This window comes from Rathayibacter sp. VKM Ac-2805 (assembly GCF_009834265.1).
GTDB lineage: Bacteria > Actinomycetota > Actinomycetes > Actinomycetales > Microbacteriaceae > Rathayibacter.
Map to the genome: position 1 here is coordinate 1,812,838 of NZ_CP047185.1, position 112,939 is coordinate 1,925,776.

The window sequence follows — 112,939 nt, forward strand, 5'->3', positions numbered from 1 at the left end:
GGCCGTGGCGTCCGCGACGGCGAAGGGCACGTTGAGGCGCTTCGCGAGGGTCTGGGCGAGGTAGGTCTTCCCGCAGCCCGTGGGGCCGATGAGCAGGATGTTGCTCTTGGCGATCTCGACCTCGTCGTGGATCGCGTCGGCGGCGGTGATGGTGTTGCGGGCGCGCACGCGCTTGTAGTGGTTGTACACGGCGACGGCGAGGGCCTTCTTGGCCTGCTCCTGCCCGATCACGTACTCCTCGAGGAAGCCGAAGATCTCCTTCGGCTTCGGGAGGTCGAACTCGTGGCTCGTCTCCTCGCTCGACTCGGAGAGGCGCTCCTCGATGATCTCGTTGCAGAGCTCGACGCACTCGTCGCAGATGTAGACGCCCGGTCCCGCGATGAGCTGCTGGACCTGCTTCTGGCTCTTGCCGCAGAAGGAGCACTTCAGCAGGTCGGCGCTTTCGCCAATACGTGCCACGGGGATGCCCCACTTCCTTGTCGTGCGTCTGTCGTGCGTCGGTCGGTCGTGCAACGGAGCCCGGAGCTCCGGCCGGTGCGAGCGGGACGAGCCCCCTGACACTGCTCCGAGCCTAGCCGCTGAGCCGCGAGGGCTCGGCAGGCGGGCCGGATTCGCCGTGCCTTGCGCCTCGTGTGGCGCTTTGCTACGGCGACGGAGGACGCAGAGAGGGGCCGGGCGGCGGATCGCTCCGCCACCCGGCCCCTCCTGGACGCCCTACGCCGTGAGAGCCGGGAGGCTCTTGCGGCTGGTGAGCACCTGGTCGATCAGCCCGTACTCGAGCGCGTCGCTCGCGCCGAGGATCTTGTCGCGGTCGATGTCCTTCTTGACCTGCTCGATCGAGCGGTTCGAGTGGTGCGACAGCGTCTCCTCGAGCCACTCGCGCATGCGCATGATCTCGGCGGCCTGGATCTCGATGTCCGAGGCCTGGCCCCCGCCCTGCTGCACGGCGGGCTGGTGGATGAGGATGCGCGCGTTCGGCAGCGCGAGGCGCTTGCCGGGCGTTCCCGCGGCGGTGAGCACGGCGGCGGCCGAGGCGGCCTGGCCGAGCACGACCGTCTGGATGTGCGGGCGGATGTACTGCATCGTGTCGTAGATCGCCGTCATCGCGGTGAAGGAGCCACCGGGCGAGTTGATGTACATGACGATGTCGCGGTCCGGGTCCTGGCTCTCGAGCACGAGGAGCTGGGCCATGATGTCGTCCGCGGAGGCGTCGTCGACCTGGACGCCGAGGAAGATGATGCGGTCCTCGAAGAGCTTGGCGTACGGGTCCTGGCGCTTGTAGCCGTAGGCCGTGCGCTCCTCGAACGTGGGGAGGATGTAGCGCGAGGACGGTGCGGCTCCGGAGCCGAACGCCGTTCCGCCGAAGGTGGGTGTGGTCATTGTCTGTTCCTGATCTCTCGGCGCGTTCGCTGGACTACTCGTCGATGGCGGTTCCGCCACCGCCGGCCACGTCGGTCGCCGACGAGCGGATGTGGTCGACGAAGCCGTAGGCGAGGGCCTCCTCGGCGCTGAACCAGCGGTCGCGGTCGCCGTCCTCGTTGACCTGCTCGACGGTCTTGCCGGTCGCCTTGGCGGTGATCTCGGCGAGGCGCTTCTTCATGTCGAGGATGAGCTGCGCCTGGGTCTGGATGTCGGAGGCCGTGCCGCCGAAGCCGCCGTGCGGCTGGTGGAGGAGCACCCGCGCGTTCGGGGTGATGTAGCGCTTGCCCTGGGTTCCGGCGGTGAGGAGCAGCTGGCCCATGGAGGCCGCCATCCCGATGCCCACGGTCACGATGTCGTTCGGGACGAACTGCATCGTGTCGTAGATCGCCATGCCCGCGGTGATGGAGCCGCCGGGCGAGTTGATGTAGAGGTAGATGTCCCGCTCGGAGTCCTCGGCTGCCAGGAGCAGGAGCTTCGCGGCGATCTCGTTCGCGTTCTCGTCGCGCACCTCGGAACCGAGCCAGATGATCCGGTCCTTGAGCAGGCGGTCGAAAACACTGTTGGGCATAACCATGTCGGCCATGTATTGCTCCGTTTCAGTTGTCGCTTCGGAGGCGAATCTATCGGACGCCGCCAGGCCGATCCGGCCGTGTTCGCCCGGGGCGGAGCGGGAGTCGCCCGTGTTCGCCCGGGGCGGACCGGAGCCCCGCAACGAGAGGAGCCGCCCTCCGACGGATCGGGGGGCGGCTCCTGACGTGCTCGCGGGGACTACTCCGCGGCCGGGGTCTCCTCGGCGGGAGCGGCGGCCTTCTTCTTGGCCGGCGCGCGCTTCTTCTTGGGGGCCGGGGCGGGCTCCTCCTCGGCGGCGGGCTCCTCGGCGACGGGCTCGGCGGGGACCTCGGCGTCGGCGGCGGCCTGAGCCTCCTCCGCGACCTCGGTCTCGTCCGAGGCGACGGCCTCGTCGGAGGCCTCGACGGCCTCGTCGTCACCGGGGACCGCGGTGAACGCGGTCAGGTCGACGGCGTTGCCCTCGGTGTCGGTGACCTTCGCCTTGCCGAGGACGATCGCGAGCGCCTTGTTGCGGGCGACCTCGCCGACCATCTGGCCGATCTGGTTGTTCTCGGACAGGATCTTGATGAACTCGTTCGGCTCCATGCCGTACTGCGCCGCACCCTGGATGAGGTACTGCGTGAGCTCGTCCTGGCTGACCTGGACCTTCTCCTGCTCGACGACGTGGTCGAGGAGGATCTGCGTCTTGAAGGTCTTCTCGCTGGCCTCCTTGACCTCGGCGCGGTGCTCGTCGTCCTCGAGGCGGTTCTCGCCCTCGAGGTGGCGGTGCACCTCGTCCTCGACGAGACCGGCGGGCACGGGCACCTCGACGAGGGCGAGCAGCGCCTCGACGAGCTTCTCGCGGGCCTCGCCGCCCTGGCCGAAGGTCTTCTGCTGAGCGGCCTGCTCCTTGAGCGACTCGCGCAGCTCGGCGATGGTGTCGAACTCGCTGGCGATCTGCGCGAAGTCGTCGTCGGCCTCGGGGAGCTCGCGCTCCTTGACGGCGGTGAGCGCGACGGCGATCTCGGCCTGCTCGCCGGCGTGGTCGCCGCCGAGCAGCGGAGCGGTGAACGTGGTGCTCTCGCCCGCGGTGAGCGAGTCGAGCGCCTCGTCGATGCCCTCGATCAGCTCGCCCGAGCCGAGCTCGTACGAGATGGCGTTGGCGGTGTCGACCTCGACGCTGTCGATGGAGGCGACCAGGTCGATCTGCGCGAAGTCGCCGGTCTTCGCCGGGCGGTCCACGGTGACCAGGGTGCCGAAGCGGCTGCGGAGCTTGTCCAGCTCGGCGTCGACGTCGGCGTCGGTGACCTCGGCCGCCTCGACGGTGAGCTCGATGCCGTCGTAGTCCGGGACGGTGATCTCGGGGCGCACGTCGACCTCGATGGCGAGCTCGAGGTCGCCGGTGAAGTCCTTGTCGCTCGGCCAGGCGACGATGTCGGCCTGGGGGCGGCCCAGGGGGCGGACCTCGGTCTCGCGGACGGCCTCGCGGTAGAAGCCGTCGAGGCCCTCGTTGACCGCGTGCTCGAGCACCGCGGCCTTGCCGACGCGCTGGTCGACGATGGCGGGCGGGACCTTGCCCTTGCGGAAGCCGGGGACGTTGATCTGCTCGGCGATGTGGCCGTAGGCGTGCGTGATGCTGGGGCCGAGCTCGTCCGGGGTGACCGAAATCGCGAGCTTCACGCGGGTCGGGCTCAGCTGTTCTACCGTGGTCTTCACGTGAGGGGATCTCCTGTGCTGGTTGGTGTCGGCGCCGGATGACGGTCGTCACGGGTCGATGTCGTCACGATGAGTACTCGTGGTCGGGGCGACAGGATTCGAACCTGCGACCTCCCGCTCCCAAAGCGGGCGCTCTAGCCAAGCTGAGCTACGCCCCGGATGCGCGGGCCTGGGCACCGTGCGTGAGACTCTCGTCGAGCCGTCCCCGCACGTGCGCTTGCGCGACACGCCGAAATGGCCTTCGCAAGTGTACTGCACCGCGGCAGCGGCGACCGGAACCGCGCGGCGGAGGACGACCGGGGTGTCCACGGTGCTCGCGCGATGTACTACGCTGTCCTGGTGCCCGGTCGAGAGACCCGGTCGCACCGGTTCGCGGTCGTCAGGCCGCCGATCCGGGGCTGTAGCTTAGTGGTAAAGCCTCTGTCTTCCAAACAGATGATGCGAGTTCGATTCTCGTCAGCCCCTCTCCTCTCGAAGAGCCCCGGATGTCCGGGGCTCTTCGTCGTTCCGAGGCGTTCCGGGCGTGCTCAGCCGACCGCGCCGCGGTGCTCCTCCGTCAGGGCGAGGTACGAGGCGGCGTTCCGGCGGATGCCCTCGCGCTCCTCCTCCGTCAGCTCCCGCCGGACCCTCCCGGGGACGCCCGCCACCAGCGAGCCCGGCGGGACGACCGTCCCCTCGAGGACGACGGCGCCCGCGGCGATCAGCGAGCCGGTGCCGACGACGGCCCCGTTCAGGACGGTCGCGCTCATTCCGACCAGCACGTCGTCCTCGAGGGTGCAGCCGTGCAGCACGGCGTTGTGCCCGACCGAGACTCCGGCGCCGATGACCGCGTCGTAGTCGGCGTCGACGTGGACGACGACGCCGTCCTGGAGGTTGCTGCCGGCGCCGAGCTCGATCCGCGCGTGCTCGGCGCGCAGGACGGCGCCGTACCAGACGCTCGCCCGCTCCCCCAGGCGCACGGAGCCGATCACGGTGGCGCCCGGAGCGACCCACGCGGTGTCGGCGATCTCCGGGGCGCGTCCCCCGGTCAGGGCGAGGACGCGGGCGCCCTCCGCAGGACTCGACGGCATCGGGTTCTCCTCTTCTCCGGTGGTCAGCGCCCGGCGCGCAGGAAGGCGAGGACCGCCAGCACCCGCCGGTGGTCGGAGCCCGAGTCCTCGAGCCCGAGCTTCTGGAAGATCGCGGTCACGTTCTTCTCCACGGCGCCCACGCCGACGAAGAGAGCGGAGGCGATGCCCGCGTTCGTGCGCCCCTGGGCCATCTGCTCCAGCACCTCCCGCTCCCGCGGGGTCAGCGAGGCGAGCGGGTCGCGGTTGCGCTGCAGGAGCGAGGCGACGACCTGCGGGTCGAGGACGGTTCCGCCCGCTGCGACGCGCTCGACGGCGTCGCGCAGCTCCTCCACGGAGGCGACCCGGTCCTTCAAGAGGTAGCCGAGTCCGCCGTCGCCGGACCCGAGCAGCTCCTGCGCGTAGGTGACCTCGACGTACTGGCTGAGCAGCAGGACCGACACCTGCGGGTAGCGCCGGCGGATCTCCAGCGCCGCGCGGACGCCCTCGTCGCGGAAGGTCGGCGGCATCCGGACGTCGAGCACGGCGACGTCGACCCCGGCCGGGTCCCGCGCCAGATCGGCGAGCAGGGCGTCCGCGTCCCCGAAGGCGCCGACGGAGGCGAACCCCGCGTCCTCGAAGAGGCGGACCAGGCCCTCGCGCAGGAGGACCGAGTCCTCGGCGATGGCGACGCGGATCACGGGCACGCCCTCAGGATAGGGCGGCCGGGCGGTAGGGGACGTGCACCCCGACCGTGGTCGGCCCGCCGACCGGCGACTCCACGCTCAGGATCCCGCGCAGGCCCCGGACGCGCCCGCCGACGCCCTCGAGACCGTGACCGGCGACCGGCGACGCCCCCCCGACTCCGTCGTCCACCACCCAGGCGTCGAGCCAGCGCTCCCCCGGAGTGCCGGAGTCGCGGGTGTCGAGGTGCACCCGCACCGATCGGGCACCGGAGTGCTTGGAGACGTTGGCGAGCAGCTCGGCGACGACGAAGTAGACGCTGCGCTCGACCTCGGGCGGGACGTCCGCCACGGGGTGCTCGGTGAGGACCTCGACCGGCACCGGGCTGAGCTCGGCGAGCGAGTGCACCGCCGCCTCGAAGCCCCGGTCCTGCAGGATCGGCGGCGCCACGCCGCGGGAGAGGGCGCGCAGCTCGTCGAGCGCGGCGCGCACGTGCTCGCGAGCCTCGTCGACCAGGCGGGCGGCGGACTCCGGGTCGGCGGCGAGTCGGTTGCGGGCCGAGGCCAGGTCCATCTGCACCCGGATCAGGCGCTGCTGCGGGCCGTCGTGGATGTCGCGCTCGAGCCGGCGCACCGCGCGGTCCTCGGCGGCGACGGCTGCGCCGCGGGAGGCGCTCAGCTCGGCGACCTCGCGCTGGAGCGCCTCCGACTCCCACGGGCCGAGCAGGAGACGGTCGACCAGCCAGTGCAGGAGGGAGAGACCGCGGGTGGCGAACGGCAGGGTCGAGACGAAGAGGACGGTCGTGGCGACCGTCGCCGCGGCGACCAGTCCCGCCGGAGGCTGCGGGGCGCCCAGCAGAGCGGCTCCGTTCTCTGCCAGCAGGCGGGCCGGACCGGGGGCCCCCGTGAGCGCGGCGGCCACCGTGCCCGGGCCCGCCCAGGTCCACAGCGCGAGGAGCAGTCCGGACAGCAGCGCGAGCACCGGAGCCACGACGAGCGTGTGCAGGAGAGCGAGCCAGTAGTGCCCGTCGATCACCGGACCGTAGAGGGCGAAGGTCGACGGAGTGACGGAGGAGGGCGGTCGCCGCCACTGCGGGCGGGGGACGGCGGGCCGTCCGGCCAGCACGTCGAGGCCGACGGCGACCCGCGAGAAGAAGCGCGCCGTGTAGAGGGCGGCGGGCAGGAACACCAGGCCGATCAGGACTCCGACGAGCCCGAGCGCGACGGCCAGCGCGACGCCGGCGCAGAAGGCGCCGAGGAGCGCGACCGGGATCGCGGCCACCAGCGCGAGCACCTCCCGGGGCAGTCCGCGCCAGAGCCGGAGGTAGGCGCGCGAGGCCTCGCCGAGGGCCGTCGATGCTCCGCTCATCCGCGCCTCCTGTCCGCTCCCGCCGCCGCCGCGACCCGGTCGAGCGTACCGGCGGCACGGCTCCGGGCACCCGGGGGGAAGCCCCCGTGACGCCCCTCCGCGACCGAGGTGAGCCTGTCCTTCACCGGACTGAGCCGAGCCTGCGCTTCCTTGCGACGCCGAGGGATCTGCGTACTGTTGACGATCAGTCACCCCCTCTCGAAAGGACCAGACGATGTCCACCACGTCCGTCACGTCGCTCACCTCGTCGAACCCGGATGTCGCATCCGGAGTCGCCCAGTTCCTCAGCCCCGTCGTCGTCGAGATGACCGCGCTCGCCGTCAACGGCAAGCAGGCGCACTGGCACGTCCGCGGCGCCAACTTCATCGGCGTCCACGAGCTGCTCGACGCGATCGTCGGCCGCGCCATCGAGTGGGCCGACCTCGCCGCGGAGCGCGTCGTCGCCCTCGGCCTCCCGGTCGACGCCCGCATCCAGACCGTCGCCTCGGCGACGCAGTCCGAACCCCTCACCCCCGGCTTCCAGCGCTCCGAGAACGCGATCGTCGAGATCATCCGCCAGATGGACGTCGCCATCGCGACCGTCAACACGGCGATCGCCGAGCTCGCCGAGATCGACGCGAGCAGCCAGGACGTTGCGATCGAGATCGGCCGCGGCCTCGAGAAGGACCGCTGGTTCCTCTTCGCCCACGTCAGCGAGAGCTGAGCACCACGCCTCGACCGGCCCGCGGATCCTCGGATCCCGCGGGCCGTCGTCGTTCCCGGGCCCGTCCGCGCGATCCGGAGCAGCCGGTGTCGCGACGGGCGCGGGTCAGCCGCCGTGCGTGAAGCGGCCCGCCAGAAGGGTCGCGGCGACCGGCATGGATCGGAGGGCTCCCGCGTCGGCGGCGAGCGGATCGCGGTCGACCACCACGAGATCGGCGGGATCGCCGGCCGCGGGCGTGAGCCGGCGCACCCGGGTCGAGGCGACGATCGCCTCCTCGACGCTCACCCGCTGCTCCGGATGCCAGGGCTCGTCGCCGGGCAGCGCCCGCGCGACCGCGGCCGAGATCGCGACCCACGGGTCGAGCGGAGCGACCGGAGCGTCCGAGCCGAGCACCACGCGGGCCCCGGAGTCGAGCAGCGAGCGCAGCGGGAACGCCCGGCCGGTGCGTCCCGGCCAGTACCGCTCCGCCACCTCGCGGTCGTCGAGCGCGTGCGCGGGCTGCACTCCGGCCTCCACGCCGAGCGCGGCGAACCGCGGAAGGTCGGTCTCCGCGAGCAGCTGAGCGTGCTCGATCCGGCCCCCGCCGACCCGGCCGAGCGCGTCCAGAGCCAGCGTCGCCGCGGCGTCTCCGATCGCGTGCACGGTGGAGCGGATGCCCCCGGCGGCCGCGCGGGCGAGCAGCTCGTCCAGCTCGGCGGGCTCCACGGTGAGGACGCCGTAGCCGTCGTGGTCGGCGTAGGGGTGGACGCAGTAGGCGGTCCTCGTGTTGAGGGAGCCGTCGATCAGGACCTTGAGCGGGCCCATCCGCAGCAGGCCGTCACCGCCGTCGAGTTCGTCGCCCGTGCGCAGTCCCTCCGCGAGGGCGCGGTCGAGGTGGTCGCGGTAGACGCCGGTGTCGACGCGGAGGGAGCGTGCTCCGCCGTCGACGCGACGGGGCCAGTCCCCCGCGTTCCAGCGCATCTCGAGGTCGACGACGCCGACCACCCCGCGGGCCGCAGCCCGCCGCGCCGCCGCGTCGGCGAGTGCGTCGAGCTCGTCGTCGCCGAGGGCGCCGAGTGCGGTGACGAGCTCGAAGCAGGCGTCCTCGCGCAGCAGCTCGGGCTCGGGAGCGACGGCGTAGCGCCGGTACGCGGCGGAGTTCAGCCAGGCGCAGTGCAGGTCGCCGCTGATCAGCACGACGGGCCGTTCCGGAGAGACCTCGTCCAGGAGCGCGGTCGTGGGCGGCTCCGGCCAGAGGCCGTCGCGGAAGCCGAAGCCGATCAGCGTGCCGGTACCGGGCTCCTCCGCCAGGCGACGTCGGACCGCGTCCGCCGTTCCGCGGGCCGAGTCGGCTGACGAGACGTCCAGGCGCGGTGCCGTCATCGCCCACTGGGAGAAGTGGACGTGCTCGTCCCAGAGGCCGGGGAGCACCCAGCGCCCGTCGAGGTCGCGCACCTCGTCGCCCGGGGCGGCAGCGGCGTCCGGTCCGACCGCTTCCACGCGGCCGTCGCGCAGGAGCACGGCACCGGGTCGGGACGAGCCGAGGAGGCGGGCGCCCCGGAGCAGGAGACCGCCGGTCATCGGGCGGCCTCGCGGAGCGCGGGGCGGACGGCTCGGCGGGCGCGGGACCGGGCCGGCGTCTCTCCACCGGCGCTCACGACTGGCACACCGGGCACCAGTAGAGCTTGCGCGCGCCGATCTCCTCGAGCAGCACGTTCGTGCCGCAGACGCGGCAGGGCAGGCCCTCGCGCTTGTAGACGTAGTTGCGCTCGGCGCGGCTGCGGACGGCTTTCGAGCGCTCGGTCTTCGTCAGGCCGCGGCGCGTGATCATCATCCCGGTCCGGATGCCGTCCTCGAGCAGGTCCGCCCAGTCCCGCCACAGCTCCTGTGCGAGCTCCAGCGGCACCTGCTTGCCGGGAGTGTGCGGGTCGAGGCCGGCGCGGTAGAGCAGCTCCGCGCGGTAGATGTTGCCGATGCCGCTGACCACGGACTGGTCCATCAGCACCAGCCCGACCGGCGTCGCCGTCCTGCGGAGCCGGTTCACGAAGCGGTCGCGCGCCTCGTCGGAGTCGTCGACGGCCGGATCCGGACCGAGGCGGGCGAGGAGGGCCTCCACCTGGGCGGGGTCCATCACCTCGCAGGCGGTGGGGCCGCGCAGGTCGGCGACCGTCTCCTCCGTCATGATGCGCACGCGCACCGCGCCCACGGGCGGCGGCGGGAACTCGTCGAGGTCGGAGTCGGTCTCGTGCTCCGTCTCGGAGAGGCGCACGGCGCGGCGGCGCCGGGGAGCGCCGATGCTGCTGCCGGCCTTCCCGTCCGGGAACAGCGGCGAGACGTGCCCGAGGAAGTCCCACGCGCCGTAGAGGCCGAGGTGGACGTGCAGCGTCAGGTCGCCCTCGAAGCGCAGCAGCAGGTGCTTGCCGACGGCCGTGGACTCGAGGACCTCGCGCCCGTCGAGGAGCGCGGCTCCCTCGGTGAAGCGGCCCTGGGGGCTGCTGGTCGCGACGCGGTGCCCGACGACGTCGCGCTCGAACTGCAGGGCGATCCGGTGGACGGAGTGCCCCTCGGGCACTCAGCGCTCCTTCGCGGCGGAGTCGACGACCCGGCCGGCGATGTCGCCGGTGGCCTCGTACTCGGCGAGCTGCGCGATGCGGCGCACGTGCCGCTCCTCGAAGGTGAAGGGCTCGGCGACGAACGCGTCGATGAAGCCGGTGGCCTCCTCGACGGAGTGCTGGCGGGCCCCGATCGAGATGACGTTCGCGTCGTTGTGCTGGCGTGCCAGCACGGCGGTGCTCAGGTTCCACACGAGCGCCGCGCGCACGCCCGCGACCTTGTTCGCCGCGATCTGCTCGCCGTTGCCCGAGCCGCCGAAGACGACGCCGAGGGCCTCGACCCCCGCCTCCTGATCGCGGACGACCGCGGCGGCGGCGTTGATGCAGAAGGACGGGTAGTCGTCCAGCGGGTCGTAGGACGTGGGGCCGTGGTCGATCACGTCGTGACCGGCGGCGCCGAGGTGCTCGATCAGGTGACGGCTGAAGTCCAGCCCTGCGTGGTCCGTGGCGATGTGGATGCGCACGAGAGAACTCCTCCGGAAGAGCCGTCTGGGGCCCGCGGTGCCCGGGCCGGGAGCCAGAGTACCGCGGGTCGGCTCAGTCGAACTGCGGGTCGCGGGTCCGCGAGCGCTTGAGCTCGAAGAAGCCGTCGAAGGAGGCGGCGGCGACGATGCCGTCCCAGAGGGTCAGCGCCTGCTCGCCCCTCGGGATCGGCGAGATGACGGGGCCGAAGAAGGCGACGTCGCCGATCGCGATGACCGGGGTGCCGACGTCCTGGCCGACCCGCTCGATCCCGTCGAAGTGGGAGGCGCGCATCGGCTCGTCGTACTCGTCCGAGTCGGCGCGGGCGGCGAGCTCCGCGGGCAGGCCGAGCTCGGCGAGCGACTCGGCGATCACCGCGTCGACGTCGGTGCGCCCGCCCGGGTGGATCCGGGTGCCGAGCGCGTCGTAGAGCGGCTTGACGTGCTCGCGGCCCTCGCGCTCGGCGACGGCGGCGACCAGGCGCGTGTAGCGCAGCGCGCGCGGGAGGAAGGCGCGGTACGAGTCGTCCACGTCCTTGTCCTCGTTGAGGACGGCGAGGCTCATGATGTGCCACTGCACGTCGAGGTCGCGCGCGGGCGTCACCTCGTCCACGAATCGCGAGGTCATCCAGGCCCACGGGCAGGAGGGGTCGAACCAGAAGTCCACAGAGGTCATGGGGACACGCTACGCCGCTCGCCGCGGCCGCGTCCGCGCTCCCCGGCGGCTCCGCAGGATCGGCGCCACGGGGCTCCACGGCGGGTCCCGGCAGCTCTAGGGTGGATCGGCGGCGCCCGCACCCCGGCGCCCGCGGCAGCGCCCGAGACGAACGGATGGAGCACCCCCGTGCCAGGAGACAACCTCACCCGGAGCGAGGCGCAGGAGCGCGCCTCGCTGATCCAGGTCCACGACTACGACATCGCCCTCGACCTGACCCGGGGAGCCGAGACCTTCCTCAGCACGACCACGGTGCGATTCTCCGCCACCGAGGGCGCCTCGAGCTTCATCGACGCCGTCACGGGCACGGTCCACTCCGTCACCCTCAACGGCGCGGAGCTCGACCCCGCCGACGTCGCCGACGGCGTCCGGATCCGCCTCGACTCCCTGGCTGCGGACAACGAGCTCACCGTCGTCGCCGACATGCTCTACACCAACACGGGCGAGGGCCTGCACCGCTTCGTCGACCCCGTCGACGGCGAGGTGTACCTGTACTCGCAGTTCGAGGTGCCCGACTCTCGCCGCGTCTTCGCGGTGTTCGAGCAGCCGGACCTCAAGGCCGAGTTCCGCTTCACCGTCACCGCGCCCGCGCAGTGGCAGGTCGTGTCGAACCAGCCCACTCCCGAGCCGGTCCCGGCGGGCGAGGGGATCGCGACCTGGAGCTTCGAGCCCACCCCGCGCATCTCCTCCTACATCACGGCCCTCGTCGCCGGACCCTACGTCGTCGAGACCGAATCGCTCGTCTCCTCCGACGGCCGCACCATCCCGCTGGGGGTCTTCGCCCGGGCCTCGCTCGCGCCCTTCCTCGACGCCGACTACGTGTTCGAGAAGACGAAGCAGGGCTTCGCCTTCTACGAGGAGAAGTTCGGCGTCCCGTACCCGTTCGCGAAGTACGACCAGCTGTTCGTCCCCGAGTTCAACGCCGGCGCGATGGAGAACGCGGGAGCGGTGACCTTCACCGAGACCTACGTGTTCCGCTCCAAGGTGACGGACGCGATCAAGGAGCGCCGGGTCGTCACGATCCTCCACGAGCTCGCCCACATGTGGTTCGGCGACCTGGTCACGATGAAGTGGTGGAACGACCTCTGGCTCAACGAGTCGTTCGCCGAGTACGCCTCCACCCTCGCCACCGCGGAGGCGACGGAGTGGACCGAGGCGTGGACCACCTTCGCCGCGATGGAGAAGAGCTGGGCCTACCGCCAGGACCAGCTGCCCTCGACCCACCCGATCGTCGCGACCATCAACGACCTCGAGGACGTCCAGGTCAACTTCGACGGCATCACCTACGCCAAGGGCGCCTCGGTGCTCAAGCAGCTCGTCGCGTGGGTCGGCGAGAAGGAGTTCCTCGCCGGCGTCCACGAGTACTTCGTCAAGCACGCCTTCTCGAACACGGAGCTGCGCGACCTGCTGGTCGAGCTGGAGGCCACCAGCGGGCGCGACCTCACCGAGTGGTCGGCGCAGTGGCTCGAGACGGCCGGCGTGAACACGCTCCGCCCCGAGATCGCGGTCGACGAGAGCGGAGCGATCGCGTCCTTCGCGATCCTGCAGACCGCGGTCGAGGAGTACCCGACGATCCGCCCGCACCGCCTGGCGATCGGCCTGTACGACTTCGAGGGCGAGCGCCTCGTCCGCGTCGACCGCCTCGAGCTGGACGTCGACGGGGAGCGCACCGAGGTGCCCGAGCTGATCGGCCGCACTCGTCCGGCGCTCGTGCTGCTCAACGACGACGACCTCGCCTACGCGAAGGTCCGCCTCGACGACGCCTCGCTCGCCGTGGCCGTCGAGCACCTCGCGAGCATCGACAGCCCCCTGGCCCGCTCGCTGGTCTGGGGCTCGGTCTGGGACTCGACCCGCGACGCCGAGTCGGCGCCGCGCGACTTCGTCCGCCTCGTCCTGGGCAACGTCGCGACCGAGACCGAGTCCACGACCCTGCGGACGGTGCTCAACCAGCTCGTCGCCACCGTCACCCAGTACGTCGCTCCGGAGTACCGGGCCGAGGTCCTCGAGGAGGCGGGCGATCAGCTGTGGACGCTCGCGCAGAGCGCCGAGCCGGGCAGCGACGCGCAGTTCCAGTTCGTGAAGTTCTTCGCGGCGATCGCGTCCACCCCGGCGCACCTCGAGGCCGTGCAGGCGCTGCTCGACGGCTCCACCGCCCTCGGCGGCCTCGACATCGACACCGACCTCGGCTGGGAGCTGCTGATCGCTCTCGTCGCCGGCGGGCGGGCCGGTGCGGACGACATCGACGCGGCGCTCGCCTCGGACAACACGGCGACCGGTCAGCAGTCGGCCGCGCACGCCCGTGCCGCACTGCCGACCGCGGAGGCGAAGCGCGCGGCGTGGGACTCCGTCACGGCCGACGACTCGGCACCGAACACGATCGTCCGCTCGACGGGCCTGGGCTTCCAGCGCGCCGCCGACCCGCGCCTGCTCGACGCGATGGTCCCGGTCTACTTCGACGCCCTCCGCACCCTCTGGGAGTCGAAGAGCTACAAGATCGCCGAGTACCTGGTCGTCGGCTTCTACCCGGCCGCCACGCCCTCGCAGGAGATCGTCGACGCCACCCGCGCCTGGCTCGACGCGAACCCGGAGGTCCCGGCGCTGCGCCGACTCGTGATCGAGAACCTGGCCGGCGTGGAGCGTGCGCTCCGCGCCCAGGAGCGCGACACCCGGGGCTGACAGTGAGCCGCCCGGTCCCCCGGCGCTCGGCGCTGCGGGACCGGGCGGCTCTCCCCGCTCCCGGCGCCTAGCGCTGCGGGACCGAGCGGCGCTCCGGCCCGTCATAGGCGGACAGCGGCCGGATGAGCGCGTTCGAGCCCCGCTGCTCGATCACGTGGGCCGTCCAGCCCACCACCCGCGCGGCGACGAACAGCGGAGTGAAGATCCCGGTGTCGAAGCCCATCAGCCGGTAGGCGGGGCCGGACGGGTAGTCGAGGTTCGGCAGGATGCCCGTCCGCTCGGCCATCGCCGCGGCCAGAGCGTCGTACAGCTCCATCATCTCGCCGGCCCCCTCGTGCTCGGCGAGCCGCCGGAGAGCGGCGTCCATGGTCGGCACCCGCGAGTCGCCCGACTTGTAGACCCGGTGGCCGAACCCCATGACCTTCCGGCGCTGTCCGAGAGCCTCGGCGAGCCACTCGCGGGACCGCCGGTCCGCCTCCGGTCCGGTGCCGACCTCGTCGAGCACGTGCAGCACGGCCTCGTTCGCCCCGCCGTGGAGCGGTCCCTTGAGCGCTCCCACGGCGGCGGTCACGGCGGAGTGGACGTCCGACAGCGTCGACGTCACGACGCGGGCCGTGAAGGTCGAGGCGTTGAAGGAGTGCTCGGCGTAGAGCACCAGCGAGACGCGGAACGCGTCGACGACGACCGGCTCCGGCACCTCGCCGAAGGTCGTCCAGAGGAAGTTCTCGGAGTAGTCGAGGTCGTCGCGCGGATCGATCGGCTCGAGGCCGCGCAGGCGGCGCTGAGCGTAGGCGACGATCGCCGGCAGTGCCGCCCAGAGCCGCACGGAGCGCTCCAGCACGGCCTCGGGAGCGTCGGCGTCCGGATCCTCCTCGAGCGCGCCCAGGACGCTCACCGCCGTCCGCACCACGTCCATCGGGTGCGCCGACAGCGGCAGCAGGTCGATCACGGTGCGCACCTCGGGGGCCAGGGCGCGGTGGGCCCGCTCCACGGCGGCCAGCCCGGCCGCCTCCTCCGCAGTGGGGAGCTCGCCGTGCCAGAGCAGCCAGGCCACGTCCTCGAACGAGGTCCCCGCCGCGAGCTCCTGCACGGGGTAGCCGCGGTAGAGCAGCGAGTTCGACGCCGGGTCGACCTTCGAGACGGCCGTCGTGTCGACGACGACCCCCACGAGTCCCTTGCGGATGTCCTGATCGGTCGTGCTCATCCTTCGCTCCTTCGCGAGAGGCGGGCGGCGGCGCCGGGGAGCGCCGCCGGTTCGTGCGGGTCGGCGCGCTCAGGCGCCGTAGTGGTCGGCGAGCGAGAAGTCGAAGACGCCCTCGTCGAAGCGGCTGTACGAGGCGTAGTCGAGGAGCTCGTAGAGCTCGGCGCGCGTCTGCATGCCCGCGACCTCCGAGCGGAGCGAGCCCTCCGCCTTGAGGGCGTCGAGTGCCCGCATCGCGGCGCCCATCGCGATCCGGAGCAGCGAGACCGGGTGGATCACGACGTTCACGCCGACGTCGGCGAGCTGCTGCGCGGTGAACAGCTCGCTCTTGCCGAACTCGGTCATGTTGGCGAGGATCGGCACGTCGATCGCGGCGCGCACAGCCTCGAACTCGGACAGGTCGCGCATCGCCTCGGGGAACACTGCGTCGGCTCCGGCGTCGACGAGGCGCTTGGCGCGGTCGATCGCGGCCGGCAGGCCGTCGAGGGCGCGGATGTCGGTGCGGGCCATGATCACCAGGTCGGAGTCGCGGCGCGCGTCGACGGCCGCCGCGATCCTCCGCACCGAGGTCGCCTCGTCGACGACCGCCTTGCCGTCGAGGTGCCCGCAGCGCTTGGGGTTCACCTGGTCCTCGATGTGCAGCCCCGCGACTCCGGCGTCCTCGAGCATCTGCACCGTGCGAGCGACGTTCAGCGGCTCACCGAAGCCGGTGTCCGCGTCGACGAGGACCGGCAGGTCGGTCAGGCGCGCGATCTGCTGCGAGCGGCCGGCCACCTCGCTGAGCGTGGTGAGCCCGATGTCCGGCAGCCCCAGCTCGGCCGAGAGCACGGCGCCCGACACGTAGATCCCGTCGAAGCCCTTCGCCTCGATGAGGCGCGCGGAGAGCGGAGTGAACGCGCCGGGCAGCTGCAGCAGCTCGCCCGAGGCGAGGCGCTCGCGGAAGACGCGGCGCTTCTCGGCGGGAGTCCGGGTGGAGTGGAGCATCGGGCGTCCTTCCCAGGGCGGTGTCCGGGTCCGAGCGGACCCGCCTCGAATCTATACGCGCTCGGGGCTCGTGCACCCGTCTCGGAGGGAGGCGTCCCGTAGCCTGGAGCGGTCATGCTGCTTCTTCAGACCTCCACCCCGGATCCTGTCGCCGCCACCGTCTCCTTCTTCGAGTCCGAGCCCTTCTGGAAGGTGGTCGCGATCCTCGGGATCGTGCTGGGCGCGCTGCTGGTGCGCGTCATCGCCCACTTCGTGATCGGCCGCGTCGTCGACCAGATCGTGTCGGGAGTGAAGCGCCGCCAGCGCGTCGAGGACACTCAGTCGATCGCCGCGTCGCCGCTCGCGGCCGTGCGGGTGGTGCAGCGCACGCGCACGCTCGGGTCGATCCTCAACAACCTGAGCTCGATCCTGATCGTCGTCATCGCCCTGGTCATGATCGTGACGACGATCGACAAGGACCTCATCGGCTCCTTCGCCCTGCTGACGGCCGCCCTCGGCGCGGGCCTCGGCTTCGGCGCGCAGAACATCGTCAAGGACGTCCTGAACGGGCTGTTCATGGTCGCAGAGGACCAGCTCGGGGTCGGCGACGTCGTCGACACCGGGCAGGCGACGGGCGTGGTCGAGTCGGTCGGCGTCCGGGTGACGCAGATCCGCGACGTCAACGGCACCCTCTGGTTCGTCCGCAACGGCGAGATCGTCCGGGTCGGGAACATGTCGCAGGGCTGGTCGCGCGTCATCGTCGACCTGGCCGTGCCTTACGAGACGGACCTCGAGCAGGTGCAGTCCACGGTCCTCGCGACCGCGAACGAGCTGGCGGCGAGCAGTCGCTGGCGGGCCCGGATCATCGACAAGCCCGAGCTCTGGGGCCTGGAGTCCATCGCCGACGACGCCCTGGTCATCCGGGTCGTGGTCAAGACCCGCACCACCGCCAAGGACGACGTCGCCCGCGAGCTGCGCCTGCGCCTGAAGAAGTCGCTCGACGCGCTCGACGTGAAGCTCCCCTCGCTGGCCACCGTCGTCCTCGAGGGCTTCGAGGGGGCGACGAGCGTCGGAGGCGCCAAACCGCCGCGGACCACGCCCTCCCCCACGATCAGCACCGAGCACGGCAAGCCCGTGCGACTCCCCCGCGCGCTGCGGCGCGGGAGCGGGACGCCGCCCCAGGACGGCGGCGGCACCTCCGGCCCGACGGGAGCGCGCTCGTGAGCGGCCTGCAGATCGGCGGCACGCCTCCGCTGCGCAGCTTCTGGGAGCACATCGGCGGCCGGCCGACGTTCGAGCGCCTGGTCCGCCGCTTCTACGAGGGCGTCCGCGAGGACGAGGTCCTCTGGCCGATGTACCCCGAGCACGACCTCGAGGGCGCGATCCAGCGGCTGACCGGCTTCCTCGAGCAGTACTGGGGCGGGCCGGGCACCTACAGCGAGGAGCGCGGCCACCCGCGCCTGCGGATGCGGCACCAGCCCTTCCGGATCAACCCCGAGGCCCGCGACCACTGGCTCCAGCACATGCGGACGGCCGTCGACGATCTCGAGCTCGCTCCGGCCGACGACGCCCTGCTCTGGGACTACCTGGAGCGCGCCGCCCACGCGATGGTGAACACCTTCGAGGAGTAGCCGCTCAGCCCGGGGTGCGGACCAGCACGTGTCCGCGCCGTGAGGTGAGGCGGCGCCAGGCGCCGCTCTCGAGCAGGGCGACCGGGTCGTCGGCGCCGAGGAACCCGAGCGCGAAGAGGGCGAACGCCGCTCCCGCCGGGACGTCCTCGAGGCCGTCGAGCGGGCGGCCCCAGACGCTCGACCGCACGCGGCCGACGATCTGCTCGCCCGTCTCGGAGCCGACGGCCGCCGCGATCTCGTCGATCCCCTCGCGCGCGACGCGCTCCAGGAAGCCCGGGTCCACGGGCTCGCGCCGGGTCCAGCCGCCGCGGGGCGGGGAGACGCCCGCCCAGGGCCCCGCCGTCGCGTCGTCGCCGTCGGGCAGGACGACCGGCTTGCCGTCCGCTCCGCCCGGCTCCCACTGCAGGCGGGCGAGGCGGTCCGACAGCGCACGGATCGGCACGACCCGGTCGAAGCCGGCGGGCTCGTCGAGCGCGAAGACGCGCAGCCCCAGCACGGTCGCGGAGCGGTCGAGCAGACCGCGGGGCTGGAGGATAGGCGTGTAGGCGGCCAGCACGTGGTCGTCGGCGAGGAGCCGGACCGCACCGTCCTCGACCCGGGCCGAACGGCCGAGGAAGACGCGCAGATCCGACAGGCTGGGCGGATCCGCCAGGGAGAAGGACGAACTCATCGCGTCGATAAACTTACCCCGCGCCGCTCGCCCCACCGCCCGACACCCCGGAGGTACCGTGCCCGATCCCCTGTCCTCGTTCCTCACCGCGCTCGACCTGACGGACACCGGCGCCCGCACCAGCGAGGACATCTCGACGGGTCCCTCGCAGTGGATGCCCGAGGGGCGGGTCTTCGGCGGCCAGGTCCTCGCGCAGTCGCTCATCGCGGCCGGTCGCACCGTCGAGGGGCGCTCCGTGCACTCGATGCACGGGTACTTCCTCCGCCCCGGGGACGTCTCCCTGCCGATCACGTTCTCGGTCGACCGGATCCACGACGGCCGCTCCTTTTGCACGCGGCGGACGCAGGCCTACCAGAACGGACGCCCCATCCTCTCGATGATCGCCTCGTTCCAGACCGAGGACGAGGGCCTCGACCACCAGGCGCCGATGCCGGAGGGGATCCCCGACCCGGAGTCGCTGCCGAGCACCGCCGAGATCCTCGCGGGGGTCGACCACCCGGTCGGCAGCTTCTGGGCCACGCAGCGCCCCTTCGACGTGCGGCACGTCGAGCAGCCGGTGTACCTCCGGGCCGACCCCGAGCGGGTCGCGCACCAGAGCGTGTGGATGCGCTCGCTCGGACCGCTGCCGGACGATCCGATGCTGCACCGCGCCGCCCTCGCCTACGCGAGCGACTACACGATCCTCGAATCCACGCTCCGCCGGCACGGTGCGGCCTGGACGACGCCCGGCCTGCGGATCGCGAGCCTCGACCACGCGATGTGGTGGCACCGCCCCGCGCGCGTGGACCAGTGGCTCCTCTACGTGCAGGAGGCGCCGAGCGCGTCCGGCGGACGCGGGCTCTCGCTCGGGCGCATCTACACGCAGGATGGCGTGCTCGTGGCGAGCGTCGCCCAGGAGGGCATGGTCCGCGTCCCCCTGGGCTGAGCTCAGCCCCGCTTCGAGAAGGTGATGGGCTCCTCGACGTAGGGGCCCCACGCCTCGCGGAGCTCCTCCGGGATGCGCTGGGGCCTGCCCGTCGCGGCGGTGACCAGCACCAGAGTGGTGGCCGCCTTCGTGAAGAGCACCCGCGGGACGACGCCGGCGGGCGAGTAGAGCTCGTAGCAGACCTCGAGGCTCGCCCCGCCGATCCGCCCGATCCACAGCTCCACGTCGATCGGCGCGCGCATGTACGGGATCGGCGCGAGGTACTCGATCTCCTGGCGGGCGATGAGGCTGATCGACTCGGCGCCCGGCCGTGCGTCGAGCACCGCCGTCGCCATCCCGCCGGGCTGCGGCGAGTTCGGCTTCCAGAACGCCTGAATGCGCGCCTCCTCGAGCAGGCGCAGCATCTCGGCGTTGTTCACGTGCGCGTAGGCGTCGAAGTCCGACCAGCGCAGCGGGATGGCGACGTGCAGGCGCATCAGTCGCGGGTGAGCTTGCGGTACGCGGAGCGGTGCGGCTTCGCCGCGTCCGGGCCGAGGCGCTCGATCTTGTTCTCCTCGTACGCCTCGAAGTTGCCCTCGAACCAGTACCAGTTGGCCGGATCCTCCTCGGTGCCCTCGTAGGCGAGGATGTGGGTCGCGATGCGGTCGAGGAACCACCGGTCGTGCGTGATCACCACGGCGCAGCCCGGGAACTCGAGGAGCGCGTTCTCGAGGCTGCCCAGGGTCTCGACGTCCAGGTCGTTGGTGGGCTCGTCGAGCAGGAGCAGGTTGCCGCCCTGCTTGAGCGTCAGCGCGAGGTTGAGGCGGTTCCGCTCGCCGCCGGAGAGGACGCCGGCCTTCTTCTGCTGGTCCGGGCCCTTGAAGCCGAACTGCGAGACGTAGGCGCGGGAGGGGATCTCGGTCTTCCCGACGGTGATGTAGTCGTGCCCGTCGGAGACGACCTCCCACAGGTTCTTCTGCGGGTCGATACCGCCGCGGCTCTGGTCGACGTAGGAGATGTCGACCGTCTCGCCGATCTTCAGGTCGCCCGAGTCGAGCGGCTCGAAGCCGACGATCGTCTTGAAGAGCGTGGTCTTGCCGACGCCGTTCGGGCCGATGACGCCGACGATGCCGTTGCGGGGCAGCGTGAAGCTGAGGTCGTCGATGAGGACGCGCTCGCCGAACTGCTTGTGCAGCTTCTTCGCGTCGATGACCTGGGAGCCCAGACGGGGGCCCACCGGGATGACGATCTCCTCGAAATCGAGCACGCGCGTCTTCTCGGCCTCGGCCGCCATCTCCTCGTAGCGCGCCAGGCGCGCCTTCGACTTGGCCTGACGGCCCTTGGCGTTGCTGCGCACCCAGTCGAGCTCGGTGGTGAGCCGCTTGGCGAGCTTGGCGTCCTTCTTGCCCTGGACCTCCAGGCGGGCGCTCTTCTTCTCGAGGTACGTCGAGTAGTTGCCCTCGTAGGGGTAGAGGTGGCCGCGGTCGACCTCGGCGATCCACTCCGCGACGTTGTCGAGGAAGTACCGGTCGTGGGTGACGGCGAGCACGGCGCCGGGGTACTTCGAGAGGAACTGCTCGAGCCAGAGCACGCTCTCGGCGTCGAGGTGGTTGGTGGGCTCGTCGAGCAGCAGCAGGTCGGGCTTCTGCAGGAGGAGCTTGGTGAGCGCCACGCGGCGCTTCTCGCCACCCGAGAGGTTGGTGACGAGGGAGTCACCCGGCGGGGTGCGCAGCGCGTCCATCGCCTGCTCCAGCTGCGAGTCCAGGTCCCAGGCGTCGGCGGCGTCGATCGCCTCCTGCAGGGTCCCCATCTCGGCGAGGAGGCTGTCGAAGTCGGCGTCCGGGTCGGCCATCGCGAGGGAGATCTCGTTGAAGCGGTCGATCTTGCCCTTGATCTCGCCCACGCCCTCCTGGACGTTCTCGAGCACCGTCTTGGTCTCGTCGAGCTCGGGCTCCTGCATCAGGATGCCGACGGTGTAGCCCGGGCTGAGCCGCGCCTCGCCGTTGCTCGGCGTGTCCAGCCCCGCCATGATCTTCAGGATCGTCGACTTGCCGGCGCCGTTGGGCCCGACCACGCCGATCTTCGCTCCCGGCAGGAACGACATGGTGACGTCGTCCAGGATCAGCTTGTCGCCGACCGCCTTCCGCGCGCGCACCATCGAGTAGATGTATTCAGCCATGCCCAGTCCTCAAGTCCGTCGGTCTGCGCGGAGTCGGGTCGCCCGCCGGTCCCCTGCTCCGCGCGGAGGCGCTGACGGAGGCTCGGACCGGGGCGGGACGCCGGGCCCCGGCCGACGCGGAGCGCAGGCCGCGGGACCGTCCGCACCAGTCGAGGATAACGGGAACTCGCCGGTCCGCGTCGGAGGGAGCGTCTGAACGCGGACCGCCCTCCGCTCCGGCCGGGCCGGTGGGGAGGGCGGATCGCGTCAGCGGACGACGGTGCGGATCAGCTGCAGGGCGTCAGGCGCTCCACCGCCTCGGACAGCGTGTCCGTGCTGCCGAGCAGGATCACCTGCGTCGCCCTGGACGCGGAGATGTCGGCGAGGACCGCCCGGGGCACGCAGGTGGGCTGGACCGCGAAGAGCGGGCTCCCGGTGTAGCCCGCCGCCGTGGCTCCGGCCAGGGCGTCGGGGAACTTCTCACCGGTCGCGAGGTAGACGGTCTTCGCCGAGGTGAAGGCCGCCTTGTTCAGCTTCTCCGAGGTGTCGTACCGGTCGGTCCCGCCGATGCGGGTGATCACCGGGCCCGTGATCGAGCGCTCGATGCCGGCGCTGACCGAGAGCGAGGAGCCCGCGATGGTCAGCGTCCTGATCTTGAGGCCGCTGATGATCTGCTGGGTGAGGGGGTCCACCGTGGAGCCGGTTCCGTTGGTCAGCACCACCGGAGCGTCCTTCGCGCCGGCCGCGGCGCTGGCGCTCAGAGCGTCGGGGAACTTCTCGCCCGTCGCCAGCCAGGCCCTCGAGGAGCCGGTGGGGAAGGCGTACTGCAGGATCTTCTTCGAGGTGTCGTAGCGGTCGACTCCGCCGAGGCGCGTGATGTTCCTGTTCGTCGCGTACCCGGCCAGGTCGTTGTAGACCTGGCTGCCGACGCTGAGCTCGGAGCCGACGACGACGATCTTCGCGGGCTTGAGACGCGTCAGCTCGGTGCGGACGACCTGGCTCATCGAGTCGCGGTCGACCAGGAGCAGCGGCCCGCCCGCCTTGGCCGCGGCGGGTCCGGCGCTGAGCGCGTCCGGGAAGTTCTGCCCGGTGGCGACGTAGACGACGGGGACGTTCGCCGGGAAGGTGCGCTTGGACACCTCGACCGCGGTGCCCTGACGGTCGGTGCCCGAGATGCGCGAGACGGCCGGCGAGCCGGCGGGCGGGGCGGTCGGCGTTGCGGTCGGCGTGGGCGTGACCGGAGGAGTGGTCGGGGTCGGCGTGACCGGCGGGGTGGTCGCGGTGGCCGTCGGGGTCGGCGTGACCGGCGGGGTGGTGGCTCCGCTTCCCGTGACGCGGACTGCGGCGTCCGACGTGATGGTCGCTCCGCGGGGCTGCTCCACCCTGCCGTTGCTGATGCCGGTGACCTGGAGCAGGCTGCTCACGCGGTCCTTGTAGGCGTCGTAGGCGCTGGACGGGATCGTCACGGTGACCTTGGACTGATCGTTGTCCGCGACCACCTGGGCGGGGATCCGCTCGGTCCTGCTGGGACCGACGTAGGCGGTGAGCCCCTGGAGGTCGTAGAAGCCGGGCTGGTTGGACTCGAGGACGACGGTGTCGCCGCCCTTCACGTCCGGCACCTCAGCGGCGTTGCTGTAGGCGAAGTAGGCGGCGCTGCGCTGGAGCGTCTGCGCCGTCCCGCTGAGGTCTACCCCGCCGACGCCGCCGCTGCCGGAGGCTCCGGCGACGGAGAGGGTGGCCGACGTGGTCAGCTCGTAGCCGCTGTCGACCGGCTGGCCGATCGGCTCCCGGGGGTTCTTGATCGGCTGCTTCTGCGCCGTGATCTGGAGGGCGACGGTTCCACTGCCGAACGAGGCGAGGGGCTGCTTCAGGTCGATGCGGAAGCTGCGGCTCCCGGACGCGAGCTTCGCCGACCCGGCGAGGTCGTAGTCGCCGATCGCCCAATTGTAGGTCGTGAACGCCGGATAGGAACCCGTCGGCCGAGCGGAGTCGGAGAGCGTGACGTCGAGACCGGTGACGTCGCCCGCGACGGGACTGATCTGGGCGGCCGAGAACGTCTCGGTGGTCGACCAGTTGTAGGGACTCGTCAGCGCGACCATCCGGCTCTCCGCGGCGGCGGCCGCTCCGGCTCCTGTCGTCACTCCGAGGACGACGGCTGCCGTGCTCGCGACCGCGATGGCGGTGCGCCTCCACCTCGCTCGCGTCGTCGTCTGCGGTCGGGATGTGGTCATGGCGAGTTCCCCCTCGTCGTGGTCCTCGTGCCGAGCACTCCCGTCGGCACGTCCGTCGCGGTGCCCGCGCTGGGGCACACGTGTCGGTCAGGGCAGCCTAACCGTGCTGAGCGGCGTCCCGGGGAGGGGAGGGCGCCGCCGACTACCGGGATCGTCGACCGGTCCGCCCGCACGAGGCTGTGCTCACGCTCGGATCCGCACCGGTCGGAGTGGTCCTGCAGGAGCGACGGGCGAACTCCGGGCTCTCTCGGGCTCGACGGGCGAGGGGCCTCGTCGAGGATCTTTTCGCCCTTTCCGACCCCGACCGGGGCGCATGGCGGGGCGGTTCCCGGTCGGGTCCGGCGCGTCAGCCCTGGATCGGGACGGTTCGGCCGACCAGGCAGGCGCCGGTCGCGATCGGTGCCGCGATCACCGCCCGCACCCCGCCGCTCTTCGGGCCGTACTGGCCGATGAGGCACGACTCCCCGAGCTTGACGGAGACCTGCACCGAGTCCGCGTCGAGTCCGACCGAGGTCTCGTCCGCTGTCAGCTGCATCGACTCGCGGGAGAACCCCGCCGCGACGAGCGCGTCGACCACGCTGGAGCCGCTCACCTCCGGATCGGGCTCGGCCGCCGCGCGAAGGGTCTGCTCGAACACGGGGAGGTTCTGCTCCGTCGTCCCGCCCGGCACGAAGGCGACGGGTGCGGCGGACTCCGCCGGTGCCGGCGCCTCGGCCGCGGAGGAGGACACCACGGGGTCCGGCGCCGACGGCGACGTGCAGCCGGAGAGGCATACGGCGAGACCGCCGAGCACGAGCGCGATGCGGGCCGCTCGGTTCCGTGTCACGCCCGGCTCCTCCCGACCGGGACGGCTCTCGCTCCGGTCCCCCGGATCAGAACGGGGTCTCCCCGGATCCTACCGAGAGACCGGGAGCGCCTCCGCCGACGCCCGCCGCCACCGGCGGCTCGGGCGCGGCATCACCGCGGTCATGGCCCGACGCGCCCCAGTCCCCCGCCGCGGCGCCCTCGCGCGGCGCCTCCTCGCTCCACCCGGGCTCGGCGGCGGGGGCGGGAGCAGAGGCGCGCCCGACGGTCTTCGTGAAGCTGCTGGTCCCCCAGGCGAGGTCGTGCCCGATGCCCTCGGCCGTGAGGACCACATCGGTACCGGCCTTGCCTCCCGCCTCCCAGGCCCTCACCCCGAGCCGCCCGGTGACGAGGATCCGGTCGCCGCGCGACAGGGAGGACAGCGCGTTGCCGGCCAGGCCGTTGAACGCGGTGACGGTGTACCAGTTGGTCGAGACGTCGACCCAGCGCTGCTCCGAGCGGTCGTAGCGCCGCTGCGTCGAGGCGAGCCGGAAGCTGGTCATCGCGGTGCCGCTGGAGGTGTCGATGCTCCGGGGCTCGGTGCCGATGGTCCCGATGACGGTCAGCGTGTCGGTCATGGTCGTGTCCTCTCTACTCCTGTCCCGCCGCGGCTGCGGCGGGCACGGCGCCCGGGCGGAGGGGGCTGGTACCGCTCGGGCGCCGCAGGGCCAGTGTCGCGACGAAGGGCCCGCCTCCGAGGTGGAGGCGGGCCCTTCTGGGGAGAGGACGAGCGGATCGTCCCCTGTGGAGGAGCGTCACGACGCGGTGATGTACCTCGAGTAGGACTTGCGGATCTTGTTCACCTTGGGCAGTGCGACCGCCATGCAGTAGCCCTGGCCCGGGTTCTTCGCGAAGAAGTCCTGGTGGTAGTCCTCGGCGGGGTAGTAGACGCCCAGCGGCGAGATCTCGGTGACGATCGGGCCGTCCCACCACTCGGACGCACGGTCGCGCGCGGTCTCGAACAGCTCCTTCTCCTCGTCGGAGGAGTAGAACATCGCCGAGCGGTACTGCGTGCCGACGTCGTTGCCCTGGCGGTTCAGCTGTCGCGGGTCGTGCAGGGTGAAGAAGACGTCGAGGACGACCTGCTCGGGGATGACCTCGGGGTCGAAGGTGACGGCGACGGCCTCGGCGTGGCCGGTGCGCCCGGAGCAGACGTCCTCGTAGTCGGGCTCGGTCGTGCGGCCGCCGGTGTAGCCGGAGACGACGTCGGTCACGCCGTCGAGGACGCGGTAGACGGCGTCCAGACACCAGAAGCATCCTCCGGCGAGTACGAATGTGCGCATTGCGTGTGACTCACTTCCTGTCGCGTCGACGCGACCGGGGTGCCGGAGGCGTCAGTCGGTCCAACACGCTCACCGCCCCCTGCATTCCGCGGATCCGCCCCCTGCAATAGAGTCGCGGCGTGAGCTACGACGCCGCCCCCGCCCGCTACGACCGCATGGACTACCGACGCACCGGACGGAGCGGCCTGCTGCTGCCCGCCCTGTCGCTGGGCCTCTGGCACAACTTCGGATCCGACCGCTCCCTCGACACGCAGCGCGCGATCCTCCGCCGCGCGTTCGACCTGGGCGTCACCCACTTCGACCTCGCGAACAACTACGGACCGCCCTACGGCGCCGCCGAGACGGCCTTCGGCCGCATCCTCGCGGAGGACCTCCGCCCGTACCGCGACGAGATCGTCATCTCGTCCAAGGCCGGATACGACATGTGGCCCGGCCCGTACGGGGACGGCGGCTCGCGCAAGTACCTGCTCTCCTCGCTCGACCAGAGCCTGCAGCGGATCGGCGTCGACTACGTCGACGTCTTCTACTCGCACCGTCCGGACCCGGAGACTCCGATCGAGGAGACCATGGGCGCTCTCGTCTCGGCGGTGGAGTCGGGCAAGGCGCTCTACGCCGGCATCTCGAACTACTCGCCCGAGCAGACCCGGGCCGCGCAGGCGGCACTGGCGGGCAGCGGAGTCCCACTCCTCCTGCACCAGCCCCGCTACTCGCTGTTCGACCGCGGGCCCGAGGACGGCCTCTTCCCCGTGCTCGACGAGCTCGGCACCGGCTGCATCGTCTTCTCGCCGCTGGCGCAGGGGCTCCTGACGGACCGCTACCTCGACGGCACCGTGCCGGAGGGGTCCCGTGCGGCCACGTCGCGCTTCCTCTCCTCCGACCGGATCGACGAGGCGTACCTGACACGGGCCCGCGGCCTGAACGCGATCGCGCAGCAGCGCGGCCAGTCGCTGGCCCAGCTCGCCCTGAGCTGGGTGCTCCGGGTGCCCACCGTCACGAGCGCCATCATCGGCGCGTCGAGCGTCGCGCAGCTCGAGCAGAACGTCGCCGCGCTGGACGCCGGCCCCCTCTCACAGGAGGAGATCGACGCGATCGAGGAGTTCGCGGTGCACGGCACGACCCTGCGCTGACGCCCCGGCGGGGATGTCGGTGGTCGGCCGTAGTCTGCGACAGCACTCGGCCGGTGGGTGCTCCGAGACTCGAGCAGGAGGAACCGATGTCCCTGTCCACGCTGCACGCCACCCGCACCCCGCCGACGCTCACCCGGGTCAACGCCCGGCTGTGGCGCGTGAGCACCGGCTCGGGCGCCGTGGTCGGTCACATCGAGCTGGTCGAGGATCCGCTCGGCGAGCGGTACCGCGCCCGGCTGCTGCGGGCGGGCATGCCCGCCGGCGCCGAGCTCGGCGAGTTCTGGAGCGTCGACGACGCGATCGAGGTCTTCCGCGTCGCCTGACGCGCCGATCCGCCCGGTCGGCGGCGTGCCGACCGGGCCGCGGCGACCGCCCCGGATAGCGTTCGCCCCATGCAGTGGTGGAACGAGTTCATGTCCTGGATCCGCACGAGCGACGGGCACCAGGCGGTCTTCACGGCCGCTGTGGTCCTGCTGGCCGTGGTGGTCGGAGCGATCGTGATCGCCTCCGTCTTCCGAGCGTCCATCGCGCGCCTCATCCGTCAGCAGGATCACGAGCGGAAGAACGCGGTCATCGCGACGCTCGTCGACGCCGCGGTCGACGCCTCGGCCTGGAACGTCCTCAGCAGCCCGGAGCGCGTCCTCAGCGACCGCGCGTCCGCGCAGGCCGAGACGCACCTGCGCCTCCTGCCCGTCAAGGGCTCCGGAGTCGCGGCCAACTGGGCCGCGCACGAGCTCGCCGAGCTGAAGCACACCTCGAGCACCGGCGGCTACCAGACGCAGGCGAGCGTGGGCGAGTTCCGCGACCGCCTCGTGCAGTGGCGGGACAAGCCCGGACGCGCCCGGAAGGCCTTCCTCACCGACCTCGAGCGCTGGCGCTTCTCGGAGACGGGTCGAGACCGCTCCGCCGAGTCCGCTCCGTCGTCCGATCGGGCCGCGAGCACCGCCGAGGCCGCTCCCCAGCGCACCGCTCCCCCGGCCGCCGGATCGACCGCCGCCGCACCGACCGCCGTCGCACCGGTCGTCGTCGGCGCGGGCTCCGCCTCCGGCTCTGCAGCCCCGCAGACGCCCACGATCGTCCTCCCAGCGTCGGCCGGGGACGCCTCGCAGGAGGAGACCCGCCGCCTGCTCGCCGACGTCGACCGACTGGAGGTGCCCTCGCGCGAGCGTCCCGTGGAGGAGCTGCCGCCCGTCGACCCGCAGCGCTCGGCTCCTGCCGCCGAGCCGCAGCCGGATGCGGAGCACGACGCGACGCCGTCGGCTCCGGCCGACGGAGACCGCGACGACGTGCCGGCCGATGACGAGGCCGTCGTCCGGGCGGACGAGGCCCGGTTCGAGCGGTCCGCCTCGGACGACGACCGAGGCCAGGAGCGCAGCTCGGTCTGAGTGCTCCCGACCACGAGAAGAAGGCCCCGATCGCGAGTGCGATCGGGGCCTTCTCCGTGGTGCGGGCGGTGCGTGTACTGACTAGCTGTGTGCATCACGTGCACGGGCGACTCGGCCGACCAGTACGGCGAGGGGCGCCGCGACGATCGTCCACGCGACGGCGATTCCACCGAGGATGGCGAGGAGCAGCATGGTCGTACCTCCGTTCGTTACGTCGTTGTAATTCCGGACACCCCAAGACTAGGTGCCTGAATGTCACTCAAACGACTTCGGGTGGGAAACACGCCGGTGTTGCCTCCGATTTGCCGGTGTGTTACTGGTGGAGCGACCGCGAGTCCTCGTCCGAGGGTCACCGGAGCGGAGGAAAACCCCGTGGGTGCCGGGCGTCACTCCTCGGAGGAGCGCAGCGCCGCCCGAGGAGAGGCCGCGACGCGGTCGAAGGACGGGCGCGAGGCGTCGACGCTGATCCGCACGCCACCGGGACAAGACTAGGGACGGCGACCGGCGCGCTCCCGATCCGATGGTGCCCCCGGCAGGAATCGAACCTGCGACCAAGAGATTAGAAGGCTCCTGCTCTATCCGCTGAGCTACGGGGGCGGACTCCGACCACGATACCGAAGCGCAGAGGCCGCGCCCGCCGGGGCCTAGGCGCCCCGGACGAGTCCCAGCACTCCCACGACCAGGGAGACCACGGCGAGGGCGAGCGACACGCCGATGAGCACCGTGTGCACGCGGAGGAAGGTCGTCGCGCGGCCGTCCGCGTCGCGCGCCCGCGGATCCTTGCGGACGCGGCGGAGGAAGGGCGGCCAGACGATCGCGTTCCACACGGCGTTGACGATGAGGAGGCAGCAGGCGAGCGTGATCACGAGGGTCCAGTGTAGGAGGAGCGAGGCGGCCGGACCGGGTGTCGGCGGCCGCCGATAGACTGCCCCGCATGAGTAGCGCCCCCGACCGTCTTGTCTGGATCGACTGCGAGATGACGGGGCTCGACCTCTCCGTCGACGAGCTCGTCGAGATCGCCGTCGTCGTCACCGACTTCGAGCTGAACCCGCTCGACGAGGGGCTCTCCCTCGTCATCCGGCCCGACGCGACCGCGCTCGAGAACATGGGCGACTTCGTCCGGTCGATGCACGAGACCTCCGGCCTGCTGGTCGAGATCCCCTCCGGCGTCAGCGTCGCGGAGGCCGAGTACGAGGTGCTGGAGTACGTGCTGAAGCACGTCCCGGCGGAGCAGCAGGCCCCCCTCGCCGGCAACTCGATCGGCACCGACCGCGCCTTCCTCGCGAAGTTCATGCCGCGCCTCGACGGCCACCTGCACTACCGCAACGTCGACGTCAGCACGATCAAGGAGCTGGCACGGCGCTGGTTCCCGCGCATCTACTTCAACGCGCCCAAGAAGCACGGCGGACACCGCGCTCTCGCCGACATCCTCGAGAGCATCCGCGAGCTGCAGTACTACCGCCGTGCCGTGTTCGTGGAGCAGCCGGGGCCGAGCACCGCCGAGGTGCAGGCCGTGTCGGCCGCCGTCGTGGACGAGTTCGCCTCGCGGATGTAGTACTCTCGTACAGTTGCTTCGGCGGATCACCCCGCCGGAACACGCTCCTGGTGGGTATAGCTCAGTTGGCAGAGCGCCTGGTTGTGGTCTAGGAGGTCGCGGGTTCGAGCCCCGTTACTCACCCCAGTGGCTGTGCATGCAGCGGAAGAGGCCCGGAGTTCCGACTCCGGGCCTCTTCGCACATCCGGCGACCGGCAGCGATCGCCGACGCAGAGAGGTCCCGGATGCTCGAGCTGGATGAGGACGCCTTCGAAGCCCTGGTGATCTCCGAGCTCGACGCGCTCCCGGACGACATGGTCGACGGGCTCGACAACGTCGTGTTCGTCGTGGAGGACCGGCCCGAGGACGGGACCCTGGATCTGCTCGGCTACTACGACGGCGTCGCCCTCACCGAGCGCGAGCGCTACGGCTTCGGCGAGATGCCCGACCGCATCGTGCTGTTCCGCGAGCCGCACCTCGCCGCGTGCGACGATCTGGACGCGCTGCGCGACGAGATCCACGTCACGCTCGTCCACGAGATCGCCCACTTCTACGGCATCGACGACGACCGGCTGCACGAGCTCGGCTGGGCCTGATCACCGCCGAGGGCGAGCCTCCCACCGGCATCCGCGCGTCGCCGCGCTCGGAGGGGACCCCTCAGCCGCGCACCGCTCCCCCGCCGCCCGTGTCCAGCACGAGGTCGGCGTTCTCCCGGGGCCGCTCCCGAGCGCAGTAGGAGCGGAAGTCGCGGTCCCAGGCGTCCCAGTGCGGAGCGAAGAGCTCGCCGTCGCGCTCGAGCGCGCGCACGCGCCGCACCTCGTCGTCGGCCTCGAGCCAGACCACCAGATCGGCGTGGCGGCGCGCGGCGGCGCCGGCCGATCCGCAGCCCTCGAGCACGAGAAGCGTCTCGCGGACGACGCGGCGCCCGGCCGTCGTCCCCGCGGCCCAGTTCCAGGGCCGCCAGTGCGCCGCGAGGCCGAGGCCGTGGGGGCGGACGAGCGTCCCGGCCGTCTCCCGCGACGCCCGGTCCACGCCCGTCCAGCCGGGGTAGAGGTCGTCCATCCGCACGAGCGCGACCGACGGTGCCGCCGGCGCGAGACGGAGCTGCTCGACCAGCGCGCGCGCGAACGTCGACTTGCCGGAGCCGCTCGGTCCGTCCAGCAGCACCGTCCGACGACGCCGCGCGATCACGGAGCGGGCGAGGTCGCCCGCCGTGTGATCCGTCAGCGGCAGGATCCGCTCAGCCATGCAGGACGAAGCTCCAGGAGCCGGTGACGACGGCGGCGGTCACGGCGACGGCAGCGATCAGCACTCCGCCCGCGAGCAGCAGGAGGTCGCCGGCTCCGAGGCGCGACTGCCGCGCCCAGGTGCGCGGGACGCCGGAGCCGAAGCCCTTCGCCTCCATCGCCGTCGCGAGCCTGCTCCCCCGCCGGATGGCCAGCACGAGCAGCGAGAACGTGCGGGCCGCGAGGCTGCGGAGCGCCTCGACGGGCCCGCGGCCGTCGGCGACCCCACGGGCCCGGCGGGCCATCGACAGGGTGCGCCAGTCGTCGACGAGCAGACCGACGAGCCGCATGCCGGCGAGAGCGCCGAGCACGAAGCGCGAGGGCAGGCGCAGGATCTGCGCCAGGCCGTCCGCCAGGTCCGTCGGGTCGGTGGTGGCGATGAGGACCACGCTCGGCAGTCCGATCGCCAGGACGCGCAGCGCGATGGCCAGCCCGAGGGCGACGGATCCCTCTGTGACCGAGACGATGAGGAACTCCGCGTAGACGGCGCCGCTGTCACGCCCGTAGAGGACTGTCGAGAGGCCGGCGAGCGGAGCCGCGATCCAGACGGGAGCCGTCCGCCGCACGAGCTCACCCGCCCGGAGCCCCGCGAAGGGCAGAACCAGCAGCTCGAGCGCCAGCGCCGTCGCCGCGGAGACCGCATCGACCGTGAGGAGGAGCGCGAACGCGATGACCAGGCTGGCGAGGAGCTTGGCGACCGGGTTGGCCCGGGCGATCCGGCTGCGCGCGGGAACGGAGTCGAGGAGCGTCATCCCGACACCACCTCGCGGGCGCCGAGGGTGACGACCGAGTCGGCGAGGGCGGCGACCAGCGCCTCGTCGTGGGTGACGGCGAGCACCGCCGTGCCCGCGTCGCGCTGCTCGGCGAGGAGGTCGACGAGCACCTCCCAGGTCAGGCGGTCCTGCCCGAACGTCGGCTCGTCGAGGACGAGCACGGACGGCGACCGGGTGAGGGCGGACGCGACGGCCAGGCGCCGCTTCTCGCCTCCGGAGAGGGTGAACGGGTTTGCGTCGGCGAGGTGCGCGAGGCCGAGGCGCTCCAGGAGCTCCTCCGCCCGATGCCGCTCCGTCTCGTCGCGGGCGCCCAGCGCGAGCTCGGCGCGCACGCGAGCGGTGAGGAACTGGTGCTCCGGCTCCTGGAACACCATCGCGATCCGTCCGGCGAGCTGAGCCGAGGTCCAGCGGATCGGCTCCGGGCCCGCACCGGCGCGGAGCGACTCGGAGGCGGTCACCCGCCCCGCGACCGGCGGCAGGAGACCGGCCAGCGTGAGCGCGAGGGTCGACTTCCCCGCGCCGTTGGGTCCCAGCACGGCCGTGGCCCGCGCGGAGTCGACGGCGAGCTCGAGCCCCGAGGCCACGATGGTCGAGCGGCGGCGCCCGAGGACGGGCCGGCCGATGGCGAGGTCGTGCGCGCTCAGGGCGGCGGGCGAGGGCAGCACGCTCGCCCCGCGCCGGGCGGGGGTGTCACCGGGCAGCCAGACGCCGGAGGCGCGGAGCACGTCGTGCGCCCGATCGAGGACCTCGACCGGAGCGCCGTCGGCGACGACCGCGCCGTCCCGCCCGAGCACCACGACCCGGTCGACGAGGCCGACCCACACGTCGACCCGGTGCTCGACGACGATCAGCGTCGCCCCCGTGCGGGCGGCCGTGCGCTCCACCGCCGCCCGCACCTCGCGCACGCCGTCCGGATCGAGGTTGGCGGTGGGCTCGTCGAGGAGCAGGAGCCGCGGACGCATGGCGAGCACACCTGCCAGGGCGAGCCTCTGCTTCTGCCCTCCCGAGAGCGCCGAGGTGGAGTGGTCCAGCGGCACGTCGAGCCCGACGTCGCCGAGCGCCTCCCGCACCCGCGCGGGGATCTCCTCGCGCGGCACACCGAGGTTCTCGCAGGCGAACGCGACGTCGTCGCCGACCCGCGCCAGGACCGCCTGAGTGTCCGGATCCTGCAGCACGAGCCCCGCGACACCGCGCCGGGTGAGCGGCGCGGCTCCGTCGATCTCGAGCTCACCGGCCGCGGAGCCGTCCTCCTCCCCGCCGAGGACGCCGGCCAGGGCGTGCAGCAGCGTGCTCTTTCCCGCGCCGGAGGGGCCGAGGAGCAGCACGCGCTCCCCCGGCTCCAGCGCGAGATCGAGCCCGGAGAGGGCGTCGCGGGAGCGTCCCGCGTGCCGCCAGCTCCAGCCCCGCGCCCGGACGGAGGCGCCGCTCATCGAGCGCCCGCGCCGGCTCCCTCGACCGTCCGGCCCTCGCGCCCGGAGGCGAAGCGGTCCAGCGCTCCCGAGGCCGCAAGCCCCCGCACCGCGAACCAGGACAGCAGCCCGGCCAGGAGCGCGCCCGAGACGATCGAGGAGGCGACGTAGACGGTCTTGAAGAGCGCGTCGTTGACGGCGTAGTACGACAGCAGGTCGTTGATCGCGAGGGCCAGCCCGGCACCGGCACCGGCCAGCATCGCGACGAGCGGACGGCCGCTGCGGTAGAGGAAGAGCGCCAGGACGATCTCCGCGCCGAGTCCCTGCACGAGTCCGGAGATCAGCACGGTGAAGCCCCACTGGGTGCCGATCAGAGCCGACACGGCCGCGGCGACCAGCTCGGTGTAGAGCGCGGCTCCGGGCTTGCGGATGATCAGGCCGCCGAGGACGCCGGCGAAGAGCCAGCCGCCGCCGAGGAGCCCGCCGAGCCCGGGCAGGAACTCGAAGGCGAGGCCGAGGACGTTCGTCGCCAGGCCCCAGGCCCAGAAGACGATCCCGCTCGCGACGGCGACGACGCTCGCCACCACGATGTCGACGACCCGCCAGCGCAGATCGCGCCGGGCCGGGGCGGAGGAGGTGAGGTTCTGCGCGTTCGTGTTCTGCGCGTTCGTGTTCTGCGCGTTCGTGTTCTGCACTGACGTGCCCTTTCGTGGAAGCGAATGGAGGGCACGGGTTGGTAAGAGGAGATCGAAACGTTCCTTCGCTGGCATGACCCAGATCAGGTTCGACGGTCGAAGGCTGCTGCCTTCCTCTCAGCCCGGTGCACCGGACTCCCGTGTTCGTCGGCAATCATAGACGTCATGTCGTGGTCGGTGGTCGTCGTCCTGGCCGTGCTGCTGATCGTTCTGCTGCAGGCTCTGCTCTGGCAGCGCCGTGCGCGGATCCGCCGCGAGCTGCTCAGCTACGGCACGCGGGTGCCGGCGCGCGTCGTCGGGCCGGATCCGGCACGCGGCGATCGCGATTCGGCACGGGATCTGGGCCGGCTCCTGGTCGTCTACCGGACCGCCGAGGGTGTGGAGAAGCGCGCGCAGAAGTACCCGCTGAAGCGCGGGGATGCGTGGATGGCCGGCGAGCCCGCCGCGGTGATCTACGACCCACGCCGGCCGGACGACGCCGAGCGGCTGATCGTCGGCTTCGGCCGGACGAAGAAGAAGTGGTACCCCGCGCGCCAGCAGCGCGCCAGCTGACGCGGGGCCGCTCCGGCTACTTCTTGAGGGCGCGGATGATGCGCGCGAGGGCCTTGCCGGTCACCCACACGAAGGGGATGCCGACGGCGAGGACCGAGATCACGTTCGGCTGGAAACGCAGGCCGAGGTCGTCCTTGATGTAGGCGCCGATCGGGATGACCGTGGCGCCGCCGCCCCCGCCGCCGCCCTCCTGGCCGTCCTCGGAGCCGCTGCCTCCGCCGAAGCCGAACCAGCGGAGGGCGACGGGGACGAGCGAGACGCCGTCGACGGTGACGGGCTCGCCGTAGATCGTCGCGGTACCCGCGGTGGTGACGGTGTCGGCCAGGGAGACTGCGATGTTGGGCATGGTGCGACGGTACTCCGCGGCTCTCCGCGGCGACAAGCGGCCCGCCGGGGCGCACAGGACTCGTCCATGGACCTCCGGGGACCTGCTGCCATGATCGACGGATGTCCGCCCGCACCCGCCGCCGCCGCCCCGTGCGCTCGGCCGCGGTGGCGGTCGCGAGCCTCGTGCTCGCCGCCTTCCTCGCCTTCCACCGCGCGCTGCCCGATCCGATCGGCTGGCTGTCGGTCCTCGAGGTCGGGATCCCCTGGACGGGGCTCCTCGTGCTGCTCCTCATCGCGGCCGCGGCGGCCCTCCGGTCGCGCCGGACGGCGGCCGCGGTCACCGTGCTGGCGATGGTCTACGGCGTGCTGGTGCTGCCGGTCGCACTGCCGGCGCCGGCCGTGCGCTCCGGCTCGTTCACCGTCGTCAGCCAGAACATCGAGACGAGCGGCGACGCCGGCGGGCTCGCCGCCTCGCTCGCCGCCCGCGGCCCCGACGTGATCGCGCTGCAGGAGCTCGACGGAGACGCCGTGGACGCGGTCGACGCCGAGCTGGCCGACGAGTACCCGTACTCGTCCGTCTCGAGCACCGTCGGCGTGTGGAGCCGGACCGAGCTGACCGACGAGGAGCCGCTCGACCTCGGTCTCGGCTGGGAGCGCGCGCTCGCCGTCGACGTCGACACACCGGTCGGCAGCGCTCGCCTGTTCGTGGTGCACCTGGCCTCGTTCCGGCCGGGCGACCACGAGGAGCGGGACACCATGCTCTCGAACCTCGCCACCGCTCTCCGAGACGACGAGTCGGAGCGGACACTGGTCATCGGTGATTTCAACACGCCGACGGACGACCACCTGTTCGCTCCGGTGCTGGCGGAGGCGGGCCTCGTCCGCACGGGCGGAGTCGGCTTCCCGGCGACCTGGCCGTCCCTGCTGCCGCTCGTCTCGCTCGACCACGCGCTCGCCGACGGCGTCACCGCCGCGACCGTCGCGGTCCTGCCGCCGAACGGCTCCGACCACCGCCCGATCAGTCTGACGATCGGTTCCGCGTAGCGAGCGTGTCGCTGAGGTCGATCCCCTTGGCCGACTCGGGAGCCGACCGGGACAGGAGCGAGGCGGGACGCACGGCCCCGGAGCCGAAGCGGGCGGCCACGCCGTCGACCGCGAGCTCCGCGTCGCGCCAGTCGTCGGAGTCGCTCCACAGGGAGAACGCGACGTCGTCGCCCTCGACGAGCTGCTCGCCGCGCACGCCGATCAGCCGCACGGGCCGCCGCATCGGGTTGGCCGCCTCGAGCAGCGCGGAGGAGGCCTCGTAGAGGACGCGGGCCACGTCCGTCGCCTCGACGAGCGTGCGGGAGCGGGTGAGGGTGCTGAAGTCGCCGAAGCGCACCTTCACCGCGACGGTGCGGCAGCGCACTCCCGAGCGGCGCATCCGCACGGCGACCTTGTCGCAGAGCCGCAGCAGCTCACGACGGACGAGCTCGGGGTCGGCCACGTCATCGGCGAACGTGATCTCGTGTCCGGCGCTCTTCTCGATCTGGCGGGTGTCGACCGGCCGCGGATCCACCCCGTTCGCCAGGGCGTGCAGGCGCCTCCCGGTCGCCTCGCCGAGGGCGGACACCAGCGACGGCAGCGGGGTGGTCGCGACGTCGGCGACGGTGCGCAGACCGCGGCGGACGAGCGCCTCCTCCGTGCTCGCGCCGACTCCCCACAGCGCGCTCACGGGCAGCGGATCGAGGAACTCGCGGACGCCGTCGGCGGGGACGACCAGCAGACCGTCGGGCTTGGAGCGGCCGGAGGCGAGCTTGGCGACGAACTTGGTGCTGGCGATCCCGACCGAGCAGGTCAGCCCGAGCTCGGCGTGCACCCGGCGGCGGATCTCGGTGCCGATCGCGAACGGCGAGCCCGAGATGCGGCGGGCACCCGCGACGTCGAGGAACGCCTCGTCGATGCTCAGACGCTCGACCAGCGGCGTGAAGGAGTCGAAGATCGCCATGACGCGGCGAGAGGCCTCGCGGTAGCGCTCCATGTGCGGCTCGAGGACCACGGCCTGCGGGCAGCGGCGGAGGGCGACCGCCATGGGCATCGCCGAGTTGACGCCGTAGCGGCGCGCCTCGTACGTCGCCGCTGTGACGACGGAGCGCGCTCCGTGGTGGCCCACGATGACCGGCCTCCCGCGCAGATCCGGCCGGTCGAGCAGCTCGACGGAGGCGAAGAACGCGTCCATGTCGATGTGCATGATGCTCGCGCGCGGGTCGTCGAAGGGCTCGGTCGTGACCTGCCGCCCCGTGCCGTCCTGCTTGCTCATGCGGTGCCGTCCTGCTCGCTCACGCCGCGCCGTCCTGCCTGCTCACGCCGCTCCGTCCTGCTCGCCCACGCCTCGGGACATGCTCGCACGCACCACCGACATCGGCCGCTCGACCGCTGCGCCCGGGCCGGCCGGGAATGAGCGCCGACCACTCGCGGTTGACCCGAGCACCACGACGCTCCGGAGAGACCATGACGCACGAGCAGCCCGACTCCCCCACCGCCACCGAGACCGGCCCCGGCGCCGAGATGAGCCGCTGGCTCGATCTGCAGGACCGCGCCCACCGCGCCTTCGAGCTCCGGCTGAGCGCCGTCGAGGACTGGTCGGCCCCCACGCCCGACACCGAGTGGGACACGCGCGCTCTGGTGCTGCACGTCGTCCGCGAGCAGCAGCGCGCGCACACGCTCCTCTCGGGGGGCGACGAGTCGGCGCTGCGCCTCGAGTCCGTCGCCACCGATCTGAGGAGCGAGTGGCGTCGCGTGACCGACCGCCTGCGCGACGCTGTCCGCACCGTCGACCCGGCCGCGACCGTGCAGCTGGGGCGCGACACCGTCAGCGCCGTCGAGCTGCTGCAGGAGCAGACGGCAGATGTGACCGTCCACGCCTGGGACCTCGCCCGCGCGACCGGCAGCGACGAGCGGCTGGACGAGGAGCTCGTCGCAGCGGTCTGGGAGCTCTTCGCACCCCAGGAGGAGACCCTGCGCGCGAGCGGCCTCTACGCCGCGCCCGTGCCGGTCGACGACGCCGCCTCCCTCCAGAGCCGCCTGCTCGCCATCACCGGACGCGACGACCGCCTCGCCGCCTGACGGCCCGGCGCCCGAACGCCGTCAAGGCCTGGGGGCGTCCAGGGACGCCGCGGCAGGATGGAGGGGACCACGAACACGGGGCGACCCGCCCCGACGAGGAGAGGAACGTCCATGACACGCATCGCCGTCATCGGAGCCCACGGCAAGGTGGGGCAGCAGATCCTGCACCTGCTCTACGACGCCGGCCACGAGTCGGTCGGAGTGATCCGCAACCCCGATCACGCCGAGGACATCGTCCGGCTGGGCGGCGAGCCGCTCGTGCACGACCTCGAGGACACGACGCCCGAGGCCTTCGCCGAGGCGCTGGGCCACGTCGACGGCATGGTCTTCACCGCCGGAGCCGGACCCGACTCGGGCCCGGAGCGCAAGCGCACCGTCGACCTGGGGGCGTCCGTCCTCAGCCAGAAGGCCGCCGCGATCGTCGGGGTCCAGCACTTCGTGCAGGTCAGTGCGATCGGTGTGGACGAGCCGCTCCCCGAGGACACGGAGGAGGGCTGGAAGGCCTACGTCGAGGCCAAGCGCGACGCCGACGCGGCACTGCGCGACTCCGGCCTCGACTACACGATCCTCCGCCCGGGCGGGCTGACGGACGACGAGGGCACCGGCACGATCACGCTCGGCACCTCCGTCGAGAAGGGGAGCATCCCGCGAGCGGACGTCGCCGCGACGGTGATCGCCGCCCTGGCGCAGCCGACCTCCATCGCGAAGACGTGGGAGATCGTCTCCGGTCCCACCCCGATCGAGGACGCGGTGGCTCAGGGAGCCTGAGCCCCGGCCCCTCCTCCTAGAGTGGGGCGGGTGAGCACCCACCCGCCCCGCCCCTGGATCCGCAGCTACGCGCCCGGCGTGCCGACGGAGCTCGAGCTCCCGACCGGCTCGCTCGTCGACATCGTCACCGAGTCGGCCGAGCGCTATCCCCACCAGGTCGCGCTCGAGTTCTTCGGCCGTTCGACCAGCTACTCCCAGCTCGCCGACGAGGTGGAGCGGGCCGCCGAGGGCCTCCGCCGCCTGGGCGTCCGCGCGGGCGATCCGGTCGCCCTCGTCCTCCCGAACTGCCCGCAGCACGTCGTCGCCTTCTACGCCGTCCTCCGGCTCGGCGCCGTGGTGGTCGAGCACAACCCGCTCTACACCCCGCGCGAGCTGCGCCACCAGTTCGAGGACCACGGCGCTCGTGTCGCGATCGCCTGGAACCGCGTCGTGCCGACGGTGCAGGACCTCCCGGCCGATCTCGGCGTCGAGACCGTCGTCGCCGTCGACCTCACCCGCGCGATGCCCGCCTCGATGCGCGCAGCACTCCGCCTGCCGCTGAAGAAGGCCCGGGAGTCGCGCGCCGCGCTGACCGGGCCGGTCCGCGGTGCGATCGAGTGGGAGTCGCTGCTGAGGCGGCGGATCGACCCGGCGCACCCGCGCCCGGTCGCGGAGGACCTCGCGGTCATCCAGTACACGAGCGGCACGACCGGCACGCCCAAGGGCGCCGAGCTGACCCACGCGAACCTGACGGCGAACGCCGCCCAGTCGCGCGCCTGGGTGCCGACGGTCCGCCGCGGCGACTGCGTGGTCTACGCGGTGCTCCCCATGTTCCACGCCTACGGGCTGACGCTCTGCCTCACCTTCGCGATGAGCATGGGCGCGCGCCTGGTGCTGTTCCCGAAGTTCGACCCGGAGCTGGTGCTGAAGGTCGTCAAGAAGCACCCCGCCACCTTCCTCCCGGCCGTTCCGCCGATCGCGGAGCGCCTGGCGCGCAGCGCGCAGCAGCGGGGCGTCTCCCTCCGCGGCATCGAGATCGCCATCTCCGGCGCGATGCCGCTCGACCCGGCGCTGGTCGAGTCGTTCGAGGCGCTGACCGGAGGCACGCTCGTCGAGGGCTACGGCCTCTCGGAGACCTCTCCGGTCCTGATGGCGAACCCGGTCGGTCCGACGCGACGCGCCGGGACGGTCGGGCTCCCGCTTCCCGGCACCGACGTGCGGATCGTCGATCCCGAGGATTCCGACACGGAGGTGGCGACCGGCGAGCAGGGCGAGCTGGTCGTGCGCGGTCCGCAGGTGTTCCGGGGCTACCACCGCAAGCCCGACGAGACGGCGGCGACCTTCACCGGTGACGGCTGGTTCCGCACCGGCGACATCGCGACGATCGACGAGGACGGCTTCGTGCGCATCGTCGACCGGATCAAGGAGCTCGTGATCACGGGCGGCTTCAACGTCTCGCCGTCCGAGGTGGAGGAGGTGCTGCTCCGCCTGCCCGAGATCAAGGAGGTGGCGGTGGTCGGCCTGCCCGATCCGCGCAGCGGCGAGTCCGTGGCGGCGGCGGTCGTCCTGGAGCCGGGCGCGCAGCTCGACGTCGCAGCCGCCCGCAAGGCCGTCCGGGAGGCGCTGACCCCCTACAAGGTGCCCAAGCGGATCACCGTCGTCGACGAGCTGCCGCGGAGCATGATCGGCAAGGTCCTCCGCCGCCAGGTGAAGGCCATGCTGACCGACGAGGACTAGCCCGGAACGAGCGAGGGCCCCCGACCACTGTCCGTGATCGGGGGCCCTCTGCAACGAGGCTAGAAGCCGAAGTCGCCGCCTCCGAAGTCGCCGCCTCCGAAGTCGCCGCCCCCGCCGAAGTCGCCTCCGCCACCGAAGTCGCCGCCGCCGGAGTCGCCCCAGCCGCCGCCGTCTCCGGCGTCCGCACCGGAGGCGTCCGCACCTCCCGCATCCGCTCCGCCGTCGGCCGAGGCGTCTCCCCCGCCGTCACCGCCGGCGTAGTCGCCTCCCGCGTCGGGGAGGAACGCGCCCGCGATGGCCGAGCCGATCGCGAACCCGGCGATCGTGCCGAGCATCGAGGAGGCGAGGACGCCGCCGAAGCCCATGCCTCCGCCGCCGGAGAAGCGCCGCTCCATGAATCCGGGCTGGCGCAGCTCGCTCCGCGTGGCGGACTGGGCGAGCGTGCGGGGGTCGTCGTCCTTCGGCGCGTCGCCGATAGGGGCCCCCTCGCTGAGCTCTCGGAAGACCTGCTGCCGCTGCTCCGGGGTCAGCTGCTCGAAGGCCTCGCGGTGCACCTGCTCGATCGCCTCGGGCGGCGCGGTGCGGAGGAGGTAGCGGTAGCGCTCGATGGCACGCTCATCGTCGGTGCGCGGAGACGTCGCCGGAGGAGAGCCGTACTCGGGCCTGCGGTCCGCGGCCTGCGGCGGCGCGTACGTCGAGCGGCGTGCGCTCTCGGGCTGCTCGTCGCGGCCCAGCAGTCGGTCCAGGAATCCCATGATCTCCTCCTCGGCGCCCGACGGACGCACACCGCCACCGTAGGCCTCTCACCGCTCCGGGTGCTGAGCGTTCTCTCAGAGGCTGCTCGGAGCGGGGGCAACGGTCACTTCTGCTTCGGGATGACCACCCACATCACGAGGTAGGCGATGATCTGCGGCCCTGGGAGGAGGCACGAGAGCACGAACAGGAGACGCACCACGAAGGGGCTCCAGCCGAATCGGCGGGCGAGACCGGCACAGACGCCGGCGATGATCCTGCCCCGACGGGGGCGCACGAGAGTAGCCATGACTCCACTCTGGCGCAGGGCGCCTGAGCGGGGCATCCGGGAAACCCCCTAGGTCTGCGCGGGAGTCCCGTCGAGCTCCTCGGGCCGGAACGCTCCGACCGAGCGGGCGAAGGCGGCGGCGCGCTCGGCGTCGGCCTCCGGCCAGACCACGTGGAAGCGCTCGAAGACCACGTCGCCGATGCCGCCAGGTGAGACGCGGGCGAAGTAGCGGCGGTGCCCGTCGAGCCAGGAGGCGCGCGTGCGGTCCCCCTCGCCCTCGGCCCAGGCGAACGCGTCGTCGACGGAGTCGAGCGGACCGGTCCGCACCTCATCCGTCACGAGCACGACACGCGCCGCTCCCGCGCCGTCGCAGACGATCCAGTGCTCGCCCGCGACGGGCGCCCCCTCCTCGGCGAGGGACGCCGTGGCCGTCTTCACTCCGCGCCGCACGAGGCCCAGCAGCTCGTCCGCCATCGCCGTGCTGTCGCCGAACGCCTCGACCGGCGGGAGCGCCTCGTCGACTCCCGGATGTGCGGAGCGGTACTCCGCCCAGAGGAGCGCCGCCGAGGCGGCGTCGGGGTCGGGGAGGGCGGTGCGCTCCGGCGCGGCGGGCACGAGCGCCACGATGTTCGCCCCGGCCAGGGAGGCGGGATCGTCGGGGTGGTTGTCGGGCGTGGTGACCGTGTCGAAGGGCCAGTGCTGCTGGAGCCAGCGGCGCGCGCAGGCGTCGAGCTCCTCCTCGAGCCGCGAGCCCCGGACGGCGGGGACGACCCACCAGGAGGCCTCGGCGGAGTCGCCGCCGCCGGGCCGGACGCTCAGAGCGCCCAGCGCCTCGGTGCGGTCCGGGCCGACGAGCAGGAACGCGTGCGCTCTGCCCGCACGCGACTCCTCCTCGAGGCGCAGGAGACCGCGCACGTCGTCGCCGAGGGACGCCGACGGCAGGGCGGCCGGATCGTCCCCGCGGAGGAGAGCCGCGAGCCACAATCGCTGCTCGCCGATCACCGCGTGCAGGAGGTCCGCGTCGCTCGAGACGAGAGGACGCAGGAGGGCGCCCGCCGGCAGCTCGAGCCGCGCGGGAAGGGGCGCGTCGCCGGTTCCACCACTCATGACCGCACCTCCCCGCGCACCGGCTCAGCCGGCCGCGCGCTGCAGGACGAGCTCGCGGACGCGGGCGGCGTCGGCCTGCCCCTTCATGGCCTTCATCACGGCACCGATCACGGCACCGGCGGCCTGCACCTTGCCGTCGCGGATCTTCGCGAGCACGTCGGGCTGCGAGGCCAGTGCCGCATCGATCGCCTCGATGAGCGCTCCGTCGTCCGAGACGACCGCGAGTCCACGGGCGTCGACGACCTCCTGCGGGGTGCCCTCCCCCGCGATGACGCCCTGGAGCACCTCGCGGGCGAGGCGGTCGGTCAGCGTGCCGCTCTCGATCAGACCGGCGAGCTCGGCGACCTGGGCCGGGGTGACCAGGGAGGCCGGGTCCTCGCCCGCCGCGTTCGCGAGGCGCGCGATCTCCCCGGTCCACCACTTGCGGGCCGCCTGCGGCGCGGCTCCCGCGGAGACGGTCTCGGTGATCTCGACCAGCAGGCCGCTGTTGGCGACGTCCTGGAACTCGAGGTCGGTGAAGCCCCACTCCTGCTTGAGGCGGCGACGGCGGTCGGCGGGCTTCTCGGGGAGCGCGGCGCGCAGCTCCTCGATCAACTCCGGGCTCGGCACGACCGGGAGCAGGTCGGGCTCCGGGAAGTAGCGGTAGTCGTCGGCGTCGCTCTTGGGCCGGCCCGCGGAGGTGCGGCCGGTGTCCTCGTGCCAGTGGCGCGTCTCCTGCGTGATCGTGCCGCCCGCGGCGAGGATCGCCGCCTGGCGCTGGATCTCGTAGCGGACGGCGCGCTCGACCGAGCGGAGCGAGTTGACGTTCTTGGTCTCGGTGCGGGTTCCGAGCTTCTCCTGGCCGATCGGGCGGAGCGAGACGTTCGCGTCGCAGCGCAGGTTGCCGCGCTCCATCTTGGCGTCCGAGATGCCGAGCGCCAGCACGATGTCGCGGATCGTCGCGACGTAGGCCTTCGCGTACTCGGGTGCGCTCTTCCCCGCGCCGTAGATCGGCTTCGTGACGATCTCGACGAGCGGGACCCCTGCGCGGTTGTAGTCCACGAGCGAGTACTCGGCGCCCTGGATGCGGCCGGTGGCGCCGCCGACGTGCGTGAGCTTGCCGGCGTCCTCCTCCATGTGCGCGCGCTCGATCGGGATCTGCACGAGCGAGCCGTCGGCCAGCTCGATCTCGACCGAGCCCTCGAAGGCGATCGGCTCGTCGAACTGCGAGATCTGGTAGTTCTTCGCCAGGTCCGGATAGAAGTAGTTCTTGCGCGCGAAGCGGCTGGACGGGGCGATCGAGCAGCCCAGGGCGAGGCCGAGGCTGATCGAGTAGCGGACGGCCTGCTCGTTCACGACCGGTAGCGAGCCCGGGAGGCCGAGGTCGACCGGGGTCACGTTCGTGTTGGGCTCGGACCCGAACTCGTTCGGCGCGTCCGAGAACATCTTGGTCTTCGTGTTGAGCTCGACGTGCACCTCGAAGCCGAGCACCGGCTCGAAGGTCTCGAAGACCTCGTCGTAGTCCATCAGCTCGGGAGCGGACGTGTGCGCGGAGGCCATCAGACGGCACCTTCCTCGGTCGCGGAGAGCACGGAGTGGGTCAGGTCGGGGGCCTGCGCGAGGAGCGGGCGGCCCCACTTCTCCTCGAGCAGCGCCTCGAGCGCGGCGCCCACGGTGTAGAGGCGCACGTCCTCCCGGGCGGGAGCGAGGAACTGGATGCCGACGGGCAGCCCGTCCTCGTCGGCGAGGCCGGCGGGGACGGAGATGCCGGGGATGCCGGCCAGGTTCGCCGGGATGGTCGTGACGTCGCCGCGGTACATCGCCAGCGGGTCGTCGAGCTTCTCGCCGAGGCGGTAGGCGGTCGTCGGTGCCGTCGGCGAGGCGATCACGTCGACGTCCGCGAAGGCCGCGTCGAAGTCCCGCTGCACCAGGGTCCGGACCTTCTGCGCGCTGCCGTAGTAGGCGTCGTAGTAGCCGGCCGAGAGGGCGTAGGTGCCGAGGATGATCCGGCGCTTGACCTCGGGGCCGAAGCCCTGCTCGCGGGTCGCGGACATGACCTGCTCGACCGTGCCGCCGCCCTCCGGCGTGACCCGGAGGCCGAACCGGACCGAGTCGAACTTGGCGAGGTTGCTGGAGGCCTCCGCGGGGAGGATCAGGTAGTAGGCGGCGACCGCGTGCTCGACGCTCGGGAGGCTCACCTCGACGACCTCGGCTCCGGCGCCCTGAAGGATCTCGAGCGCCTCGTGGAAGCGCGCCAGCACGCCGGGCTGGAAGCCCTCGCCGCCGTCGAGCTCCTTGACCACGCCGATCCGGAGGCCCGTCACGTCGGCGCGGCGCACCGCGTCGGCGAAGGAGGGCCAGGAGTCGCGCAGCGACGTCGAGTCGCGCGGGTCGTGGCCCGCGATGACGTCGTGCAGCAGCGCGGAGTCGAGGACCGTCCGGGAGACGGGGCCGATCTGGTCGAGGCTCGAGGCGAGCGCGATCGCTCCGTAGCGGGACACGCCGCCGTAGGTCGGCTTCACGCCGACGGTGCCGGTCACGTGCGCGGGCTGGCGGATCGATCCCCCGGTGTCCGAGCCGAGGGCCAGGGGCGCCTCGTAGCTCGCGACGGCCGCGGCGGACCCGCCGCCGGAGCCGCCGGGGATGCGGTCGAGGTCCCACGGGTTGTGCGTGGAGCCGTAGGCGCTGCGCTCGGTGGTCGAGCCCATCGCGAACTCGTCCATGTTGGTCTTGCCGATCGGGACCAGCCCGGCCTCGCGCACCTTGCGCATGACGGTCGCGTCGTAGGGCGGGCGCCAGCCCTCGAGGATGCGGGAGCCGCTCGTGGTCGGCATGTCGTTCGTGACGATGACGTCCTTGACCGCGAGAGGCACTCCGGCGAGGGGGTGCAGCGACTCGCCGTCGGCCCGCCGGCGGTCGATCGCCTCGGCGGACGCGACCGCGCCCTCGCGCGCGACGTGGAGGAAGGCGTGGACCGCTCCGTCGACCGCGTCGATGCGCTCGAGGTGGGCGCGGGTGGCCTCGACCGAGGAGACCGAGCCGTCGGCCAGCTTCCCGGAGAGGGCGGACGCGCTGAGGCGGACGAGCTCGTCGCCGTGCGCGCTCACTGCTCCTCCCCCAGGATCGCGGAGACCTGGAAGCGGCTGCCGTCGTGCTCGGGCGCGCCGGAGAGCGCCTGCTCGAGCGTGAGGGTCTCGCCGACCACGTCGGGCCGGAAGACGTTCTCGAGCGGGATCGGGTGGCTGGTCGCCGGCACCTCGGGCGTGGCGACGGCCTGGACCGCGCGCACGGAGTCGACGATCTGGCCGAGCTCCCTGGTGAGGCTCCCGATCTCGTCGGAAGTGAGGTCGATCCTGGCCAGCTGGGCCAGATGGGCGACCGTGTCGGCCGTGATCTCGGACATGCGTCTCCGTCTGGTGGTTCGGGGGGATTTCCGGCCGCCAGTCTACTCGGCGCGCCCGCACCGCCTCCGCCCGCGCCGCCCGCCCGTCAGGAGCCGCTGAAGAGGCTGGAGCCGTGCTTCAGGAGTGCGTTGTACGCCCCCTCGTAGGTGGTCGGCAGGTCCTCGCCGGGCTCGCCGTACCGGGCCAGCAGCAGGCCCATCAGGCCGACGGCGGGCGGGCTCAGCGGCTTGTCGCGGTTCACGTGCGCTGGATGCGCCGGTGCCGACTCGGGGTTCGGGGGCAGGTATTGCGGCACCGTGGTCGGCCAGTCGCCGATCTGCCGCGGCTCGTCGAGGGTCAGCACCCCGAAGAGGTCCGGGGCGGAGGCGTCGCGAGCGGTCAGCGGCTCGAGGCCGTGCAGGGCGCTGAGGGTCCGGATCACGGCGCCGTGGTGCAGCTCGTCGTGCACGATCGTGCCGGCCCTCGTGTACGCCGAGACCGCGATCGCCGGCACGCGGCAGCCGAGCCGGTCGAAGGCGAAGCCCATCTCGCCCTCGCGGCCGTCGCCCGGCGGAGTCGCCGACGGCGGGGGGACGTGGTCGTAGAGGCCGCCGTGCTCGTCGAAGGTCGCCAGCAGGAGCGTGTTCACCGCGTTCGAGCCGGTCGTGCTCGCGCTCTCCCGGATCGCCGAGTACACCTGGTGCAGCAGCAGCTCGCCGGCGCGGACGTCGGACAGCGCGCTGTCGTAGACGGGCGTGCCGTCGACCTCGTCCTCGTGCAGGACCCCGGTCGGCGGGTGCATGTCGTTGTGGTCGAAGACGAGCCGCGGCTCGAGGAAGGCGTAGTCGGGCAGCTCGCCGTTCTCCACGTCGGCGTAGAAGCGGTCCATCGTCGAGAAGTGGGTCTTCCAGTACTTCTCGAGCACCGGCGCGTGCAGGAAGCCGGTGTAGGAGACCACCTGCAGCGCGTCGAAGTAGACGCGCCAGGTCCTCCCCGCCTCCTCGAGGCGGTTGAACACCGTCGGCGCGTCGGCCAGGTCGTCCGCGAGCCACTTCTCGTAGCCGCCGCCCTGCTTGTTGGTGACGAAGCCGTGCGAGGTCGACGCGTGCAGGAAGGACCGGTTGCAGAAGGTCTGGGAGGGGACGGCGCAGAACCACTGGTCGAAGACGGCGAACTCGCGGGCGAGGGTGGAGAAGACGGGCAGCATCTCCGGCGAGAAGCCGCCCATGATCGTCCGCGCCTCCTCCGCCGTGGGCTCCTGCCCCTTCTTCATCACCCTCAGGTGCTGGACGTAGTCCTCGAGGAAGCCGCTCATCGTCGGGGCGGAGGCGTCGGCGGGCGCGTTGAAGGGCGCGGTCATGGCGCCGACGGTGCGGCCGGCGTTCTCGGGCGGATCCACCGTGCCGAAGAGCTGGGTGTTGACGTGCGGGTACTCCTCGCCCGGGTCCGGGTCGGGCTGGCGCATCACGGAGTCGGTGGCGCCCTCGTAGACGTGCGTGCCGACGGTCAGTCCCCCGGCGCTGGTGTTCGTCCGCTCGTCGGGGAGGAGGCCCTCGAAGCTCTCGCCCGCGGGCAGGTCGTCCGGTCCGTAGAGGCGGCCGAGGACGTTGTCGAAGGAGCGGTTCTCGAACATGATCACGACGACGTGGTCGAATCCCGGCTCCGTGCGGGCGGGCAGTCGCGGCTCCTCCTCGCGGCGGGGGCCGGAGGCGACGGCCGCGCCGATCGCGCCGCCGGCGAGGGCTCCGGCTCCGACTCCGGCGGCGGCGGTGCCGGCCAGGAAGCGGCGGCGCGAGCGGGGGCGGGGAGCTCCGTCGTCGCGCTCCGAGGGAGTCCGCTCGCTGATCATCTCCGCCGCCTCTCCTTCGCCGCCTGCGCCTGCTCGGAGTGTAGCGACGCGCCCGGGACGGCGGCTCGAACGCGGGCGAGCAGTCCGGCCTCCGGCTCGGGGTCGACGTGCGCGCGGCGGGCCGCGTCGCGGAGGCGCCGCCCGACCGGCGCGGGCGGCGCGAACGCCGGCGCCGTGCGGGGCCAGCGCGCGAGGGACCGGTCGGGACCGCCGAGGAGTGCGGCCAGCTCTCGGACCTGCGGATCGACGAGGGCCCGGCGCCCGCCCGCCCGGGCGCGGACGAGCTGCGCGGGAGTCTCCGGACCGAGCGGCACGCCGATCCGTGCACCCGAGGGGACGGCCGAGGCGAGCACGAGCGCCGGCACCGTGCCGGGCCGCTCCGCGCTCCCCCGCGCGGTGACGAGGAGCAGCATCCGCCGCCCCGCCCGCTCCCCGTCGCGGACGGCGTCGAACACGACGTGCAGCAGCTGCTCCGCGAGGCGCGCATCGGCGGATCGATCGGTGCCGGCGGCTGCGGCGTCGGCGAAGTCGGCCGGATCGACGAGGGACCGCGGCTCGACCAGGACGAGCGGAGGCAGGGAGCCGGCAGCGGCCTCGGCGGCCAGCGCGTCGACGGGAAGGAGGCGCCCGCCGCGGGAGCCGGCGGCGTCCGGATCGAGGTGGGGCCACTCCGGATCGGCGAGGAGCGTGGTTGAGACGCCCTGCCGCTCGTCGACCGCGAGAGCCCAGCCGGTGCCGGTCTCCCGGGCCGCGCGCAGGGCGGCCGGCAGCGGATCGCGGCCGTCGGCGCGCCAGTGGTCGGCCCGGGCGAAGGCCGTGGCGAGGAGCGCGTGCACCGGCAGCATCTCGGGGGCGAAGCGCGCGCCCGGAGGATCGTCCGGGCCGGGCGCGGTCATCACGGCGTCCGTGCCGCCGGTGAACACCGGGCCGTCCGGATCGTCGAGCGCGCCGAGGACCTGGTCGCGGCCGCGGCCGGCGAAGGAGAGCACGACCACGTGGTCGATCCGCCCGAGCACCTCGGCGGTCCGACGCTCGGCGGCGGTGGGCCGAGCCGCGGCGTCGAGCGCGAGCGACGCTGCGTCGGCGAGGGAGCGGCGCAGGAACGCCCGCCGCTCCCCGCCGCCCGCGTCAGGCATCGGGCCCGGTCGGCTCCTCCGTGCTCGGGGCGGTCGTGTCCGGGACGGCGTCGATCTCCGGCACGGCGTCGTCCTCCGGCGAGAGGTCGGAGTGCGATGCGCCGGCGACGTCCTCGTCCGGACCGGCGGCGGCCTCCTCCGGAGCGTCGGCGGACGCCTCCTCCGGCAGCGCGATCGCGTCCGGTCCCTCCGTCACCAGGAGGTGGAACTCGGCCGCGGTGATGATCCGGAGCCCCAGGGCCTCGGCCTTGCCGAGCTTGCTGCCGGCGCCGGGACCGGCGGCGACGTAGTCGGTCTTCTTGGAGACGCTCGAGCCGGCCTTGCCGCCGGCCGCGAGGATGGCCTCCTGCGCCCCCTCGCGGGAGTACCCCTCCAGGCTGCCGGTCGCCACGACCGTGAGACCCGCGAGCACCCCGCCGGCGGCGTCCGCGGCACCGGGACCGGGGTGGCCGGGCGTGGCGAAGCGCACTCCGGCCGCGGCCCAGCGGTCGACGATCTCGACGTGCCAGTCGATCTCGAACCAGGCGATCAGAGCGTCGGCGATGATCCCGCCCACCCCGTCGACCGCGGCGAGCTCGTCGCGGCGCGCCCCGCGGATCGCGTCGAGCGAGCCGAAGTAGCCCGCCAGCGCGCGCGCAGCGACCGGGCCGACGTGCCGGATGCTGAGCGAGACCAGCAGACGCCACAGCTCCTTGGTCTTCGCCCGCTCGATGTTCTCGATCAGCCGGAGGGCGTTGGTGGAGGGCACGGAGGCCGCGTCTCCCGCGAAGGCTCCCGCCTCCGGGTCGAAGGCGCCGTCCTTGGCGAGCTGCCGCTTGCGCTTGAAGGGCGTGACGACCTTCGGATCGCCCTTCGCGTCGAGCTTCTGCAGACCCGTCTCGGAGTCGCGGACGACGACCTCGATCGGGAAGAGATCGGCCACCGTGAGCTCGAACAGGCCGGCCTCGGTCCGCAGCGGCGGCTCGGCGGGCACCAGGGGCTGGGTCAGGGCGGCGGCGCTGACCTCGCCGAGCGCCTCGATGTCGAGCGCGCCGCGGCTGCCGATGTGCTCGACGCGCCCACGGACCTGCGCGGGGCAGGACTCCGCGTTGGGGCAGCGCAGGTCGACGTCGCCCTCCTTGGCCGGAGCGAGCGTGGTGCCGCACTCGGGGCACTGCGTCGGCATCACGAACTCGCGCTCGGAGCCGTCGCGGAGCTCCACCACCGGGCCGAGCACCTCGGGGATGACGTCCCCGGCCTTCCGCAGCACGACCGTGTCGCCGATGAGCACGCCCTTGGCCTTGACCACGTCGGCGTTGTGCAGCGTGGCCTGGCGCACCTCGGACCCCGCGACCTTCACCTTGGTCATCTGGGCGAACGGCGTCGCGCGGCCGGTGCGCCCGACGCTCACGACGATGTCGAGGAGCTTCGTGTGGACCTCCTCGGGCGGGTACTTGTAGGCGATCGCCCAGCGCGGCGCCCGGCTGGTGGCGCCGAGCTCGTCGTGCAGCTCGAGCTCGTCCACCTTCACGACCACGCCGTCGATCTCGTGCTCGACCGAGTGCCGCTCGCGGCCGTAGCGGTCGACGAAGGCGAGCACCTCCTCCACCGAGGCCGAGACGCGGTTGTGGCCGCTGACCGGCAGTCCCCAGGAGGAGAGGAGCCCGTAGACCTCGGACTGGGTCGCGACAGGCGGGTCCGGCCAGGCGCCGATGCCGTGCACGTAGAGCGCGAGGGAGCCGACGCGCGCCTCGCCGGCGCGCAGGTCGAGACCCGACTTCTTGTCGAGCTGCTGGCGGAGGCCGCCGCTCGCCGCGTTCCGCGGGTTGGCGAAGGTCGGGAAGCGCCGCAGTGCGCTCGTGCGCGCCTTCTCCTCCTCGAAGACGCCTCGGGTGGCGGGCGGGCGGGACGACCAGCGGGTCCGCGCCTCCTCGACCGCCTCGTCGCGCAGCGTCTCCTGGAGGGCGTTCAGCTCGGCGAAGGCGGCCACGGGGATGAAGACCTCCCCGCGGACCTCGACGAGCGCCGGGTGGCCCTCGCCGGAGAGGCGCTCGGGGATGCCCGCGACGCGGAGGGCGTTGACGGTGACGTCCTCGCCGGTGCGGCCGTCACCGCGGGTCGCCGCCGTGACGAGGCGGCCGTCCTCGTAGTGGAGGGAGATCGCGAGCCCGTCGATCTTGAGCTCCGTGAGCCAGGCGACGGGGCGGTCGGCCGAGGCCACCGTCTTCTCGCACCACTCGCGCAGCTCCTCGGCCGAGAACACGTTGTCGAGGGAGAGCATCCGCTCGGCGTGGTCGATCGGGGCGAGGCCCGCTCCGACGATCCCGCCGACGGTCAGCGTCGGCGAGTCCTCGGCGGCGAGCTCGGGGTGCTCGGCCTCGAGCGCGGCGAGCTCGCGCACCAGGGCGTCGTACTCGGCGTCGGACAGCGGCGAGGAGTCGGCCGCGTAGTAGTCGTCGCTCGCCGACCGGATCCGCGCCCGCAGCTCCTCGACGCGGGCGGCGGGCTCGACGGCGCTCACCGGAGCACCGCGGCGTCGGCCGCGACCGTGCGGTCGATCGTGCACTGGCCCAGCACGCGGGTGCCGAGGTAGACGACGGCCGTCTGGCCGGGGGCGACGCCGTCGAGCGGCGAGTCCGGAGTGATCACGAGCTCCACCCTGCCATCGACGTGCGACACCATCGCGGAGGCGGGGACCGGGTCGGCGTGCGCGCGGATCTGGACGTCGCAGCGGAAGGGCGCGTCCGCGTCCTCGGGAGCGGCGCCCGCCCAGGTGAACCGCTCGCCGGCGATCTCGCCGATGCGCAGCGCTTCGCGCGGACCGACGACGACCTCGTTGCTCACCGGCCGCACCTCCAGGACGAAGCGCGGCCGACCGTCGGGCGCGGGGACGCCGAGATGCAGGCCCCGGCGCTGGCCCACCGTGTACCCGTGAGCGCCCTCGTGGGAGCCGACCACCGCGCCGTCCCGATCGACGACCGCTCCGGTCTCGGGTGCGACGCGCTCGGCGAGCCAGCCGCGGGTGTCGCCGTCGGGGATGAAGCAGATGTCGTAGCTGTCGGGCTTGCTCGCGACGCTGAGGCCCCGCTCGGCCGCCTCCGCGCGCACGATCGCCTTGGACGGCGTGGAGCCGAGCGGGAACATCGAGTGCCGTAGCTGCTGCTCCGTCAGCACGCCGAGGACGTAGGACTGGTCCTTCGCCTCGTCGCTCGCGCGGTGGAGCTCCGGGGAGCCGTCGGCGGCGGTGCGGAGGGAGGCGTAGTGGCCGGTGCAGACCGCGTCGAAGCCGAGGTCGAGAGCCTTCTCGAGCAGGGCGGCGAACTTGATCCGCTCGTTGCAGCGCATGCAGGGGTTCGGGGTGCGGCCCGCCGAGTACTCGGCGACGAAGTCGTCGACGACGTCCAGCTTGAACCGCTCGGAGAAGTCCCACACGTAGTACGGGATGCCGAGGACGTTCGCGGCGCGCTGCGCGTCCATCGAGTCCTCGATCGTGCAGCACCCCCGGCTGCCCGTGCGCAGCGTGCCGGGCATCCTGCTCAGGGCGAGGTGCACGCCCACCACGTCGTGCCCCGCCTCCACCGCGCGGGCCGCGGCTACGGCCGAGTCCACTCCACCGCTCATCGCCGCCAGAACCTTCACCGTGCGAGTCTACGTTTCCCGCGGGCGCGGGCGGCAGGGGTTCAGGCGGGCAGCACCGCGCGGTTCGACAGTCCGGCTCGGGCGGCGCGGGCGTAGGCGCCGGGCAGCGCGGCCAGGAGGGCGTCGACGTCCGCGTCGGTCGAGGTGTGGCCGAGCGTCATCCGGAGCACCCCGCGGGCCTCGTCCTCGCTCCGGCCGAGCGCGAGGACCACGTGCGAGGGCTCCGGGATCCCCGCCGTGCAGGCGGACCCGGTCGAGACGGAGACGCCCGCGGTGTCGAGGAGGAAGAGGAGGGAGTCGCCCTGCGCACCGGGGAAGGCGAGGTGCGCGTTGTTGGCGACCCGGCGTCCGGAGTCGAGGGCGGGCCCGGTCAGGGTCGCCCCCGGCACGGCGGCGAGGACGCCCGCGACGAGCCGGTCGCGCAGGGCGGCCAGGCGCTGCGCCTCCGCCGACAGCTCGTCGTCCGCCTCGACCGCGGCGGCGGCGAAGGCCGCGGCGCCGGGCACGTCCTGGGTGCCGGAGCGGACGCCCCGCTGCTGTCCGCCTCCGTGCAGCACCGGGACCACGCGAGCGTCGCGGGCGAGCACGAGCGCACCGGTCGCGATCGGCCCGCCGACCTTGTGACCCGAGACGCTGACGGCGGCCAGTCCCGCGCCGCGCCCGGAGCCGGAGGCGCGGCGGATCTCGGCGATCCGCAGCGGCACGTGTCCGAGGGCGGCGACCGCGTCGACGTGGAGGGGGACGCCGGCGCGGGCGCACGCCGCCGCCAGCTCGGCGATCGGGTTGATCGTCCCGATCTCGTTGTTGACCCAGAGCACCGTGACCAGGGCGACCGATCCGGGGTCCTCCTCCAGCGCCGCGGCGAGCGCCTCCGGCCGCAGGGTGCCCTCGTCGTCGAGCGGCAGCCACTCGAGGACGGCGCCCTCGTGCTCGGCGAGCCAGGCGGCCGAGTCGAGCGTCGCGTGGTGCTCCCCCTCGGCGACCAGGACCCGGACGCGGGCCGGGTCCTCGCTCCGGCGCTGCCAGTAGAGGCCCTTGATCCCGAGGTTGACCGCCTCGGTGCCGCCTGCGGTGAGGATCACCTCGATCGGCTCGCAGCCGAGCACCCCGGCGAGCGCCGACCGGGCGTCCTCCAGCCGGCGGCGCGCCTCCTGGCCGGAGCCGTGGACGGAGGAGGGGTTGCCGCCGTGGGCGGACGCCTCCGCGAACGCGGCGAGCGCCGAGGCGCGCAGCGGGGTGGTCGCGGCGTGGTCGAGGTAGATCACAGCAGCCCTTCGTCCCGCGTCGGGGGCACGGAGGGAGCCGGTGCCCGTCACTACTGTAAGTCGCATGACCTCTCACGATCCCCTGGCCCGGCTCGGCGTGACCGTGGACGATCAGGGCGGTGAGCTGCGGGTCTGGTCCGAGAGCGCGAGCGCCGTCGATCTGCTGCTGTACGACGAGAAGGACCCGACCTGGGTGACCCGCACGGTCCCGCTGGCGCGCGACGACGCCGCGGTCTGGTCCGCGCGCTCCGATCTGCTGGCCCCCGGCCGCCGCTACGCCCTGCGCGTCGACGGGCCGACGGGCCCCCGGCACCGCTTCGACCCCCGCCGGGCCCTGCTGGAGCCGTACTCCCGCGGCCTGCACCGGGTGGCGGAGAACGAGTGGCGCTCGGTCGTCGTGGACGACGCGTTCGACTGGGGCTCCTCCTCCCGGCCCGGCACCCCGATGGACCGCACCGTGATCTACGAGGCGCACGTGAAGGGGCTGACCCGGCTGAACCCGGCGCTCCCCGTGGAGCTGCGCGGCACCTACGCCGGCCTGGCGCACGAGTCGACGGTCTCGGCACTGCTCGAGCTGGGCGTGACGGCGGTCGAGCTGCTGCCCGTGCACGCGTTCGTGTCGGAGCAGCGCCTGCTGCGGCAGGGGCTGACCAACTACTGGGGCTACAACACGCTGAACTTCTTCGCCCCGCACGCCGCGTACGCCTCCTCCACCGCGCAGCGCGGCGGACCGACCGCGGTGCTCCGGGAGTTCAAGGGGATGGTGAAGCTCCTGCACGAGGCCGGCCTCGAGGTGATCCTGGACGTGGTCTACAACCACACCGCCGAGGAGGGGCCGGGCGGGCCGATGTCGAGCCTGCGCGGGATCGACGACGCCGGCTGGTACCGCCAGACGCCCGAGGGCCACTACGTGGACGTCACCGGCTGCGGGAACACGATCGACTTCGGCCGGCCCGCGGCGCAGCGCCTCGCGCTGGACTCGATGCGCTACTGGTCGGGCGAGGTCGGGATCGACGGCTTCCGGCTCGACCTGGCCGCGACCCTCGGCCGGGACGAGATCGCGCACTTCCGGAGCGACCACCCGCTGCTGCGGGCCGCGGTCGAGGATCCGGCGCTGACCGGCGTGAAGATGATCGCCGAGCCCTGGGACGTGGGAATGGGCGGCTGGCAGACGGGGAACTTCCCGGCCGGGTGGTCGGAGTGGAACGACCGCTACCGCGACCGCGCCCGCAACTTCTGGCTCTCGGACATCGACTACGCCCGCCGCGCCGGCACGGCCCCCGTCGGCATCGGCGGCTTCGCGACCCGGCTCTCGGGCTCCTCCAACACCTTCTCGGCGGAGCGGGGCCCCCTCGCGTCGGTCAACTTCGTCACCGCGCACGACGGCTTCACGCTGGCGGACCTCGTCTCGTACAACGTCAAGCACAACATCGGCAACGGCGAGTCGAACCGCGACGGAGCCGACACCAACCGCTCCTTCAACCACGGCTTCGAGGGCCCCACCACCGACGAGCGGATCACGCTGGCGCGGCGCAAGGCGATGCGGAACCTCCTCGGCACCCTGCTGCTGTCGGCCGGCGTGCCGATGATCACGGCGGGCGACGAGACCGGGCGCAGCCAGCGCGGCAACAACAACGCCTACTGCCAGGACTCGGACCTGACCTGGGTGCGCTGGGAGGGCCTGGCCGACTGGCAGCTCGCGCTCCGCGCGCACACGCGCACCCTGCTGCGCCTGCGGCGCGAGCACCCGGCGCTGCGTCCCTCCCGCTACGGCAGCGGCGACGCGAGCGAGCCGGGCGCCACGACCATGACGTGGTTCGACGCCCACGGGCGCGGGATGAGCGAGCACGACTGGACCTCCGCCGCCAACCGGACGTTGCAGTACCTCGCAGCCTCGACGCCGGTCGAGGGCGAGCCGGACCGTGTCCTGCTGGTGGTGCACGGCGTCGAGCAGGACACCACGGTCGTGCTCGCCGACGGCGAAGGGGTCACCGGCTACACGCGCCTGTGGAACAGCGAGGAGCCGGAGCCGCTGGAGCACGGCGAGTCGTTCGAGCCGGGGCAGGTCATCCGCGTGGCCGCAACCTCGATGCAGCTCTTCGCCGCGCACGGGCCGGCGGCCGAGCAGGACGCCTGATGGCGAGGAGCGGGCCGGGGACCCCGGCGACCGTCGCGCTGACGGCGGCGGGCGTCCCCTTCACTCCCCGCCAGTACCGGCACGACCCGGCCACGTCGCGCTACGGGCTCGAGGCGGCCGAGGCGCTCGGCGTCGAGCCGGAGCGCGTGTTCAAGACCCTGATGGTCGATGTGGACGGCGAGCTCGTGGTGGGCGTCGTGCCCGTCACCGGCTCGCTCGGGCTGAAGGAGCTCGCGGCCGCGGTCGGAGGCAGGCGGGCGGCGATGGCCGACCCCGTGCTGGCCCAGCGCCGGACCGGCTACGTGCTCGGCGGCATCTCGCCGCTCGGGCAGAGGACGCTGCACCGCACCGTGATCGACGAGACCGTCGAGCTCCACGACACGGTGCTCGTGTCGGGCGGGCGCCGGGGCTTCGACATCGAGCTCGCCCCCGCCGACCTCGTCGCCGCGACGGCCGCCCTCCTCGCCGACATCGCGCGCTGACCCCTGCTCCCCCGCCGTACTCCTCCGGGCGCCGTCCTCCTCCCGCGAGACCCCGTCCCGGTCCGCGAGGCGCCGAGGAAGGCGCACCGGAGCGGCATCTCGCGGAGAGGGACCGGGCGGGGTCAGCCGGCGGCGGCGGCCAGGCCCAGCTCGGCGGAGCGGGCCAGGAGGGGATGCCGCGGTACGACGCGGACGGTGTAGCCGAAGGATCCGCTGCGGTCGAGGGTGACCACTCCGGCGTAGGGCACGCGCCCGACCGCGTCGGCCGGCACCACGGCACCCGACTCCTCGACCACCTCGAGCTCGTGGTGGCGGACCTCGGTGAGCGAGCCGTCAGCGGCCGTCGTCCCGTACACGACCTCGACCGAGACGTCCGCCGGCGAGAGCTCGCCCAGGCGCACGCCCGCCCGCACGGCGAGCCGGTCCCCGCGCTGGGGCACCGCGTCGATCCCGCCGGACTCGACGGACGCGACCGCGACCCCGGGCCAGCCGGCGCGGACCCGCCGCTTCCAGGTCGCCAGCTCCTTGGCCGGCTCGAAGTGGTCGGCGGCGACGGCGCGCCCGGCCTCGGCGGCCGGCGAGTAGAGCGCCTCGACGTACTGGCGCACCATCCGCTCGGCGGAGAGCTCGGGCGAGAGGGTCGCGAGGGTGTGCCGGATCGACCGCACCCACCGCCGGGGCACGCCGTCGTGATCGCGCTCGTAGTAGCGCGGCACGACCTCGGTCTCGAGCAGCTCGTAGAGCGCCTCGGCCTCGAGCGTGTCGCGGGCCTCCGGGTCGAGCGCGCGGTCGGAGGAGGGGATCGCCCAGCCGTTCTCGCCGTCGAAGTACTCGTTCCACCAGCCGTCGAGGATCGAGAGGTTGAGCGAGCCGTTGAGCGCCGCCTTCATCCCCGAGGTGCCGCACGCCTCGAGCGGGCGCAGCGGGTTGTTGAGCCAGACATCGGTGCCCGGGTAGAGCAGCTGCGCCATCGCGATGTCGTAGTCCGGCAGGAAGACGATCCTGCGGCGCACGTCCGGCTCCTGCGCGAAGCGGACGAGCCGCTGGATCAGGCGCTTCCCCTCCTCGTCGGCCGGGTGGGACTTGCCCGCGATGACGATCTGGATCGGGTGCTGCGGGTGGGTGAGCAGCGCGCGCAGACGCTCGGGGTCGTGGAGCATCAGGGTCAGCCGCTTGTAGGTCGGCACCCGCCGCGCGAAGCCGATGGTGAGCACGTCCGGGTCCAGCAGCTCGTCGAGCCAGGCCGGCGGGAGGCCGCCCGGGTTCTGCTCGCGCCAGGAGCGGGCGGCCCGGCGGCGGGCGTCCCGCACCAGCTGCTCCCGCATCGCCCGGCGCGCGGCCCACAGCTCGGTGTCGCCGAGCGAGCCCGAGGCCCAGTCGGCCCGCGTCGTGTCGTCGGTGCCGAGCCGCTCCTCCGCGAGCCGCCGGAGGATCGGATCGGTCCAGGTGGCCGCGTGGACGCCGTTCGTCACCGAGCCGATCGGCACCTCCGCCGTCTCGAAGCCGGGCCAGAGGCTCGAGAACATCGAGCGGCTGACCTCGCCGTGCAGCGTCGAGACGCCGTTGGAGCGCTGCGCGAGCCGCAGGCCCATGTACGCCATGTTGAACGCCGTCCCGGAGTCCCCCGGCTCGGCGCCCAGCGCGAGCACGTCCTCGACCTGCACGCCCGGGAGCAGCTCCGTGGAGAAGTACTCCTCGATCATCCCGCGGTCGAAGCGGTCGATACCGGCCGGCACCGGAGTGTGCGTGGTGAAGACCGTGCTCGCCCGCACCACCTGGAGAGCCTGGTCGAAGTCCAGGCCCGCGCCGATCAGGCCGGAGATGCGCTCGAGCCCCTGGAAGCCGGCGTGCCCCTCGTTGGTGTGGAACACCTCCGGGAGGACGCCGCCCGAGACCTCGGCCCAGAGTTCGAGCGCGCGGACCCCGCCGATGCCCAGCAGCAGCTCCTGCAGCAGGCGGTGCTCGCCCCCGCCGCCGTAGAGGCGGTCGGTGACGGAGCGGAGCGAGTCCTCGTTCTCGGGGATGTCGGTGTCGAGCAGGAGGAGGGTCACCCGGCCGACCTCCGCGCGCCACACCCGGGCGTAGAGCGCGCGCCCCTCGGGGAGCGCCAGCACGATGCGGGCGGGCGAGCCGTCGGCGAGACGGACGACGCGCAGCGGCAGCCCGTCGGGATCGAGCGAGGGGTAGGACTCGAGCTGCCAGCCGTCGGCGGAGAGCTTCTGCGAGAAGTAGCCCGACCGGTAGAAGAGGCCCACGCCGGTGAGCGGCACGCCCAGGTCCGAGGAGGCCTTCAGGTGGTCGCCCGCGAGGATGCCGAGTCCGCCGGAGTACTGGGGCAGCGCCGCCGCGATGCCGAACTCCGGCGAGAAGTAGGCGATCGAGCGCGGGGCGGACTCCGGCAGCGACTGGTACCACCGCGGCTCGGTGCGGTAGCGCTCCAGCTCGTCGCGGAGGCGCCACGCCTCGTCGACGAAGCCCTGGTCCCCCGCCAGCTCGGCGAGGCGCTCGGGGCTCACTGCTCCGAGCAGAGCGGTGGGGTCCGCTCCCCCGCGCCGCCACAGCTCCGGATCGACCCGCTCGAACAAGCGCCGGGCGGGCTCGTGCCAGGCCCAGCGGAGATTGCCCGCCAGATCGCCCAGAGCCGAGAGCTCGGGCGGGAGGACGGAGCGGACGATGAAGCGGCGAATCGCCTTCACGGCACCCCTCGACTCTCTGCGGACCCCGGAGCGCCCGGTCGCGGAGCACCGGGGCGGTCGCGCTCGGTCACCCTAGCGGACCCCGACCACCGCGGATCGGCGGGACGCGGACCCGCCGCGACCCTCCGGCACGCGCTCCCCGGGTCCGTTTGCACAGGCCCGAGCGCGGGCGCAACCGTCGTGTGCGAGCCGCCGCCGGTCGCTACTGTCGTGACGTGGCTCAGATACCTTTCGGCAAGGCTCAGAACGGCAAGGACGCACGGCGAGCGGGTCGCGGACGCGCACCCCAGGAGGCGTCGGCGCCTCCCGAGACGGCCGCTCCGGCGCCCGCCGCCGCCCCCGAGGCGACTCCTGCTCCCCCCGCGGCCGACAGTGCTCCGGCCGCCCCGGTGACCGCGGACGCACCCCACGCGTCGCCGGCGACCGCGACGACCGGGAGCGGCTACCGCGTCCGGGCCGAGCGCCTGCCGATCATCGACCCGCAGCCGCGGCTCGAGGACGACCGCTGGCCCGCGAAGGCGTTCGTCGGCGAGGTCGTTCCCTTCGCTGCCACGGCCTTCCGCGAGGGGCACGACCTCATCGGCGTCGACCTGCTGCTGCGCTCGCCGTCCGGGGCCGAGTCGGAGCACCGCATGTCGCTCCTCGCGACCGGCACCGACCGCTACGGCCGTCTCGTGGCCCTCGACGAGGAGGGCGACTGGAGCTACCGCATCCGCGCCTACGCCGACGACTGGGCGACCTGGCTCCACACGGCCGAGGTCAAGATCCCGGCCGGCCTGGACATCGACGTCACCTTCGCCATCGGCGAGGGCCTGCTGCGCAGCGGCGCCGACGACTCCGCGCGGCCCGAGGGCGAGCGCAGCCTGCTCTCCGACACCGCCGCCCGCGTCGGTGACACCACGTTGAGCGCCGAGGAGCGCCTCGCTGCGGCGACCGATCCCGCCGTCCACGGCGCGCTCGACGCCCGCCCGGTGATGAGCCTCACCAGCGTCTCGGAGCCGCGCACCGTCCACGCCGAGCGCACCCGCGCCGGCGTCGGCGCCTGGTACGAGTTCTTCCCCCGCTCCGAGGGCGCCGTGCGCCACGAGGACGGGACCGTGACCAGCGGATCCTTCCGCACCGCGATCGACCGCCTCCCCGCTGTGGCGGCGATGGGCTTCGACGTGCTCTACCTGCCGCCGATCCACCCCATCGGCCGCTCCTTCCGCAAGGGCCCGAACAACACGCTCGACGCCGGCGAGCACGACCCCGGCTCGCCGTGGGCGATCGGCTCGGCCGAAGGCGGGCACGACGCGATCCACCCGGACCTCGGCACCGAGGACGACTTCCGCGCCTTCCACGCCGCGGTCGAGGCCGCGGGCCTCGAGCTCGCCCTCGACTTCGCCCTGCAGGCCTCGCCCGACCATCCCTGGGTCACCAGCCACCCCGAGTGGTTCACGACGCTCCCCGACGGCTCGATCGCCTACGCCGAGAACCCGCCGAAGAAGTACCAGGACATCTACCCGATCAACTTCGACAACGACCCCGAGGGCATCCGTCAGGAGTCGCTGCGGGTCCTCCGGCACTGGATCGACCTGGGCGTGCGGATCTTCCGCGTCGACAATCCCCACACGAAGCCGCTCGACTTCTGGGAGTGGATCATCCACGAGGTCAACGCCGAGCACCCCGAGGTCGTCTTCCTCGCGGAGGCGTTCACCCGCCCCGCGATCATGCGCGCGCTCGGCAAGGTCGGCTTCCAGCAGTCGTACTCGTACTTCACCTGGCGCAACACCAAGGCGGAGCTCGGCGAGTTCTTCACGAGCATCTCCCATGAGACGGCCGACTACATGCGGCCGAACCTCTTCGTGAACACTCCGGACATCCTCACCGAGTACCTCCAGTACGGCGGCCGCTCGGCGTACAAGGTGCGGGCGGCCCTGGCCGCGACCGCGTCGCCGCTGTGGGGGGTCTACGCCGGCTACGAACTGGTCGAGAACGTCGCTCGCCCGGGCGCCGAGGAGAACATCGACAACGAGAAGTACGAGTACAAGACGCGCGACTGGGCCGGCGCCGAGGAGTCGGGCCGCTCGCTGGCGCCGTACATCACGCGCCTCAACGAGATCCGGCGCTCGCACCCCGCGCTCGGGCAGCTGCGGAACCTGCACGTGCACGGCAGCGACGACGACGCGATCCTCGTCTACTCCAAGCACCTGCAGGCCGCGTTCACGGGCACCGGGACCGACGACACGATCATCGTCGTCGTCAACACCGACCCGCACTCGGCCCGCGAGACCACGGTCCACCTCGACCTGCCCGCGATCGGGCTCGACTGGAGCGCGACCTTCGAGGTCGAGGACCTGATCACCGGCGCCGTCTGGACCTGGGGCAGCGACGACTACGTGCGGCTCGACTCGTTCGTCGAGCCCGTGCACATCCTGAGCGTGAAGGCGGACGAGCGATGAGCGGAACCACCCCCGAGGGCACGAGCCCGGCCGAGGAGGCGGGCCTCGGCGCGCACGCCGAGGCGGTCCCCACGACGGGCACCAGCTCGGCGACCACCTCCGGCCACGGCGCGCACGTCGCCGACGCGGCACCCGACGCACGACAGCACCCCGGAGCGGACGGCGAGAACGCGCGCAGCTACGCGGTCGAGACGGTCCCGGAGGCGCCTCAGCCGGTCGCGGCCGACGACGCCGTGACCGTCGAGCCCGACGCCGACGACGCGGAGTCCGCTCCGGTCGGCAGCGGGGCCGAGGGCGACCTGCCCGACGACACGGACGCCGCCGATTCCGTCGCAGCGGACAGCGCCGCTCCCGTCGAGACGAGCGCCGGCCCCGCCGAGACGACCGCGGACCCCGCGACCGCTTCGGGCCCCGTCGACGGCACCGCGGCGATCGCGCTGCCCGACATCCCGGAGTGGGTGCTGCAGCAGCTCGCCACCGGCAGCAACGCGCTCCCCCACGACGTCCTGGGCCAGCACCTCGTCGCGGCCCCCGGCGTCTCCGACCCGGTGACGGTCGTCCGCGTGCGCCGCCCGCTCGCCGAGAAGGTCGCCGTGGTGCTCGCCACCGGCGCCCGCGTCGAGCTCAGCCACCTCAGCGACGGGATCTGGCAGGGCTTCCACGTCCTCGGTCCGCAGGCGTACACCGTCGAGGCCCGCTACGGCGGCGGCGGCGAGTGGACCGCGGAGGACCCCTACCGCTTCTCGAAGACGGTCGGTGACTTCGACCTCTACCTCATCGGCGAGGGCCGCCACGAGCGCCTCTGGGAGGCGCTCGGCGCCCGTCACCGCGAGCACGAGGGGGTCTGGGGCACGAGCTTCGCCGTCTGGGCCCCGCACGCCCAGGCCGCTCGGGTCGTCGGCGACTTCAACGACTGGAACGGCGAGGGCCACTCCCTCCGCAACCTCGGGACGACCGGGGTCTGGGAGATCTTCGTCCCGGGCGTCGAGCCCGGAGCCTCCTACAAGTTCGACCTGCTCTCGCGTGACGGCCACTGGGTCCGCAAGGCCGACCCGATGGCCCGCGCCACGGAGGTGCCGCCCGCGACGGCGTCCAAGGTCCCCGTCTCGCACCACCAGTGGGGCGACTCCGGCTGGATGGAGAAGCGAGCCTCGGTCGATCCGCACACGCAGCCGCTCAGCGTCTACGAGATGCACCTCGGCTCCTGGCGTCCGGGACTGGGCTACCGCGACCTCGCGGACCCGCTGATCGAGTACGTCACCGAGCTCGGCTTCACGCACGTGGAGTTCATGCCGCTCGCCGAGCACCCGTTCGGCGGCTCCTGGGGCTACCAGGTCACCGGCTACTACGCCGCCTCGAGCCGCTTCGGCACGGCCGACGACCTCAAGTACCTGATCGACCGTCTGCACCAGGCCGGCATCGGCGTCATCGTCGACTGGGTGCCCGGGCACTTCCCGAAGGACGACTTCGCCCTCGCCCGCTTCGACGGCGAGCCGCTCTACGAGCACCCGGACTGGCGCCGCGGCGAGCAGATGGACTGGGGCACCTACGTCTTCGACTTCGGGCACACCCAGGTGCGCAACTTCCTCGTCGCGAACGCCCTGTTCTGGCTCGAGGAGTTCCACGTCGACGCCCTGCGGGTGGACGCCGTCGCCTCGATGCTCTACCTCGACTACTCCCGCAAGGAGGGCGAGTGGCTGCCGAACCAGTACGGCGGACGCGAGCACCTCGAGGCGATCAGCTTCCTCCAGGAGGTCAACGCCACGGCCTACAAGCTGCACCCCGGCATCATGATGATCGCTGAGGAGTCGACGAGCTGGCCCGGCGTCACCCAGCCCACCAGCTCCGGCGGCCTCGGCTTCGGGCTCAAGTGGAACATGGGCTGGATGCACGACTCGCTCGACTACATGGCGAACGATCCGCTGTGGCGCCAGTACCACCTGGGCGAGATCACCTTCTCGTTCGTCTACGCCTTCAGCGAGAAGTTCGTCCTGCCGATCAGCCACGACGAGGTCGTGCACGGCAAGGGCTCGCTGATCCAGAAGATGCCGGGCGACCACTGGCAGCAGCTCGCGAACGTGCGCGCCTACCTCGCCTTCATGTGGGCCCACCCCGGCAAGCAGCTGCTCTTCATGGGCCAGGAGTTCGGCCAGTACTCCGAGTGGAGCGAGGAGCGGGGTCTGGACTGGTGGATCCTCGATCAGCCGAGCCACCGCGGTCTCTGGAGCCTCGTCGGTCAGCTGAACCGCGTGTACCGCGACTCGCCGTCGCTCTGGGAGCTCGACCACGAGCAGTCGGGCTTCGAGTGGATCGACGGCGGCGCGGCGGCGGCCAACGTCGTCTCGTTCCTGCGCAAGGACAGCGAGGGTCGCCCGATCGCCGTCATCGCCAACTTCTCGGGCTCGCCCGTGCACGGCTACCGCGTGAGCCTGCCCACGGCCGGCCGCTGGGAGGAGCTCGTCAACACGGACGCCGAGATCTACGGCGGCAGCGGAGTCGGGAACTTCGGAGCGGTCGAGGCTCGCGAGGAGCCGTGGGCCGGCCGCCCGGCTTCCGCCGAGCTGGTCCTGCCCCCGCTGGCCGTGCTCTACCTGCGACCCGCCGACTGATCGGTCCCCGCACGGAAGAGGCCGCCCGCCGCGACGATCGTCGCGAGCGGGCGGCCTCTCGGCGTTCCGGCCGGCGTCAGTAGAGCAGGCCGGTGAGCCGGGCCCGAGCCTTGTTGACGCGCGGGTCGGTCTGACCGACGATCTCGAAGAGCTCCAGGAGGCGCGCGCGGACGGCGGCCTTCCCCTCGGCGTCGAGGCGCGGGAACATCGAGAGCAGCCGGTCGAAGGCGTCCTCGACGTGGCCGCCCGAGACGTCCAGGTCGGCGACGGCGAGCTGCGCGTCGAGGTTCGACGGCTCGGCCGCGGCGGTCGAGCGGATGTCGTCGAGCGTGCGGCCCTGGAGGCGGGCCAGCAGCCGCACCTGGGCGAGACCGGCGACGGCGAGGTCGTCGCGCGGGTTCTGCGCGATGGCGGTCTCGTACTCGGTGATCGCCGCGGCGTAGTCGCCCCGGTCGATCGCGTCGTAGGCCTCCTGGTGGTGCGGCGGCAGCGGCTCCGGCTCGGGCTCCGCGCCCTCGGCGGGAGCGGGTCCCTCCACCGGCACCGTGCCCGTCACACCGTTCTGAGCCGCGAGCTGGAGGACCTGCTCGAGCAGGTCGCGCAGCTGCTCCTCGGCGACGAGGCCGCTGAACAGGGGCACCGGGCGGCCGCCGATGATCGCGGCGACCGTCGGCACGGACTGCACCTGGAACGCCTGCGCCAGCTGCGGGCTCGACTCCACATCGACCCCGACGAGCACGAACGCGCCGGCGTACGAGACGACGACCTTCTCGAGCAGCGCGGTCATGCTCTGGCTCTGGTCCGACCAGGAGCCGCGCAGGTCGACGATCACCGGCACGCGCGACGAGAGCTGGACCACCTGGTCGAACTCGGCGTCGCCGGCGGTCAGCAGCAGCGGATTCGCGCCGGGCGCGCCTCCGGGAGCGGCGGGCGCGGCCGGGGCGCCTGCGGAGGCGGCGGGCGGGGTGCGGCGGTTCACCAGCGACGAGAGGTCGACGGCGCCGCGGAGGTTTCCGGGCAGGGGCGGGACGGTGCTCACGGCAGCTGCACCACCGAGACGAGTCCCTGGCTCCATCCGAGCATCACGATCTTCTCCTCCGATCCGACGGGCGGTACGTAGAACAGCAGTTGGTATCCGTAGGTGGTCTCGATGCCGGTCGTCGACTTGTCCGTGCCCAGCAGGGTCTGCGAGGCGCCGGAGGTCGAGACGGTCGAGCCTTCGGCAGTGGGGCGGACGGTCGACGTCTCGGCGATGCTCGCCGCGACGAGGGCCCCCGAGTCGTTCGTCGCGAGCGCGATCGTCGGCGACGTGCCGGCGGCGTTCGAGAACTCGATCGAGGCGGTGTCCGGGAGCGCCTCGCGGTCGGCGTTCTTCTTGTCGACGCCGACCTGCCCCCGGAGGGTGTCGCCGTCGGCCGCGAAGAGCTCGGCGTACTGGCTCGAGTCGCCGTTGGCGAGCACGTCCGCGTACGCGGAGCCGACCGACTGCGGGGCGAGCTTCATCAGGCGCGAGTCGGGCGCCACGATCGACGTGCCGACGGTGACGGGCGCGACGTCGGGGATGCGTGCGTTGGCCTCGAGCGAGATGGCGTAGTCGACCTTGTAGTCGACGCGCGGACTCGCCTGGCTCATCATCAGCGCGATCGGGGCCTGGGTGGAGTCCGTCGAGTTCTGCACGACGGCGGTCACCAGGCGCGGCCACGACTCCGTGTCCTGCGGGAGCACCAGGCTCACCGGGGAGGCCGGGATCGTCTGCGGCGGGTCGATGGTCCCGCCCTTGGCGACGACGTCGTAGTTCGTGGTGCGCTCGGTGAGCGCCTCGCCCTGGAAGCGCTCGGCGAGGATCCCGGCGTCCCGGGCGGTGTCGGCGCGCGACGCGACATCGGCGACCTCGGCGACGACGGCCTCCGCCTGCTGCGTGGTGACCACGGGGGTCGGCTCGGCCGAGACCGGCTCTGCCCCCGCGGTCGCCGTGGCGGACGCGGTCGGCGCCTCGCTCGCGCCCGCGGCGAGATCCGGCCAGTAGTCGGAGCTGCAGCCGGAGAGGAGGACCGTCGTCCCGAGGACGACGGGCAGCACCAGGGCGGCCCGGCGGCGCGAGGGCGCCGGCGACGCCGTGGAGGCCTGGATCCCGGCACGCGGCCGGGGGCGGCGGGCACCGCGGGGGATCCGACCCTGCGGTCCCTTCCGGCGCGGGCCGTGCTGGCGGCGCAGGTGGACGAAGGCCCAGATGTAGAGGACGAGGCCGAGGAGGAGGAACACGGCTCCTCCGAGCAGCAGCGGGCCGGCGAGGGGCGTCGCGGTGTCCACGGGCCAGCTGACGCGCACGGAGTCGGCTGCCGGCGCGGTGCCGTCGCTCGCGATGAGGATGGAGACGTCCTCCGGCACGTCGAGCGCCAGGGTCACGCTGCCGCTCCCCTCGAACTCCTCGAGCCAGAGGTCGGAGCCGCGAGGATCGACGACCGCCGCGTCGGCGGTCTCGACGTCGGAGGAGAGCTGGACGCGCTCCCCCGTCTCCTCCGCGGAGGTGAGGGTGTCGTCGGCGCGCTCGTAGCCGATGGCGTCGTAGCTCGAGCCGCCCACCCAGCCCAGCACGTCGGAGGTCGGTGCGTAGGCGACGACGAGATCGCCGCTGCCCTCGACCGTGATCGTCTGGCGGCCCGGGTTGGCGCCCAGGGTGCTGCCGTCGATGACCGCGTAGGGAGCGGAGGAGTCGAGCGCGGTCTCGGCGGTGAGGGACTCCGGAGGAGCCCAGACCGTCCGCTGACCGATGCCGAGCACGATCATCGCGGCAGCGATGACGGTGGCGATGATGGCGAAGACGAACCGCACGAAAGTACTCCTCCTGCGTTGCCGGATCGGGGTGACGGCCGGGGCCGGCTCGGGGTACGCAGCCGGACCGGGGCGCGACGGCAACAGACAAAGACAGTCCACGATAGCCGATGCCCTCGCTCCGATGCCCGGGAGAAGCCGAGAGTGCGGCCCGGGCGGCGCGCGGTGCGGGTGTCGCCCCGGCCGCGGCCTCCGCGCTGAATACACTTTCCGAGTGCCGCGAGCCCCACCGCGGTCCTGCTCTGAAGGAGACGACGTGGCGAACGACGAGGCCGAATTCACCCAGGTGTTCCGTGGCTACGACCGGGACGAGGTCGACAAGGCCGTCCAGGGCCTGCGCCGCGAGCTCATCCACTCGAACACCCAGGCGGCCGAGAGCGGCCGCGAGGTGAAGCGCCTGTCCTCCCGGATCGAGGGCCTCGAGAAGGAGCTGCAGCAGGTCGGCACTCCCACCTACGCCGGCCTGGGCGCCAAGCTCGAGCACACCCTGCGCGTGGCCGAGGAGCAGTCCGAGCGGATCATCGCCCAGGCCGAGAACGACGCCTCCGCCCTCCGCCGATCCACCCGCGACGACGGCGACCGCATCCTCCAGGAGGCGCGCGACGAGGCCGAGCGCCTGGTGACCGAGGCGCGCCGCCGTGCGGACCGGACCCGCGACGAGTCCGAGGCGCAGGCCGCGGCGACGCTCGGCAAGGCCGCCGACGACCGCGACGTGATGACCCAGGACGCCGTCCGCGAGGCCGCCGCGATCCGCGGCACCGTGGCGACCGAGGCCGCCGAGACCCGCGCCACCGCGAAGCGCGAGGCCGCCGCGATCCGCTCCGAGGCCGAGCGCGAGGCCGCGGAGATGCGCGCCGTCGCCGCCCGCGAGATCGAGGTCGCCCGCGCCGAGGCCGCCCGCCTCGCCCAGGCCAACGAGCTCCTGCGGGCCGAGGTCGCCTCCGAGGTCGACCGGCTCCGGGCGGCCGTCGAGGCCGAGGTCGACCAGGCGCGCGCGGCGGTCGAGGCCGAGGTGCTCTCGACCCGCGCCGCGCTCGACGCCGAGGTCGCCGCCGCCCGCGCCGAGGGCGCCCTCGAGATCGCCGACCAGCGCACCCGGCTCACCCAGGAGCGCGCCGAGGCCGTCGCCGTGCTCGACGCCGAGCTGGCGGGCCTGCGCGCCGCGTCCGCCGACGAGGCCGCTGCGCTCTCGCGCGAGGTCGAGCAGGCCCGGATCGACCTGGTGGTCGAGCTCGCCGCGCGCCGCGAGGAGGCCGACCGCGACGACCTGCTCCGCCACCAGGAGGCCGTCGCGCAGACCCAGCGCTACCTCGACGAGTCGAACCTGCAGCTCGCCGACGCCATCCGACGCGCGAACGACAAGCGCCTCGAGGCGGACGCCCTCCGCAGCGACGCCCTCGACGACACGACCCGACTGCGCCGGAAGGCCCAGGACGACTCCGACGCCCTCCTCGACGACGCGCGCGACCAGGCGCAGAAGCTCGTCGCGGACGCGGAGCGCCGCAGCCGCGAGCTGATGGACACCGCCGAGCGGCGCCTCGACGAGATCCGCACCGAGCGCGACGCGATCGCCGGCTACGTGTCCGGACTGCGCGGGCTCATCGGCCACATCGACGGACTCGCGGACGACAGCGACGGCGACGACTCCGACTCCGACGGCAGCGGCTCCGACGGCGGCTCGTCCAGCCGCTAGGCGGCCGCCGCGCGGGTCGGCTCAGCCGAGCTCGCCCGCCCACTCCGTCGGCAGCGGGGACGAGGCGGGCGCGACCACGCGCACGATCTCGTCGAGGACCCGGCGGGTCTGCGCCTCGCCGACCCAGAGGTGCTTCCCGCCCTCCACGGCCACGAGGTCCAGCTGCGGCACGCTCGCGAAGCGCTCGGCGGCCGCCTCCGGCCGCAGGTAGTCGTCGAACTCCGGGACGAGCGCCACGAGCGGTCGGCCGTCCTCGCCCCAGGCGGCGACCTCCTCCGCGCTCGTGCGGTGCAGCGGCGGCGAGAGCAGGATCGCTCCCTCGACGGGGTGCTCCCTCCCCCACTTCAGCGCGAGCTCGGTGCCGAAGGACCAGCCGACCAGCCAGGGGTGCGGCAGTCCGCGGTCCGCGACGAGGGCCAGGGCTGCGGCGACGTCGGCGCGCTCCTCGGTGCCGTGTCCGAACGCGCCCTCGCTCGTGCCGCGCGGCGACGCGGTGCCGCGGGTGTTGAAGCGGAGGACCGCCAGGTCGGCGAGCGCGGGCAGGCGGGCGGCGGCCTTCCGCAGGATGTGCGAGTCCATGAAGCCGCCGTGGGTGGGCAGCGGATGCAGGGTGACCAGGGTCGCGACCGGCTCGCGCTCCAGGGGCAGCGCGAGCTCCCCGACAAGGGTCAGCCCGTCGGCCGTGTGCAGCTCGATGTCCTCGCGACGGGCGGGGAGGACGACGCCTCCGCGGATCTCGTGGGTCATCGTGCTCCTCGGATTCTCCAGCAGTGCGTGTGCCAGTGGCGGCGGCCGGCCAGATCGGCCGCGTCGCCGAGCGCGCCGTCGGCCCGCCAGGTGACCAGGTGCGGCTGGCCGATGTCGATGGTGAGCCCGCAGCCCGGGCAGAGGTAGTTCTTCACGGCCCGCGCTGCGGAGACGGGCTGGACGTTCCACTCCCGACCGGCGTGGGACTCGGTGCGCCGGAAGCCGGCGAGCATCTGCGAGAGGTCGCGCTGCTCGTCGTCGTCGTCACGGCGGCCGCCCCGGGGTCTGTTGCTGCGCGGCATCCCCCCAGTCTAGGAGGCCGCCGCCGTGCCCCTTCCGTCAGTGGGAGCTGTCGTCCATCTCGAGCCGGGTCTCCTCGGCGTCGAGCATCAGCTGCGCCCGCCGCAGCGTCCGCGAGGAGTAGACCCCGCGCCCCCGGGCGTCCAGCAGTGCCTCCCGCTCGGCGAGCAGGACCGCTCGGCGCAGCCGCAGGTACTGCGCGTGCGGGCCGAGGGGCGCATCCTCCGCGCGGCCGACCTGTTCCCACGCCACCTGCGAGCGGGTCAGAGTGTCGCGGCGCACGCGCTCGAGGACGCGCTCGCCCGCCTCGCCGTCGGGCAGCTCCGCCACCGCCTCGGGCAGGGCCTGGATGCCCGTGGCCGCGACCTCGTCGAGCAGCGTCGCGAGCTCGCGGCGGTCGGCCTCTCCGTCGGTGCCCTGGATGCCGGTGAGCCGGATCAGCGCGGGGAGCGTCGCACCCTGCAGGAGCAGCGTCACGACGGCGACGGTGAAGGCGATCAAGATCAGCTGGGAGCGGTAGGGAGTCTCGTCCGGCAGCGACTGGGCCGCGGCGAGCGTGACCACGCCGCGCATCCCGGACCAGGACAGGACGACTCCTCCGCGCCAGCCGAACGCCTCGCTCGTGGTCGCGGCCAGATCGGTCTCGCGCCGGAGGTAGAGCCGCTCCGCTCTCACCTGCCGCCGCCGGAAGCGCTCGTCGCTGGTGGCGCTGTTGCGCAGTCGCATCAGGCCCACCGCCAGCCGCCGGTTGATCCGCTCCGCCCGCCGACCGGAGCTGCGCAGCCACAGGAGCAGCGGCCACACGAAGAGGGCCCGCAGCACGATCAGGATGACCACGGTGGCCAGACCCAGCAGCACCGCGGTGCCCACTCCGAACTCGCCCGAGTCCACGACCCCGGAGACGATCGCCTTGATCTCGGCACCCATGAGCAGGAAGACGCCGTTCTCGAGCAGGAACTGCGCCGTCCGCCAGTTCACCCGCTCGCTGATCCGCGACTGCGGCGAGAGGAAGCGCGCGCTGTTGTGCCCCGTGTAGATCCCGGTGACCACGACGGCGAGCACCCCGGACGCGCCCAGCTCCTCGGCCGGGATGTAGGCCAGGAACGGCACGGCGAAGGACACGGCGGTGTCGAGCACCGGGTCCCGCAGCTTCGAGCGCACGAAGACGGTGAGCACGCCCATCACCAGTCCGAGGACGATCGCCATCAGGACGGAGTAGACGAAGAGGACCCCCACCTCGCCCACGTCGATCGCGTCGGTCGTGACGGAGGCGCCGACCACGGCCGCCGCAGCCGTCGCGGCGCGCAGCAGCACCAGCGCCGACGCGTCGTTCACGAGGCTCTCGCCCTCGAGCACCGTCACCAGGCGGGGCGGGAGTCCGAGCTTCTTGCCGATCGAGGTCGCTGCCACCGCGTCGGTCGGGCTCACGACGGCGCCCAGAGCGATCGCTGCGGGCAGGCTCAGATCGGGGAACACGAGGTAGAGGAAGCCGCCGACCACGAGGGCGGTCACAACGACCAGCAGCACCGAGAGCCCGAAGATCGAGCGCAGGTTCCGCCGGAAGTCGGTGAGGGGCACCTGGATCGCGGCCGAGTACAGCAGCGGCGGCAGCACGCCCGCGAGGATCAGCTCAGGCTCGACCTCGATGTCCGGGACCCCGGGGAGGTAGGACGCGCCGATCCCGATGACGACCAGGAGCAGCGGTGCGGCGATCCCGAGGCGGCTCGAGAACCGCGCGACGGTGACGACCGTGATGATCCCGACGACCCCGAGCAGCGCGTAATCCACGGCACCAGGGTAGCGAGAGCCTCAGCCCGCCGGACGCGGTGCCGAGCGGAGGGGAGCGATCAGTACCAGCCGACCGATTCGGAGTGGGCCCAGGCACCGCAGGGCGAGCCGTAGCGGCCGGAGATGTAGCCGAGGCCCCAGGTGATCTGGGTGCTCGCGTTGGTCGCCCAGTCGGAGCCGGCCGACGCCATCTTGCTGCCGGGGAGTGCCTGCGGGATGCCGTAGGCACCGCTGGACTTGTTCTCGGCGTAGACGTTCCAGCCGGACTCGCGGTTCCAGAGCAGGACGAGGCAGTCGTACTCGCTGTCGGCCCAGCCACGCTGCACGATCATGTCGTACGCGATCGCCTTCGCGGATCCGGGATCCGGAGCGGCGGCGCGCTGGACGGGAGCGGCGGTCTCCGCCTCGGCGGAGCCCGACTCCTCCTCGTCGACGGTCGCGGAAGCGGTCTGAGTCTCGGTCGGAGTGGGCGTCGGGGTCGGAGTGGGCGTCGGCTTCGCCTCGGCGCCGAACGAGTCGCGCTGGACGGTCCGCTCGACGGCGTCCGCGACGACGAGCCGCTGCGCGGAGTCGCCGTTGAAGCGCGCCGGGGCCTGGTAGTAGGGGGAGGCGACCGCGCCGCTGGACGGATCGACGACGTTCACCATGGCGAACGCGATCGACGCCGTGAAGGCCAGCACCGTCACCGGGATCCGAGCCCAGGAGCGCCGCACCGGGGTCTGGTGCGGGACCGCCGGGCGACCGCTGGTGCGGTTCGCGGGCGTGTGGGCGACGGAGGTCTGAGGATGCTGAGCCACGATTACGAAAGCATAACGGACGATGACCTGATCGGCCAGCAGATCCGGCTCCGGTCAGCGGACCGCCAGCATCACGTCGACGACCGTGTCGAGCAGCAGGTCGACCTGCGCCTCGGCGTACCCGCCGCGCTGCGGGGCGAAGGAGACGGTCCGCACGTCGTCCACGGTCAGCACCGATCCGTCGCGGAAGTACCCGGAGATCCGGTCGGCGAAGGCGTCGACCTGGCGGATGTTGTAGCCCGTCGTGAGAGCGCCGGCCCGGGTGAACCGCTCGCGGGGAGCGCGGGCCAGCCGGTTCACGATCTCCTGGGCGGTCGACCGCGCGTCCGCGAGCCACGCCTCCTCGCCCCGGGCCGCGATCGCGTACTGGCGCTCCCGCAGGGCGAAGGCGTCCTCGAGGCGCTCGAGCGCCGCATCGACGTGGGGCGCGGAGTAGCCGCCCTTGCGCAGGGTGAACGCGGTGTGGCGCAGGTCGGCGGCGCGGAGGTCCGCCGGTCCCCCGGAGAGCTGCGAGTAGGCCTCGCGCGCCGACGCGAGGAAGGAGTCGACCTCGGCCGTGTCGTAGCCGGGACGGGACTCGCGGGCTCGGGGGAAGGGAGCGGTCATCCCGACATCATGCCAAGCCGCGCGCCGGGAGCGGAATCGGCACGCCCCGGTGAGGCGTGCGCTCAGTGGGCGAAGAGGAAGTACAGCACGTAGGCCGCTGCGGCCGACGGCAGGATCGAGTCCAGCCGGTCAAGGACTCCCCCGTGGCCGGGCAGCCAGGAGCTCATGTCCTTGATGCCGATGTCGCGCTTGATCAGCGACTCGGCGAGGTCGCCGAGCGTCGCGGTGAGGAGCACCACGGCCCCGAACACCGCGCCGACCCACCAGGGCTGGCCGAGCATCAGCAGGGCGAGCAGGACGCCGACGACGATCCCCGCGACGGCCGCACCGGCGAACCCCTCCCAGGTCTTCTTCGGGCTGATCCGCGGTGCCATCGGGTGCTTGCCCCAGGTGAGTCCGCTCACGTAGGCGCCGGTGTCGACGACGATCACGAGCACCAGGAACGCGAACGCCCAGAGCTGGCCGCCGGGCTCGGCGACGAGACGGATCGCGAAGGCACCGAGGAAGGTCGTGTAGCCCTGGACGAACGCGCCGAGGCCGATGTCGAGGGCGAGGTCCCTCCGGCTGGAGGCGGTGCGCCGGAGGAGCTGCTCCCCCAGCCGCCAGAGGCCGACGAGGACGGATCCGCCGAGGACCGTGGCCCACGCGGCGCCGAGGCCGCCGTAGTAGGCGGCCGGCACTGCGACGACCGCCACGATCCCGGTCGGGATGCGCGGGATGTCCCGACCGGCGTGGCGCAGAGCGTTCGAGAGCTCCAGCGCCGCGAGCAGCACCACCACCCCCGCGAGCACCATGAAGAGCTCCTTGACCAGGAGGAGGCTGACGACCATCGCGCCGCCGCCGAGGAGTCCGATCGCGGTCGCCGACACGAGGTTCCGGCCGGAGCGCGCGGTCAGACGGTCGTTCGTCGCCTCGAGCTGGGCGCGGGTCGCCTCGAGCTGGCGCTCGACGTCGGCCCGGCCCTGCTGGGCGCGCGCACGCAGCGCGTCGCGGGTGACCATCCGGGATCCCCGGGCACCCGGGACGTGCGGAGACGGTCTCTTCTCGCCGCCCTCGGGTCCTTCGGGGATCTCGGGCACCGCTACACCTCGAGCAGTTCGGATTCCTTGCGCTTGAGCGCCTCGTCGATCGCGTCGACGTGCTGCTTCGTGAGCGCCTCGAGCTCCTTCTCGCCGCGGGCGAGCTCGTCGTCGCCGATGTCGCCCTTCAGCGCGTCGAGGTCGTCCTTGCCCTTGCGGCGGATGTTGCGCACCGCGATCTTGGCGTCCTCGGCCTTGGTGCGGACGATCTTGACGAACTCCTTGCGGCGCTCGGCGGTGAGCTCCGGCAGGGTCACGCGGATGATCGTGCCGTCGTTGGTCGGGTTCGCGCCGAGGTTCGGCATGTCCCGGATGGCCTGCTCGATGTCGCGCAGCGAGCCCTTGTCGTAGGGCGTCAGGACGAGCGTGCGGGCCTCCTGGTTCTGCATCGAGGCGAGCTGCGACAGCGGCGTCGGGGTGCCGTAGTAGCTCACCAGCACCTTCTGGAACATGCCGGGGTTCGCGCGTCCGGTGCGGACCGTGGAGAAGTCCTCCTTGGCGACCTCGACGGCCTTGCCCATCTTGGTCTTCGCATCGGCCAGTACATCCGAGATCACAGGGAGCTCCTTAAGAGAGGGAAGTGGTCAGTCTAGTTCGAGACGAGCGTGCCGAGCTCGGCGCCGCGGATGGCCTTCGCGACGTTGCCCGAGGGCTCCATGCCGAAGACCTGCATCGGCATGCCGTTGTCCATGCAGAGGCTGAACGCGGTGGAGTCGACCACCTTGAGGCCCCGCTGGAGCGCCTCCTGGTAGGTCAGCGCGTCGAGCTTCTTCGCGTCGGGGTTCGTCCGCGGGTCGGCGTCGTACACGCCGTCCACGCCGTTCTTGGCGACGAGGACCACGTCGGCGTGCGTCTCGAGCGCGCGCTGCGCGGCGACCGTGTCGGTCGAGAAGTACGGGAGTCCGGCGCCGGCGCCGAAGATGACGACGCGGCCCTTCTCCATGTGCCGGATCGCCCGGCGGGGGATGTAGGGCTCCGCGACCTGCGTCATCGCGATCGCGGACTGCACGCGCGTCTCGGCGCCCGCCTGCTCGAGGAAGTCCTGGAGGGCGAGGGCGTTCATCACCGTGCCCAGCATGCCCATGTAGTCTGCCCGGCCGCGGTCCATGCCGCGCTGCGAGAGCTCGGCTCCGCGGAAGAAGTTGCCGCCGCCGACGACCACCGAGATCTCCACCTCGGTCGCGGCATCGGCGATCTCGCGCGCCAGGGCGCTGATCACGTCCGGGTTCACGCCGAGCGTGCCGGCTCCGAACGCCTCCCCCGACAGCTTCAGAAGCACCCTGCGGCGCTTGCCCGTCGTCATCGCATCCGTCTCCGTCATGGACGTTTCCTCCCGTAGACCCGTACAAACCTATCCCGCGCGGAGCGGGCCCCGCGACCACGCCCGGGACCGCCCCGGGCAGAGCGAAGGGAGCCCGGGTCGACTGAACGACCCGGACTCCCTCCTGCAGTGCTGTTAGGCGCCGACCTTGAAGCGGGCGAAGCCCGACACGGTCAGGCCCGCGTCGCTCAGGACCTTGCTGACGGACAGCTTGTTGTCCTTCGCGTAGTCCTGGTCGAGCAGCGCGACCTGCTTGAAGTACGCGTTCACGCGTCCCTCGATGATCTTCGGCAGGGCGGCCTCGGGCTTGCCCTCGCCGCGCGAGATCTCCTCGACGATGCGGCGCTCGTTGTCGACCTCGGACTGCGGCACGTCCTCGCGCGAGAGGTAGGACGGGTTCGCGAACGAGATGTGCTGGGCGACGGAGCGCGCGGTCTCGGCGTCCTCGCCCGCGTAGCCGACGACCACGCCGACCTGCGGGGGCAGGTCCTTGTTCGTCTTGTGGAGGTAGATCGCGAAGTGCTCGCCCGAGACGGAGGCCACGCGGCGCAGCTCCACCTTCTCGCCGAGGATCGCGGCCTCGTCGTTGATCAGGTCGGCGACGGTCTTGCCGTCGGCGGGGGCCGCGAGGGCCTCCTCGACCGTGGTGGAGCCGGCGGCGACGACCGCGGCGAGCACGGCGTCGGCGAGGGCGATGAACTTCGTGCCCTTGGCGACGAAGTCGGTCTCGCACGCGAGCTCGATCATCGTGGCGACGCCGTCCTTCTCGGCGGCGGCGACGAGGCCCTCGCTCGTGGAGCGGTCGGCGCGCTTCGCGTTGCCCTTGGCGCCCTTGAGGCGGAGGATCTCGACCGCCTTGTCCAGGTCGCCGTCGGCCTCGACGAGCGCGTTCTTCGTGTCGACCATGCCGGTACCGAGCTGCTCGCGCAGCGTCTTGACGTCAGCGAGGCTGAAATTTGCCATGTTCTCGGAACTCCTCTTGGTTCGGAAACCCTGTGGCGCCGTCACTCGCGGCGGGCTCACGGGAGGAGCCCAGCACGCCGAGGTGACGGCGGTTCTTACTCGTGGTGAACGTGCACCGACCGAGCGGGGGCCGGACGACCGCGGGTGCGGCGTCCGACCCCCGTCACGGAACGGGGTGTCAGGCGGTGGCGGTCTCGTCGGTCGAGGTCGCGGCGGCGTCGGCCTCGGGGGCCTCCTCCGCGGCGGGGGTCTCGGCCTCGACGACGGCCTCGTCGGCGGTCTCGGCCTCGGCGTCGGCGACCTTCTCGGTCTCCGCGCCGGCCTGCTCGTTCGGCTCCTGCACGTCGGCGGCGGGCGCACCGGTGGAGAGCAGCTCCTGCTCCCACTCGGCCAGCGGCTCGACGGCGGAGACGTTGCCCTCGGCCTCGGGCTTCTGGTGGCGCTGGATGAGGCCCTCGGCCGCGGCGTCGGCGACGATGCGGGTGAGCAGGCTCACCGAGCGGATCGCGTCGTCGTTGCCCGGGATCGGGTACTGGACCTCGTCCGGGTCGCAGTTCGTGTCGAGGATGCCGATGACCGGGATGCCCAGCTTCTTGGCCTCGTCGATCGCGAGGTGCTCCTTCTTGGTGTCGACGACCCAGAGGGCCGACGGCGTCTTCGAGAGGTTGCGGATGCCGCCGAGCGACTTGTGCAGCTTGTCGAGCTCGCGCTTCTTGATGAGGAGCTCCTTCTTGGTGAAGCCGCTCTTCGACGTGTCGTCGAAGTCGAGCTCCTCCAGCTCCTTCATGCGGGCGAGGCGCTTCGAGACCGTCTGGAAGTTGGTCAGGAGGCCGCCGAGCCAGCGCTGGTTCACGTAGGGCTGGCCGACGCGGGTCGCCTGCTCCGAGATCGCGTTCTGCGCCTGCTTCTTGGTGCCGACGAAGAGGATGGTGCCGCCGTGGGCGACCGTCTCCTTGACGAAGTCGTAGGTCTTGTCGATGTAGGCCAGCGACTGCTGGAGGTCGATGATGTAGCTGCCCGAGCGCTCGGTCAGGATGAAGCGCTTCATCTTCGGGTTCCAGCGACGGGTCTGGTGCCCGAAGTGGACGCCGCTGTCGAGCAGCTGGCGCATGGTGACGACTGCCATGAGTCGTTCTCCTTGTCTCGGGGCCCGGGCGCACGACGGCGCCGAACTCCCGTTCGGTTGTCTGCGACGGCCGGTCGGCACGTCGCCCTGGCGCCCGGCGCACTCCCGCCCCGGCCGCGTGAGCGGAGAGGGACCGTGGGGAGCGGAGGCCGAATGGGCGCGCGTAGTCACCCCGACGAGCGAGGTGCTCCGTGGAGTCTAGCACCAGGACGGCCGCCTCCCCCGCTGCTGCGGGAGGGCGGCCGTCGGGGCTCGGAAGACCGGTGCTACTTGCGCGCCGACTTCATCACGGTGCGGATGTGCAGGGTGTCCATCTCCTCCAGAGAGCGGCCCTTGGTCTCGGGCACGAACATGAAGACGAAGACGAACGAGATCGCCGCGAAGGCGGCGTAGAGGCCGTAGGCCAGGGTGAGCGACACGTCCTGCGAGAGGATCGGGAAGGTCACCGTGATGGCGAAGTTCGCGATCCACTGGGCCGATGCCGCCAGGCCGAGGGCGGCCGCCCGGATCCGGTTCGGGAAGATCTCGCCGAGGAGGACCCACACCAGCGGGCCCCAGGTCGCGCCGAAGAAGACGACGAACGCGTTCGCCGAGACGAGGGCGATCGGTCCCCACGCGCCGGGCAGCGAGACGTCCTCTCCGCTGATCGTCGACTGGCTGAAGGCGATGGCCATCAGCGCGAGCGAGACAGCCATGCCGGCCGAGCCGACCAGCAGCAGCGGCTTCCGGCCGACCTTGTCGACCAGGAAGATCGCCACGAAGGTGACGACGACGTTCACGACCGAGGTGAAGACCGAGATCGCGAAGGAGTTGGACTCGTCGAATCCGACCGCGCTCCAGAGCGAGGTGGAGTAGTAGAAGATCACGTTGATGCCCACGAACTGCTGGAAGACCGACAGCAGGATGCCGACCCAGACCACGGGGAGCAGGCCGAGCGCGGGTCCGCGGAGGCTGGAGCGCTTCGCGTTCTCGGAGTCCTCGTCGATCTTCTTCTGGATGTCCGCGAGCGCCTCGTCGACCTCGTCGCGCGGCGTGACCGTCGCGAGCACCGCGCGGGCGTCCTCGGAGCGGCCGCGGGTCGCGAGGTAGCGGGGCGACTCCGGCAGGGTCAGGGCCAGGAGGCCGTAGATCACGGCAGGCACGGCACAGGCGATGAACATCCAGCGCCACGCGGCGACGCCGAACCAGAAGGGCTCGGAGGCGCCGTCCGCGCCGTTCGCGATGAGGGTGTCCGAGAGCAGGGCGGCGAAGATGCCGAGCGTGATCGCCAGCTGCTGCAGCGACGCGAGGGCGCCGCGGATGGCCTTGGGCGCGATCTCCGAGATGTAGGTCGGAGCGATCACGGAGGCGATGCCGATGCCGAGGCCGCCGACCACGCGCCAGAGCACGAGGTCCCAGACCGCGAACGCTGCGCCGGCGCCGATGGAGGAGATGAAGAAGAGCCCGGCGCCGAGCAGCATGACCTTGATGCGGCCCCAGCGGTCGGCGAGGCGGCCCGCGAGGTACGCGCCGAGTGCGCAGCCGAGCAGCGCGGAGGCGACGGCGAAGCCGATCAGCGCGGCCGAGAGCTGGAACTCGCCCTGCACCGCCTCCACGGCACCGTTCACCACCGACGAGTCGAAGCCGAAGAGGAAGCCGCCGACCGCCGCCGCGATCGCGAGGCCGATCACCTTCCTCTTCAGCTTCGCCGCCGAGGGGTTCGGGATGTCCGCTCTCCCGCTGGTCGTGTCAGATCGTCCGCTGGTCATGGTCGTCTCCGATTCTCGCCGCCGGTGGGGGCGGGGTGCCGCTCCCGAGCCGGATCACCGGCACGTTACTCCTCGCCGCGGCACCGCCGGGACGGGTTGCGCTCTCCCCCGGCCGATGTCCTCCCTCCACAGCCGGGCCCGTCGCGCTCTCCTCCCCTGATCCGCTCGGCCGACCACCGGTCCCGGACCGGCTCCAGGAGGGTGGCCGCATGCTCCGATCCCGACTCCTGCGCCCGGGCGTGTTCGCCCTCGCCGCTCTGCTCGTCGGGGCGCCTCTCGGCGCCTCGCCCTCCGGCACCTCGTCCCCCGGCCGGTCCGACCCGCGGTGGACCTCACCCGTCGCGGGCTTCTCCGTCGTGGAGCCGTGGGGCGCGCCGGCCCACCGCTACGCCCCCGGGCACCGCGGGATCGACCTCGCGGCAGCGGCCGGGCAGCCCGTGGTCGCCGTCGCGGCGGGCACCGTGTCGTTCTCGGGCAGGGTGGTCGACCGGTCCGTGGTGAGCATCGTGCACGCGGACGGTCTGGTCTCGACGGTCGAGCCGGTCGACGGATCGGTGACGGCGGGGCAGGTCCTCACCGCGGGCCAGCCCGTCGGAGCAGTGGGTGCGGGCGGCCACTGCGACGGGAGGTGCGTGCACCTCGGCGTCCGCGAGGGTGGCGACTACGTCTCGCCGATGCGGTTCTTCGGCGGGATCCCCCGGGCGGTGCTTCTGCCGATGGACGACGTGGAGCAGGGTGTTGAGCGAGTGGCGCGGAAGGGTGCGTCCGGTGACTCGCGCGTCCGGTCAGGCGCGGGGGTGGGCGAGGCGGTAGGCGTCGCGGATCCGCTCGGTCGAGACGTGGGTGTAGATCTGCGTGGTGCCCAGGCTCGCGTGGCCGAGCATCTCCTGGACGGCGCGGAGGTCGGCTCCGCCGTCGAGCAGATGGGTCGCCGCGGTGTGGCGGAGGGTGTGCGGACCGGACGGTCCGGAGCCCTGCCCGCCGTCGAGGAGCCTCGCCACGACGCCGTAGACCGTGCGCGGGGTGAGGCGCGCGCCCCGCCGTCCCAGCAGCAGGGCCCCGCTCCCGTCGCCGGTGGCGAGAGAGGGTCGGGCGCGCTCCAGGTAGGCGACGAGCGCCTCCTTCGCGGGTACGCCGAACGGCACGACCCGCTGCTTCGCGCCCTTGCCCGTGACGAGCACGGTGAGCCGGCCGAGATCGACGTCGCCCAGGTCGACGGCGACCAGCTCCGAGACACGGATGCCGGAGGCGTAGAGCAGCTCGACGATCGCGAGGTCCCGCAGCGCCACCGGGTCCTCGGTCGCGCCTCGCGCCGCGACCGTGTCGAGCACCTGTTCCGCCTGCGGGAGCGTCAGGACCCGCGGCAGTGTCCGTCCCGACTTGGGCGTCTTGAGGCGCGCGGCGACGTCGAGGGGAAGCCGCTCGGTCCGCTGCGCCCAGGAGGAGAAGGAGCGGACGGCTGCGGTGCGCCGGGCGAGGGTCGCGCGAGCGATGCCCGACTCCGACTCGCGCCAGAGCCAGTCGCGCAGCAGCTCGAGGTCGAGCTCGGCGGTGAGGAGCCGCCCCTTCTCCTCCGTGTGGGCGATCAGGCGCGCGAGGTCGGAGCGGTAGCCCTTCGCGGTGGCGGGCGAGAGGGACCGCTCGTCGAGGACGTACCGGAGGAAGTGCTCGACCGAGTCGGCGAGCGTCTCGCCGGTCATGATCCTTCTGGCATCCGCGACCAGAGGTCGATGCGCCCCTGCTCGTCGAGCCCCTCGAGCCGTTCGATCAGGTCGGTGCCGAACCGCGTCGCGATCGGGGCCGGCGCCGTCGGCACGAACGAGGCGGCCACCGTCTCCGGGTGGACGTGGACGAGCGAGAGGCTCTGCGCTCCGTCGATGCCGGCGAGCTCACGCTCGGGCGCTCCGAGATCCATCGTGTAGCTGGTCGCGCCGGCCACGAGCACGGGCACGCCCGCGAAGGTCGCTGCCGTGGGGTAGTGCAGGTGGCCGCCGAGGATCGCGCGGACGTCGGTACCGCGCACCACCTCCTCGAGGCGGTCGATCCCCCTCAGCTCGAGCACGGTCATCGCGCCGAGCGGTGTGGGCAGCGGAGGGTGGTGCAGGGCGAGGATCGTCCCGAGCGGCGCCGGTCCGGCGAGCTCCTCCTTCAGCCAGGCCAGCTGGGCGTCGGTGAGATCGCCGTGGTGGAAGCCGGGTACCGCGCTGTCGAGCGCGATGAGGCGGAGCCCGCCGAGGTCGACGACCTGGTCCACGGGTCCTGCGCCCGCCGGATCCTGGTCGAGGAGCACGCGCCGGAAGGCTCCGCGCTCGTCGTGGTTGCCCATCACCCAGACGATCGGGCAGCCGAACCGCTCGCCAACCGGGTCGAGCTGCTCCCGCACGCGCCGGTAGGCGTCCTCCTCGCCGCGGTCCGCGACGTCCCCGGTGACCACGATCGCGTCCAGGCGTCCGCCGCGCTCGGCCAGACGGCCGACCGCCTGCGCGAGACGGGCGACCGTGTCGACCTTCCCGTAGAGCGGAGCCCCGTCGGCCAGCAGGTGCGTGTCGCTCAGGTGCGCGATGACCCTGTCGGCGGCGCGGAAGTGCCCGAGCTGCGGGCGCTCTCCGCCGTGTCCTGCTGCCGTGGCGTCCATGCCGCTCCCCTCGCCGATGCCCCTTCAGCGTAGGGCGGACCGCCGACAGCGCCGCGGCGGCGGGGCCGCTCACCCGGGCGCCCGCTCCCAGTCCCCGTCCTCGGAACGGTGGACGCGTCCGTCTGCGAGGAGCGCACCCAGCGCCGACAGTGCCGAATCGAGCGATTCCCCGGAGAGCCGGGCGACGGTTGCGGCGTCACAGCCTCCTTCGGATTCGACGACGGCCAGGACTCGCGCCTCAGCCGCGGTCAGCGCTCGGCACGATCCGTCGGCGTCGCCGACGGCGAGCAGTTCGAGCACGTCCGCCGGCGAGGTGACGCAGGTCGCCGCGTACTCGCGGAGGAGGCGGTGGCAGCCGGCGGAGGAGGCACTGGTGACCGGGCCCGGGACCGCGCCGAGGGGGCGGCCCAGGGCAGCCGCGTGGCCGGCGGTGTTGAGGGAGCCGGAGCGGGCGCCGGCCTCGACGACGACGGTGCCCGCGGTGGAGGCGGCGATGAGGCGGTTGCGCTGCAGGAATCGCCAGCGGGTGGGCGTGGTGCCCGGCGGGACCTCCGTCGCGACGGCGCAGCCGGGGGTGGCGATGATGCGGTGGAGGAGGTCGGCGTGAGCCGTCGGGTAGAGGCGGTCCGCTCCCCCGGCGAGGAAGGCGACCGTCCGGCCTCCGGAGCCGAGGGCGGCGCGGTGGGCGACCGCGTCGATCCCGAAGGCACCGCCCGAGACGACGGAGACGCCTCGCGCCGCGACACCCGCGGCGAGCTCGGCGGCGACGTGCTCGCCGTAGCCGGTGGCAGCGCGGGCGCCGACGAGGGCGAGGCGGTGCGTCGGATCGAAGGCGGCAGGATCACCGCGCAGCCAGAGCAGGAGTGGCGCGTGCGGCCCGAGGTCGTCGAGCGACTCGGGCCACACGGGAGCCCCGGGCAGGAGCAGCCGGGCGCCGAGTCGCTCGGCGATCTCGAGACGTCGGAACAGGAGCCTGCGGTCCAGGCGCGGTCGCCAGCGCGCCAGCCCCGACTGGAGCGCGGCGACCTCGGAGTCGAGGGGCGCGAGCGCCGCGCCTCCTTCGTCGGAGGGAGCGCGATGCGGGGGCGCGAGGATCTCCTCCGCGGACTACGAGGACACGACGTGGGCGAAGGCCTCGGCCGCGCCGACCCTCTCGATGAGGAGGGCGGCGACGGAGTCGCCGGGCTCGGTCAGAGAGTTCCAGCCGCACCGGGCAGCAGCGTCGACGAGTGCGCTCCGAGCGCAGCCGGACTCACCCGAAGGCTCGCCGTCGGCAGCCGAGTCCGGATCGGCTGCGCCGCTCGGCAGCAGTCGGCGAACAGCATCGAGCTCCGCGCCGTCGAAGAGCGCGTCGGGCCGGATCACGCGGCACCCCCGCGGAGGACGAGCGCGCGCGCGAGGTGGGCGGCACTCGGCCGGTCGGCCGCGTCGAGGTCCGCGAGCGTCCAGGCCAGGCGCAGGACCCGGTCGTAGCCGCGCATGGTCACCAGACCTCGCTCCAGAGCCCGGTCGAGCGTGCGGGACTCGGCACTGGTCGGGCGCACCGCGTCCGAGCGCAGCCAGGCGCCGGAGACCTCCGAGTTGAGCGTCCACGGAGTGGAGGCGAGGCGAGCCGCTGCCAGGGACCGCGCCGCAACGACACGGGCGCGGGCCTGCGCCGTCGACATGCCGGACGTGTCTCGACGTGCGGCCAGCTGAGCCGCGCTGACGCGGCGGACCGTCAGGCGGATGTCGACGCGGTCGAGCAGCGGTCCGCTGAGCCGCGCGAGGTAGCGGCGGCGGACCGAGGGAGCACAGGTGCAGGTCTCTCCGGGGATGCCGAAGCGGCCGCACGGGCACGGGTTCGCCGCGAGGACGAGCTGCACCCGCGCGGGGAACTCGGCGACGGCGTTCGCGCGGTGGATGCGGATCACGCCGGATTCGAGCGGCTGGCGCAGCGCATCGAGGGCGACGGACGAGAACTCGGGGGCCTCGTCAAAGGATCTTGACGACTCCACGTAGGAGGCCCATACTGATGTTTAGTAATACCGATATGAAATACCCGATCAGCCCCACTCTTGACAGCTCCCGCCGCCCTGCGGCCATCTACGTTCGCATCTCGAAAGACCGTGTCGGTGCTGGTTTAGGCGTCGAGCGCCAGGAGACGGACTGCCGGAAGCTCGCGGAGCGCGAAGGCTACGACGTCGTGACCGTCTTCAGTGACAACGACGTCAGCGCCTACAGCGGCAAGCGGAGGCCTGGCTACGAAGGGCTACTGGCAGCGATGCGCTCCGGCACCATCGAAGCCGTCTTCGCCTGGCACACGGACCGAGTGCACCGCCGCCCTACCGAGCTGGAGCCGTATATAGAGGCATCGGACCAGTTCAACATCCCGACGTTCACCGTGCAGGCCGGCCCCCTTCGTCTCGACTCCCCCAGCGGCCGCATGGGTGCGCGTATTCACGGTGCGGTCGCTAGCTACGAGGTGGAGATTGGGATCGAGCGCCAGAAGGCTGCCAAGCTCCAGGCAGCACAGAACGGTGAGTGGAGCGGCGGACAGCGTCCGTTCGGATGGCTGAAGGGATCGATGCTCGTCGAAGAGTCAGAGGCTGTCATCGTCCGCGAGATGATCGACCGCTTCATTGCCGGTGACTCTTGGCGGACCATCGCCCTCGACCTCAACGCTCGCAAGATCCTCACGCAGCACGGCAAGGGCTGGAACGCCTTGAAGGTGCGAAATGTTGCGATCCGGCCTCGCAACGTCGGCATACGCGACCACAACGGCACCGCTCAATACGCAGCGAAGTGGCAGCCGCTCGTCGACCAGGAGACGTGGCAGCGGCTCCAGACCGCCATCCTCGTGAGCCAGAGCCACCACAAGCAACGAGGTCCGTTCCGCAAGTTCCTCCTCCTCGGTTTCGCCTACTGCGGTCGGTGCGGCAACCGCATGAACAGCTTCAGCAAGCAACAGCGAGACGGTTCGTTCGCCCCGAGCTACCGGTGTCGGGCTATGGACGATGAGAAGGGAAGGATCGGCTGCGGCAAGGTCTCACGCATCGGCGGAGCAGTTGAAGACCTCGTGAAGGAAGCCGTCCTCTTTCGCCTCGATTCGGACCACCTCGGACGCCTGGTGGCGGCATCGTCCAGTGAGTCGCCCAAACTGCGCAAGCTCCTCGACGAGCGCCAGCAGCAGGAGGCGCGCCTCCAGGAGATCCTGAACCTGTACGCATCCGGCACCCTGACCTACGACGAGTACCGCTCGGCCAAGACCACGGCCTCAGCACGCCTGACGAACCTCGGCAGGAACATCGACGCGATGACGGCAGCTTCTGTCTTCGTCAACGTACCCAGCGGCTCCAGTCTCCGCGACGCCTGGGACAGCGCCGACCTCCAGTGGCGACGTCAGCTCCTCGACCTCGTCGTGGACCGGGTCTGGATCGACCCGGTCCCCGTCGGACTGAAGCAGCATCGCTACAAGCAGTGGGTTTTCAACCCGAAGTACGTTCGAGTCGACTGGAAGGCGTGATGCGTCGACCGTCGTTCACTCCCTCTTGCCGAGGGCGCGCTCCTCGTTGGCGGTAGTGCTCTTCTCCGCCCACCTCTCCAGCTGTTCAACAGTCGTCACCTTGACGAGGCGGTCGGTCTTGTAGGCGCTCTCCACCCGGACCATGCCAACCGGGTCGAACTTCATACCCTCGAACCATCCGTGCTCGAGGCGCGCCTTGGCTGCGCGCAGGTTGCGCTCCACCATCCACTGGGCGGCCTCGTCGTCGGTTCGGAGGACTCCTCGGTCGATCATCAGGTCGACGCTCCAGACGAGGTTGAGAAGCGCACTGCGAAGCTCCTCGATCTGAAGCTGGTGGTCCTGCACCAGCGGTTCGAGCGCCCTCACCTTGCGGCTCTCGTCGTCGCTCTCGCCGGCGAACAGCGCGTAGTCGTGTGCCAGCCTGCCCTCTGCCTTGTACTTCGCCGCCTCGGTGAACAGACGCTTCGCCAGAACCCGCATCGCGCGGCGCTCCCATCGGCGGATCGTGTCATCGCTGAGGGGCTGCGCCGACTCAACTGTGTCCTTCATCGCTGCTCGACGACGGGACAGTGAAGCCGCGCTGTCACTGATACCCAGAGCGAATCGGAGTGCTCGCGCGTACTTGTCATCGTCCATGCGGTCCAACGCTCGCGTCACTCGCGCGATCAGGTAGCGCGGGTCGTCGTTCTCGTACGCGCGCTCGATGTTGCGGCCCAGGGCGGCCATCCTCACCTCCGACATGCCCTCCTCCTGGATCAGCTCCAGGAGGTCGTCTTCGATGTCGTCGGCCGTTGCTTCCAAGTTGTCGTCGTCCATGACCACATGCTAGCTCAACCCGATCTCAGTGCAAGTTCATTGCGACCTGGACCTTGCAACCTCAACCCGATGCGAGTACGGTCTCAATCCTCAGCTGGTGCAACCCAGTCGGGAACTTGGTAACTCCATAGAGCAAGCAGTTCCACGGGACTAGCGGCGAACCTTTGACCGCTGACGAGAACAGCGGCCCCCCGCTGGCTCGGTCCTACTAACTCAAGAGCCGCGGCGGCAACCGAGCGCCGCGCTTCAACGAAGGATAGGAAGGTAAATCAATGTCCTTGAGCGGATATGAACACTCAGCAGCAGCACTGGTCGGCATGACCGTACTCATCGCAATCATGTTCGCAGTCGATCTGGCTCTCTGCATCTACATAGTCCACCCAGCGGCGAAGCGCGCAAAGCGTAAAGTCGCACGACTGTACAGGGCAGTGCGACGATGAGCGATTTCACCGACGGTTATGACGTCTATGACCAGCTCATGGTAACGCTCGGAGGCACGATGCTGATAACGGTCTGTGTCGTGTGGTTCGCGGCATATTGCTTCTTCGGGCGAAACATCGCACCAGTCCTCAAGCGCCGGAAGCGGGCCGCCCAAATTCGGGAGGCGTACATCCAAGGAGTCGAGGACTACAACACAGTCATGGACATACTTGACTACAAGGATCCGGACGACGTCGACGACAAGTTCGAGGAGATCCGAAAGAAGTACAACCCTGAAGACGAGCAGTGATGCGTCGAGCCTGGAGCGCACTGTTCTTCTTCGTGGTGGCGGTGATCCTGCTTCAGGTCGCCGCCGCCGCGTTGGAGCCGTTCCTTCCGCTTATCGGAGGAGCAATCGCGGTCTTGATCATCGTTCTCGCGATTTTTGGGACCATCAAGCTGATCAGGATATTCACGCGAAACTATTGACGATTCTTGGGAATCGCCGCACAGTGATGGGCAGCAACATGCTGCCCATCACTGTTTCCGCTCTCGTTCTTCTCGCTTCTACTTCAATGGTGGTGTTTACCGTAATGTCTAAACGTCAGCGCAAACTCGACGCGACTCGTGTCGCCTTCACAATCACATACCCGTCCGGAGTGAACGCGGACTCCATCGCGGCCTGGCTCGAGACCCTGGCGGGGTCGCTTCGGAGCAGGTGGCTCGACCCCACCCCGTCCATCGTCTTCGAGACTCGAGCGACAGATAGGGGAATCGTCTTCAACTTGACGCTTCCCTCGAACGCAGCGGACCACGTCGAGTCTCAGCTTCGAGCAAAAATCCCGGGGATCAACCTCACCCGGATCGAGAGGGCGGCACAGTCCTTCGACGCTGCGGTCGAGATCGGCATGCGCTCGCCCTCGCGTCAGCTCAACGTGTCAAACCCCAAGAACCTCTCGACCTCAATTCTCGCGAGCATCCAGGCGCTCCTCCTCGGAGAGGAAGTAGTAGTGCAGTGGGTCATCTCGGCCGCACCGCGCGCTCCGATGCCTGCCAAAGACGGAGCGCGCCGGTCGAACGAAGCCTCGATCAGACAGGTGATCGCTGGAGCTCAGGAGGCGGGCAACGACGAGCTCGAAGACCGACGCAAGAAGCTCGGTGGTGTCAACTACCTCGCGATCGGTCGCATCGGGGCGAGCGCTCCTTCGGTCCCCCGCGCGCAACAGCTGGTCGCGAACACCTTCGCCTCCATGTCATCCACGTCCACGCACGCGAACCATCTGACGAAGCGGAACGGGAACGCTTCCCTCATCGGCGATCAGATCAACCGAGCTGCGACGCCTCCGATCTTCCCAGCGCAGGTGACAGTCGGTGAGCTCGTCGGGCTCGCCGCCTGGCCCATCATGGACCCCTTCATCTCGGGTCTCCCGCTGGGCGGAGTGCGCCTCATCGCCGCAGGAGAGCACGTCTCCCGCGAAGGCCTCGTCATCGGAACCAGCAACTTCCCCGGTCACGGACGCCCCATCGCTATCGACTGGCCGTACACCGTGCACCACACCTACGTCGGTGGGCAGAGCGGGACTGGCAAGACCAGCCTCCTCGCGGAAATGGCCAGGCAGTTCATGGTGCACGGGAACGGTGTGTTCTGTGTAGATATGAACAACAGCGGCTCCGCGGAGACTCTGGCGAACCGGATCCTCGACTTCATACCCGCCAACCGCATCGACGACACGATCATCATCCGGCCTGCCTTCAACACCGGTGCCGCGGTGGGCTTCAACCTGCTCGATCAAGGGAACCCCGAAACGGTGGCGCGTGACATCGAAGCACTGATGACCGCGCTGTACAACGACGTGCAGGGAGTAAACCTTCGCAAGCTTCTCTTCCACGGCATCCAGACCCTCGTTGAGGCGGGTGGCTACACGTTGAACGACCTACCCTTCCTAGTCGCTCCTGATTCACCAGAAGAGGAGGCCTGGGCGTCGTCCCTCATGGACAACGTCCGCGACGCTGACCTAAAGCGCTTCTGGGCGCTCTGGAAAAGCAAAGACAAGAGGCTGCGTACGAACGAAGCCGCTCCACTACTCAACAGGTTCTGGCAACTCACCGCCCGTCCCGAGGCCCGCGACCTCTTCGGACAGACCCGTAGCTCGTTCACAATGGACGAGGCGGTCAACGGCAACAAGATCGTCGTCATTGACCTCGCGGGGATCTCGGACGACACGGCTCTTCCTATGGCAACACTGCTCATCAACGCGCTGTGGACCAGCGTGAATCGGAACCGCGCTGAAAAGCCGAACTACCTGTTCCTCGATGAGCTACAACTCACGGCGAAGCTGCCGGTGAACATCGACGACATGTTCAGAAGGGCCCGCCAGATGAACCTCGGGGTCAACGCGGCCACTCAGTACATGGAGACGATGGACCACCGCATCAAGGCCGCAATCCCAAACACGGTTCGAAACCGCATTATCTTCCGAAGCGGCAACTACGAAGCGCGAATGTGGCGAGACGAAATGGATCGCAATCTCGTAGGCGAGTTTGATCTTCAAAATAACGAGCCGTACGAAGCCTTCGCCCAAATCTCGACCGAAACAGGAAGGCCGACCCCTGTGTCGATCCGAGCTATTACGCCAAGCCCTCCCACCGGCACCCGTCAGCACGTTCTCGAGCGAAGCCGGCGACTGTACCTGCGTTCGAGCGACGAGATCATGCGCGAGGGCATCGCCAGACGAACTGCCGCGCCGCCGAAGCGCAACAACAAGCCAGTCCCTGACATGGGGATCCGCGAGTGGAAGGACGACGAGGATGGACGACACTGAGCGCCTGATCGAGGACATCACCCGTAAGACGTACGAGCTGGAGTCGCTCGGTGACCGGCTGACGTCGGAGGCACGAGAGCTGCGACGGGCGGCTGACCAAGTGCGGGCCACCATCGTTCGCATCACCGGAGACGACGAACCGCTCGATTACAGCAGCGGTCTCCAGGAGGTTTTCGACGCGATGACGAACGGAGTCGAACGGGAGATCCAGCACCAGGTCGACCTGCTTCGCGACCTGGCCAACTCCATCCAGCGATGACGAACGCCCCGCACAGCAACTGTGCGGGGCGTTCGAATGCATTCAGCTAGTGCGCGGCTTCGTAGGCCTCAACGATCGAGGTCGGGATGCGACCGCGGTCGGATACCTTGTGGCCGTTGGACTTCGCCCACTCACGGATCGCCTGGAGCTCCTTCGGGTTGCTCTTCTTCGCAGACGAGTTGGACGGCGCGGAAGAGGCGCCTGCGCGCCCACCGGTCTTGCGGCCGGCGTCGATGAACGTCGCCAGCGCCGCGTGAAGCTGCTCGATGTTGCTGTCGTTCAGGTCGATCTCGTACGAAACTCCTTCGAGCGCAAAGCGCACGGTTCCGCCCTTGCCATCTTCGATCGGGTTGCCGTCGAGGTCATCGACGAGTGTGAGCTTCTGAGCCATATCAGCCTCCGGGTAGTGAATGGTCGACCATGACTATACACAAATTCGCGTTGAGAGCCGCCCTAGCGCGTTTGAATCGCCGAAGGTCTCAAAGACCCACGTCTGCGCTTGCACTGGCTTCACCGCGCCCTGAGTCTCCTTGCAGCGCACTTCTTCCCAACGTCTGACGGTTTGCTTAGACTTCGTGCATGGATTGGCGCGAGTCGAGGGACGCCCTACTGGCCGCCGTGCCACATCCTCCGGGGGATCTTCTAGACCAGCACGGACCGGGCCTGTACGCATGGTGGGACCTGTCAGGAGCGCTGGCACCGTTCTGGCCGGTTGAGCTGCTCCCGGTCAAGCAGGAACGTCCGATCTACATCGGTTCGGCCAAAGCGACGCTGGCGCTACATGCCTCGGAGATGCACCTGCGGTCAACGCGGAAGTCGGCTTTGCGACGGTCGCTCGTCGCGCTGCTCGTGGACGAGCTGGAGCTGAGGGACCAGATCACCCCCGGGCCGGGCCAGAGATTCGGGCTGACGGAAGAGGGCGACTCGCTCCTCACCTTCTGGATGGCGAACAACTTGCACGTGACGTGGCACGAGACGTCGGATCCGGGCGCGGTGGAGCGCTTGATTGCTCGTAATTTACTACCGCCACTAAATGATGTGCCGCTGAGGCCTCGGAGAGAAGCTTTGACGAACAACTCGCTTCCTTCGCCTCTCTGATAGGAATTCGCCGCTCCTAGCCTCTCGCATCCAGGTCACGCCGGAAGCGTCGCGAAAGGACACTGCTACCAACGCTGGCGCAGAGATCCACTTCTCGACCAAAAGTACGTCGTTGCCTGGTTCGATATCCCCTGCTGAGGACCGCGCATAGCGGTAACTCGTAAGGAGTCTGTAGGTTTCTCGCGTGTACGCGAAAGAGAGCGATCCAATGAGAATTGTGAAGAAGCGGCGGCTCTTAAGTAGAGCCATGACCGACGCCGCTAGTTCGTTCGCCGCCTTCAATATGTACTCGAACTGTACGTCTCCAGATACCGAAACGTACAGTTCGATTTCGGCAAGTGGACGGTCTGAATTATTTCGGACGGTATATTCGACGACGTCCTCGCCCTCCGGACCCACAACATTGAAATTGATGTCGATAAAAAGTAAGCGGGCCTGCTCCGAGCGGAACCGCTTGTTCTCCGATCTGAAGATGAGGAACGGAACCAATACCGCCAGCGCCGTTAATAGTCCGGTCACCCAATCGGCAGTCGAGCCCCAATCCCATTGCCTGATGTCTCTTGTACCCGTCAGCCACTCGGAGAAGTTGCCCCACCACTCAATCACCCAGTCAGAGTAGCGGGCTAGACGACCATGACCGTCGCGATGGTGCTCGTGATCGAGCGGCTCGTGCTCGCTAGGTCCCACTGCACCGTCACGTCCGGCGACATGTCAGCCGTGGTGTCGAGCGTCGTCATGGCGCCGGCGTTGTCGATGTCCTGGAAGAACTTGCTCGCGCCGATGGAGTACGAGGCTTCACCGCCCACGATCACCTTGCCGGCCGTACCGACCTCTCGGACGACGATGAGGCAGTCGAAGGTGCAGGCCTTGTTCGTCGCGCTCGCGAGCAGCGCAGACGTCACCACCGAGGCGACGACCGCTCCCCCGAGCTTGACGCGGATGGTCAACGACGACCCGACGAGCGGTGTTGAGTAGATCCCCTCGCCGTGAATGCGGATGCGCTTACCCATGGTGAGCGCGTTGGCCTTGATCAGGTTCGAACCAACGCCGGTCCCGAGCAGGCTGGTCTCCGCTGCGGTGTTGGTGATCGTCCGGTTGGCCGTCTGCGAAAAGATCAGGCTGTCAGCGTTCGGGTTGTACGTCATCAGACGACCCTCCATGCAGACGGGAACGCCTTCAGTGTCACGGCTGAGCCGGACGGCAGCGTGTAGGTGTTGGCCGTAGTCACGTTGCCAATCAGCTCGGCGCCGCTGCCCTTGATGGTCGCGGCGGCAGCGTTGATGTTGATGAACTCGTACATGCGCCCCTGGCAGGTCGCGAGGGCCGGCAGTGTCTGGGTAGCGGTCGTGTTCAGTTCGAGCGAGCAGTGAGTTGCGTCGAGGGCGGTGGCGGCGGAGCGGACGTTGACTCCAGTCGCGATCGATCCGATGACTTGCAGAGTTGAGTTGGCAGCCACGCTGTTGATGCCGACGTTCCCCGACGGGAGGATGACCATGGCGTCGCGCGTCACCCCTGCGGCGTAGCTTTGCGAAACACCGAAGTGCAGTTCGCTGCCCGAGCCAGTCTTCTTCGAACCAATTCGAGCAATCGGTCGCGTGGTACTTGCCTGACTCTGCATGAAATCCAGGTACTGGTATGTGTCACCGGTCGCGTTTGTCCCATAGACGGTCACGGGTCCGCTCGTGGAGTTGACGAATGTGGCAGTATCGACGTAAGAGAACGTCTTATTCCCAACAGCAATCTCTGACCCAGCCAGATGCATGGCTCGCTCCTCTACGTCGTTCAGGGCCGCTTGTACGGTAGTACCGACGACGTTTCCGCTCGGGGTGTTTGTGATCTGAGCCGCCGAGTAGTCACCACTGGCCGGCACGACATTGCCGCTTCGCCCATTGAACGTATCAACGTCGCTCGCCTCTATTAATGCAATTTGCCCGTCCACGTAGGACGTAGTGGCGTACCCATCGAGTGCACCAGGGTTGTTGCCGATAAATACGTTGCTCCCAACATCTACTCCACCGTTCGTATAGATCTGGTATGACGGGGTCAGACGAACGTCGTTGCCGGTCACGACTCCATGGTTTGACACGTTAGATCCATCGGTGGTCAGAACGATTGCGTAGCTCGGATTTCCATAGACGCCGAACTTATTATTATCGACATTGAACTCGATCGATCCGTTCATCGTTATGCCGCTCGCCGATCCGACCATGCCGTATTTGTCGATGTAGTTATTAACCAGCTTGAGACCGTGAATGCCATAACCCGTGAACACATTTGTTTTGATGCCGTGGAAGTTCACGTTGATGATCTTCGAGTTTGTAATCGTGATGTCGGACGGGTACTCACGGTTAACAGGCTTCGAGAGGAGGAATCCGTTGCTGAATCCATTTACGTTGATGTTGTCGTAGAGCACTCCAACTGCGCCATGGTCCGTTTCAATTCCGCTCGATGTTGCAGCGGTCAGCCATGTCCATGTTGGAGCCGAAGAATAAGTTAAAGATATTGATCCGGCTACCGGCAACTGGAAATACCCGCTTGTTGTTCCCTTCATCGCGCCGTTGATGCTGACTGCGCTGACCGTTCCACCAGTCAGGGTAATTGCGACCTGGTAAGGAAATGGGTTGATGACAGTACCGGTACTTGCAGGTATACCCGGCGTTGTCGGAACCGTCCATGTCCACGTAGGAGGTGAACCGTAAGTCAGGGAGATGTAGCCAAATCCGGGTAGGGAGTACGTCGAGGCGGATGCTTGCAGCACGCCATTGATCGTCACCGTCGACACCGAGCCAGTGAAGGTGATTGTGACTGGGAACGAATAAGGGTTATAAAGCGGTGTCGCCCCGGGCGGCACAGATGGAGTTGTGGTCGCGTACATGCCAGGTGAAAAGGTCGTGTGAGCGAATACATTACGAATCACGGTGTTGTGAAGATTGGTCCAGTTCTGCGCCGTGCCGTTCGGATTGATTCCTGATTGAGAAGGATACACATAGAGGCCATCGATAAGACCGTTGACGATGCCACCACCTCCCAGTGAGTCCCAGCCACCGCGTTCTCCTTCGACGTATAAGTTCTTAACCACTGGACGCCTGATGAAAGGCGCGTTACCGGCTGGCGAAGATATTGCCACCCCGTAGCCGAACGGCTCGATTACCTTGACATTCTCCACTCTCGGATCGTCCACGCCCTGGAGCGTAATACCGTTCGAATACGGGGTCTGCTCTGCGTCGAGTTGTCCATTCGGGTACTGCGCGGACAAGTCGATTGTCAGGTCTGAGATACGGATATTTTGGAGGTAAGGCACCACGCTATTTGCCACGCGGAACGCGTCACCGTTGCCACCCGTGCTAGTAGTCGAGCCGAAGATGATAGTTGCATCAATTCCACGACCGCGGATCCAGACCGAGCTTCGAGGCAGGATGGCCGTCGAAATGTAGTGTCTCCCGAGGAGTTCAACGATTCCGCCAGTTGCACTTGCGGCGACAATCGCGTTGTTAATCGCGGCTGCGTCATCTGTTACGCCATTGCCCACGGCCCCGTAGTCGCGCACGCTGAACACTCGGGAGACGTTGCGCACCGTCGGCGCGTTAGAAGGACCGGTGATGTCGCCACCTATCTGTACCTTCGATTCCAACGCAGTCTGCATCGCCGTCGGGATTGGCTTGTCGAGGTCGCTCGTGTTGTCCACATTGCCGAGCTGAACGTCACCCTTGGTGAGGCTGACGAACTCGGTGTCGTAGTTGGCGGTGGACCGCTTCCGCAGGAACTGCCCGGCGCTTCCGCCCTTGGCGACGCCAGGACCAGCCGGCCCCGTGGCAACGGCTGAGCTGGAGAGGGTCGTCGTGCGAACCTGCGGATCGCCCTTGGGCGGGGTGACCTGCACGACGTTGCCCTTGAGACGAACGCTGGTGACCTTGCCGGTTGAGCTGACGACGCGGACGTACCAGTTGTACTGACCGAGCGGGATGAGGGACGAGTACGGCACGGACGGCTGCGAGCTGAGTACGAAGTCGAGGGTGCGGGTGCCGGCCGCGAGGCTGGTCAGCTCTGCTGTGATGAGGGCGGCAGGGTCAACGACGGTGTCGGATGGCGCTGCCGTCTTCGGCACAACGTAGAAGTACGCACGAGCGCTCGTGAGATCACCGAACAGCGACGCGACCGGCACGCGGATGGTTTGGTCGTCTCCCCTGGTGATCTCTCCGAGCCTGTTCATTAGACGTCCTTGTTCTTCGGTGCGATGTAGACGCCGATGAACCCGATTCCCGCCGCTACCAAGATCGTGATTGCTGCGTTCAACTCGTCCCCGAGGACGATGCCGTACTTTGCGAGCAGTGTGACGAGTACCGCGACGATTGCTCCTGCTAATGCTTTACTTGCTGTCATATGGTCTCCTTTACTTGATGTCTAGAGCAGCCTTGATGGCCGCCAGTTTCTTGTCTGCGCCCGCGCCGCTCTGAGCGTTCTGCGCCTCGTCGAGCTTGTCGCGAAGTGCACCGGCCAGATTCTTATAGAGCAGCCACTTCGGCTTGCCCGTGTAGTAGCCGAGGGCCGCCTTGTCGTCTGCCCACGGTGCAAGTCGAGCGAACGCATCCTTCACCTCGTCAGCACTAGGGACGGTGGTGCCAAGGATGTCGCCCTGCAGTTGCCGCACGTCGTTGCCGACGTAATACGGCACCTGGTCTTTGTTTGGAACTGCGTCTGCGTAGCGCGAGAACGCGTCCCTCACCTGCGCTTCACTGGGTTTGATCATTTCTTCTCCTTTCACTCTTAGGAAGCCGAGTAGCCCAGGTGCGAACATCGTGTTGATGCTGACCCTCAAGCTGCCGCCGTAGTTCTGATTGAGCAGCCGCCCGTTGTACCGGATGCCGATGTGGCCCTCCGGCCCTGTCCATGAACCCGGATCGTCTCCCCAGACCGGGATGTCACCGTCGCGCTCCTGACCGGCCGGGACCCGGTCAAAGTGCGCGAGCACCGCCGGGTTGGACCAGTAGTCGACGGCGTTACCCCACACCGCGGTTTTGATGCCGAGTACCGCCTCCATGTAGAGCCGGACGTACGAGACGCACTGGCCCCTGTAAGTGCCCGTGCCGGGATTGCCGTAGGACCCGCCGATCGGGTAGCCGGCCAGGAACTGTTCAAGCGTCATGAGCGTGGCTCCTTAGGCTTGAGGTCTAGCGCGTGGAACATCAGAAGTAGGGCAAAGATGCTCGAGGTCAGGCCGGACCACTCCGGTGAGAGCGGCGCGACAAAGTTCCAGACCACCAGGATCGAGACGAGGGTGGTCGCTGCGGTGAGCCACCGGTAGCCCTTCGTCCAGGCGTTCACGGCGGCGAAGAGGTACGGGATGAGCCGTAGGAGTGCGACGACTGCGAACGTAATCATTGGGAGACCCCCGCCCACACGGTGAGCGCAGTTGCGACTGCAGCCGCGACGAGGGCAACCGCACCGACAAGCTCCTTCGATTGAAACCATCTTGTTGGAGTCATCACCTGCACGGTTGTCGCGTTCGGTGCGTTGATTTGTTGAGGTTGACCGGGGTTATCGCGCTGATGCTGGGCAACGGCAATAAGTCCGGTCTTCCACTCCTCAATAGTATTAACCCGCCCATTAGTCTTGATTGCTTGCTTTTCAACGGCCTGTAGTGTGCTGTTCATTTGCACCAGGATCAGCATGATGTCGTTGTTGGTTGGGTCTTTCGGAATGACGAAGTCTGCCATTAGGCCACCTCGTAAGTAGCGGCGATCATCAGTTGGTCCCCGGCGGCCCAGGTCATCGGCACTGAGGACGTGATGCTGGCGAAATTCGCGTACGCAGCACCCGCGCCGAAGACGCCGAGCTGGAGCTTGCTGGTGCTGGCCGTGTCGTTGATGCGCACCACGCCGTAGTAGGAAGCAGTGCCCGCGTCCTCGATGCTGAGATTGCCGATCTGCTGGCGGACGTTGTAGGTCGGCTGTAGTCGAGCGGGGCCGTGAACGAGAGTCCGCTCGACGGAGTAAATGAGCTAGTGGTGCCGAAGATGAGCTTGCCCCTGATGTGAACCGTCTTCCCGATGACGACGAATCTGAAGTCGACGGTCGCGTTGCCGATCGTGAGGTCGGTCCACGTTGGGGTCCAGGAGCGCCAAGCATCGGTGAGAGTCGTGTTCCGCTGGTCGCTCACAGCAGTGACGGCACCTGCGCTGGTGGTGACCTTCGAGACCAGGACGTTGTTGGCCGGCGTCGCTGGTCGTGCCGCACCGAGCGCCTGAGGGTTGTACTGCACGTTTCCGGTGTTGTCCACGTAGATGTAGGTGTCGCGCGAGGCGGCGAAGCCGTACGACGCGACGGCAGGCACCGGCAGGCGTTTCCCCGCCACGTACGCCACACCGCTGGTCATGGTCCCGTTCAGGCCGGACGTCTGCGACCAGATCAGGCCGGACGAGACGATGTTGCCGACAGTCTCGCTCTGCCGGGTCTCCGGGTTCGAGTTCGTGTCTGCTGCGGCCGCAGTCAGGGTGCCTGCGCTGATCTTCGAGCCGCTGAGGGCAGAGATATTCGCGTCGTCGAGGTTGCCGTTGACGGCAGCCGCGATCGCGTTTGGTCCCTGGTTGATCAGGGTGTCAGTGAGCTCGTCATTCGGATTAGCTTGTGGGACGGTTACTACACCCATTTTGTCTATCTCAGTGCGACCCGTCCTAGTTACTACTAGAATACCAAGTTGTGCTGATGCGGTAAAGACTAAAGCGCTGGAGTAGCTGCACTGCCGCCATAAAGCATTGTATTTTGCTGAGCCGCTGCAATGCGTGCACGCAGTCCTGCGAGCTTTGCCCGCGCCTGCTCGGGGCTATCAGTAATCTGAGGAAGTGTTTTGATGATGCCCTTGAGTTCAGTCTCGGACGGGGCGTCCGTCTTGCCCAGCGCTTGCAGGATGACCGGCACGTAGCTCTGAAGCTCGTCGTTGTAGAGCTTCGCAGAGCCGTTCAGACCAAAGTCCCCGAGTGTGTTCGCTACGCGTCCACCGAACACGCCTGAGCCGCCTCCTGCGTCTGCCAGACGGGTCTCAAGCTGCTGAAGCGCGGTCTCTGCGTTGCCCGCAGCTATGAGGTTCTTCTGCTGGACGCTGTTCAGTTCCGCGCCTACTCCTTGCGATTCGAACTCGGTCGAGAGCGCGTACATGTCCTTCAGAACGTCCGCGCTGGCAGAGTCGCCAGCGGCCAGAGCCTGCATCAGTGCTTGGCCAAGCTCCTGCGACGAGTAGCCGGTGGGGTTGGTCTGAGCAGCATCTGGCGTCGTGCCGGCTGCCAACCCTCCGCCGAGCTGGCTAGAGGCCAGGGCTGTCTCAAGCGACGGGTCTGCTGCAGCGTCTTCGGATCCGGTGAGTAACCGACCCGCGAGCTGACGGCCAGCGAGCGGTAGAGCGCCCTGACCTGGGGTCGGCGCAGCTCGAAGCGCACCGCCTGAGATCTGGCTCGCTGAGCGGAGGGTGTTCCCGGCAACGTTGGCTACCGGGTTCTTGACCACGTTCGTCACAGCTTCGCCGATCATGCTCTTGATGCCGCCAGCGTTGAACGCGTTACCGACACGTCCGCCGGCAGTCAGCGAGTTGCTCTCGCCCTCGTCGATGATCTTGCCCACCCGGACGAACGGAGCCATCGAGCCACGTAGGTCGCCCACGGTCTTCGCACCCATGACGTTCTGGTCCACGTACTTCGCCCACTGCGGGTTGTTGGGCTGGAGGTCGAGTAGCTGACTCCTCAGTGCTGGTGTCAGGGTGTTCGATAATTGCTTGTTTGCACCCGCACCCGTGTAGAGGGCATCCTCCAGTTCGTCTCGGACCAGTTTGAGGACAGCGGCTTGGTCGGCCCGCTCCGGAGTCGACAGACGGTAGTTGTCACCCTTGCCGGTGAGGTCGGCCGCTCGCTTCTCGAGCGCGCGCATCGTTGACAGCACCTCCGTGGGGTTGAACTCAGTTGCCACCGAGCCCTTGGCACCGCCTCGTAGCTTGTTCATCTGAGCTGTGAACACGGCTTGGACCGACTTGCGGTCCTTCTCAACGAGACCGTAGTTCTCTACGGCGTCGGTGAAGACCTGCTGGACGCGGTCGATGTTGACTCCGCCTGCGCGTCCGACGGAGTCAGACACTGCCTTGGTGATGAGGCCGTCTGAGCCCGTGACCGCAGCCGCGAGCCGTTCGGCGTCGACCGGCTTCGTGATGCCCGCGTCGGCGAGTGTGGCGATGGTGCCCGCTGGGTCAGTGGAGCGAGCGAAGGGCTTGCTGATGGTTCCGTACTGCGAGAGCAGGGCCTTGTTGCCAGCGTTCTTGAGCCGACCACCCACTGAGGTGACCGATGGAGCGGCTGAGGCCCCTGCTGCAACAGTGCCGCCAACTGCTGTGCCGGTGAGGTTCCCACCAAAGAGACGCTCGGCGGTCAGACCAGCCTGGTCGTCGAAGCGACCGCTCGCCACGCCCTTGCGAACGGCACCTTTGCCGATGGTCTGGATCCCCGCCTCTTGGACGAGCTGGCCTGCCGACTTGGAGCCGAGACCAGTGCCTACCTTGACGCCAGCACGAGCCAGCTTGAGGCCTGCACCGATCGGGAGCGACGTCGCACCGCCAATGAGTCCTTCCTTCAGGACGTTCTTGCCGAGGTCGTCGCCGGTGATCGCGTTCTCCGCGAGTTCACCACCGGCTGATCCGATGCCACCACCGAGAAGTGCCCCGACGAGGCCACCGACGGCTGTACCGACGACGGGGACGACCGACCCGAGGGCTGCGCCTCCCGCTGCGCCCGCGAGCGCGCCGCCGATCCCGCCTCCGGTACTGATCTGGTCAAGGAAGAAGCCCTTCTTCTTCTTGGCTGCCGGAGCTGGTGTTGCCTTGAAGTCGAACGCTGGTCTGCTGAAGCCGTTGTCCATTACACCGCTCCTAGCAGTTGAGGGAACTGCGTACGAAGGACGTTGAGGGTGGTCGGATCGTTCGGACGTGCTTTCAGTTGGTTGTAGGCGTACTGAGCAGACTTGTCACCCTGTGAGCCCATCTCGTACAAGATGTTGCCGATGCTCTGCTTCGTCTGAGCCGCGTACTGCGCCGCGGTGATCGGGGCGCCGTTCGAGCCCGTGAACGCGAAACCGCCCGCCTTGTTGCGGGAGATGGATGGCTGTGACCCACCTTGGCCTGCCTGGGCTTGACCGCCGAGGTAGCGGGAGATGTCTGCGACCGGAGAGGTGGCCGCTGCGCGAGCCGCGGCTGCCTGGCGCTCCTGCGCAGCCAGGTTCTCGTTGAACTGCCGGGTCTGCTCAGCGAACTGGCGCTCCTGTAGGTCGCGCGCTGTCTCGCCCTCGTAGATCGACTGCGCTTGACTGCGCTTGTCACGAGCGAGCTGCTGTAGCGACTCCTGGAGGGTCAGCTCCTTCTGCGCTCCGGAGGACTTGAGGTTGGCGATAGCCGGCGCATAGTCCGTCGCGGCGTACTGGGCCTGCTCCCCCACTGGGATGCCCGAGAAGCCGAGGCCACGGCGGCGTGAGGCGTCCAGGATGTTGGTGTTGGCCTGGGCCAGCTTCGCGTCGGCCTGCGCGACGCCCGCTTCAGTCTCACCCGGGATGGCGTTGAGACGAGTATTGATGATGCTTTCACTACCCGAGTATCTTGGGTTCAATTCCGAGAGGATCTGGTCGAGGCTTCTGGCCATGAATAAGTTCTCGCGCGGCTCGTCCTAGTTGCCTTTAGAATAACACGCAGCAAGTGGAGTTTAAATAGGTCAGATTCCTGACTCTTGAAAGATCAGATACTTGTAGCTCCAGACCAGGTCGTCGAGGCCGTCGTTCAAGCTTGAGACGTTCGAGAGGTCTATGTAGAGGTTCGTCGAGTCTGCGCGCGCCGACGAGAAGATCATCTCGCCAGTCGGACCGAGGTGGACATACGACGGCAAGTTCGAGAGGCCAGGGTAGGTGTAGTACAGCCCGCTTGGGTTCTGCACGTAGACCATAAACGCAGGGATCGTCGGCTGCCCGTGCGGGATGACCTGCGTCACGACGCCCATGGTTGGCCAGGTCGCTGGTGGGCTCATGGTCACAGTGCCGGTCTTCACGATCTTCATGACGTTCTGAGAGGAGTCGAAGATCAGATCGTCCCCCGTGTCTGTCTCGGCGTTCTTCCCGTCCTTCGCCACCTTGAGGACGGGCTTGCCGCTCTCGGTGATTGCCATGTAGATCGAAGGCGTGCCCTGCTCGTCGTTCAGCACCAAGCCAAACTCCCCGTTTGGGAGGCGGCCTACGTTCATCTTGTCGTCGTCGTTCTTACGGTAAGTGAGCCCAAGCGTCTCTTCGCTGGTCTTGCCGATCAGCAGCTTGTCAGGGCTGTTCTGCCCGCCAAAGGTCTTGAGGTTCGTCTCAGCGTCGAGCTTCGCGAAGTTGCGGTTGACCTGCGCAACGATCGCGGCCTGCGACGATGACGAGTTGATCTGGTTGAAGTTGTTGGCCATCAGTTCAGCCTCTGCGTTTCGATCGTCAGCACTTCACTGTCCAGCTCGACGGGTTCGCGCGCGGCGACGTGGCGGTAGCGGCGCTGGATCCGTTTGAAGGTCCCGGGGATGGTGAGCCTCGGCTCGACCATGCGCTGGCCGGCCAGACGGACACCGGTGTTGAGTCTGAGCCCGGTGTTCAGTCGAGCCCCGCTGCCGGAGACGTCGACGGACGAGTACGAGGGTGCGCCCGCGAAGTCCTTGTCGTAGCCCACCTCGACGGCGTAGGAGCCGGTGACCGAGGGGAACTGCGGGTAGTGCTTCGGCGCCCGCTTGCTGGAGGCGGGAGTGTCGAAGTGGTTGTAGGCGGTCCTGAGCTCGTACTGAAGCTGGTCACCCAGGTTGTGGTGGTCGTTCGTCGCCAGCTCGCCGTAGTAGATCGCTGCCACGCGGTTGCTCGCCTGCAGAAACACGTCGTCCTGGGCGTAGCGGCTGAACGTCCGGCCGATCGGAGTGCCAAGGTCGAGCGCTTCGAAGCAATTGAGCAGCAGGTTATACACGAAGCATCTGGTGTTCGCGGCGGCTCCCTGCGGTCCGTGGAAGATGTAGAGGCGGTTGCGGTACAGCTCCAACTGGATGGCGCTCTTGTTCGGGATCGCCAGGTAGTCCTCCAGGAACGACTCCGCCAGGTTGCGGCTCTCGGTCCCGTTGAACATGTGCACGCCCTCCTCGTCAGCGTGGAAGACGTAGTTCGCGTCGAAGACCACCGACTCCTGCGAGAAGGTCCCACGTTGGTCGGGCGCCTCGTCGAGGTTGAACGTGTCGTTGTCGGACCCGTTGAGCTGGAACTTGTTGCGCTTCGCGAACAGGTAGAGCACGCCGTTCAGCTTGGCGAAGGCGGTCAGGCCGTCGTAGCTCTTCGGAGCGGGAACGTAGATGAAGTCAGTGCTGGTGTACCGGTCGTACTCCGCGAAGTTGGAGTAGAAGATCCTCGTACGGTCCTCGACGTCGTTGAAGAAGAGCAGTCCCTTGTGCTCGATGATGAGGTCTGGCGTGTAGGGCGCAGCGGTGATCTGCGTCCACTCGTTGAAGTCGTACTTCCAAGGCTTCTCGAGCCCGTTCACCCAGTACGTCGCGTCCTGGACGATCTGGGTCCGGACGTGGGTCGCAGGCTGGCTGAAACCCGACCTCACGACGGCGGTAGCGCCCGTTGTGTCGTTGACGGAGTAGACCGAGCCGCCGGCCGAGAACAGGGTGACCTTCTGGCCGTTCGATCGGTAGGCACGCAGGAGCCCCTTCACTCCACCAGCGGGCGATGAGTGCACCGCGACGTTGGCGGCGACGGAAGTGGTCGACCAGGCTTCACCGGCGGTCGCGCTCGACAGTGCCGTTGCGGCTGAGCCGGTGGTGCTGACCTCGTACTCCCCTACGTTCGCTGACTGACCGCGAATGGTTACCCAGAAGGCGGTCGAGGTGTTGATGTCGGGAGCAGCCGCCAAGCGGACGGTTCGGTAGGACCACGTGCTGGACACGTCAGCAGCTCGGATCGAGCTACGGGCGAGCACAGCCCCTGGGACTCCCCCTGCGTCGGCACACAGCTCGACGAGGACGGTGCCTCGGCTGGTTGCCGTCGAGCGGATGCGAACGTCAGCGCGGGTGATGCGCTCCGTCTTGGTGCTTGTGAGCTTTTGAGACAGCGCCTGCGAGCCGCTGACCGTCAGGACGGATGCTGAAGCAGTTGATGAGACGGACGCGTTCAGCGCCTCTCCTACGGGTACCGAGTAGTGGTCCAGACCTCGGCGGGTCTGGTAGCGACCGATCTTGACGAAGCGGGCGTCGTACGCAGCGGCCAACTCGGTGACCTTCATGTCGTCGTTGTCCTTGTACGTGTTCACGCCGTCTTTAAAGCTGATCGCCCTCGTCTGACCCTTTGCGGATGAGAGCGGTGGGATCGCAGTGCGGTAGCCGAAGCGCGACTTAACCACGTCGTCCTCGTAGCGATGACTTGCCGACACGGAGCTGACGGAGCCCGTACCGCTGAAGCATGTCCTCCGCGAGGTCCTCGACCCTGCGGTCGTGCAGAGCAGCCACGTCGAAGTTCTCCCGGTAGCGCTCGACGCCGGCCAGCCCACCCTCGACGAGGAGGTTGCTGAACTCCTCGGGGATGAGGGGCGCGCTGTCGTCACTGAGACGAGGAGCGGCCACGCGGTAGCGCAGCCAGATCGTGTAGTCGGTGTCGAGTGGTCGGTCCCAGTACAGCTCGCCGCCGTAGTCGGTGTAGGTCGAGGGTCGGCCGGCAGGGTTTGTGTCAGGGACTGGGTTCCGCTCGAAGAACTCGGTCGGCTCGATGAACTGCGGGTGGCTGAGGCTGGCGGCTTGGTCGGCGCTGCTCAGGACGAGCTGCAGGATCTCCTGGTGGCCGCTGTCGTACGCGAAGGTGGTGGAGTCGGCGTAGAGCGTCTCGACGAGCCGTGCCTCGGTGAACGGGAAGCGATGGCGGTTCAGCACCTCGTCCTGCGTGTCCTGGAGATAGCCGCGCACGAGGTCACGACTGAACGACGTGTCCTTCGCTCGGGCGATAACTTTGTCGATGAGTGAGGACACGTTGTAGTCGGCCATGTTGATCTCGTGCGGCTCGTCCTAGTTGTCTCTAGAATAACAAATTGCCGTGCAGCTGCCTAGGTGTCGTGTACGATGCGGCCATGCGCTTCTTTCGCAGGTCAAAGTCGGTACAAGAAAAACAACCAGCTACAAAGACGTCGAGTACTGACACACAAGGACCTCCTTCGACTCGCCACGAAAAAGAACCCGAAAGGCGCGGGCTAAATCCAGCGTGGACGGCAATCGGTGCGGCGGCGATCGCTCTCGTCTCATCCCTGATCACTACGAGCGTATCGAACAACATTGACGTTGCCAATAACCGAAACGACTTTCTTCGCGACCAGCGACTCGCCGCGTATAGTGAATTGATTAACGCCATGTCGATACAGGACGCCGTCATGAGGCGAGCTTTCGACGAAGCGACTAGCAACTTTGAGACAACAACTGATATCCCTGCATTGAATGCAGAGCTAGAAAGCGCGCAGCAAACCGTTGTAGAGAAGAATTCTGTAGTATCCGCGGTGGGCAGTTCGTTCGCGGTATATTCTGCGTCATTCGCAGTCAACCACCGAGCCGCGTTCACGGACTTTCTGACTCCACAGATGGGGGTTCAACTGATGAGAAACCAGCTAAGTAGGGCACTGATCGGAAACGCTAACTCCGCTATCGATTGTTATACCGACGAGACGCGCGTTTATTTCACAGGCGCAGTCCGCTCAGACTTAGGAGTGATTGAGCAACGGGAGACGTATCGAGAACCCAAGTGTGAGGATTACCTTCTGTTATCAATCGACGACCCTCAAGTGATCGGTGTCGAGGGAATTGAGTGAAATTAAAACCAGCCCTTGCGGGCTGGTCCGAGCACACTTTTTCGACTACTTCTTCGCAGGACCTTTCTTCGCAGTGGGGTCTGTCTCACCCGTACCGTGCGTCGCTCCGACCAGTTCCGCCTCAGGCGTATCCTGGTACTTCAGCTCGGCCGCGTTGATCGCGTCCTCCTTCGCACGGTGCGCGTCGAAGCGCTCGTCGTCGTTGAGACGTCGAAGCGTCAGCTCTTCAGCTTCTTTCTTGATCTGATCAAGGTAAGAGTTCTCTTTAGCCATGGTTGATCCTCTCAGCTACTAAGCCGCAACGCGGTGAGTAGCGATCGCGTTAATTTTGGTAGTGAGTACGAATGCGTCGTAAACGATGCGTCCTTCAAGCAACCAGCCGTTGTAGCCGGGTGCGTTCTTGTGTGTGATGTAGTCCGTGAGGACCATCGGGCTCACCATCGCGTCCGGGTGAGTGATGATGAGGTCGGTATTCGTAGGCATGTAGGTGCCAGGCACGACCACAACGTCCACACCGTCAACCTGGCCCAGAGAGCCGGTCTTGCGGTCTTTGTAGGCGTCGTCGCTCGCGAGAACGAAGTTGCCTTGCTTCAAGAAGTTGTAGTACGTCGCAGTCATGAACGCGACGCGTCCGGTCGTTGGCACGATGTCATCAGTGATGTCAGCGTTCAGCGTCAGGAAGTTGTTGTATGCGTTCGCAGCCGTCGTCGCACCAGGGGTGACGAGCGTGCTCTTGCCGTTCGCGACCGCAGCGGCGCTCAGCGCAGCGAGGCGGTACGTGTCGATCTCAGGCACGACCACTTCGCGGATCTGACGAGCGAGCCACTGGCCGCTGGCCATCACGCCTTGAGACTCGTCGTTGTTGCGACGGTCGATGACGGTGCTGAAGGCACGGTCACGGGCGAGTGTGAGGGCTTGCTTGGTTGTTCCGGCGTCAGTCAGTGTTCCGTATCGGTTCGCGCCGGTGCGGGCGTAGTTGCCGAGAGCGGTTGTGTCGACTGAGTAGATGTTGACGGTTGTGACGCCATCAAATTCGTAGTCTTGGTTCACAGCGCGTTCGGTCAGGTTGGTCTGACTGAACCGTTCAGCCACCTTCGGGCTGTATTTAATTGCGAGGTTTTGAGCCATTCATGTAGGTCCTGCTTAGGGTTTTTCGAATCCAGCGAGGAACGGGTCTTCTTTCGGTGGGGTTGCGGCCGTGGCTGCGCTGCCAGTAGGTGAAGTCGCTCTCTGCTTGTTCGCAAGCGTTTCGAGTGCCTCTTGACCACCTTGTCGCTTGATCGCGCCCGCATCGACGGGCTTCGCCGGTACTGCTAACGCGCGGAACTGATCGAGTGTCAGCCGGCCCTCGTTGAGGAGCGCTGCTGTCTCGGGGTTCGCCTCGGCGTACTTGCCCATGGCGGTGTCCTCTTCAGCGGTGACGTCGGCTTCGACCTTCCATTGGTTGATCGTTGCCGCGTTCTGGAGCTGAATGGCGATCGCGTAGGCTTTCTGCGCCTCGGTAGCGTCGGGATCGACTGTTGCGGTGGTGTTGACTTGCTTGGCAAGCTCTGAGGCTTGCTGGGTAGACGAGTGCATCTTCTTCTCGATCTCGCGCCAGGACTTGGCGATTGCCTCTTGCCCCTCGGGAGTGCTCGGGTCGATGCCCTTCTTGTCTAGCCATGCCTTGTAGTCGAAGTCATCAGCGGGAGCCTCGAGCTCTTCGGCTGGTGTCTCTGGCTCGGGCGTTTCCGGCTCGTCGGTGTCATTTGGTGTTGGTTCTACGGGCGTCGTATCCGCCGCTGCTGGCTGCTCAACAGGTTGTGCCTCTGGGGCGCCTGGTTCCTGAGGAGTAGCAAGGGTTATGGGTTCATCCATGTAACCGTCTCCATGCTTACTTCACCCCTCTCTATTGGTGGAGAGGTGCTGCGGGAGCACGAGCTAAGTAACCAGGACGAATTGCTTACTTTGTATTGGGCTCGTACTGCCCCAGCACACCTACACGATCGGCTCAGGTGTCTCCCTCCCCCGCACGGCAGCCTTCAGCCGCTCCAGGAGCGTTGGGTCGGCCAGCACGTTGCGGCTGGTCGTGAAGTAGTCGATCTCGGACTGCACGGTCGCCGCCTTCGTGGCCGCGTGCGCGCGGTACGAGTCGTTCAGCTCCGTGTTCATGGCGATCTCGATGTGGCGCTTGCGTGACGCCTCCAGTCGAGCCAGGTAGTGCTGGCCAAAGCGGGAGCTAGCGAACGCCGTTGCGTCCGTCGCCAGGTCGAGACCGCTGTACTCAGACACCGGGGACTCCTACGGGCGCAGGAGCGCCGCCGAGGGCAGCGGGATCAGTGGGTAGGCCGGCCAGCGCTGGGTCCGACGTGATGATGGCTTCGATGTCTTCCTTGTCCATCTTGAACATCTTCGGGTAGAACCGCTTCTTCGCCTCGACGAGGTTGTTCGTCGGGTCCTGGATGACGGCCTGGTAGGTCTCGCGTGCTTCCTTGCGGCTCTCGGCCTGCTTGGACTCAGCGTCCACTTCGAGCGTGATGCGTGGCTTCCAGTCGCCTGCGATGTCGGCAGGGTCGAACACGGCGACGCCCTCCATGAGGTCGGGGTCGATGGCGGTCACGTCGAAGCCGTACTCGATGAGCACGTCAGCGCCGGTCTTCTTCGCCTCGGGTGCGGAGACGACCAGGGGCTCGGTGACGTACAGCTGGATCATCTTGAGGAGGATCCAGTACTTCCAGTACAGCGCGTCGCCGGTGAAGATGCGCGCCTTGCTCTCGATGCGTGCGCCGGTCTGCTGGAGCGCGGAGCCAACCTCGAACTTGGTGCGGTCCTTCTCGCTCAGCGTGCCGTTGGCAGCCTCCGAGATGGCCGTGGCCTCGCGGATGCCGTTCTTGATGTCCACGCGGTTGTTGAACGAGTTCGGCGGGATGACGCCGGCAGGGATGTTGGCGAGCGAGCCAGGCCTGAACGGGTAGACCGTGCCTGGGTCGTCGTTGATCAGGTCGATGAAGTCGATGTAGTCGGGGTCCAGCTCGCGTTGCATGGCGAGCTGCTTGATGATGGCGTCGCCCTCCATGTTGGTCATGTCGTTGAGGCGCTCGACCTCCTTGGCGATGGCGTTCAGCTCGCTGGAGGCGTAGAACAGGCTCTTCTTCCGGTAGTTCCGGTAGAAGTAAAACGGCACGATGCCCTTCGCCTCGGACTTCGCTCGAGCCTGCGCCTTGGTCAGTGCCTCAGCGTCATCGGCCGGCACGGCGTCGAGGTAGCGCTTGAGGAGCATCTGCTCGTGGCGTGCCTTGTACGGGTTCACGACGTCCTCGATGACGTCTCGGCGGTTCTTGATGGTGACGACGCGGTCCACATCCCAGATTTCCAGGATCTCGTCCTGGTCGTCCTTGGCCGAGCTCAGCGTCGAGCCAGCGAACATCTCCTTGAGCTGCGCGTCGGACGGCTCGTCGTTCTCGGTCGTCGCGGTGGCCTCGGCCGTCTTCTTAAAGCGCGGGACCAGCTCGCCGTACGTCTTGCTCTTGGGATCGGTGTCCACGACCTCGTAGTCGTCCAGCGCTCCCTTTCGCACGAAATAGCGGCGGCCGGCGTAGTAGCCGTGCTGCTGGAGCTGCGCCGGGTTCTTGACCGTCGGGTCGACGATGGCGTCGCGCATGGCGAACGTCTCCTCGTGCGGGTGGTCGATGTCCCAGATGAGCATGTTGGCGTCCATGCCGACCTTCAGCACCTCGCGGTAGCTGTCCTCCTGGTTGAGGTCCCACTGGTCGTCCTCGGCGTACTCATCGATGAGCGCGTTGAGCGGCGCGATGTCGGTCTTGCGCATCGGATCGCCGGACGTGTAATCGATGCGAATCTCAGCGTTGTTGAGCGCGCTGGTCATCGTCTCGATGGTGCTGAACGGGATCGGCACGAAGGTGTCGGTAGTGCCCACGTAGGAGGCATGGACGCGCTCCTGGTCGTAGAGCTTGTTGTCCCGGTCCCACTTGTCGTGCCAGTTGGCCTTCTGGTAGTCGTAGGAGTCTTTGTACCGCTTCAGATTCTTCTGAAGTACGGAGTCGCTAGAAGTGGTGTCGCTGCTATTGGTTTTGCGTTTCGCCATGTAGTGCCTTTATGCCCTTCAATATGAAGCAGCGCACGTCTTTTGTCCATAGCGATTTCACCAACCGCGCGGCCGCTGCTTGGCGCGAGCCACCCAGTCCGCCGTCTTGATGCGCGCCTCGCCGGCCGTGGGCTTCAGCGTCTCGTTGCCGTAGCGCGTGGCGTCCAGGAAGTGGTTCCAGAGGTCGATCGGCGTGTTGAGGATGCGCCCCTCCTTGTCCGTCATCCACATGTAGTTCCGGTACTCCTTGATGCCGTTGGTCGAGCGCTTCGTGATGCTCACCCGCTGGTCCTGGAGCTTCTGGATGCCCTGGAGCACGCTTCCCTGGCCCTTGTTGGCCGCGAGGACGTTGACGCCGTAGCTCTTCAGCTCGTCGATCGACTTCGGCTCGCTGCTGTCCGCCACGACGAGCGTGCGCGGCTGCGGCAAGTTCAGGAGGATGTCGGCGATCTGCTTGTTGCTGAGGCCCTTCTGGTACGTCTGCTCGTCGAGGATGATCCCGCCGTTGTAGCTGTAGATGTCCACGAGGGCCGTCGGGTCGTTGCTGTACCCGAAGTCCAGGCCGCGTCGCTCGAGGCGGGCTTCGTGCGGCACCTCATCGACGATCTGCCAGTCAGTGAAGACCTTGCCCTCCACCTCACCGAGCTGACCGAGGCCGTAGACCTGCCACCACGCCTTGTTGTTGCGGCGGGCCTCGATGCTCCCCACGATCTGCGGGTCGAGCGCTTCGTTGTCGACGTAGGTCAGGGTGATGAAGTCGTGCTCGCGGTTGGGAGCGACCTCGTCGTACCACCAGAACTCCTTCGTGGGGTTCCAGTCGAGCCAGACCTCGCTCTTAGTGCGCACCTCCAGTTGGTCGAAGGCGCCGTGGCTGACGTTGTTCGCCTCGTTCACGTAGAGCCGGTCACGACGAGGGCCGCGCACCTTGCTCGGTTGGTCTGCGCTGAAGAACTCGATCTTGGAGCCCGTCTCGTACGTGTAGATCGAGTCAGTGGCGTTCCAGCTCGGATCTTGCCAGTAGCCGTGCGCCTCCATGATGTTACGGAAGTCGCGCATGGCCCCGCGCTTCAGGTGCGGGTAGGACTCGCTGACGATGGACGTCAGGGTCGGGGTGCTGTCGGACTGCGCCTTGTCGATGAGGATCGTCAGGATCGAGATCGTCTTACCCGCGGACGTACCGCCGGCCACGCCCTTGATGCGCTGCCTCAGAGCGAGGAGCTTACGAGTCGCGGTGGTCGCTTGGTACATCACCACTCACGTGCTGCGTCAGACCGCCCAGAATCGGCGCCGGTAGCTCCTTGCCCTTCGTCGTGAGGTCCGTCTCGCGTTTCTCCGCGTAGCCGTGGTTCGCGAGGACCAGCTTGACGATGGTGCTGTTCCACTCGCCCTTGAGGCCCTTGTTGAGCGCCTGGTAGTGCTGGAACGTCTTGATCCGAGCTAACGTCTCCGAGAATCTGCGTCCAAGATCGCTGTCTACATCGCGCCACAAATACAGGCTGGACTCGGCGACGTCGAGGAAGATCGCGAGGCCGACATGACTGGGCAACTCGAAGCGAGCCATCTCTCCGATGTACTGCTCTGCTCGGTCAACAAGCCTCTTCGTCAGTTTTGTTGGTCTCGCCATACGCCTTTATTTATACCATGTCAGTGTAAATTGTACCATTAGGATCCGAGATCACAGGATGCCTTGCGATAGCCTTCTTCATCGTTATGTAACGATTTGCACTGACGTCTCGGCACCAAGTCATTCCAGCAGCGTCCTGCACTATAACAACAAATGAATTAAGATCAGGCTCTGACGTGTAAGCGAATGCTGCCTGGGCGGTACGACCTGTGTTAATCACCGCCGAAAAATTTGGCGGCTCTTCGAGAACGAACATCTGCATGCTAGCTCGGCCCTGCACATCCGGCGGTCCCACCAGGAAGGCGTGCACGACTGGAGCAGATCCAGCATTCACTAATCGGCCAGTCACAGCGTAGTGACCACCACGATTAAGAGGCTCTTCAAGAGTAAGACTAAATGCTAAGTTCCGAGCGTGTTGCTGCCGACGATTCTTCTGCTCACGCCAGTTGAGGGAGAGTGCAACAACAACTGCTGCAGTAGTACCCACACCGCTAACCCAATCAGCGACGCTTCCCCACTCGATCACAGCTCGCCACTCCGCTGACGTTCTCGGCGGGCAGCTACTGCTCGCTGTCTGTTAAGTTCAATCCGAATATCAAACAGCTTCGCTTCCACCCACGTCATCTGGCGTTGCTTCGTCCTCCACGCTTCAAGCCAACGCCGCGAGCGGTACGATCCGTCTTTCAAACGTCGGTGCCACCTATGGCCGTTTCCGTCAGAAAAACTAATCACCGGATCGTACTTCCTCGGGTCAATAGCCACGTCGATATTCGTTATTTTCGATTCTCCAGGATCGAGTACGAGATCCATTGCAGGAATGCTTACGGGAGCGATGCTCTCATACTGGTACTGATCCTTCTCATCGAAGAAGGCTACAGAAGCAGAGTAGATAGGCGAATCGCCAGTGTTGTGCGCGATTACGTCGAAGGTGACAGTCTCGTTGTCGATGTCCATTTTGAGCTTCGTTACAACACGGAACCGTTCGGCAAGTGCTCGCTTCTTGTCTGCTAGGTCGCGTCTCCAAAGATATGCGCCGCCAATGAACGTAACTGAGGTGGCAATCGCGCCCACCCACTCAGCCCAAGACCCAAGTTCCATGCCCGGAGCCTAGCGGTGACCTCCGACGACGTAGTTCAACAGCTCCTTGGCGTGACACCGCCGGCATCCCCGCACGACGAAGTATGCCGAGCCAGTGAAGCGATCGTTCTCGACCGTCACCGTCTGCTTGAACGTCTCCCACGTGTGAACACAGGTCTGCGGACCGACCCGGGCAGCCCGGCGTGCCTCGGTCGCCAGCTTGATGCGAGCGTGGAGCCCAGCCCGCAGGTCATCGAGGCGCCCAGGGTCTACCACCACGTCGTTTCCTTGAAGACAGTGCCGTAGTTGTTGGTGCACTGACCGGTACAGGCCCAGTACGCGGCAGCAGCCGCCCACGAGCCGTAGCGCCCGCTCATGTAGTCGGTGAACCACTCGTCCTGGCACGCGTAGTCGGACAGCAAGCAAGGGAGCTTGCTGCACGGCAGGGCCTGGCCGAGACCGCAGGCTCCGGACGACGCGTTGATGGCGTCTGTCCGGGTCCCACTCTCATGGTGGTAGATGAACGCCTTCGCCTCGGCCTCCGTATCGACGGCCGGCGTCGGCTCTTCAACGGGCGCTGTGGCCTGCGGAGAGACTGCCAGTGGCTCGAGGAGCGCTTCGGACGCGTGTTGGGCCGTCTGGCTCTGCGGCGCGGTAGAGACGGCTTCTATCGCGCTTGGTCTTTTGACACGACCTGCATGTCACTGACGACGTTCTGGCGGGCCTGGCTGTGGATCTCGATCCCGGCGAAGTAGCCAAAGATGGTTCCGGCTGTCGCGAAGGCCAGCGCCGTGACAGCGACGGTCAGAATGAAGGTTGACAGGCTGAGTCGGGTCGGTGCCTTCGTGAAGATTACGTGTGGTGCTTTGGTGTGCGTTGTACTCATATTCAGTTTTCCTTGTTTAGTTATGATTACTTGACTGAGACGAACGTGATCTTGCCCGGCGTTCGGTAGTCAGTGATTGCTATTAGGTCAGTCATGTTTGTGTTCCTGTTTATTTGACTGCCTTTAGTTAAGCACGAACGTTATGAATAGTCAATACTATTTACTGCCGATATGGAACATCACTCAGGCACACCTCGGTTGAGGTCCGATCGCGCAACATGTAACGGACCGCAACCTTCGAGTCATCGTCCCCGCCTGGACCTACGAGGATCGACGAGACCGGAGTGTCGTCGCCGGGTACATCGGTGAACATGAACTCACGATAAGGCACGAGGCCCCTACTTGTGACCCGGGTCTTAATACCCGAATCATCCCGCATGGAGATCAGACGCCACTCTTTCTCCTCCGCGAAGGCGGGATGCTTGCAGTAGGTCGCGTACTCGGACAAGTCATCAATGAGGATTTCTTCGAAATCCATTCCCCGACCCGCGCGGCGGACTGCGTCGACCACGATTGGGCGAAGAGCATCTCGGAGAGCGTCTAGGTCATAACTGCACTTTCGCAGGATCCACTTGAGGGTTACACGAAGGCCAGCGGGATCGAAGCCAATTGCATACGATTGTCCACCTCCG

Annotated in this window: 106 protein-coding genes, 4 tRNA genes and 1 riboswitch (2 of these 111 running past the window's edge); of the genes, 28 read left to right on the top strand and 82 right to left on the bottom strand. The window is 69.6% G+C overall.

Annotated features, from left to right (window positions below):
• From clpX to GSU40_RS08415, 5 genes are all read right to left on the bottom strand, one after another.
• Window positions 1-459, bottom strand: partial view of an ATP-dependent Clp protease ATP-binding subunit ClpX gene (gene clpX / locus GSU40_RS08395; protein ID WP_104223693.1) — the beginning only. It extends 819 nt beyond the left edge of the window; the window shows 459 of its 1,278 coding nt (coding positions 1-459); it begins with the start codon at window positions 457-459; its stop codon lies off the left edge, out of view.
• A 255-nt stretch (window positions 460-714) separates the two neighbouring features.
• Window positions 715-1,380 carry an ATP-dependent Clp protease proteolytic subunit gene (locus tag GSU40_RS08400; RefSeq protein ID WP_068253282.1) on the bottom strand — a complete coding sequence of 222 codons (666 nt, stop codon included), beginning with the start codon at window positions 1,378-1,380 and terminating at the stop codon, window positions 715-717.
• Window positions 1,381-1,414: 34 nt separating this feature from the next.
• Window positions 1,415-2,005 carry an ATP-dependent Clp protease proteolytic subunit gene (locus tag GSU40_RS08405; protein WP_097165884.1) on the bottom strand — a complete coding sequence of 197 codons (591 nt, stop codon included), beginning with the start codon at window positions 2,003-2,005 and terminating at the stop codon, window positions 1,415-1,417.
• A gap of 185 nt (window positions 2,006-2,190) precedes the next feature.
• On the bottom strand, window positions 2,191-3,687 hold the full coding sequence (gene tig / locus GSU40_RS08410) for a trigger factor (RefSeq protein ID WP_160034435.1): 1,497 nt from the start codon (window positions 3,685-3,687) through the stop codon (window positions 2,191-2,193).
• A gap of 80 nt (window positions 3,688-3,767) precedes the next feature.
• Window positions 3,768-3,845, bottom strand: a tRNA-Pro gene (locus GSU40_RS08415).
• A 236-nt stretch (window positions 3,846-4,081) separates the two neighbouring features.
• Between GSU40_RS08415 and GSU40_RS08420 the strand changes: the two genes are divergently transcribed.
• Window positions 4,082-4,152, top strand: a tRNA-Gly gene (locus GSU40_RS08420).
• A gap of 62 nt (window positions 4,153-4,214) precedes the next feature.
• Here GSU40_RS08420 and GSU40_RS08425 read toward each other — a convergent pair.
• The 3 genes from GSU40_RS08425 to GSU40_RS08435 are packed head-to-tail and all read right to left on the bottom strand — an operon-like array spanning window position 4,215 to window position 6,785.
• Complete coding sequence (locus GSU40_RS08425; RefSeq protein ID WP_104223695.1) at window positions 4,215-4,757, bottom strand: gamma carbonic anhydrase family protein; 543 nt, start codon at window positions 4,755-4,757, stop codon at window positions 4,215-4,217.
• 23 nt (window positions 4,758-4,780) lie between these two features.
• The gene (locus GSU40_RS08430) at window positions 4,781-5,440 is read right to left on the bottom strand and encodes a response regulator transcription factor (protein ID WP_104247297.1); all 660 of its coding nucleotides are present in this window, start codon (window positions 5,438-5,440) and stop codon (window positions 4,781-4,783) included.
• Between the two features lie 4 nt (window positions 5,441-5,444).
• Complete coding sequence (locus GSU40_RS08435; RefSeq protein ID WP_160034437.1) at window positions 5,445-6,785, bottom strand: histidine kinase; 1,341 nt, start codon at window positions 6,783-6,785, stop codon at window positions 5,445-5,447.
• A 214-nt stretch (window positions 6,786-6,999) separates the two neighbouring features.
• Here GSU40_RS08435 and GSU40_RS08440 point away from each other — a divergent pair, with 214 nt between their 5' ends.
• Complete coding sequence (locus tag GSU40_RS08440) at window positions 7,000-7,488, top strand: DNA starvation/stationary phase protection protein (RefSeq protein ID WP_104226731.1); 489 nt, start codon at window positions 7,000-7,002, stop codon at window positions 7,486-7,488.
• 105 nt (window positions 7,489-7,593) lie between these two features.
• Here GSU40_RS08440 and GSU40_RS08445 read toward each other — a convergent pair whose 3' ends face one another.
• The 4 genes from GSU40_RS08445 to GSU40_RS08460 form a co-directional block, all read right to left on the bottom strand.
• Window positions 7,594-9,048: an amidohydrolase family protein gene (locus GSU40_RS08445; RefSeq protein ID WP_160034439.1), complete on the bottom strand. Its 1,455-nt coding sequence runs from the start codon at window positions 9,046-9,048 to the stop codon at window positions 7,594-7,596.
• A 73-nt stretch (window positions 9,049-9,121) separates the two neighbouring features.
• Window positions 9,122-10,039: a DNA-formamidopyrimidine glycosylase family protein gene (locus GSU40_RS08450; protein ID WP_104328457.1), complete on the bottom strand. Its 918-nt coding sequence runs from the start codon at window positions 10,037-10,039 to the stop codon at window positions 9,122-9,124.
• Window positions 10,040-10,543 carry a ribose-5-phosphate isomerase gene (locus GSU40_RS08455; RefSeq protein WP_104223700.1) on the bottom strand — a complete coding sequence of 168 codons (504 nt, stop codon included), beginning with the start codon at window positions 10,541-10,543 and terminating at the stop codon, window positions 10,040-10,042.
• 73 nt (window positions 10,544-10,616) lie between these two features.
• Window positions 10,617-11,216, bottom strand: coding sequence for a DsbA family protein (locus GSU40_RS08460; protein WP_160034441.1), 600 nt, complete (start codon window positions 11,214-11,216; stop codon window positions 10,617-10,619).
• Window positions 11,217-11,384: 168 nt separating this feature from the next.
• Between GSU40_RS08460 and pepN the strand changes: the two genes are divergently transcribed.
• Window positions 11,385-13,931, top strand: coding sequence for an aminopeptidase N (pepN, locus tag GSU40_RS08465; RefSeq protein ID WP_160034443.1), 2,547 nt, complete (start codon window positions 11,385-11,387; stop codon window positions 13,929-13,931).
• Between the two features lie 67 nt (window positions 13,932-13,998).
• On the opposite strand, the gene GSU40_RS08470 is transcribed toward pepN, so the two are convergent.
• Window positions 13,999-15,135 carry a bifunctional 2-methylcitrate synthase/citrate synthase gene (locus tag GSU40_RS08470; protein WP_104232531.1) on the bottom strand — a complete coding sequence of 379 codons (1,137 nt, stop codon included), beginning with the start codon at window positions 15,133-15,135 and terminating at the stop codon, window positions 13,999-14,001.
• A 69-nt stretch (window positions 15,136-15,204) separates the two neighbouring features.
• Window positions 15,205-16,116 carry a methylisocitrate lyase gene (gene prpB / locus GSU40_RS08475; protein ID WP_160034445.1) on the bottom strand — a complete coding sequence of 304 codons (912 nt, stop codon included), beginning with the start codon at window positions 16,114-16,116 and terminating at the stop codon, window positions 15,205-15,207.
• Window positions 16,117-16,230: 114 nt separating this feature from the next.
• On the opposite strand from prpB, the gene GSU40_RS08480 reads away from it, so the two are divergent.
• Both GSU40_RS08480 and GSU40_RS08485 read left to right on the top strand, forming a co-directional pair.
• Window positions 16,231-17,319: a mechanosensitive ion channel family protein gene (locus GSU40_RS08480; protein WP_104223705.1), complete on the top strand. Its 1,089-nt coding sequence runs from the start codon at window positions 16,231-16,233 to the stop codon at window positions 17,317-17,319.
• Window positions 17,316-17,726 (top strand): globin, encoded by a 411-nt coding sequence (locus GSU40_RS08485; protein WP_279630823.1) that lies wholly within the window; start codon window positions 17,316-17,318, stop codon window positions 17,724-17,726. Before GSU40_RS08480 ends, GSU40_RS08485 begins: the two co-directional genes overlap by 4 nt.
• Before the next feature lie 4 nt (window positions 17,727-17,730).
• Here the strand turns inward: GSU40_RS08485 and GSU40_RS08490 are convergent, their stop codons facing one another.
• Complete coding sequence (locus tag GSU40_RS08490) at window positions 17,731-18,396, bottom strand: hypothetical protein (RefSeq protein WP_104247302.1); 666 nt, start codon at window positions 18,394-18,396, stop codon at window positions 17,731-17,733.
• A 58-nt stretch (window positions 18,397-18,454) separates the two neighbouring features.
• Here GSU40_RS08490 and GSU40_RS08495 point away from each other — a divergent pair, with 58 nt between their 5' ends.
• Window positions 18,455-19,321, top strand: a complete 867-nt coding sequence (locus tag GSU40_RS08495; RefSeq protein ID WP_244229429.1) for an acyl-CoA thioesterase II — start codon at window positions 18,455-18,457, stop codon at window positions 19,319-19,321.
• Window positions 19,322-19,323: 2 nt separating this feature from the next.
• On the opposite strand, the gene GSU40_RS08500 is transcribed toward GSU40_RS08495, so the two are convergent.
• The 6 genes from GSU40_RS08500 to msrA form a co-directional block, all read right to left on the bottom strand.
• On the bottom strand, window positions 19,324-19,797 hold the full coding sequence (locus GSU40_RS08500; protein ID WP_160034447.1) for a thioesterase family protein: 474 nt from the start codon (window positions 19,795-19,797) through the stop codon (window positions 19,324-19,326).
• Window positions 19,797-21,479, bottom strand: a complete 1,683-nt coding sequence (ettA, locus tag GSU40_RS08505; protein ID WP_104223708.1) for an energy-dependent translational throttle protein EttA — start codon at window positions 21,477-21,479, stop codon at window positions 19,797-19,799. Before ettA ends, GSU40_RS08500 begins: the two co-directional genes overlap by 1 nt.
• 266 nt (window positions 21,480-21,745) lie before the next feature.
• The gene (locus GSU40_RS08510) at window positions 21,746-23,689 is read right to left on the bottom strand and encodes a cell wall-binding repeat-containing protein (protein WP_160034449.1); all 1,944 of its coding nucleotides are present in this window, start codon (window positions 23,687-23,689) and stop codon (window positions 21,746-21,748) included.
• A 346-nt stretch (window positions 23,690-24,035) separates the two neighbouring features.
• Window positions 24,036-24,515 (bottom strand): hypothetical protein, encoded by a 480-nt coding sequence (locus GSU40_RS08515; RefSeq protein WP_104223710.1) that lies wholly within the window; start codon window positions 24,513-24,515, stop codon window positions 24,036-24,038.
• Window positions 24,516-24,561: 46 nt separating this feature from the next.
• Window positions 24,562-25,110 (bottom strand): single-stranded DNA-binding protein, encoded by a 549-nt coding sequence (locus GSU40_RS08520; protein WP_160034451.1) that lies wholly within the window; start codon window positions 25,108-25,110, stop codon window positions 24,562-24,564.
• A 177-nt stretch (window positions 25,111-25,287) separates the two neighbouring features.
• A complete protein-coding gene (gene msrA / locus GSU40_RS08525) occupies window positions 25,288-25,815 on the bottom strand; it encodes a peptide-methionine (S)-S-oxide reductase MsrA (protein WP_104223713.1) in 528 nt (175 codons plus the stop codon).
• A 119-nt stretch (window positions 25,816-25,934) separates the two neighbouring features.
• Here msrA and GSU40_RS08530 point away from each other — a divergent pair, with 119 nt between their 5' ends.
• The 3 genes from GSU40_RS08530 to GSU40_RS08540 all read left to right on the top strand — a co-directional run bounded on the left by GSU40_RS08530 (window position 25,935) and on the right by GSU40_RS08540 (window position 28,327).
• A complete protein-coding gene (locus GSU40_RS08530) occupies window positions 25,935-26,942 on the top strand; it encodes an aldo/keto reductase (RefSeq protein ID WP_104223714.1) in 1,008 nt (335 codons plus the stop codon).
• An 86-nt stretch (window positions 26,943-27,028) separates the two neighbouring features.
• Entirely contained in the window at window positions 27,029-27,265 is a 237-nt protein-coding gene (locus GSU40_RS08535; protein ID WP_104223715.1) for a hypothetical protein, read from the top strand.
• A 69-nt stretch (window positions 27,266-27,334) separates the two neighbouring features.
• Window positions 27,335-28,327: a hypothetical protein gene (locus tag GSU40_RS08540; protein ID WP_160034453.1), complete on the top strand. Its 993-nt coding sequence runs from the start codon at window positions 27,335-27,337 to the stop codon at window positions 28,325-28,327.
• A 521-nt stretch (window positions 28,328-28,848) separates the two neighbouring features.
• On the opposite strand, the gene GSU40_RS08545 is transcribed toward GSU40_RS08540, so the two are convergent.
• Window positions 28,849-28,924, bottom strand: a tRNA-Arg gene (locus tag GSU40_RS08545).
• A gap of 47 nt (window positions 28,925-28,971) precedes the next feature.
• Entirely contained in the window at window positions 28,972-29,193 is a 222-nt protein-coding gene (locus tag GSU40_RS08550; protein ID WP_104223717.1) for a hypothetical protein, read from the bottom strand.
• Between the two features lie 68 nt (window positions 29,194-29,261).
• Between GSU40_RS08550 and orn the strand changes: the two genes are divergently transcribed.
• From orn to GSU40_RS08565, 3 genes are all read left to right on the top strand, one after another.
• Window positions 29,262-29,882, top strand: a complete 621-nt coding sequence (orn, locus tag GSU40_RS08555; protein WP_104223718.1) for an oligoribonuclease — start codon at window positions 29,262-29,264, stop codon at window positions 29,880-29,882.
• 50 nt (window positions 29,883-29,932) lie between these two features.
• Window positions 29,933-30,008, top strand: a tRNA-His gene (locus tag GSU40_RS08560).
• 98 nt (window positions 30,009-30,106) lie between these two features.
• Window positions 30,107-30,457 carry a metallopeptidase family protein gene (locus GSU40_RS08565; RefSeq protein ID WP_104223719.1) on the top strand — a complete coding sequence of 117 codons (351 nt, stop codon included), beginning with the start codon at window positions 30,107-30,109 and terminating at the stop codon, window positions 30,455-30,457.
• A 61-nt stretch (window positions 30,458-30,518) separates the two neighbouring features.
• On the opposite strand, the gene GSU40_RS08570 is transcribed toward GSU40_RS08565, so the two are convergent.
• From GSU40_RS08570 to GSU40_RS08585, 4 genes are read right to left on the bottom strand one after another with little or no spacing between them, the layout of a single operon-like run.
• Entirely contained in the window at window positions 30,519-31,109 is a 591-nt protein-coding gene (locus GSU40_RS08570; protein WP_160034455.1) for a hypothetical protein, read from the bottom strand.
• A complete protein-coding gene (locus GSU40_RS08575; RefSeq protein WP_104223720.1) occupies window positions 31,102-31,899 on the bottom strand; it encodes an energy-coupling factor transporter transmembrane component T in 798 nt (265 codons plus the stop codon). The genes GSU40_RS08570 and GSU40_RS08575 overlap by 8 nt, the downstream gene beginning before the upstream one ends.
• Window positions 31,896-33,350, bottom strand: coding sequence for an ATP-binding cassette domain-containing protein (locus GSU40_RS08580; RefSeq protein ID WP_160034457.1), 1,455 nt, complete (start codon window positions 33,348-33,350; stop codon window positions 31,896-31,898). The genes GSU40_RS08575 and GSU40_RS08580 overlap by 4 nt, the downstream gene beginning before the upstream one ends.
• Window positions 33,347-34,024, bottom strand: coding sequence for an ECF transporter S component (locus GSU40_RS08585; protein WP_104223722.1), 678 nt, complete (start codon window positions 34,022-34,024; stop codon window positions 33,347-33,349). The genes GSU40_RS08580 and GSU40_RS08585 overlap by 4 nt, the downstream gene beginning before the upstream one ends.
• A gap of 43 nt (window positions 34,025-34,067) precedes the next feature.
• Window positions 34,068-34,175: riboswitch (TPP riboswitch) on the bottom strand.
• A 14-nt stretch (window positions 34,176-34,189) separates the two neighbouring features.
• Here GSU40_RS08585 and GSU40_RS08590 point away from each other — a divergent pair.
• Complete coding sequence (locus tag GSU40_RS08590; protein ID WP_104223723.1) at window positions 34,190-34,576, top strand: DUF3592 domain-containing protein; 387 nt, start codon at window positions 34,190-34,192, stop codon at window positions 34,574-34,576.
• Window positions 34,577-34,592: 16 nt separating this feature from the next.
• Here the strand turns inward: GSU40_RS08590 and GSU40_RS08595 are convergent, their stop codons facing one another.
• Window positions 34,593-34,922 (bottom strand): hypothetical protein, encoded by a 330-nt coding sequence (locus GSU40_RS08595; RefSeq protein ID WP_104223724.1) that lies wholly within the window; start codon window positions 34,920-34,922, stop codon window positions 34,593-34,595.
• Between the two features lie 101 nt (window positions 34,923-35,023).
• On the opposite strand from GSU40_RS08595, the gene GSU40_RS08600 reads away from it, so the two are divergent.
• A complete protein-coding gene (locus GSU40_RS08600; RefSeq protein WP_104250548.1) occupies window positions 35,024-35,947 on the top strand; it encodes an endonuclease/exonuclease/phosphatase family protein in 924 nt (307 codons plus the stop codon).
• Here GSU40_RS08600 and dinB read toward each other — a convergent pair.
• Window positions 35,922-37,202: a DNA polymerase IV gene (gene dinB / locus GSU40_RS08605; protein WP_104223726.1), complete on the bottom strand. Its 1,281-nt coding sequence runs from the start codon at window positions 37,200-37,202 to the stop codon at window positions 35,922-35,924. The two genes, GSU40_RS08600 and dinB, sit on opposite strands and share 26 nt — an antisense overlap.
• Window positions 37,203-37,393: 191 nt before the next feature.
• Between dinB and GSU40_RS08610 the strand changes: the two genes are divergently transcribed.
• The 3 genes from GSU40_RS08610 to GSU40_RS08620 all read left to right on the top strand — a co-directional run bounded on the left by GSU40_RS08610 (window position 37,394) and on the right by GSU40_RS08620 (window position 40,492).
• Window positions 37,394-38,008: a TIGR03086 family metal-binding protein gene (locus GSU40_RS08610; RefSeq protein ID WP_244229430.1), complete on the top strand. Its 615-nt coding sequence runs from the start codon at window positions 37,394-37,396 to the stop codon at window positions 38,006-38,008.
• A gap of 111 nt (window positions 38,009-38,119) precedes the next feature.
• The gene (locus GSU40_RS08615; protein ID WP_104223727.1) at window positions 38,120-38,776 is read left to right on the top strand and encodes an SDR family oxidoreductase; all 657 of its coding nucleotides are present in this window, start codon (window positions 38,120-38,122) and stop codon (window positions 38,774-38,776) included.
• 30 nt (window positions 38,777-38,806) lie between these two features.
• The gene (locus GSU40_RS08620; RefSeq protein ID WP_160034461.1) at window positions 38,807-40,492 is read left to right on the top strand and encodes a long-chain-fatty-acid--CoA ligase; all 1,686 of its coding nucleotides are present in this window, start codon (window positions 38,807-38,809) and stop codon (window positions 40,490-40,492) included.
• Between the two features lie 59 nt (window positions 40,493-40,551).
• Here the strand turns inward: GSU40_RS08620 and GSU40_RS08625 are convergent, their stop codons facing one another.
• The 11 genes from GSU40_RS08625 to GSU40_RS08675 form a co-directional block, all read right to left on the bottom strand.
• Window positions 40,552-41,247, bottom strand: a complete 696-nt coding sequence (locus tag GSU40_RS08625; protein WP_160034463.1) for a hypothetical protein — start codon at window positions 41,245-41,247, stop codon at window positions 40,552-40,554.
• A 104-nt stretch (window positions 41,248-41,351) separates the two neighbouring features.
• Window positions 41,352-41,534, bottom strand: coding sequence for a PspC domain-containing protein (locus GSU40_RS08630; RefSeq protein WP_104223873.1), 183 nt, complete (start codon window positions 41,532-41,534; stop codon window positions 41,352-41,354).
• Window positions 41,535-41,582: 48 nt separating this feature from the next.
• Window positions 41,583-42,620 carry an ASCH domain-containing protein gene (locus tag GSU40_RS08635; protein ID WP_160034465.1) on the bottom strand — a complete coding sequence of 346 codons (1,038 nt, stop codon included), beginning with the start codon at window positions 42,618-42,620 and terminating at the stop codon, window positions 41,583-41,585.
• 24 nt (window positions 42,621-42,644) lie between these two features.
• Window positions 42,645-44,159: an Asp-tRNA(Asn)/Glu-tRNA(Gln) amidotransferase subunit GatB gene (gene gatB / locus GSU40_RS08640; protein ID WP_160034467.1), complete on the bottom strand. Its 1,515-nt coding sequence runs from the start codon at window positions 44,157-44,159 to the stop codon at window positions 42,645-42,647.
• Window positions 44,159-45,706, bottom strand: a complete 1,548-nt coding sequence (gene gatA, locus GSU40_RS08645; RefSeq protein WP_160034469.1) for an Asp-tRNA(Asn)/Glu-tRNA(Gln) amidotransferase subunit GatA — start codon at window positions 45,704-45,706, stop codon at window positions 44,159-44,161. Before gatA ends, gatB begins: the two co-directional genes overlap by 1 nt.
• A complete protein-coding gene (gene gatC, locus GSU40_RS08650) occupies window positions 45,703-46,002 on the bottom strand; it encodes an Asp-tRNA(Asn)/Glu-tRNA(Gln) amidotransferase subunit GatC (protein ID WP_104226848.1) in 300 nt (99 codons plus the stop codon). Before gatC ends, gatA begins: the two co-directional genes overlap by 4 nt.
• An 86-nt stretch (window positions 46,003-46,088) precedes the next feature.
• Window positions 46,089-47,831, bottom strand: a complete 1,743-nt coding sequence (locus tag GSU40_RS08655) for an alkaline phosphatase family protein (protein WP_160034471.1) — start codon at window positions 47,829-47,831, stop codon at window positions 46,089-46,091.
• Window positions 47,828-48,967: a hypothetical protein gene (locus GSU40_RS08660; protein ID WP_160034473.1), complete on the bottom strand. Its 1,140-nt coding sequence runs from the start codon at window positions 48,965-48,967 to the stop codon at window positions 47,828-47,830. Before GSU40_RS08660 ends, GSU40_RS08655 begins: the two co-directional genes overlap by 4 nt.
• The gene (gene ligA, locus GSU40_RS08665) at window positions 48,960-51,467 is read right to left on the bottom strand and encodes an NAD-dependent DNA ligase LigA (protein WP_160034475.1); all 2,508 of its coding nucleotides are present in this window, start codon (window positions 51,465-51,467) and stop codon (window positions 48,960-48,962) included. The genes GSU40_RS08660 and ligA overlap by 8 nt, the downstream gene beginning before the upstream one ends.
• Complete coding sequence (mnmA, locus tag GSU40_RS08670) at window positions 51,464-52,585, bottom strand: tRNA 2-thiouridine(34) synthase MnmA (protein ID WP_181065512.1); 1,122 nt, start codon at window positions 52,583-52,585, stop codon at window positions 51,464-51,466. Before mnmA ends, ligA begins: the two co-directional genes overlap by 4 nt.
• Window positions 52,586-52,626: 41 nt before the next feature.
• Window positions 52,627-53,850, bottom strand: coding sequence for a cysteine desulfurase family protein (locus GSU40_RS08675; RefSeq protein ID WP_348271951.1), 1,224 nt, complete (start codon window positions 53,848-53,850; stop codon window positions 52,627-52,629).
• A gap of 64 nt (window positions 53,851-53,914) precedes the next feature.
• On the opposite strand from GSU40_RS08675, the gene glgX reads away from it, so the two are divergent.
• A complete protein-coding gene (glgX, locus tag GSU40_RS08680) occupies window positions 53,915-55,987 on the top strand; it encodes a glycogen debranching protein GlgX (protein ID WP_160034479.1) in 2,073 nt (690 codons plus the stop codon).
• On the top strand, window positions 55,987-56,469 hold the full coding sequence (gene ybaK, locus GSU40_RS08685) for a Cys-tRNA(Pro) deacylase (protein ID WP_160034481.1): 483 nt from the start codon (window positions 55,987-55,989) through the stop codon (window positions 56,467-56,469). Before glgX ends, ybaK begins: the two co-directional genes overlap by 1 nt.
• Window positions 56,470-56,591: 122 nt before the next feature.
• Here the strand turns inward: ybaK and glgP are convergent, their stop codons facing one another.
• Entirely contained in the window at window positions 56,592-59,165 is a 2,574-nt protein-coding gene (gene glgP / locus GSU40_RS08690) for an alpha-glucan family phosphorylase (RefSeq protein WP_160034483.1), read from the bottom strand.
• Between the two features lie 470 nt (window positions 59,166-59,635).
• On the opposite strand from glgP, the gene GSU40_RS08695 reads away from it, so the two are divergent.
• Both GSU40_RS08695 and glgB read left to right on the top strand, forming a co-directional pair.
• The gene (locus GSU40_RS08695) at window positions 59,636-61,606 is read left to right on the top strand and encodes an alpha-1,4-glucan--maltose-1-phosphate maltosyltransferase (protein WP_244229663.1); all 1,971 of its coding nucleotides are present in this window, start codon (window positions 59,636-59,638) and stop codon (window positions 61,604-61,606) included.
• Window positions 61,603-64,215: a 1,4-alpha-glucan branching protein GlgB gene (gene glgB / locus GSU40_RS08700; protein ID WP_208543306.1), complete on the top strand. Its 2,613-nt coding sequence runs from the start codon at window positions 61,603-61,605 to the stop codon at window positions 64,213-64,215. The genes GSU40_RS08695 and glgB overlap by 4 nt, the downstream gene beginning before the upstream one ends.
• A 76-nt stretch (window positions 64,216-64,291) precedes the next feature.
• Here glgB and GSU40_RS08705 read toward each other — a convergent pair whose 3' ends face one another.
• Together GSU40_RS08705 and GSU40_RS08710 are read right to left on the bottom strand one after the other, a co-directional pair.
• Window positions 64,292-65,254: a tetratricopeptide repeat protein gene (locus GSU40_RS08705; protein ID WP_160034485.1), complete on the bottom strand. Its 963-nt coding sequence runs from the start codon at window positions 65,252-65,254 to the stop codon at window positions 64,292-64,294.
• Window positions 65,251-67,047 carry a hypothetical protein gene (locus tag GSU40_RS08710; RefSeq protein WP_160034487.1) on the bottom strand — a complete coding sequence of 599 codons (1,797 nt, stop codon included), beginning with the start codon at window positions 67,045-67,047 and terminating at the stop codon, window positions 65,251-65,253. Before GSU40_RS08710 ends, GSU40_RS08705 begins: the two co-directional genes overlap by 4 nt.
• A gap of 256 nt (window positions 67,048-67,303) precedes the next feature.
• On the opposite strand from GSU40_RS08710, the gene GSU40_RS08715 reads away from it, so the two are divergent.
• The gene (locus GSU40_RS08715; RefSeq protein WP_160034489.1) at window positions 67,304-68,740 is read left to right on the top strand and encodes a DivIVA domain-containing protein; all 1,437 of its coding nucleotides are present in this window, start codon (window positions 67,304-67,306) and stop codon (window positions 68,738-68,740) included.
• Between the two features lie 21 nt (window positions 68,741-68,761).
• Here the strand turns inward: GSU40_RS08715 and GSU40_RS08720 are convergent, their stop codons facing one another.
• The 15 genes from GSU40_RS08720 to GSU40_RS08795 all read right to left on the bottom strand — a co-directional run bounded on the left by GSU40_RS08720 (window position 68,762) and on the right by GSU40_RS08795 (window position 83,847).
• Window positions 68,762-69,487, bottom strand: a complete 726-nt coding sequence (locus GSU40_RS08720; RefSeq protein WP_160034491.1) for an alpha/beta fold hydrolase — start codon at window positions 69,485-69,487, stop codon at window positions 68,762-68,764.
• Window positions 69,484-69,789, bottom strand: a complete 306-nt coding sequence (locus tag GSU40_RS08725; RefSeq protein WP_181027199.1) for a hypothetical protein — start codon at window positions 69,787-69,789, stop codon at window positions 69,484-69,486. Before GSU40_RS08725 ends, GSU40_RS08720 begins: the two co-directional genes overlap by 4 nt.
• Before the next feature lie 37 nt (window positions 69,790-69,826).
• Window positions 69,827-71,575 (bottom strand): sodium:proton antiporter, encoded by a 1,749-nt coding sequence (locus GSU40_RS08730; RefSeq protein ID WP_160034493.1) that lies wholly within the window; start codon window positions 71,573-71,575, stop codon window positions 69,827-69,829.
• A 59-nt stretch (window positions 71,576-71,634) separates the two neighbouring features.
• Entirely contained in the window at window positions 71,635-72,372 is a 738-nt protein-coding gene (locus GSU40_RS08735; protein ID WP_244229431.1) for a lytic transglycosylase domain-containing protein, read from the bottom strand.
• Between the two features lie 54 nt (window positions 72,373-72,426).
• Window positions 72,427-72,978, bottom strand: a complete 552-nt coding sequence (locus GSU40_RS08740) for a DivIVA domain-containing protein (protein ID WP_104226865.1) — start codon at window positions 72,976-72,978, stop codon at window positions 72,427-72,429.
• Between the two features lie 62 nt (window positions 72,979-73,040).
• Window positions 73,041-73,979 carry a phosphatidate cytidylyltransferase gene (locus tag GSU40_RS08745; RefSeq protein ID WP_160034495.1) on the bottom strand — a complete coding sequence of 313 codons (939 nt, stop codon included), beginning with the start codon at window positions 73,977-73,979 and terminating at the stop codon, window positions 73,041-73,043.
• Window positions 73,980-74,059: 80 nt separating this feature from the next.
• Window positions 74,060-74,614 (bottom strand): ribosome recycling factor, encoded by a 555-nt coding sequence (frr, locus tag GSU40_RS08750; protein WP_104232499.1) that lies wholly within the window; start codon window positions 74,612-74,614, stop codon window positions 74,060-74,062.
• Between the two features lie 32 nt (window positions 74,615-74,646).
• On the bottom strand, window positions 74,647-75,378 hold the full coding sequence (gene pyrH / locus GSU40_RS08755; protein ID WP_104223894.1) for a UMP kinase: 732 nt from the start codon (window positions 75,376-75,378) through the stop codon (window positions 74,647-74,649).
• A gap of 135 nt (window positions 75,379-75,513) precedes the next feature.
• Complete coding sequence (tsf, locus tag GSU40_RS08760) at window positions 75,514-76,341, bottom strand: translation elongation factor Ts (protein ID WP_104223895.1); 828 nt, start codon at window positions 76,339-76,341, stop codon at window positions 75,514-75,516.
• A gap of 178 nt (window positions 76,342-76,519) precedes the next feature.
• The gene (gene rpsB, locus GSU40_RS08765; protein ID WP_104223896.1) at window positions 76,520-77,467 is read right to left on the bottom strand and encodes a 30S ribosomal protein S2; all 948 of its coding nucleotides are present in this window, start codon (window positions 77,465-77,467) and stop codon (window positions 76,520-76,522) included.
• Between the two features lie 266 nt (window positions 77,468-77,733).
• Window positions 77,734-79,215: a sugar porter family MFS transporter gene (locus GSU40_RS08770; RefSeq protein WP_104223897.1), complete on the bottom strand. Its 1,482-nt coding sequence runs from the start codon at window positions 79,213-79,215 to the stop codon at window positions 77,734-77,736.
• 785 nt (window positions 79,216-80,000) lie between these two features.
• Window positions 80,001-80,915: a tyrosine recombinase XerC gene (locus GSU40_RS08780; protein ID WP_160034497.1), complete on the bottom strand. Its 915-nt coding sequence runs from the start codon at window positions 80,913-80,915 to the stop codon at window positions 80,001-80,003.
• Entirely contained in the window at window positions 80,912-81,850 is a 939-nt protein-coding gene (locus GSU40_RS08785; protein WP_160034499.1) for a phosphodiesterase, read from the bottom strand. The genes GSU40_RS08780 and GSU40_RS08785 overlap by 4 nt, the downstream gene beginning before the upstream one ends.
• A gap of 69 nt (window positions 81,851-81,919) precedes the next feature.
• Window positions 81,920-82,945, bottom strand: coding sequence for a DNA-processing protein DprA (dprA, locus tag GSU40_RS08790; protein ID WP_348271961.1), 1,026 nt, complete (start codon window positions 82,943-82,945; stop codon window positions 81,920-81,922).
• A 266-nt stretch (window positions 82,946-83,211) separates the two neighbouring features.
• Complete coding sequence (locus GSU40_RS08795; RefSeq protein ID WP_160034501.1) at window positions 83,212-83,847, bottom strand: ATP-binding protein; 636 nt, start codon at window positions 83,845-83,847, stop codon at window positions 83,212-83,214.
• Between the two features lie 35 nt (window positions 83,848-83,882).
• On the opposite strand from GSU40_RS08795, the gene GSU40_RS08800 reads away from it, so the two are divergent.
• The gene (locus GSU40_RS08800) at window positions 83,883-85,355 is read left to right on the top strand and encodes a recombinase family protein (protein WP_160034503.1); all 1,473 of its coding nucleotides are present in this window, start codon (window positions 83,883-83,885) and stop codon (window positions 85,353-85,355) included.
• A 15-nt stretch (window positions 85,356-85,370) separates the two neighbouring features.
• On the opposite strand, the gene GSU40_RS08805 is transcribed toward GSU40_RS08800, so the two are convergent.
• On the bottom strand, window positions 85,371-86,171 hold the full coding sequence (locus tag GSU40_RS08805; protein ID WP_160034505.1) for a hypothetical protein: 801 nt from the start codon (window positions 86,169-86,171) through the stop codon (window positions 85,371-85,373).
• A gap of 436 nt (window positions 86,172-86,607) precedes the next feature.
• Here GSU40_RS08805 and GSU40_RS08810 point away from each other — a divergent pair, with 436 nt between their 5' ends.
• Genes GSU40_RS08810 through GSU40_RS08825 form a run of 4 tightly spaced genes read left to right on the top strand, consistent with a single transcriptional unit; the run spans window position 86,608 to window position 89,672 of the window.
• On the top strand, window positions 86,608-86,901 hold the full coding sequence (locus GSU40_RS08810) for a hypothetical protein (RefSeq protein ID WP_160034507.1): 294 nt from the start codon (window positions 86,608-86,610) through the stop codon (window positions 86,899-86,901).
• On the top strand, window positions 86,898-87,080 hold the full coding sequence (locus tag GSU40_RS08815; RefSeq protein WP_160034509.1) for a hypothetical protein: 183 nt from the start codon (window positions 86,898-86,900) through the stop codon (window positions 87,078-87,080). The genes GSU40_RS08810 and GSU40_RS08815 overlap by 4 nt, the downstream gene beginning before the upstream one ends.
• Window positions 87,081-87,103: 23 nt before the next feature.
• Complete coding sequence (locus GSU40_RS08820) at window positions 87,104-89,413, top strand: hypothetical protein (protein WP_160034511.1); 2,310 nt, start codon at window positions 87,104-87,106, stop codon at window positions 89,411-89,413.
• On the top strand, window positions 89,400-89,672 hold the full coding sequence (locus GSU40_RS08825; protein WP_160034513.1) for a hypothetical protein: 273 nt from the start codon (window positions 89,400-89,402) through the stop codon (window positions 89,670-89,672). Before GSU40_RS08820 ends, GSU40_RS08825 begins: the two co-directional genes overlap by 14 nt.
• A 46-nt stretch (window positions 89,673-89,718) precedes the next feature.
• Here GSU40_RS08825 and GSU40_RS08830 read toward each other — a convergent pair whose 3' ends face one another.
• The 13 genes from GSU40_RS08830 to GSU40_RS08890 all read right to left on the bottom strand — a co-directional run bounded on the left by GSU40_RS08830 (window position 89,719) and on the right by GSU40_RS08890 (window position 103,824).
• Window positions 89,719-90,063 (bottom strand): Lsr2 family protein, encoded by a 345-nt coding sequence (locus tag GSU40_RS08830; protein ID WP_104337020.1) that lies wholly within the window; start codon window positions 90,061-90,063, stop codon window positions 89,719-89,721.
• A 638-nt stretch (window positions 90,064-90,701) separates the two neighbouring features.
• Window positions 90,702-91,376, bottom strand: a complete 675-nt coding sequence (locus tag GSU40_RS08835; RefSeq protein ID WP_160034515.1) for a hypothetical protein — start codon at window positions 91,374-91,376, stop codon at window positions 90,702-90,704.
• Between the two features lie 17 nt (window positions 91,377-91,393).
• A complete protein-coding gene (locus GSU40_RS08840) occupies window positions 91,394-91,915 on the bottom strand; it encodes a hypothetical protein (RefSeq protein ID WP_160034517.1) in 522 nt (173 codons plus the stop codon).
• A complete protein-coding gene (locus tag GSU40_RS08845) occupies window positions 91,915-94,980 on the bottom strand; it encodes a glycosyl hydrolase family 28-related protein (RefSeq protein ID WP_160034519.1) in 3,066 nt (1,021 codons plus the stop codon). Before GSU40_RS08845 ends, GSU40_RS08840 begins: the two co-directional genes overlap by 1 nt.
• 180 nt (window positions 94,981-95,160) lie before the next feature.
• Window positions 95,161-95,913, bottom strand: a complete 753-nt coding sequence (locus GSU40_RS08850) for a CHAP domain-containing protein (protein ID WP_160034521.1) — start codon at window positions 95,911-95,913, stop codon at window positions 95,161-95,163.
• A complete protein-coding gene (locus tag GSU40_RS08855; RefSeq protein WP_104352970.1) occupies window positions 95,910-96,149 on the bottom strand; it encodes a hypothetical protein in 240 nt (79 codons plus the stop codon). Before GSU40_RS08855 ends, GSU40_RS08850 begins: the two co-directional genes overlap by 4 nt.
• Entirely contained in the window at window positions 96,146-96,484 is a 339-nt protein-coding gene (locus tag GSU40_RS08860; RefSeq protein ID WP_104352971.1) for a hypothetical protein, read from the bottom strand. The genes GSU40_RS08855 and GSU40_RS08860 overlap by 4 nt, the downstream gene beginning before the upstream one ends.
• Window positions 96,485-96,536: 52 nt before the next feature.
• Complete coding sequence (locus GSU40_RS08865; RefSeq protein WP_160034523.1) at window positions 96,537-97,415, bottom strand: hypothetical protein; 879 nt, start codon at window positions 97,413-97,415, stop codon at window positions 96,537-96,539.
• 68 nt (window positions 97,416-97,483) lie between these two features.
• A complete protein-coding gene (locus GSU40_RS08870) occupies window positions 97,484-99,661 on the bottom strand; it encodes a hypothetical protein (RefSeq protein ID WP_160034525.1) in 2,178 nt (725 codons plus the stop codon).
• Entirely contained in the window at window positions 99,661-100,434 is a 774-nt protein-coding gene (locus GSU40_RS08875) for a hypothetical protein (protein ID WP_160034527.1), read from the bottom strand. The genes GSU40_RS08870 and GSU40_RS08875 overlap by 1 nt, the downstream gene beginning before the upstream one ends.
• 69 nt (window positions 100,435-100,503) lie before the next feature.
• The gene (locus GSU40_RS08880) at window positions 100,504-101,226 is read right to left on the bottom strand and encodes a hypothetical protein (RefSeq protein WP_160034529.1); all 723 of its coding nucleotides are present in this window, start codon (window positions 101,224-101,226) and stop codon (window positions 100,504-100,506) included.
• Window positions 101,226-103,100, bottom strand: a complete 1,875-nt coding sequence (locus GSU40_RS08885; protein WP_160034531.1) for a hypothetical protein — start codon at window positions 103,098-103,100, stop codon at window positions 101,226-101,228. The genes GSU40_RS08880 and GSU40_RS08885 overlap by 1 nt, the downstream gene beginning before the upstream one ends.
• Window positions 103,101-103,182: 82 nt before the next feature.
• Entirely contained in the window at window positions 103,183-103,824 is a 642-nt protein-coding gene (locus GSU40_RS08890; RefSeq protein WP_160034533.1) for a hypothetical protein, read from the bottom strand.
• An 83-nt stretch (window positions 103,825-103,907) separates the two neighbouring features.
• Here GSU40_RS08890 and GSU40_RS08895 point away from each other — a divergent pair, with 83 nt between their 5' ends.
• Window positions 103,908-104,636, top strand: coding sequence for a hypothetical protein (locus GSU40_RS08895; protein WP_160034535.1), 729 nt, complete (start codon window positions 103,908-103,910; stop codon window positions 104,634-104,636).
• 45 nt (window positions 104,637-104,681) lie between these two features.
• Here GSU40_RS08895 and GSU40_RS08900 read toward each other — a convergent pair whose 3' ends face one another.
• The 10 genes from GSU40_RS08900 to GSU40_RS08945 form a co-directional block, all read right to left on the bottom strand.
• On the bottom strand, window positions 104,682-104,909 hold the full coding sequence (locus tag GSU40_RS08900; protein ID WP_160034537.1) for a hypothetical protein: 228 nt from the start codon (window positions 104,907-104,909) through the stop codon (window positions 104,682-104,684).
• A gap of 18 nt (window positions 104,910-104,927) precedes the next feature.
• Window positions 104,928-105,764: a N4-gp56 family major capsid protein gene (locus GSU40_RS08905; RefSeq protein WP_160034539.1), complete on the bottom strand. Its 837-nt coding sequence runs from the start codon at window positions 105,762-105,764 to the stop codon at window positions 104,928-104,930.
• A gap of 15 nt (window positions 105,765-105,779) precedes the next feature.
• Window positions 105,780-106,493 (bottom strand): hypothetical protein, encoded by a 714-nt coding sequence (locus GSU40_RS16930; RefSeq protein ID WP_208543307.1) that lies wholly within the window; start codon window positions 106,491-106,493, stop codon window positions 105,780-105,782.
• Window positions 106,494-106,613: 120 nt separating this feature from the next.
• Window positions 106,614-106,907, bottom strand: coding sequence for a hypothetical protein (locus GSU40_RS08915; protein WP_104352979.1), 294 nt, complete (start codon window positions 106,905-106,907; stop codon window positions 106,614-106,616).
• Complete coding sequence (locus tag GSU40_RS08920) at window positions 106,900-108,720, bottom strand: hypothetical protein (protein ID WP_160034541.1); 1,821 nt, start codon at window positions 108,718-108,720, stop codon at window positions 106,900-106,902. Before GSU40_RS08920 ends, GSU40_RS08915 begins: the two co-directional genes overlap by 8 nt.
• 57 nt (window positions 108,721-108,777) lie before the next feature.
• A complete protein-coding gene (locus GSU40_RS08925; protein ID WP_160034543.1) occupies window positions 108,778-109,968 on the bottom strand; it encodes a terminase large subunit in 1,191 nt (396 codons plus the stop codon).
• The gene (locus tag GSU40_RS08930; protein WP_348271952.1) at window positions 109,940-110,344 is read right to left on the bottom strand and encodes a terminase small subunit; all 405 of its coding nucleotides are present in this window, start codon (window positions 110,342-110,344) and stop codon (window positions 109,940-109,942) included. The genes GSU40_RS08925 and GSU40_RS08930 overlap by 29 nt, the downstream gene beginning before the upstream one ends.
• Window positions 110,345-110,866: 522 nt before the next feature.
• Window positions 110,867-111,442 (bottom strand): hypothetical protein, encoded by a 576-nt coding sequence (locus GSU40_RS08935; protein ID WP_160034547.1) that lies wholly within the window; start codon window positions 111,440-111,442, stop codon window positions 110,867-110,869.
• A 646-nt stretch (window positions 111,443-112,088) separates the two neighbouring features.
• Complete coding sequence (locus tag GSU40_RS08940) at window positions 112,089-112,307, bottom strand: hypothetical protein (RefSeq protein ID WP_160034549.1); 219 nt, start codon at window positions 112,305-112,307, stop codon at window positions 112,089-112,091.
• Between the two features lie 160 nt (window positions 112,308-112,467).
• Window positions 112,468-112,939 carry the 3' portion of a DUF2971 domain-containing protein gene (locus GSU40_RS08945; protein WP_160034551.1) on the bottom strand. 332 nt of this gene lie beyond the right edge of the window, so only the last 472 of its 804 coding nucleotides appear in the window; its start codon lies beyond the right edge, outside the window; the stop codon is at window positions 112,468-112,470.

Bases quoted from the DNA above. Each gene is read 5' to 3' on its own strand.
- GSU40_RS08905 (WP_160034539.1), bottom strand. From the start codon at position 105,764: ATGGCTCAAAACCTCGCAATTAAATACAGCCCGAAGGTGGCTGAACGG.
- GSU40_RS08745 (WP_160034495.1), bottom strand. From the start codon at position 73,979: ATGGTCACCCGCGACGCGCTGCGTGCGCGCGCCCAGCAGGGCCGGGCC.
- orn (WP_104223718.1), top strand. From the start codon at position 29,262: ATGAGTAGCGCCCCCGACCGTCTTGTCTGGATCGACTGCGAGATGACG.
- GSU40_RS08770 (WP_104223897.1), bottom strand. From the start codon at position 79,215: ATGACCAGCGGACGATCTGACACGACCAGCGGGAGAGCGGACATCCCG.
- GSU40_RS08490 (WP_104247302.1), bottom strand. From the start codon at position 18,396: ATGAGTTCGTCCTTCTCCCTGGCGGATCCGCCCAGCCTGTCGGATCTG.
- GSU40_RS08590 (WP_104223723.1), top strand. From the start codon at position 34,190: ATGTCGTGGTCGGTGGTCGTCGTCCTGGCCGTGCTGCTGATCGTTCTG.
- GSU40_RS08900 (WP_160034537.1), bottom strand. From the start codon at position 104,909: ATGGCTAAAGAGAACTCTTACCTTGATCAGATCAAGAAAGAAGCTGAA.
- GSU40_RS08740 (WP_104226865.1), bottom strand. From the start codon at position 72,978: ATGACCGCTCCCTTCCCCCGAGCCCGCGAGTCCCGTCCCGGCTACGAC.
- pyrH (WP_104223894.1), bottom strand. From the start codon at position 75,378: ATGACGGAGACGGATGCGATGACGACGGGCAAGCGCCGCAGGGTGCTT.
- GSU40_RS08535 (WP_104223715.1), top strand. From the start codon at position 27,029: ATGTCCCTGTCCACGCTGCACGCCACCCGCACCCCGCCGACGCTCACC.
- glgX (WP_160034479.1), top strand. From the start codon at position 53,915: ATGACCTCTCACGATCCCCTGGCCCGGCTCGGCGTGACCGTGGACGAT.
- GSU40_RS08920 (WP_160034541.1), bottom strand. From the start codon at position 108,720: ATGGCGAAACGCAAAACCAATAGCAGCGACACCACTTCTAGCGACTCC.
- GSU40_RS08520 (WP_160034451.1), bottom strand. From the start codon at position 25,110: ATGACCGACACGCTGACCGTCATCGGGACCATCGGCACCGAGCCCCGG.
- GSU40_RS08460 (WP_160034441.1), bottom strand. From the start codon at position 11,216: ATGACCTCTGTGGACTTCTGGTTCGACCCCTCCTGCCCGTGGGCCTGG.
- GSU40_RS08890 (WP_160034533.1), bottom strand. From the start codon at position 103,824: ATGGCCGACTACAACGTGTCCTCACTCATCGACAAAGTTATCGCCCGA.
- GSU40_RS08615 (WP_104223727.1), top strand. From the start codon at position 38,120: ATGACACGCATCGCCGTCATCGGAGCCCACGGCAAGGTGGGGCAGCAG.
- GSU40_RS08575 (WP_104223720.1), bottom strand. From the start codon at position 31,899: ATGACGCTCCTCGACTCCGTTCCCGCGCGCAGCCGGATCGCCCGGGCC.
- GSU40_RS08720 (WP_160034491.1), bottom strand. From the start codon at position 69,487: ATGACCCACGAGATCCGCGGAGGCGTCGTCCTCCCCGCCCGTCGCGAG.
- GSU40_RS08895 (WP_160034535.1), top strand. From the start codon at position 103,908: ATGCGCTTCTTTCGCAGGTCAAAGTCGGTACAAGAAAAACAACCAGCT.
- GSU40_RS08800 (WP_160034503.1), top strand. From the start codon at position 83,883: ATGAAATACCCGATCAGCCCCACTCTTGACAGCTCCCGCCGCCCTGCG.
- GSU40_RS08830 (WP_104337020.1), bottom strand. From the start codon at position 90,063: ATGGCTCAGAAGCTCACACTCGTCGATGACCTCGACGGCAACCCGATC.
- GSU40_RS08570 (WP_160034455.1), bottom strand. From the start codon at position 31,109: ATGGCTGAGCGGATCCTGCCGCTGACGGATCACACGGCGGGCGACCTC.
- tsf (WP_104223895.1), bottom strand. From the start codon at position 76,341: ATGGCAAATTTCAGCCTCGCTGACGTCAAGACGCTGCGCGAGCAGCTC.
- GSU40_RS08480 (WP_104223705.1), top strand. From the start codon at position 16,231: ATGCTGCTTCTTCAGACCTCCACCCCGGATCCTGTCGCCGCCACCGTC.
- msrA (WP_104223713.1), bottom strand. From the start codon at position 25,815: ATGCGCACATTCGTACTCGCCGGAGGATGCTTCTGGTGTCTGGACGCC.
- GSU40_RS08780 (WP_160034497.1), bottom strand. From the start codon at position 80,915: ATGACCGGCGAGACGCTCGCCGACTCGGTCGAGCACTTCCTCCGGTAC.
- GSU40_RS08840 (WP_160034517.1), bottom strand. From the start codon at position 91,915: ATGACGTACAACCCGAACGCTGACAGCCTGATCTTTTCGCAGACGGCC.
- GSU40_RS08400 (WP_068253282.1), bottom strand. From the start codon at position 1,380: ATGACCACACCCACCTTCGGCGGAACGGCGTTCGGCTCCGGAGCCGCA.
- GSU40_RS08810 (WP_160034507.1), top strand. From the start codon at position 86,608: ATGAGCGATTTCACCGACGGTTATGACGTCTATGACCAGCTCATGGTA.
- GSU40_RS08925 (WP_160034543.1), bottom strand. From the start codon at position 109,968: ATGTACCAAGCGACCACCGCGACTCGTAAGCTCCTCGCTCTGAGGCAG.
- GSU40_RS08865 (WP_160034523.1), bottom strand. From the start codon at position 97,415: ATGGGTGTAGTAACCGTCCCACAAGCTAATCCGAATGACGAGCTCACT.
- rpsB (WP_104223896.1), bottom strand. From the start codon at position 77,467: ATGGCAGTCGTCACCATGCGCCAGCTGCTCGACAGCGGCGTCCACTTC.
- GSU40_RS08875 (WP_160034527.1), bottom strand. From the start codon at position 100,434: ATGGCCAGAAGCCTCGACCAGATCCTCTCGGAATTGAACCCAAGATAC.
- GSU40_RS08845 (WP_160034519.1), bottom strand. From the start codon at position 94,980: ATGAACAGGCTCGGAGAGATCACCAGGGGAGACGACCAAACCATCCGC.
- GSU40_RS08540 (WP_160034453.1), top strand. From the start codon at position 27,335: ATGCAGTGGTGGAACGAGTTCATGTCCTGGATCCGCACGAGCGACGGG.
- GSU40_RS08850 (WP_160034521.1), bottom strand. From the start codon at position 95,913: ATGACGCTTGAACAGTTCCTGGCCGGCTACCCGATCGGCGGGTCCTAC.
- GSU40_RS08860 (WP_104352971.1), bottom strand. From the start codon at position 96,484: ATGGCAGACTTCGTCATTCCGAAAGACCCAACCAACAACGACATCATG.
- GSU40_RS08510 (WP_160034449.1), bottom strand. From the start codon at position 23,689: ATGACCACATCCCGACCGCAGACGACGACGCGAGCGAGGTGGAGGCGC.
- GSU40_RS08785 (WP_160034499.1), bottom strand. From the start codon at position 81,850: ATGGACGCCACGGCAGCAGGACACGGCGGAGAGCGCCCGCAGCTCGGG.
- GSU40_RS08630 (WP_104223873.1), bottom strand. From the start codon at position 41,534: ATGGCTACTCTCGTGCGCCCCCGTCGGGGCAGGATCATCGCCGGCGTC.
- GSU40_RS08610 (WP_244229430.1), top strand. From the start codon at position 37,394: ATGACGCACGAGCAGCCCGACTCCCCCACCGCCACCGAGACCGGCCCC.
- gatC (WP_104226848.1), bottom strand. From the start codon at position 46,002: ATGTCCGAGATCACGGCCGACACGGTCGCCCATCTGGCCCAGCTGGCC.
- prpB (WP_160034445.1), bottom strand. From the start codon at position 16,116: ATGCTCCACTCCACCCGGACTCCCGCCGAGAAGCGCCGCGTCTTCCGC.
- GSU40_RS08600 (WP_104250548.1), top strand. From the start codon at position 35,024: ATGTCCGCCCGCACCCGCCGCCGCCGCCCCGTGCGCTCGGCCGCGGTG.
- GSU40_RS08635 (WP_160034465.1), bottom strand. From the start codon at position 42,620: ATGAGTGGTGGAACCGGCGACGCGCCCCTTCCCGCGCGGCTCGAGCTG.
- GSU40_RS08935 (WP_160034547.1), bottom strand. From the start codon at position 111,442: ATGGAACTTGGGTCTTGGGCTGAGTGGGTGGGCGCGATTGCCACCTCA.
- ettA (WP_104223708.1), bottom strand. From the start codon at position 21,479: ATGGCTGAATACATCTACTCGATGGTGCGCGCGCGGAAGGCGGTCGGC.
- GSU40_RS08445 (WP_160034439.1), bottom strand. From the start codon at position 9,048: ATGACCGGCGGTCTCCTGCTCCGGGGCGCCCGCCTCCTCGGCTCGTCC.
- GSU40_RS08470 (WP_104232531.1), bottom strand. From the start codon at position 15,135: ATGAGCACGACCGATCAGGACATCCGCAAGGGACTCGTGGGGGTCGTC.
- GSU40_RS08655 (WP_160034471.1), bottom strand. From the start codon at position 47,831: ATGATCAGCGAGCGGACTCCCTCGGAGCGCGACGACGGAGCTCCCCGC.
- GSU40_RS08595 (WP_104223724.1), bottom strand. From the start codon at position 34,922: ATGCCCAACATCGCAGTCTCCCTGGCCGACACCGTCACCACCGCGGGT.
- GSU40_RS08940 (WP_160034549.1), bottom strand. From the start codon at position 112,307: ATGAGTACAACGCACACCAAAGCACCACACGTAATCTTCACGAAGGCA.
- GSU40_RS08500 (WP_160034447.1), bottom strand. From the start codon at position 19,797: ATGCGCCTGCACGTCGCCATCCCGCTGCGCTGGTCGGACTTCGACGCC.
- GSU40_RS08855 (WP_104352970.1), bottom strand. From the start codon at position 96,149: ATGATTACGTTCGCAGTCGTCGCACTCCTACGGCTCATCCCGTACCTC.
- GSU40_RS08440 (WP_104226731.1), top strand. From the start codon at position 7,000: ATGTCCACCACGTCCGTCACGTCGCTCACCTCGTCGAACCCGGATGTC.
- GSU40_RS08565 (WP_104223719.1), top strand. From the start codon at position 30,107: ATGCTCGAGCTGGATGAGGACGCCTTCGAAGCCCTGGTGATCTCCGAG.
- ybaK (WP_160034481.1), top strand. From the start codon at position 55,987: ATGGCGAGGAGCGGGCCGGGGACCCCGGCGACCGTCGCGCTGACGGCG.
- glgB (WP_208543306.1), top strand. From the start codon at position 61,603: ATGAGCGGAACCACCCCCGAGGGCACGAGCCCGGCCGAGGAGGCGGGC.
- GSU40_RS08870 (WP_160034525.1), bottom strand. From the start codon at position 99,661: ATGGACAACGGCTTCAGCAGACCAGCGTTCGACTTCAAGGCAACACCA.
- GSU40_RS08580 (WP_160034457.1), bottom strand. From the start codon at position 33,350: ATGAGCGGCGCCTCCGTCCGGGCGCGGGGCTGGAGCTGGCGGCACGCG.
- GSU40_RS08825 (WP_160034513.1), top strand. From the start codon at position 89,400: ATGGACGACACTGAGCGCCTGATCGAGGACATCACCCGTAAGACGTAC.
- GSU40_RS08425 (WP_104223695.1), bottom strand. From the start codon at position 4,757: ATGCCGTCGAGTCCTGCGGAGGGCGCCCGCGTCCTCGCCCTGACCGGG.
- GSU40_RS08880 (WP_160034529.1), bottom strand. From the start codon at position 101,226: ATGGCCAACAACTTCAACCAGATCAACTCGTCATCGTCGCAGGCCGCG.
- GSU40_RS08435 (WP_160034437.1), bottom strand. From the start codon at position 6,785: ATGAGCGGAGCATCGACGGCCCTCGGCGAGGCCTCGCGCGCCTACCTC.
- GSU40_RS08660 (WP_160034473.1), bottom strand. From the start codon at position 48,967: ATGCCTGACGCGGGCGGCGGGGAGCGGCGGGCGTTCCTGCGCCGCTCC.
- GSU40_RS08625 (WP_160034463.1), bottom strand. From the start codon at position 41,247: ATGGGATTCCTGGACCGACTGCTGGGCCGCGACGAGCAGCCCGAGAGC.
- GSU40_RS16930 (WP_208543307.1), bottom strand. From the start codon at position 106,493: ATGGATGAACCCATAACCCTTGCTACTCCTCAGGAACCAGGCGCCCCA.
- GSU40_RS08725 (WP_181027199.1), bottom strand. From the start codon at position 69,789: ATGCCGCGCAGCAACAGACCCCGGGGCGGCCGCCGTGACGACGACGAC.
- GSU40_RS08805 (WP_160034505.1), bottom strand. From the start codon at position 86,171: ATGGACGACGACAACTTGGAAGCAACGGCCGACGACATCGAAGACGAC.
- GSU40_RS08405 (WP_097165884.1), bottom strand. From the start codon at position 2,005: ATGGCCGACATGGTTATGCCCAACAGTGTTTTCGACCGCCTGCTCAAG.
- gatB (WP_160034467.1), bottom strand. From the start codon at position 44,159: ATGGCCTCCGCGCACACGTCCGCTCCCGAGCTGATGGACTACGACGAG.
- dinB (WP_104223726.1), bottom strand. From the start codon at position 37,202: ATGAGCAAGCAGGACGGCACGGGGCGGCAGGTCACGACCGAGCCCTTC.
- GSU40_RS08930 (WP_348271952.1), bottom strand. From the start codon at position 110,344: ATGGCGAGACCAACAAAACTGACGAAGAGGCTTGTTGACCGAGCAGAG.